This window comes from Sphingomonas hankookensis (assembly GCF_028551275.1).
GTDB classification, from domain to species: Bacteria; Pseudomonadota; Alphaproteobacteria; order Sphingomonadales; family Sphingomonadaceae; genus Sphingomonas; species Sphingomonas hankookensis_A.
The window spans coordinates 451,523-563,463 of the sequence record NZ_CP117025.1; the positions used below are offsets into that span (position 1 = coordinate 451,523).

The window sequence follows — 111,941 nt, forward strand, 5'->3', positions numbered from 1 at the left end:
GCCGAACAGGAAATACAGCGCCATCGCGACCAGCAGCACCGGCAGCAGCCCGGCAAGGAACTGCGGGTCGATCGCCTGCACCAGCGCCGCGCCGACCGCCGCGCCACCGAACGAGGCGAGCGCCAACCGCCACGAGCGGCGCAGGTCGATATGCCCCTTGCGCCAGAAGGCGAAGGTCGCGCCGGCGGTGCCGAACGCGCTTTGCAGCTTGTTGGTGCCGAGCGCCATGACCGGCGGCACGCCGGCGGCGAGCAGCGCGGGGATGGTGATGAGCCCGCCCCCGCCCGCCATCGCGTCGATGGTGCCGGCGCAGAAGGCGACCAGCATGAGCAGGGCGATGAGGTCGATGTCCATGGGGTGCGCGTAGCGGGGAAGGCGGCTGCGGGGAACCTCCCGGCTAGCCCTTATCCTTTCGTCACTCCCGCGAAGGCGGGAGTCCATAGACGCTGCCGCCGCGGCTCCATCGCCGACCTCGGCGTGTATGGATTCCCGCCTGCGCGGGAATGACGATGATGGGAAGGCCCGCCCGGTCGACAAGGCGACATACCCGGTCAGAGAATGGGATCAGTGGGGAGCTTCTGTTGCCCGGTGCTCCCCGTACCGCTGGAATCCGATTCTGTTGCCCGGTTCGGTCCAACCGCGCTATTTTGGAGTAACTTCAGGCCGTGAGGCCCTTAGTTACGCCGCAATCGCGAGTGCTTCGTTATCGTTGGCACTTGTGTGTATGGGCCGTTGCGGTGGTCCCATTCCGAACGAAAACAGCGCTTTTCAACACACGTCGATCCTGGTTCGGCCCCATCAGCTGAGCCGCTGGGTCGGCACGCTTCACGCGTGTCGACCATCCGGCGCAGGTGGTGGAGCCGCCGGGTACTGCCCCCGGGTCCGCTGCGTCTATTGCACGCCGCCATTTATCGTCATAGCCGGCTGGAAGCCGGCGAGAGGGGATATAGGCGCTTGTCCCGGCTTTGAAAAGAAGCGGACTTCCCTTGCGCGCGATGCGGTGGCATGGGCGACAGGATCATGCTGACCCAGCGTTCCCGCTATGCGCTGCGCGCGATGCTGTTCCTTGCCGAACAGCCGGCGGGCGAGGCCCCGATGCCGATGCACCGCATCGCCACCGCCGCGAACGTGCCGCGCAAGTTCCTCGAACTGATCCTCGCCGACCTGCGCGAGGCGGGGTTCCTGTCGTCGACGCGCGGCAAGGCGGGGGGCTATCACCTCGCGCGGCCAGCGCACCTGATTTCGCTGGGCGAGATCATCCGCGTGATCGAAGGGCCGCTGGCGCTGGTGCCCTGCGTCAGCCGCACCGCGTACCGCCCGTGCGGCGACTGCAAGGACGAGGCGAGCTGCGCCATCCGTCATGCGATGGCGCGGGTACGGGACGAGACGGCACGAATCCTCGACGGGACCAGCCTGGCGGCAGCGGCGGCGCAGGAGCTGGCGGCGGCATAAGCGTATCCCCGCGCAGGCGGGGATCCAGGGTTACAGGCGGCGAGCGTCGCTTTCTTGGCTCTGGACCCCCGCCTGCGCGGGGGTACGGCATCATTCCGACAGCGTCTTGCCCGCGCGCAATTCGTCGCGGATTTCGCGCAGCAGCGCGATTTCGGGCGGGTCGGCGGCGGGGGTGACGTCGCCGGTCTTCTGTTCCTGATGCACCGTCGCGATGGCACGGTTCACGAACTTGACCAGCAGGAACACGATGAAAGCGAGGATGACGAAATTGATCACCACGCTGACGAACTGGCCGTAGCCGAACAGCGGCACGCCAGCGGCCTTCAGCGCGCTATAGCTGTCCGGGCTACCCTTATAGGTCGCCGGGATCGGGCCGAGCTTGATGAAATAGCTCGAAAAATCGAACCCGCCGAAGATGTAGCCGATCACCGGCATGATGATGTCGTCGGTCAGCGATTTGGTGATCGTGCCGAACGCCGCGCCGATGATGACCCCGACCGCGAGGTCGAGCACGTTGCCGCGCGCGACGAACGTGCGAAATTCCTTGAGCATGGACCTGGCCCTCCCGTCTCTGCTTGAGGGTGGCATAGTGCTTCGATACCATGGTGCCAGGCAAGCACCGGACAGGATGATATACATGCGGCGGGCGATGGTGGTGATGATGGCGGTGCCGCTGGCGGCATGCGGCGTGAACAGCGTGCCGACCGCCGAGGAAGAGGTGAACGCCCGGTGGGGCGAGGTGCAGAACCAGTATCAGCGCCGTGCCGACCTGATCCCCAACCTCGTCGCGACGGTGAAGGGATTCGCCGGACAGGAGGAACGCGTGCTGACGCAGGTGACGCAAGCGCGCGCGAACGCGACGTCGATCAACGTCACCACCGACGACCTGTCCGACCCGGCGACGTTCCAGCGGTTCCAGGCGGCACAGAACCAGCTGACCCAGGCGCTGGGCCAGTTGCGCACGGTGGTCGAGGCGTATCCACAGCTGACCAGCAACCAGAATTTCCTGTCGCTGCAATCGCAGCTGGAGGGTACCGAGAACCGCATCGCGATCGCCCGGCGCGATTATAACGAGGCGGTGCAGGCATATAACACCCGCATCCGCACCTTCCCCGACGCGGTCGGCGCGCGCATCTTCTATGGCGCCAAGCCCAAGCAGAGCTTTCAGGCGCAGGCCGGGGCGGAGGTCGCGCCGCAGGTCAATTTCGGCAATTCGAACTGACGCGCGGCCCGATGCGGCGCCTGTTGATCTGCCTGTGGATAAGTTTGTGGACAGTCTGCGCACTGCCCGCCGCCGCGCAGACATTTCCGAAGTTCACCGGGCTGGTCGTCGACGATGCCAACGTCCTGCCGGCGGAAACTCGCGCCGACCTTACGCAGAAATTGCTGGTTTTACAGAAGGATACCAAGCGGCAGTTCGTCGTGGCGACGATCGGCGACACCCAAGGCTATCCGCTGGAGGAGTATGGCTATCGGCTGGGCCGAGCCTGGGGCGTGGGCCTCAAGGATGTGGATAACGGCGCGATCCTGTTCATTGCGCCGAACAATCCCGCGGGGCAACGCGGACCGCGGCTGGAGGTCGGTTATGGCCTCGAACCGATCCTGACCGACGCGATATCGAGTGCGATCATCCAGCAGCAGATGATGCCGAAGCTGAAGGACGGCGACGTGCCCGGCGCGATGACCGCCGGAGCGGATGCGGTGATCGCGCAATTGCGGCTGAGCCCCGAGGAAGCGCAGGCGCGGGTCGATGCCGCGGCGGCGGCGTTCGACCGGGGCCGGCGTCAGCAGCCACGATCGGGCGGGAGCGGCCTGCCGACCGGCGCGATCTTCTTCATCGCGATCGGGGTCATCATCTTCTGCATGCTGGTCTTTTCGGGACGGCGGCGGCTTTACCGGTGGCGGCGGCGGATCGTTCGGCGGCGGCGGCGCTTCCGGGAATTGGTGATGCACCTGAACGATACCGACCGGGCGCGCATCCGCGATGCGGTGGCGCAGGCCGAATCGGCGACCGAGGGCGAGATCGTCGTCGTGCTCGCCCGGCGGTCCGACGCCTATCATGATGTAGGGCTGCACATGGCGGTGCTGGCGATGCTGCTGGTGCTGGTCGGCACCGCATTGTGGCCGGGCTGGCTGCTCGCCTTTCATGCTTGGGTCGAGCCGTGGGGCGATGCCCCTACCCCGCTGTTCCTGCTGTCGACACTGGCGTGGGTGCAGGGCGCGGTGTTCCTGATCGTGCGCTATGGCTGTGCGTGGATGCCGCTCCGCATGGCGCTGACCCCGGCGGCGACCAAGGCGCGGCGGGTCCATGCGCGCGCGCTGCTGCTGTTCCGTGCCGCCGCCGAACGCCGCACGGTCGCGGCGACGGGCGTGCTGCTGTACCTGTCGCTCGACGAACATCGCGCCGAACTGATCGCCGAGGCCGCGATTCACGACCGGGTCGATCCGGCACTATGGGGCGATGCGCTGGCGGCGTTGCTGGTGGCGTTGAAGCAGGACCGGCCGGCCGACGGGATCGTCGCGGCGGTGGGCGCGATCGGCGCGGTGCTCGCCGAACATTTTCCGACAGGAGCCAGACCGATGAACGAACTTCCCGACCGGTTGATCGAACTATGATCGATGCCGATGCCCCCGAAGAGGTGATGTGGGCCGGGCGCTTCATCACCGCGAAGAAGCGTGGCCGCTGGGAATATGTCGGGCGCGCGAACGGGATCGGCGCGGCGGTGATCGTCGCGATCGATGACGGCCATGTGCTGCTGGTCGAGCAATATCGCGTGCCGCTGGGGCGCAACTGCATCGAACTGCCCGCCGGACTGGTCGGCGACGATGCGGCGGGCGAAGCGGCGGCGGTGGCGGCGACGCGCGAGCTGGAGGAGGAGACCGGCTATCGCGCAGGGTCGATGGTGCCGCTTGGCGAATATCATTCGTCGCCGGGGATGGTGTCGGAGAGTTTCACGCTGTTTCGCGCCGGTGATCTGGTGAAGGTCGGTGAGGGTGGCGGGGTGCCCGGCGAGGATATCGTCGTGCATCGGGTGCCGCTGGAGGGCGTGGCCGGGTTCGTGGCCGGGCAGCGGGCGGCGGGCAAGGCGGTCGATGTGAAGTTGTTGCTGTTGTTGGCGCCGGTTCTGTTGGGGTGAGTTTCAGGCGAAGGTTAGCCCGGGGTACTACCCGTCACTCCGGACTTGATCCGGGGCGACGCTTTTTGGACTGGCGATTGTAGAAGGAAGAAGCGGGACCCCGGGTCAAGCCCGGGGTGACGGGTGGGGTTGGGGTTGGAACCCACACGCCGTTTGCGCTGCCTCGATCCCGTCTCCGTCCCCTACGCCCTCCGTTTGCTTCGAGCGGAGGTTCGAGCCTGTCGAGAACCGTAGTCGAGAAGGGGTGCCCCGAGAAACGCGTTCTCGACGGACGCTTCTCGACAGGCTCGAAGCTGCTCGAACCGAACGGGGGGCGTGGGAACCGGCCGGTCAGCCCTTGTGGGTGCCGCTGGGACCCGCACTCGGCGTGGGCGTCGGCACCCGGCAGGGCACGATATTCTTCGGCTCCGGTCGCGGGCCTTCGGGGGTGAACATCGCGATATAGCCGCCGGCCGAGGGCATCTTCTGCAGCTCGACCATCCGGTAGCCGACCGCCTCGAACTCGCATTTCAGCAGCGCAGGCGGGGTGCCGTGATTCTGGGTGCGGCGGTCGGCGTCGACCACCACCACGCGCCCGCCGGGGCGCAGCGAGGGGCGCAGGTTCCACAGGAAGGCGTAGGGCTCGGCGATCTCGTGGTACATGTGGACCATCAGCACCCGGTCGAAGCTGTCGACCGGCAGCTTGGCATCGTCGGGTTCGCCCAGCCGGACGCTGACATTGTCGAGGCGTTCGCGCGCGACCCGGTGCGCCAGCGCGTCGCGGATCTGCGGGATGATGTCCTCGGCCAGCACGCGGCCGTCGTCGCCGACCCGCTGTGCCAGGCGGATGGTGTAATAGCCCTCGCCCGCGCCGATATCGGCGACGGTCATGCCTGGCGCGATGCCGGCCTTGTCCATCACCAGCTCGGCCTCGTTCAGCCGGTCGCGCGCTTCCTCGGTCGACCAGCGCGCCGACACGATCGTCGCCACGGGCCGGTCGGCCTTGGGAAAGTCCGGCTTGTCCTCCCGCTGCGCATTGGCGATCGGGTTCGGCTGCGTCGCGTCGCAGCCGGCCAGAATCAGCAGCGCGGGGAGGACGGCGCGGTGCATCTCAGTCGACATCCTCGACATCGACCTTCTCGCCCGTGACCCGTTGCGACAGCGCCGCCGCCATGAACGGGTCGAGCGCACCGTCCAGCACGTCGCCGGGCGCGGTCGAGACGACGCCGGTGCGCAGGTCCTTCACCATCTGATAGGGTTGCAGGACATAGGAGCGGATCTGGTGGCCCCAGCCGATATCGGTCTTGGTCGCGTTCTCGGCATTGGCCTCCGCCTCGCGGATCGCCAGCTCGCGCTCATACAGGCGGGCGCGCAGCTGGTTATAGGCCTCGGCCTTGTTCTTGTGCTGCGACCGCTGGTTCTGGCACTGCACCACGATGCCGGTCGGGATATGGGTGATGCGCACCGCCGAATCGGTGGTGTTGATGTGCTGCCCGCCGGCGCCCGACGCGCGATAGGTGTCGATGCGCAGGTCGCTTTCGTTATACTCGACCTCGATATTGTCGTCGATCACCGGATAGACCCAGACGGACGCGAACGAGGTGTGGCGCCGTGCCGCGCTGTCATAGGGGCTGATGCGGACGAGGCGGTGGACGCCGCCCTCGGTCTTGGCGAAACCGTACGCGTTCTCGCCCTTCAGCAGCAGCGTCGCCGACTTGATGCCCGCCTGTTCGCCCGAATGCTGGTCGACCAGCTCGACCTTCAGCCCGCGGCGTTCGGCCCAGCGGGTGTACATGCGTTGCAGCATGCCGGCCCAGTCCTGGCTCTCCGTCCCGCCGGCACCGGCGTTGATCTCGATATAGGTGTCGTTGGCATCGGCCTCGCCCGACAGCAGCGCCTGCACCTTGTCGTGATCGGCACGCTTCGCGAGTTCGGCGAGGTTGGCGACGCCTTCGTCGGCCATCTCGGCATCGCCCTCGGCCTCGGCCATCTCGATCAGTTCGACCGTGTCGGACAGCTCACGCTCGATGGTGCGGGTGGCGGTGATCGCCTCGTCCAGCCGGCGGCGTTCGCGCATCACTTCCTGCGCGGCCTTGGGATCGTTCCACAATGCCTGGTCCTCGACGCGCGCGTTCAGCTCGTCCAACCGGCGCAGCGCGCGGTCCCAATCGAGGAAGCGGCGCAGCAGCGCGAGGGCATCGTTGATCTTGTCTACATGGGCTTGCGCTTCGGCGCGCATGGGGGAAACTCCGGAAAAACGTCATCAGGGGGAATGCCGCCGATATAGGGCGCGCGCTAGTAGATTCCCCCTTCGCGTTGCAAGAAGTCGCTGTCGCGCGGTTGCGCCTGTCGTTGGACCGGCGCGGCGCGGGTCGGGTCGCGGGTGACGGGCGCGCGCGCCTCGCCCAGCCGGCCGGTGGCGCGGCGCGCCTCCGTCTCGGGCTTGAACGCTTCCCAGATGATGCCGGCCTTGGGGTCGGTCGTCGGCCAGCCGCCATAGACCGGACGGCCGCTGGCGCGGTCGATGCGGACCATGCGGATGCCGGCGGGCGCGCGGAACGGCAGCACCTCCATGTCCTTGTACGCCTTGACCGCGAAGCTCTTGTAGATCGGCGCGGCGATCGTGCCGCCCTGCGCATAGCCGCCCAGATTGCGCGGCGTGTCGAAGCCCAGATACAGGCCGGCGATCATCTGCGGCGTGCCGCCGACGAACCATACGTCGGTGGGACCGGTCGAGGTGCCGGTCTTGCCCATGATCGGGCGGCCGAGATCGCGCAGGGTGGTCGCCGTGCCGCGCTGGATCACCCCCTCCATGATGTGCACCATCTGGTAGGCGCTCATCGCGTCCATGATCTGGCGCGACTTGATCTGCGGACGCGGCATCGGCTTGCCGTCCCAGTCGGGCGCGTTGCAGCCGTCGCAGGCGCGCCAGTTTTCGGGCAGGATCACCTTGCCGCGCCGGTCCTGCACGAAATCGATCACGGTGGGTTTGAGCTCGCGGCCCTGATTGGCGAGGATCGAGTACGCATTGACCATGCGCATGACCGTCGTCTCGCCCGCGCCCAGCGCATAAGAGAGGTACGGCGGGAACTTGGTGTCGCTGACGCCGACGCGCTGGATCAGGTCGTTGACCTTGTCCATGCCGGTCTGTGCGGCGGCGCGCACCGTCATCAGGTTGCGCGACTGTTCGACGCCCCAGCGCATGGTGTGCGGCCCGGCGCCGCCGCCGCCGAAGTTGCGGAAGCATTTCTGGCCCAGCCGCCCGCCCTGGTTCACGCAGAACGGGCCGTCGACGATGATCGAGGCCGGGGTCATCCCCGCCTCCAGCGCGGCGGCATAGACGATCGGCTTGATGGTCGATCCGGGCTGGCGCATCGCCTGGGTCGCGCGGTTGAACGACTGGATGCGGCTGTCGAAGCCGCCCTGCATGGCGAGGATGCGGCCGGTGCGCGGGTCCTCGACCACCATGCCGCCCGACACGCGCGGGACCGAGCGCAACGACCACTGGCTGCCGGCAGGGGCCACTGCGAGGATGTCGCCGGGCAGGATCGCGGCGAAGGCGGTGCCGCCCTGCCCCCGGACCGGCATCACCGCATTGCCGCGCGGCAGGACGCCGGTGCGCCCGTCGGCGAAACCGATCCGCGCCTCGCCGCCATCCTTGGCGATGACGATGGCGGCCTGCCAGTCCTGATAATCGATGGCGATGTTGGTGTTAAGCAACGCCGACTGCCAATTGTCCTCGTCGACCTCCAGCCGCGGCTTGTTGAGCGGGCCGGACCAGCCACGCCCCGAATCGAAGCGGATCAGGCCTGAACGCAGCGCGTCCTGCGCATCCTGCTGAATCTTCGGGTCGAGCGAGGTGCGCACCCACAGCCCGCCGGCATAGACGCTGTGCGGACCGTCCTTCGCATTCTCGCCGAACCGGTCGAGCAGCTGGCGGCGCACTTCCTCGATGAAGTAGCCGCCGGCGGTTTCCTGTCGCGGGGTCTGGCGCGGGATGGTGCCGAGCGGTTGGGCGACCGCCGCCGCACGCTGGGCCGGCGTGATGAAGCCGTTGCGCTCCATTTCGCCCAGCACCCAGTTGCGCCGGGCGATCGCGCGATCATAGCCACGTTCGGGGGTGTAATTGGACGGCCCCTTGGGCAGGATCGCCAGATAGGCCATTTGCGGCAGCGTCAGCTCGCGCAGTTCCTTGCCGAAATAGGCGTGGCTCGCCGCCTCGACGCCGAACGCGTTCCGGCCGAGCGCGATCTGGTTGAGATAGAGTTCGAGGATCTGCTGCTTGGTCAGCGCGCTTTCGATGCGATAGGCGAGCAACGCCTCCTTCGCCTTGCGGACATAGCTGACCTCGTTGGTCAGCAGCAGGTTCTTCGCCACCTGTTGCGTGATGGTCGACGCGCCGATCGGGCGGCCGCTGCGCGTCAGGTTGGTGAAGACCGCCGCCGCGATGCCGGGATAATCGACGCCGTGATGTTCGAAGAAGGTGCGATCTTCCGCCGCCAGGAACGCGCGGACCAGCAGCGGGGGATATTCGGCATAGGACAGCTGCACGCGGCGTTCGCGGGCATAGCTGTGGATCGGATCGCCCTCGATCCCCCGGACATTGGTCGGCAGCGGCGGTTCATAGGCGCGCAGCGAATCGACCGAGGGCAGCGTGCGCCACAGCAACAGCCAGATCAGGAACACGCCGATCCCGGCCAGCAGGAACGCGAAGGCCGGCAGGCGGAACCACCACCGCCGCCGGATACGGGCGAAACGGGCGCGCCAGCCTGGGCGGGCGGCGTCGGGAGTGGCTTCGGTGTCGGATACGCTCATCGCCCGCGCGGTTTAGCAGGTTTGGGCGTGGGGGAAAGCGGGGCGTTTCTTGGGCCTCGCCCCGGATACGTCATCCCAGCGAAGGCTGGGATCTCCCGGTTGTAGCATGGGACAGGAGCCGATGGAGGCCCCAGCCTGCGCTGGGGCGACGTGTGTGGCGAGAAAGCTACCGCCCCGCCCCATCCGCCACCAGCGCGTCGGACAACAACGCCCGGATGGCACGCAGTTCGGTGATGCGCGCTGCGCGGCGTGGCGCCGGGGCGACCGGCAGCGGGGCCTTGGCCTCCTGCGCCAGCAATTGCTGCACGCCGCGCACGGTATAGCCCTGTTCGCCCAGCAGGCCGTGAATGCGACGCAGCAGCGCCACATCCTCCGGCCGGTAATGGCGGCGGTCGCCGGCGCGGGTCAGCGGCTTGATCTGCGGGAAGCGCCCTTCCCAATAGCGCAGCTTGTGCTGCGGCACCCCCAGTTCGCGCGCGACCTCACCGATCGTGCGATAGGCGCCGGCCGATTTGTCGACGGGGGGCGCCAATCGGGTCCGATCAGCCCGCCGCGACGATGCGGTCGCGCATCATCTGGCTGGCACGGAAGGTGAGCACCCGCCGCGGCGCGATCGGCACCTCGACCCCGGTCTTGGGATTGCGGCCGACGCGTTCGCCCTTGTCGCGCAGGACGAAGCTGCCGAAGCCCGAAATCTTGACGTTCTCGCCCTTGGCGAGCGCCTCGCACAGATGCCCCAGAATCTGTTCGACCACGCGCGCGGAATCGGCGCGCGACAGGCCGATTTCGCGGTGCATCTCTTCGGCAAGGTCCGCGCGGGTCAGCGTGCCATCGGTTGCCATCGGTTCTGTTCCCCTTCGAAATACGACGAACCGATAGCAGGCCGTATACGAAGATTCAAAAATACGAAAGGATTACCAACGCACTACGGCGGCGCCCCAAGTAAAGCCACCCCCCATCGCCTCCAGCACGACAATATCGCCGCGCTTGATCCGCCCGTCCTTGACCGCGACGTCGAGCGCCAGGGGAACCGAGGCTGCGGACGTGTTGGCGTGCCGGTCGACGGTGACGACCACCTTTTCAGGGGCGAGGCTCAGCTTGCGCGCGGTCGCATCGAGGATGCGGGCATTGGCCTGATGCGGCACGACCCAGTCGACATCGGCCGGGGTCAGCCCGGCGAGGTCGAGCGATTCGCCCATGACGGCGGCAAGGTTGACCACCGCATGGCGGAACACTTCCTTGCCCTTCATGCGCAGCTTGCCGACGGTGCCGGTGGTCGACGGGCCGCCATCGACGTAGAGCAGCTGGTTGTGGCGACCGTCGGCGTGGAGCCGGGTCGACAGGATGCCGCGTCCGTCCGAATCGTCCTGCGCCTCGAGCACGATCGCGCCCGCGCCGTCGCCGAACAGGACGCAGGTCGTGCGATCCTCCCAGTCGAGGATGCGGCTGAAGGTTTCGGCCCCGATCACCAGCGCGCGGCGATGGACGCCGGCCCGCAGCATCGAATCGGCGACCTGCACCGCGTAGAGGAACCCCGAACAGACCGCCGCGACGTCGAACGCGACGCAATCGTCGATGCCCAAAGCCGCCTGCACCTTGGTCGCGGTCGCCGGGAAGGTCTGGTCCGGGGTGGCGGTCGCCAGCACGATCAGGTCGATCTGTCCCGGTTCCAGCCCGGCGGCGGCGATCGCGGCGCGCGCGGCATCGGTCGCCAGCGACGAGGTCGTCTCATGCTCGGCGGCGATGTGGCGGAAACGGATGCCGGTGCGCTCGACGATCCATTCGTCGGAGGTATCGACCCGCTCGGCCAGGTCGGCGTTGGAGACGCGGTTGGCGGGGAGCGCCGATCCGGTGCCGGTGACGATCGCGCGAATCATGCTGCCTGTGCCTCGATACCGGCCAGATCGCTGGCGATGCTGCGGGTGAGGTCGTCGCGCACCATCTTGGCGGCGACCTGGATCGCGTTCGACACGCCGATCGCATTGGCGCTGCCATGGCTCTTCACCACCAGCCCGTTGAGGCCGAGGAAGACCGCGCCATTATGGTTGTTGGGGTCGAGATGGTGGCGCAGCAGCTCGGTCGCCGGCTTCGAGATCAGGAACCCGATCTTCGAGCGGACCGACGAACGGAACGCCCGCTTGAGCAGGTCGGCGACGAAGCGTGCCGTCCCCTCCGCCGTCTTCAGCGCGATATTGCCGGAAAAGCCGTCGCAGACGACGACATCGACCTGCCCGCGCGACAGGCGATCGCCCTCGATATAGCCGGTGAAGGTCATCGGCAGATGCGGCGAGGCGCGCAGCGTCGCCGCCGCTTCCCGCACGCTGTCGATGCCCTTCAGCTCCTCGGTGCCGATGTTCAGCAGCGCGACGCGGGGGGATTCGAGGTCCAATGCGGTGCGGGCATAGGCGGCGCCCATCACCGCGAACTGCACGAGGTTGCGCGCATCGCATTCGGCATTGGCGCCGAGGTCGAGCATGACGAGGTCGTTGTCGCCGAGGCTCGGCAGCAACGCCGCCAGCGCCGGCCGGTCGATGCCGGGCATGGTGCGCAGCGCGAGCTTCGCCATCGCCATCAGCGCGCCGGTATTGCCCGACGACACGGCGGCGGCGGCGCGCCCCTGCTTCACCAGGTTGATGGCGATGCCCATCGACGTGGTCTTCGCCCGGCGAATCGCCTGGCTGGGCTTGTCGGAAGAACCGACAACCTCAGGCGCGTGGACGATTTCCGACGCGGCACTGAGGTTGGGATGCGATTCGAGACCGGCGCGAATCGCCGCCTCGTCGCCGACCAGCAGGAAGCGCATCGATTCGTGGCGTCGCCGTGCATGGGCGACGCCCGCCAGCATGGTGGCAAGCCCTTCGTCACCGCCCATCGCGTCGATGGCGATCCAGGACCCGTCAGCCATGCGTGCCTTCCTGTCCGGTGGAGCGGATTACGCTTCGACCGAGACGACTTCGCGACCGTTATAATGGCCGCAAGCGGTGCACAGATTGTGCGGACGCTTCAGTTCGCCGCAGTTCGGGCATTCCTGGAACGACTCGATGCTCAGCGAGTCGTGGCTGCGACGCATACCGCGCTTCGAGGGCGTGGTCTTTCTCTTGGGAACTGCCATTTCGGCACCTTTATCACTTGGGTATCAGTTGGTTTCGCGATCAACTGACGACGCGGCCCAGGCAAGTGCCGGACCGCTTTTCCGCGACCGGCGACCCGCCGGACCGGCAGACAGGCTGGTCGCGAAGCGAACCGCGCCTATAGCGTTTTCGTGCGCGGTTGCAAGCATTGGGTTGGGTTTGGCGGCCTGCCACCGAACCGTATCCCCGCGCAGGCGGGGATCCAGAGCGCCGAACGCCGGCGTGGCGCTGCTTGTCCCTGGATCCCCGCCTGCGCGGGTATGCGATATCGCGCTTACCTGGCCAGCACCTTGTCCCCCACGAACGGGTTCGTCGCGCGTTCATTGCCGAAGGTGCTGCCCGGACCATGGCCCGGCACGAACGCGACGTCATCGCCCAGCGGCCACAGCTTGGCCACGACCGAGTCGATCAGCGCCTGATGGTCCGACAGCGGAAAGTCGGTGCGACCGATCGATCCCTGGAACAGCACGTCGCCGACCAGCGCGAATCGCGCTTCTTCGTGGAAGAAGATGACATGGCCGGGCGTATGGCCCGGTGTTTCGTACACCGCGAAGCTCGCCTCCCCCACAGTGACCGTGTCGCCTTCGACCAGCCAGCGGTCGGGTTCGAACGGGACGCCGCGCAGGCCCCAGCGCTTGCCGTCCTCGTCCAGCCGCGCGATCCAGAAGCGGTCCGCCTCGTGCGGGCCCTCGATCGGTACGCCCAGCTGTTCGGCCAGCGGCTTCGCCTCGCCGCAATGGTCGATATGGCCGTGGGTCAGGATGATCTTTTCGATAGTCACACCCTGCTGCTCGGCGGCGGCGAGCAGGCGCGGCAGGTCGCCGCCGGGATCGACGAACGCCCCGCGCATCGTCTTCGTACACCATATCAGCGTGCAATTCTGCTGGAGCGGGGTGACGGGCACGATCGCCGCGCGGATCGGGGATGGGGTCATGCCGCCGCCTTATCGTTTTCGGGCTGATCCGGCAAAGCCGGATCAGGCGGCACCGGCCCGCTCCCCCACCCGACCACCCAATCAGGATACGCTGTGGGTGGTCGGGTGGGGGAGCGGGCCGGTACCGCGTCCACGAAAGTGGAGCAGCTTTAATCCCGCGTACACAAAGCACCGTCACAATGCTTGCCCCGCGCGCGCGCAACCGGCAAGCGTGGGGGAATGTTCGACACCACCTGGCCTTTCGTGCTGTTCGACGATGCCCGGCCGGGCGGAACCGCACGGCTGTACCGTGCACCCGGCCGGATCATCCGCGCCGATCGGGTGGAGGAGGTCGCCGATGCGCTGGCGCAGGTGCAGGCGACGACGGCGGCGGGCGAGAGCGTCGCGGGCTATATGACCTACGAGGCCGGCGCCGCGCTGGTGCCGGGTGCGCCGGTGCGGGCCGGCGACGGCCCGCTGCTGTGGTTCGGCGTGTTCGACACGACGGAGACGATCGACGTCGCCACCGCCCTGCCCGATCCGGCCGGGGCGTGGATCGGATCGGTCGCGCCGGGCATCGCCGCCGATGCCTATGCCAGGCGCTGTGCCGACATTCTCGACCTGATCGCGGCGGGCGATATCTATCAGGCGAACCTGACCTTCGGGGCGCAGGTCCCGGTGGTCGGCGATCCGATGGCGCTCTATGCCGCGATTCGACCGCGCGCCGCCGCCGGGCATGGCGCGGTGGTATGGACCGGCAGCGACTGGCTGCTGTCCTTTTCGCCCGAGCTGTTCTTTTCGGTCGAACGGGGGCGGATCACCGCGCGGCCGATGAAGGGCACCGCGACGCGCGATCCCGATCCGGTGCGCGACCGCGCCGCGGCGCAGGCATTGGCAAGCGACCCCAAGCAGCGCGCCGAAAACCTGATGATCGTCGACCTGATGCGCAACGACCTGTCGCGTGTCGGCGTGGCCGGCAGCGTGCGCGTGCCCGAGCAGTTCGTCGTCGAAACCTATCCGAGCATCCACCAGCTGATCTCGTCGGTGACCGCCGATCTGGCGCCGGGTAGGCACGCGGTCGATGCGCTGGCGGCGTTGTTCCCGTGCGGATCGATCACCGGCGCGCCCAAGCGTCGCGCGATGCAGGCGATCGATGCGGTCGAACAGCGTGCACGCGGCATCTACACCGGGGCGATCGGCTGGATCGACGGCGATGGCGACGCATCGTTCAACGTCGCGATCCGCACGCTGCGCCTGCCCGCCGGCAGCGCGAACGCGACGCTGGGACTGGGATCGGGCGTCGTCGCCGATTCGGTCGCCGAGGCCGAATGGCATGAATGCCTCGCCAAGGCGCGCTTCCTCGACGTCACGCCGACGCCGATCGACCTGATCGAGACGATGGCGTTCGACCCGCATGGCGGCATGCCGCTGCTCGAGCGGCATCTGGCGCGGATGACCGAGAGCGCGCGGGCGCTGGGGTTCGCGTTCGATCGCCATGCGACGCGCAACGAATTGCAGGCGGCGACCTTCCGCTTGCGCGAAGCGTCGCGGGTGCGGCTGCTGCTGTCGCGCAGCGGGGCGATCGCGGTCGACGTGACGCCGTTGCCGCCCGCGCTGGCCGGGCCGGTCGATGTCGCGGTGGCACGCCTGCCGCTAGACCGCCGCGACCTGCGCCTCGCGCACAAGACCAGCGACCGCCGCTTCTGGCCCGCGCCGCCGCCCGGCTGTTTCGAGACGATCTTCGTCGGCGAGGATGGCGAGCTGACCGAGGGCAGCTTCACCTCGATCTTCGTCGGTGGTGGGGCACAGTTGCTGACCCCGCCGCTCGACCGGGGGCTGCTGCCCGGCGTGCTGCGCGCGGAGCTGATCGCACGGGGCGAGGCGGTCGAGATGCCGCTGACCCTCGCCGATCTTGCGCAAGGATTTTACATCGGCAACGCGGTTCGCGGATTGATTCGTGCGCGCTTGGTTGCAGATGCGAACATTGGGGCGTAAGGGCGCGTCCACCTGTTCCTTCTCAGCATCGGACGTCCCATGAAGCCCTCCGCCGCGCTCGACCGCATCAACCCGTCGCCGACCCTCGCCATCACGTCGAAGGTGCTCGAACTGAAGCGGCAGGGCGTCGACGTCATTGGCCTGGGCGCGGGCGAACCCGATTTCGACACGCCCGATTTCGTGAAGGACGCCGCGATCGAGGCGATCCGCGCCGGCAAGACCAAATATACCAATGTCGACGGCACCGTCGAGCTGAAGGACGCGATCATCGCGAAGTTCAAGCGCGACAACGGCCTGACCTATGCCGCGAACCAGATCAGCGTGAATGTCGGCGGCAAGCACACGCTGTTCAACGCGCTGGTCGCGACGGTCGATGCGGGGGACGAGGTGATCGTGCCCGCGCCCTATTGGGTCAGCTACCCCGACGTCGTGCAGTTCGCGGGCGGGACGCCGGTGTTCATCGCGGCCGGCGCCGACCAGAATTACAAGATCACCCCCGAACAGCTCGATGCCGCGATCACCGAGAAGACGAAGTGGGTCATCCTCAATTCGCCATCCAACCCGACCGGCGCGGGCTATACCCGCGACGAGCTGCGCGAACTGGGCAAGGTGCTGGAGCGGCATCCGCATGTGTGGATCTTCGCCGACGATATGTACGAGCATATCGTCTATCCCGGCTTCGAATTCGCGACGATCGCCGAGGTCAACCCGGCGCTGTACGACCGCACGCTGACGGTGAACGGCTGTTCGAAGGCCTATGCCATGACCGGCTGGCGCATCGGCTATGCTGCGGGCGCGGCATGGCTGATCAAGGCGATGGCCAAGCTGCAGTCGCAATCGACCAGCAATCCCTGTTCGATCGCGCAGGCCGCCGCCGTCGCCGCGCTGAATGGCGACCAGTCGTTCCTGGCCGAACGCAACGCCGCGTTCCAGCGGCGGCGCGACCTGGTCGTCGCCGAGCTGAATGCGATTCCCGGCATCACCTGCCCGACGCCCGAAGGCGCCTTCTATGTCTATCCCGACATCTCCGGGCTGATCGGCAAGACGACTCCGGCGGGCAAGCGGATCGACACCGACGAGGATTTCGTCGGCTATCTGCTGGAGGACGCCAGGGTCGCGGCGGTGCAGGGCGCGGCGTTCGGCCTGTCGCCCGCGATGCGGATCAGCTATGCCACGTCGGACGAACTGCTGGCCGAAGCGTGCGCCCGCATCCGGTCGGCGTGCGCCGCGCTCAAGTAATTACGCCGTAGAAACGGACTGTTAGGGCATCGTCCCTATCACCACGACAGTTGTGATAGGGACTGCATGCTGCTCGATATTTCCACCCTGTACATCATGGTCGCGCTGTGTTCGGTCGTGGCCGGGATCGTGCATCTGACGGCAGCGGCCGGCGGGCGGTTCGATTCTTGGGCCAAGTGGTGGGGTGTCGGGCATGTCCTGCTGGGGGCGAGCGCGGTCGCGCCGCTGCTGCGTCCGCTGCACCTTCCCGGATTGATCAATATCGGCAACGCGATCGCCGCGACCAGCTATGGCCTGATCTATATCGGCATGCGCCGCTTCGCCGACCCTTCCGAGCGTCTGTGGCCATGGATCGCGATCGCCAGCATCGTCGCCCTGCCGATGCTGCTATGGTCCGGTCCCGTCGATGCCGGATATCGCATCGCCTATCTGAATGTCGTCCGCTCGCTGTTCGACGTGGCGACGGTCGTCGTCGCCGTCCGCATCGCCCGGCAGGAGGCGTTGCGTACCGGATGGATCGTGGCGGTGATGTTCACGATGACGGTGCCGATGTTCCTCGGGCGGGCATGGTTCGCCGTTACCGGCCAGCTCGGCCCCGAACCCACCGGCATGCATGGCGGACCCGCGGCATGGCTGGCGGCCGGCGCGGTCGCGTTCATCATGTTCCGCGGCTTTTCGCTGATGACGATGGATGCGGAGCGGTGCGAACAGCGGCTGGCGACGCTGGCCGAGCGTGACGGGCTGACCGGTGCCGGCAACCGCACCGCGTTCGACCGGGCACGCATCGGCTGGCGCGGCGACGGTGCGGTGCTGATGCTCGACCTCAACCGGTTCAAGGCGCTGAACGACCGCCATGGCCATGCCACCGGCGACGCGGCGCTGCGCATCGCGACCCGGGCGGCGGTGGCGTCGATCGCGATGACCGGGCGCGTGTTCCGCTGGGGCGGCGACGAGTTCGTCTGCGTCCTGCCAGGCATCGACGCCGCCGATGCCGAAGCGATCGCCGCCGGAATCGTCGCCCGGTTCGACCAGGGCATGTCCGCGCTGCTCGGCCCCGGCCATGCCACCGGCGTCAGCATCGGATGGGCGGCGGGATCGTTCGAGACGCTCGACCACCTGATTACCCAGGCCGACCGCCTGATGTATGTCGACAAGCATCGCAGCCGTGCCCGCGCGTCGATTGCGCAACGCAGCGTTGCCGATCCCGCACCCTCGCCGCCCTTGATTTCGCAGTCGCAACATGGTTGAGGCTGTGCGCAACATGAACGGACGCGCCAGCGTCGGTTCAGCCCCGCAAACCTATATCTTGCATCGAACATTGGGCGGCACCGCTGAGGCGGCTCCGCCGGACGCCGCGAACCATACGGGGGAGCGGCCGGGCAAGAGGATGAGACAGATGACCGCCAAGCGCACCGGATTCCTTCGCCATTTCATCAGCGGCTTCGCGCTGGGTGCCGTCGCGCTGGTCGCGGTGCAGGTGGCCGATCGCAGCGACGCGAAGTCGGTCCGTGCCGCACCGGCGGTGGTCGAACGCATCGGTTGATCTGGCGGTGCGCGGTTGCGCACCCCATCTTGGTTCCCGGTCCGCCCGAGGAACCTTTGCCATGAAGTTTCTGCTGCCCGTCGCCATCGCCGCCATCGGCGTGGGCGCCCTGTCTATCCCGCCGGCGACTGCCGAACGCGCGGTTCCGATCCCCACCGTCGTCAGCGACGTGCCGCCGACCCCGGGCCTTGCCACCGCGGTACTCGCCGGCGGCTGCTTCTGGGGGATGGAGGCGGTGTTCGAACGGGTGAAGGGCGTCAAATCGGTCGTCAGCGGCTATGCCGGCGGCACGCGCCAGACCGCCACCTACGACCAGGTATCGACCGAGCGTACCGGCCATGCCGAGGCGATTCGCATCACCTACGACCCGCGCGTCGTCAGCTATGGCACGCTGCTGCGGCTCTATTTCTCGGTCGCGCACGATCCGACGCAGGTGAACGGGCAGTACCCCGATTCGGGGCCGAGCTATCGCTCCGCCATCTTCCCGCAAAACCCGTCGCAGGCGCTGACCGCGCGGCGCTACATCGCGCAGCTGACGCGGGCGAAGGCGTTTCCGAAGCCGATCGCGACGAAGGTCGAAACCGGCGCCTTCTATCCCGCCGAGGCCTATCATCAGGATTTCGCCCGGCGGAACCCGTCGCATCCGTACATCATGCGATGGGACCGGCCGAAGGTGGCCGCAGCGAAGGCGGCCTATCCGGGGCTGGTCGGGTAGAAGAATAGGGGTTCGCGCGGAGGCGCGGAGACGCGGAGGAGGTTGCGTTTGCTGCAACCCGATCGCGCAGCGATCTGTTTTCTGAATAGCTGCCACGGGGATGAAGGGTTCCGCTGACGCGGAACGGCAGGAAAGCCGCAACCTCCTCCGCGCCTCCGCGCCTCCGCGCGAACCACTTTTCTACAACAATCCCAACGCCATCAGCTCGCCGATCAGCCGCGGCGGCAGTTCGTCCGCGCCGCTGCCCTCCCCGCCCAGATCGGCGGGCGCGTCGGCCTCCTCGAGATAGCGCCAGCCCTGATGCGCGCGCTTCGGCCGGGCCTCCACCAGCACCAGCTTGGGTCCGAGATGGATCGCGACCCGCCCGCCCTCCGCCTCACCGAAGCCAAGGATCGGCGAGCGCGCGACGAGGCGGTGCTTCAGGATCCAGAACAGCGATCCGCCTTCGATCTCGGCGGCGCGTTTGGGCAGGTAGCGGGTGGTCAGGAACCCGCCCTCGGCATGGCGCGTCGCCAGCCGGTCGGCGAGTTGTTCGACCGATTCGATAGCGAAGGCGACTTTGGTCAGATGGAGCGGCACGCGCCCCAGATGGGAAGTGCCGGCGTCCGCCTCAACCAGTCAGTCCGCTGACGGTCGCAAGCCCCAGGAAAACCAGGAACCCCATCGAATCGGTGGTCATGGTGACGAAGATCGACGACGCGACCGCCGGGTCGGCGTTGAACCGGTCGAGCGTCAGCGGCACGAACACGCCCGCGAACCCGGCGATAACGACGTTCAGCAGCATCGCGCTGCCGATCACCGCCCCCAGCTGCGGATTGCCGAACCACAGGGTCACGCCGGTACCGATCAGCGCGGCGACGGTCGCACCGTTCATCAGCGCGATGATCATCTCGCGCCGGATCGCGCGCACCGTGTTCGACTGGGTCAGCTGGTTGGTGGCAAGCGCGCGGACGGTGACCGCCATGGTCTGCGTACCGGCATTCCCGCCGAGGCCGGCGACGATCGGCATCAGCGCGGCCAGCGTCACCATCTTATCGATCGTCGCGCCGAACGCGCCGATGATCGTCGCCGGCAACAGCGCGGTGATGAGGTTGGTGATGAGCCAGCGCACGCGCGCCTTGTACGAATCGCGGATCGGTTCGTTGATGTCGCCTTCGCCGGCCCCCGACAGCAGCAGCGCGTCCTCGCCCGCTTCGGCCTGGATGATGTGGACCACGTCGTCGACGGTGATCATCCCGACCAGCCGCCCGCCGCCATCGACCACGGCGGCGGAGATCAGCGCATATTTCTGAAAGCGCAGCGCGACCTCTTCCTGGTCCATGTCGACCGGGATCAGCGTCTGTTCGCGCGCCATGACGTCGCCGATCGCGACCGAGCGCGGGGTGCGGAGAATCCACGACAGCTGGCAGGTACCGACCGGCTTGTGCGCCGGATCGACCACGAAGATTTCCCAGAAATCGGTCGTCAGCACATCGTCGGCACGCAGATAGTCGAGCGCGTCGCCGACGGTCCAGTGTTCGGGCACCGCGACCAGCTCGCGCTGCATCAGGCGGCCGGCGGATTCCTCGGGGTAGGACAGCGCCTCCTCGATCGCGGCACGGTCGTCAGGGTCGAGCGCGCGCAGCACCGCGCGCTGTTCGGCATCGTCGAGGTCCTCGATGATCGCGACGGCGTCGTCGGTGTCGAGCTGGGCGGCGAGATCGGCGACCTGGGTCGCGGTCAGTGCCTCGATCACCGCGTCGCGGACCCAGTCGTTCATCTCCGCCAGCACATCGCCGTTCAGCCGTTCGGCGATGGCGGCGGCCAGCGCGGCGCGCTGTTCGCCGGGCACCAGTTCGAACAGGTCGGCGAGGTCGGCGGGGTGTAGCGGTTCGACCAGCTCGCGCGCGGCCTCGTCATCGCCGCGGTCGACCGCCTCGCACACGGCACGGACGAATTCGGGCTTCAGCCGGTCGTCCTCGTCCAGTTCGCTGGTCGTATCGGGAAGGTCGAGTTCGGTCATGGTCGCAACCCTCCTTCTGGCGCAGTCGGTTCCCGCTGTAGCCATGCTGCACCGCCGTGCCAACGCCTGTGCGGTTGTCCTTAGCCGTTCGAACCCCTAGCTAGACCCCGACTTTCAAGGAGCTTTCAATGGCCGATACCCCCAGCACGCTCGTGATGACGCTCGATACCGGCGAAGTCCGCATCAAGCTGCGCCCCGACCTCGCGCCCAACCATGTCGCGCAAATCGTCAAGCTGGCCGATTCGGGCTTTTATGACGGCGTGCCGTTCCACCGGGTGATCGACGGCTTCATGGCGCAGGGCGGCGACGGTGGTCGCGGTGACGGCACCGGCGGGTCGAAGGAACCGAACCTCAAGCAGGAATTCAACGCCGAACCGCATGTCCGCGGCGTATGTTCGATGGCGCGGACGATGGACCCGAACTCGGCCAACAGCCAGTTCTTCATCTGCCTCGACGATGCGACCTTCCTCGACCGCCAGTACACGGTGTGGGGCGTGGTCGAGAGCGGCATGGACGCCGTCGATGCGCTGCCCAAGGGCGAGCCGCCGCGCAACCCGGGCAAGATCGTGACCGCGCGCTCGGAAGCGTAGACGCCTTCCGCCGCCCCCCCCATCCGTCATCCCGGCGCAGGCCGGGATCCATGGATGGGGGGACGGTTGCGAACCATCGACAACATCCGACACAATGGATTCCGGCCTTCGCCGGAATGACGGGTGTTCCCCCCCCCTACTCCGCCGGCGCGTCCAGCGCCTTGACCAGCCAGTCGTGGAACAGCTTCACCGGCCGTTGCTGTAACATGCGCGGGCGGCACACGAACCAATGGCTGTAGGTCGAATCGACCGCCATATCGAACAGTGGCACCAGCCGGTCGTCGCGCGCGGTTTCGAAATGCGATTCCAGCATGAAGGCGACGCCCAGCCCCTGTGCGGCGGCCTCCAGCATCAACGTGCCCGAATCGAACCGGTCGATCGCCACCGGCTCCACGTCCGGCACGCCGGCCGCGTGCATCCAGTTGGCGAAGGTGTCGGGCATGTCGCGGTGGATCAGCGCGGTGTGCTGCGCCAGTTGTGACGGATCGGTGATCGGCGTGCGATCGATCAACGCCCGCCCGGCGATCGCGTAGATCCGGTTGCGGTCGAGTCGCCGCGCATAGAATGCCGGGTCGATCGCATGATCGAGCACGATCGCGACGTCGATCCCCTCGCCCAGCCGGCCAAGCCCGTGATGCGCGGTGTCGAAATCGAGATGCAGTTCGGGATGCTGGTCGTGCAGATCGCCCATGCGCGGCATCAGCCGCTGGATCGCGAACAGCGGCAGGACGCCCAGCCGCAGGCGCAGCACCTCCACCGCGCCCGACATCTGCTCCACCGCGTCCGACAGCGTGTCGAGCGCGCCCGAGAGCAGCGCCAGCAGCCGCTCGCCATCGTCGTTCAGCCGCAGCGCCTGGTGCCGGCGTTCGAACAGCGGCTTGCCGATGAAGCGTTCGAGCGCCTGCACCCGGCGGCTGAGCGCGGGCGAGGACAGCGCCAGTTCGTCGGCGGCAAGCTTGACCGAGCCGAGGCGCGCGACATGCACGAACGCTTCGATCGCGGTGAGAGGAGGAAGGCGACGCATCCGATACCCTGAAAATTGGTTGCGGTGCGGTACACGCTGCACCGCAAGCGTGTCACTTACAACGATACGGAGGGATGGTGTTGCATTTTATGCAATGCGAATTGATTTGTTCGCACTTGCACAAAAAGACGCCGCACCGCACATAGGGCGTGCCTTTCAGGCATCCTCTCCTAAAAACTTTCCGGCCGGTCGTTTCGATCGGCCTTTTTTTTCGCCTTGTTGCCGGCAACCCACCGCCCATATCCGCCGTTCCTTGTGCCTTCATGCAGGACGGAAAGTTGATGGCGGACAGCGAAACAGGCGGACGGCGGCTACAGGTGGCGAATGCCCGGCCCGAGGATAGCGGGCGCGGCATCGCCCATCTCCCCCGCTCGGTCATGGCGCTGCTCGGTGTCAACGAAGGCGACGTCGTCGAGATCGTCGGCAAAAAGACGACCCCCGCACGCGCCATCGCCCCCTATCCCGAGGACGAAGGCCTCGATATCGTCCGCATCGACGGGTTGCAGCGCGCCAATGCCGGCGTGGGCTCGGGCGATCAGGTCGAGGTGCGCAAGGCCGAGTCGCGCCCGGCCAGCCGGGTGGTCTTCGCGCCCGCCCAACAGAATCTGCGGCTGCAAGGGTCGGCCAACGCGCTCAAGCGCACCTTTTTCGGGCGGCCTTTGTGCCAAGGCGATATCGTCGCCACCACCGGCCACCAGCGGGTCGACAATCTGTCGCCCAATGTCCGCCGTTATGTGAATGCCCCAGCGTTTTCGCTGCAGGAAATCCGCTTGGCCGTCGTCTCGGCCACGCCCAAGGGCGTCGTCCATATCGACGAATCGACCGAGATCGAGCTGCGGTCGGAATATGAGGAACCGCGCGAGACGCGGCGTGCCGACGTCACCTATGACGATATCGGCGGCATGGGCCAGACGATCGACCAGCTGCGCGAGATGGTCGAACTCCCCTTGCGCTATCCCGAACTGTTCCAGCGCCTTGGCGTCGATCCGCCCAAGGGCGTGTTGCTGCACGGCCCGCCCGGCACCGGCAAGACCCGCCTCGCCCGCGCGGTCGCCAACGAATCGGACGCCGAATTCTTCCTGATCAACGGTCCCGAGATCATGGGATCGGCCTATGGCGAATCGGAAAAGCGGCTGCGCGAGGTGTTCGAGGAGGCGACCAAGGCATCGCCCTCGATCGTGTTCATCGACGAGATCGATTCGATCGCCCCCAAGCGCGGCCAGGTATCGGGCGAGGCCGAAAAGCGGCTGGTCGCCCAGCTGCTGACGCTGATGGACGGGCTCGAATCGCGCGCCAACATCGTCGTCATCGCTGCGACCAACCGGCCCGAAGCGATCGACGAGGCGCTGCGCCGTCCGGGCCGGTTCGACCGCGAGATCGTCGTCGGCGTTCCCGACGAGCGCGGACGGCGCGAGATCCTCGGCATCCATACCCGCGGCATGCCGCTCGACGACAATGTCGATCTGGGCGAGCTGTCACGCACCACCTACGGCTTTGTCGGCGCCGATCTGGCGGCGCTGACCCGCGAGGCGGCGATCGATTCGGTGCGGCGGATCATGCCGCGCATCGACCTGTCGGCCGGCACCATCCCGCAGGACGTGCTCGACAGCCTGTCGGTCACCCGTGACGATTTCGTCGAGGCGTTGAAGCGTGTGCAGCCCAGCGCCATGCGCGAGGTGATGGTGCAGGCGCCGACCGTCCGCTGGGACGATGTCGGCGGGCTGGACGATGCGCAGATGCGGCTGAAGGAAGGCGTCGAACTGCCGCTCAAATCGCCCGACTCGTTCCGCCGCCTCGGCATCCGCCCGGCCAAGGGGTTCCTGCTCTACGGCCCGCCGGGCACCGGCAAGACGCTGCTGGCGAAGGCGGTCGCACGCGAGGCGGAGGCGAACTTCATCGCCACCAAGTCGAGCGACCTGCTGTCCAAATGGTATGGCGAGAGCGAGCAGCAGATCGCCCGCCTGTTCGCCCGCGCGCGGCAGGTGGCCCCGACGGTCATCTTCATCGACGAACTCGATTCGCTGGTGCCCGCGCGCGGCGGTGGTCTCGGCGAGCCGCAGGTGACCGAACGGGTGGTGAACACGATCCTGGCGGAGATGGACGGACTGGAGGAGTTGCAATCGGTGGTGGTGATCGGCGCGACCAACCGGCCGAACATGGTCGATCCCGCGCTGTTGCGCCCCGGCCGGTTCGACGAGCTGATCTATGTCGGCGTGCCCGACCGGGCGGGACGCGCCCGTATCCTCGGCATCCAGACGCAGAAGATGCCGCTGGCGGCCGATGTCGACCTCGACGCCATCGCCGCGCGGACCGAACGCTTTACCGGTGCCGATCTGGAGGACGTGGTGCGACGCGCCGGCCTCGTCGCGCTGCGTGCCTCGCTCGACACGCGCGAAGTGACGATGGCGCATTTCGAGGCAGCGCTGGCGGACTCGCGCGCGTCGGTGACGGTGGCGATGGAGGAGGAATATCGCGCCATGTCCGCCCGGCTGAAACAGGATGCGGTGGCGATCCAGCCGATCGGCTTCATCGCGCCCGGCATGGTCGAGGGGCGCGGGCCCAAGGGATGAGGGAAAGCGGGGACCGGCACGACCGGTCCCTGTCGTCCTGCGTCGGACATTCGTCGCACGACGAAACCGATCCGCTTGCAAGTTCGTTGCGCTTTTGCGACGACGCCGTGACCATGGCCCTATGCGCCATCCGTTCGAGGATTTGCATGACGACGAGTTCAAACGCCGCGACCCGACGGAAGCCGCGCGGTGTCCCATCGCCAGCCGGCATCTTCCTGCGCGGATTTGTGAAGCATCCGGTGATGGTCGGGTCGGTCATCCCGTCGTCGAACAAGCTGATCCGCAAGATGCTGGCCCCGATCGACTGGGCCAGTGCCAAGGTCGTGGTGGAATATGGACCGGGCGTCGGCACCTTTTGCCGCCCGATCCTCGAACGGCTCGCCCCCGATGCACAGCTCATCGTGATCGATACCAACCCCGATTTTATCGATTATCTGAACGCGACGATCCTCGATTCGCGCTTTTCCGCCGTGCACGGCTCGGCGGCGGATGTGGAGCGGATCGTGGCGGAGCATGGCCATCCCCATGCCGATTACGTCCTGTCGGGCCTGCCCTTTTCCACGCTGCCGCCGGGTGTCGGCGACACGATCGCCGCGGCGACGCAGGCGGTATTGCGGCCGGGCGGCGCGTTCCTCGTCTATCAATTCAACCCGCGCGTGCGCGACTTTCTCGACCGGCAGTTCGCGCGCATCGATCACGACATGGAATGGTGGAACATGCCCCCCGCCCAATTGTGGTGGGCGTGGAAGGATTGATCGGGTAGCAGATCGGCTCCCCGCGCGTTGAGCGCAGGATGACCCCCGCCCCTGCGCCCGCCGCCTGGCTCAACGCCGTCGCGACGGCAACCCCCTCGCACGATATCCACGACGCCTTTATCGGCTGGGCGCGACGTCGCCTGCCCGATCGCGAGGCGAAACTGTTCGACCGCATGGTCGAGCGCGCCGGGATCGGCCATCGCTGGTCGGTGCTGCCGATCGGGGTCGATGGCGGGTCGCCGGTGGCGCCCGGCGGCTTCTATGCCGACGCCATGCCCGGCACCGCCGCGCGGATGACGATCTATGCCGATGCCGCGCCCACGCTGGCGATCGCCGCGATCGAGGGGCTGGGCGATCGCGTGGCACTGGACGGGATCACCCATCTGGTCGTGGCGAGCTGCACCGGCTTCGTCGCGCCCGGCATCGATCAGATCATCGCCGCGCGCATCGGCCTGTCGCCGCGGGTCGAACGGCTGCTGGTCGGGTTCATGGGCTGCTATGCCGCCGTCGCCGCGCTGCGCAGCGCCCGCCACATCGTCCGGTCGCAACCGGAAGCGCGCGTGCTGGTCGTCACGGTCGAATTGTCGACGCTGCACCTGCAACCGGCGACCACGCTGGAGCCGCTGCTGGCGATGCTGCAATTCGGCGACGGCGCCGCCGCCGCGCTGGTGACGGCGGACGAGGGCGGCTTTGCGATCGAGACCCCCTTTGCCGCGACCCTGCCCGATTCGGCGGCGCTGATCCGCTGGGACATCACCGATGCCGGCTTTGCGATGCATTTGTCAGGCGAGGTGCCGGGCCGGATCGCGCAGGCGCTGACCGACCCCGACTTCGCCGCCGCCGCAACCGGGGGCCGGGCGCTGTCGCAGGTCGATGGCTGGGCGGTCCATGCCGGCGGGCGGTCGATCCTCGACGCGGTGGAGCGCAGCCTATCGCTGTCTCCGCAAGCCCTGGCGGCGTCGCGTGGCGTTCTGGCTGCCCATGGCAATATGTCGTCGGCGACGTTGATGTTCGTGCTGGCGGCGATGCTGGACGGAACGCCGGTGGCGAACGGCATCGCGCTGGCCTTCGGTCCCGGCCTTGCCGCCGAAGGCTTCGGCTTTCGGAGCGCGGCATGAGCTTTCCGCGCGCGCACGCCGAAGAGGCGATGGACGATCCTGCCCTCAGCGCCGACTCCTATGCGGCGGTGCTGCGCGATCTGGCGCGGGTCAACACGGTCACCATGGCGGCGCGGCCGACGCTGGCGTTCCTCGACAGCGTCGTGCGGCCGGGCGAGCGGCTGAAGCTGCTCGATGTCGGTTATGGCGATGGCGACATGCTGCGTCGCATCGCCCGCTGGGCGGCGAAACGCGGCGTGGCGGCGGAACTGGTCGGTATCGACCTGAACCCCCGCAGCGAAGCGATCGCCCGTGCCGATACGCCCCCTGCCCTGCCGATCGCCTATCGCACCGGCGACTATGCCGATCTGGCGGGCGAAGGCTGGGACGTGATCGTGTCCAGCCTCGTCGCGCATCACATGACCCATGCGCAGCTGGTCGCGTTCCTGGCGTTCATGGAGGGCGAGGCGGCGCGCGGCTGGTTCGTCAACGACCTGCACCGCCATCGCTTCGCCCATCGCGGCTATCCAATGCTGGCGACGCTGATGCGTTGGCACCCGATCGTCCGCGCCGATGGCACGCTGTCGATCGCGCGATCCTATCGCCCCGCCGAATGGCTCCCGATCCTTGCCGAGGCAGGGGTCGAGGGTGCGGTGGTCCGGCGGCGCTTTCCGTTCCGGCTATGCGTCGAACGCCGGCGCTGATCGCCGGCGGCGGCCCGGCCGGGTCGATCGCCGCGCTGCTGCTCGCGAAGGGCGGTACGACGCCGCTGGTGCTGGAACGGTCGCGCGAGCCGCAGGATGCGCTGTGCGGCGGGTTCCTGTCGTGGCGGACGCTCGAATCGCTGGCGAGCGTCGGGATCGATCCGGCGATGCTGGGCGGGCATGCGGTGCGCCGCGTGGTGCTGTTCGCCGGTAGGGGCCGCGCCGAATCGCCCCTGCCCGCCCCCGCCATCGGCCTGTCGCGCCTGCGCCTCGACGCGCTGCTGCTGGCGGCGGCACGGGATGCCGGTGCGGGCGTCGAACGCGGCGTCACGATCCGCTCGGCCGAGGGCACGACACTGCATACCGGCGATGGCGCAGCGGTGACGGGCGAGACGCTGTTCCTCGCGACCGGCAAGCACGATCTGCGTGGGACGATGCGCGATGCGGTGGTCGGTGACGATCCGGTGATGGGGGTGCGGGTCCGGCTCGCGCAGCATCCGGCGCTGACCCGGCTGGTCGGCGACGCGATCGAGCTGCACGCCTTTGCCGGGGGCTATGCCGGGCTGGTGCTACAGGAGGATGGCAGCGCGAACCTGTGCATGGCGGTGCGCCGGTCGCGGCTGCGCGGCGCGGGCGACCTGCCCGGACTGTTGCGGGTTCTGGCGGACGAACTGCCGGCGCTGGGGAGCGACTCGCGCATCTGGGCGGCACGCCCGCGATCGATGCCATTGCCAACGTCCCTTACGGCTGGCGGGCACGCGGCACCATGCCCGGCGTCTATCGACTGGGTGACCAGGCCGGGGTAATCCCGTCGCTAGCCGGGGAAGGCATGGGCATCGCCATCGCCAGCGCCATTCGCGCTGCGGCGCATTGGCAGCGTTGCGGACCGGACGGCGCGCACGGGTTCCAGCATGCGCTGCGCCGACGGCTGCACCGACCGATCGCGCTTGCCCGATTGCTGCGGACGCTGGCCGAACAGCCACCCACTCATGCGTTGCTGCTCAACGGCGGGCGGATACCGGGGCTGGTCGGCGCGGCGGCGCGCTGGACCCGGATCGATTCCGTCAGCACCCGTTCAGCAAGTCGTCAGTAGCGCGCGCCATTCCCAATGCGCCTGAGCGCCCGGGGCTTGTGCCGCCGGGGGCGGGCGCGGTATCCGGCGCATCCAGATGGCACGTTCTCCCCAAAGCCCGCAGAAGCGGTCCGCCGCCCCGTCCCGCTGGTGGCGCATCCTGCGCTGGGTGCTGGGGATCGGCTTCGGCCTCGCCATCTTTGGGGCGATCGCGCTGGTCGTGGCGGTCTATAACGCCAAATCGAACCTGCCGAGCTTCAATCAGCTCAAATCCTCGCCCAACGGCCAGATGATCCGGGTGCGTGCGGCGGACGGGTCGATCCTGGTGTCTTTGGGGCCGAGCTATGGCGAGTGGATCCCCTACTCGCAGATTCCGGTACCGATGCGCGAGGCGATGGTGTCGGTCGAGGATCGCCGCTTCCGCTCGCACTGGGGCGTCGATCCGGTGGCGCTGGCGCGCATCACCAAGTTCGCGATCGAGAATCGCGGCACCGGCCGCCGGTTGCAGGGCGCGTCGACCATCACGCAACAGGTCGCGCGCACCATCTTCCTGTCGAACAGCTATACGGTCGGGCGCAAGTTCCGCGAGATCATCCTCGCGCTGGCGCTGGAGCGCAAGTTCACCAAGAACCAGATTCTCGAACTCTATCTGAACAAGGTCTATTTCGGCGGCGGGGCGTACGGGATCGACGCGGCATCGCGGCGCTTCTTCAACCACCCGGCCACCAACCTGTCGCTGTCGGAGGCGGCGGTGATCGCCGGATTGGTCAAGGCGCCGTCGCGCTATTCGCCGACCGCCGATGCCGAAGCCGCCGTCGGGCGCGCGGGCGTCGTGCTGAAGCTGATGCAGGAAACCGGCGCGATCACCGCCAGCGAGGCGATGGACGCCAATCCCGAGGCGATCAAGCTGGCGCCCGAGCCGCAGCAGAACAGCGTGCGCTATTTCACCGACTGGGCGCTGCCGCAGCTCGAAACGCTGATCGACGAGACCGAGGCGCCGCTCGACGTGTGGACCACGCTCGACCCGTCGATGCAGAAGAGCGCCGATACCGCGATCCGCGCCAATGCGCCCGCCGGGGTGCAGGGCGCGCTGGTCGCGCTCGATCGCGACGGCGCGGTCAGGGCGATGGTCGGCGGCAAGGATTACGTGTCCTCGATCTACAACCGCGCGACGCAGGCGACGCGCCAGCCGGGGTCGGCGTGGAAGCTGTTCGTCTATCTGGCCGCGCTGGAAGCCGGCATGAACCCCGACAGCCAGGTCAACGACGCGCCGATCACCATCGACGGCTGGACCCCACGCAACGCCTCGCGCCGGTTCAGCGGACAGGTGTCGCTGCGCACCGCCTTCGCCTATTCGCTCAACACCGTGTCGGCGCGGCTGGGGCAGGAGGTCGGCTTCGCGACCGTCGCCGACATGGCGCGCCGATTCGGCATCACCACGCCGATCAATACCCAGCCGGCGATGGTGCTGGGCACGTCGGACGTGCGGCTGATCGACCTGACCCGCGCCTATGCGTCGGTCGCGAGCGGGGGCACGGCGGTGGTGCCCTATGGCATCACCCGCGTCACCGCCAACGGGCAACTGATTTACCAACACCAGGTCGACAGCTCCCGCGTCCTCGTCGCCCCCTATGTCGCGCAGCAGATGACCGACCTGCTCCAGACCGCGGTCAACACCGGCACCGGCCGCGCGGCGCAGATCGGGCGCCCGGTGGCGGGCAAGACCGGCACGACCACGTCGTACAAGGACGGCTGGTTCATGGGATTCTCGTCGGGCATCACCACCGGCGTATGGATGGGTCGCGACGATGCGAAGGCGGTCGCCGGGCTGCAGGGCGGCACCGCCCCTGCCCGCGCCTTTGCCGCGTTCATGCGGCAGGCGGTGGCCAGCCGCCCGGTCGAGGAGTTCAATACCAAGGTGACGCTGCCCGAATGGCAGGAGGAGCCGGACGCCGAGAGCTATTATGGTGCGCCGGACGACCGGGTCTATGTCGATCCCGACGGCAATCCGGTCGAGCAGCCGGGCGCAACCCAGCCCGATCCGCCGGTCGAAGATGGCAACGCACCGTTGCCGCCGCAGCAGCGCGTACCCGACGAACAACTCGACCAGGAATGGATCGACCGGGCGCTGGGCAGGAACCCGCGCGGCGACCAGCCGCCACCGCCGCGCCGTCCGGCACCGGACCGTCGCCAGCCTCCGCCGGCCGACCGTTACCCGGACGAGGACGCCCGTCCGTACCAGTGAAGCCCCGCACCGTGCGTGCGCAGCCAGCGGCGGGCATCGTTCGGGTTACCCTCGAACAGCGCGTCGACCAGCGCGTGAAAATCGGGGCCGTGGTGCATGTGGACACGGTGGGCGACCTCATGCGCGACGGTAGCCCGACGGACGAAGCCGGGGGCGAGCAACAGCCGCCAGCTGTAGCGGATCGTGCCGTCGCCGCTGCAACTGCCCCAACGCGCCTTGGGATCGCCGATCGCGACTTTGGCGACGGTGACGCCGGCTTTTGCGGCGTAATGGGCGGTGTCTTCGGTGAGGAGGCGCAGCGCTTCGCGTTTCAGCCAGCGTTCGATGCGGGTCGGGAATTGGTCGGACGGGCCGCCGCAGGTGAGTTCCCCATCGGCTTCCGTATCCCCGCGCAGGCGGGGATCCAGGGCGTCGATCGCTGACGGTCGCACTGCTTGGCTCTGGACCCCCGCCTTCGCGGGGGTACGGTCGGCGGCGGGAGTAAGCGCAACCGTCCGCGACGCCCCTTCCCGCCACAACAGCCGCACCGCGCGATCCGCCACCGGCACCACCGCGCCATCGACGAACGGGCGCCCCTGCGGCAGTTTCGCGCGCTGCGCCGCGATCCAGTCGGCCTTCTCCCCCGCCCAGGCGACCGCCTTGGCCAGCGCCATCCGCTTCGGCACGGTCAGGCGCACCCGCCCGGTGGCCGGATCGACCGACAGCCGCGCGACCCGCGCGCGGGGGTGGCGGACGACCTCGACCCCGTCGATCACAGCGTCCGGTCGGTCAGGTGATGTTCGAGGTCGCCGACGTCATTCTCCGACACGGTCCAGCCGCGCGTCGACTGGCCGGCGGCATGGACGCTCTCCCGGTCCCCGCTGTTGAGATAATGCCAGTCGGGCAAGGGCTTCCCTTCATTGCGCAACCGATAGGCGCAGGTGGAGGGCAGCCATTCGATGTCGCCGACATTGCGGGCGTTCAGTCTCACGCATTCGGGAACATATGCATGGCGGTGGCGATAGTCGCTGCACTGGCCCATGCGGCGGTCGAGCAGCTTGCACGCGACGTTGGTCGCATGGATCTCGCCCGTATCCTCGTCCTCCAGCTTGTGTAGGCAGCATTTGCCGCAGCCGTCGCACAGCGCCTCCCACTGCGCCCGGTCGAGTGCCGCCAGCGGCAGGTCTTCCCAGAAGCGTCCGCTGCTCACCGGACCCATTTCTTCAGTTCGGCGGCGACCGCATCGCCGCCTTCGTCCTGCGGCAGCAGCGCGACCGGCTGGCCTTTGGGGTCCATCAGGATCGCGGTGCGGCTATGGTCCATCAGATATTCGGTGGCGCCGGGCGACTGCTGCTTGGCATAGGTCACGCCATAGGCGCGCGCGGCATCGGCGATCGCCTGCGCACTGCCGGTCAGCCCGACCATGCGCGGGTGGAAGGCGGAGACGAACTTGCCGACCACCGCAGGCCTGTCGCGTTCGGGATCGACCGTCACGAAGATCGGCACGACCTTCGCGCCCAATTCCGGCTCCTCGCTCTCGAACGCCTTCACGCCCGCCGCGATATTCTGCACATCGACCGGGCAGACATCGGGGCAATAGGTGTAACCGAAATACATGATCCGCCACTTGCCGGCGAAATCGGTATCGCGCACGACCTTGCCCGTGGAATCGGTCAGCACGAACGGCCCGCCGATCCGCGCGCCGGCCAGCGGCGGGGTGGCGGCCGGTTCGGGCGCGCCTCCACAGGCGGCAAGGGCCAGCGCGAGCGCCGGAATCACGGTACGCAGGATGCTGTTCATGGTGTTGCCAGCCATGATCTGATAGGCGACGGCTTGCAAGTCGCGTAACGTCCCAGTGGAGCCTGTTCCCATGTCCGCCATCCGCCTCGCCCTCGCCGCCGCGCTGATGCTGCCCGCCGCCGCGCACGCGCAGCAGATGTCGCCGGGCTATGTCTTCCTGAAGGCGATCCGCGACGAGGACGGGAACAAGGTGAACGACATTCTGGGGCAGCCCGGACAGACGATCATCAACACCAAGGACCGCACCACCGGCGAAGGCGCGCTGCACATCGTCGCGAAGAGCGGCAACCTGACCTATCTGCGCTTCCTGCTGGCGAAGGGCGCGAACCCGAACCTGCAGGACAATCGCGGCAACACGCCCGCGCTGCTGGCGGTGGAATCGGGGTCGGTCGAGGCGATCAACGCGCTGGCGGCGCGGAAGGCGAACCTGAATCTCGGCAACAGCAGCGGCGAAACCCCGCTGATCCGCGCGGTACAGCTGCGCAACCTCGACATGGTGCGCACGCTGATCGCCGCCGGTGCCAACCCCGACCAGGCCGACGTCATCGCCGGCATGTCGGCGCGCGACTATGCCAAGCGCGACACGCGGACCCCGGCGCTGCTGAAGGTGATCGAGGAAGCACCGGCAGCCAAGCCCAAGGCGGCGGTCGCCGGTCCTCGCATGTGAGTTCGCCGGCTCGTCGACAGAGTTATCCACAGGGTCGCGTCGCCCGACACCGCCGCTGAGGCCAAGTGGATCGACATTCACGCGCCTATCGTCACCCCGGACCTGTTCCGGGGTCCACCACGCCGCGAACGCTATGGATAGAGGCTCGATCCGCACCGCTTGGCCGCGCCGTGGACCCCGGAACAGGTCCGGGGTGACGAAAATAATGGCGGGCCGCTCTCGTCGTACCGCTGTCCGCGATCAGAACGGTACGTCGTCGTCCAGATCGTCGCCGAAGCCGCCGCCGCCGAAATTGCCGCCCTTGTTGCCGCCGGAATTGAACCCGCCGCCGCTGCCGCCGCCGCGCGATCCGCCGCCGCCATAGCCGCCGCCCGAACCGCCGCCGAAGTCATCGCCGCCACCGAAGTCGCCACCGCCGCGGTTGCCACCGCCGCCGCCCTGGCCGCCGCCGGGACCGTCGAGCATCGTCAGCACGCTGTTGAAGCCCTGCAGCACGATTTCGGTGCTGTACTTGTCCTGGCCGTTCTGGTCCTGCCACTTCCGCGTCTGGAGCTGGCCTTCGATATAGACCTTCGAGCCCTTGCGCAGGAAACGCTCGGCGACGTTGGCCAGCCCTTCGTTGAAGATCGCGACCGAATGCCATTCGGTCTTTTCCTTGCGCTCGCCCGAATTGCGGTCCTTCCACGATTCCGACGTCGCGATGCGCAGGTTCACGACCTTGCCGCCATTCTGGAACGACCGCGATTCCGGGTCGCGGCCCAGATTGCCCACGAGGATGACTTTATTGACGCTGCCGGCCATGGCGCAGTTCTCCGAGAAAAGTATAGCCCGGCTTCCTATGCCACCGGGCTGCGCGACGCCAGTACTTGCCGAAGCGGGGGGCACGGTTCATCGTACCGCGATGGGCGACGTCATCAACCTCAACCGGTTCCGTAAAGGCCGCGACAAGGTCGCCAGGGCGCAGGAGGCGGACGCCAACCGCCGCAAGTTCGGCCGGACCAAGGCGGAGAAGGCGGTCGAGGAAAGCGAGGAGGCGCGGCGGAAGGCATTGCTCGATGGGGCGAAGCTGGACGACTAGCGGCGGTCGGGCAACGCTCGTCATTCCCGCGAAGGCGGGAATCCCGTGCCGCTGACGGTCCTGATACCGGCGCTACCTGAGCGTGTATGGACTCCCGCCTTCGCGGGAGTGACGAAGCCCTACCCCAGCCCGAAGGCGACCGCCGTCCAATAGGTCGCACCCGCCGCGATATAGGCCAGCGCGAAGAGATAGCCGATCATCACCAAAGGCCATTTCCAGCCATTGGTCTCGCGCCGCGCGACCGCGATGGTCGACAGGCATTGCGGCGCGAACACGAACCACGCGAGGAAGGCGAGCGCGGTGGCGAGGCTCCAGCGCCCGGCCAGCCGCCCGCCCAGTTCCTGCGCGCCCTGTTCCTCGTCCGCCGCGTCGATCGCATAGACGGTCTGCAGCGCCGACACCGCGACTTCGCGCGCCGCCATCGCCGGGATCACCGCCAGCGACATTTCATGGTTGAAGCCGATCGGCCGCAGCACGACCTCCAGCCCCGATGCGATCCGCCCGGCGATCGAATATTCCGACTGCTTCACGCCCGCCGGCGCAACCGGATAGGATGTGAGCAGCCACAGCGCGACGGTCACCTGCAGGATGATCGTGCCCGCGCGGCGCAGGAAGACATAGGCGCGCTGCCACAGGCCGATGGCGATGTCGCGGATCGAAGGCAGCTGATAGCGCGGCATCTCCATCAGGAAGCCGCCGCCTACCCCCTTGGTCGCGGTCCGGCGCAGCACGAACGCGGCGATCACGGCGCCCAGGATGCCGGTCAGGTACAGCACCAGCAGCACCAACCCTTGCAGGCCCACCCCCGGCAGTACCTGCCGCGCCGGGATGAACGCGCCGATGATCACCGCATAGACCGGCAGGCGCGCCGAACAGGTCATCAGCGGCGCGATCAGGATCGTGGTCAGCCGCTCCTTCGGATCATCGATCGACCGCGTCGCCATGATGCCGGGAATGGCGCAGGCGAAGGACGACAGCAGCGGGATGAACGCGCGGCCGGACAGGCCGACCCCGCTCATCAACCGGTCCATCAGGAACGCGGCGCGCACCATATAGCCCGATGCTTCGAGCAGCAGGATGAACACGAACAGGATCAGGATCTGCGGCAGGAACACCACCACCGATCCGACACCGTTGATGATCCCTTCGACCAGCAGCGAACGCAGGAAATTGTCGGGCAGGTTGGCGACGGCGGTATCGGCCAGCCAGCCCTGCAACCCCTCGATCCAGCCGATCGGTGCTTCGGACCAGCTGAACACCGCCTGGAACATGACGAACAGGATGGCGAGCAGCAGGATCGGGCCGACCACCGGATGCAGCGCGACGCGGTCAATGCCCCGCGTGACGGCGCGCATCCGCGGCTGTTCGGCGGTCGCGGCGCGCGAGATGCGACGTGCCTCGCGCTGAAAATGGCGGATATCGGCATCGACCGACTCGACCGGCGCGGTGCGCGGTGCCGACGCGAGGATGCCGGCCAGCGCCGCACGCAGTTCGTCCAGCCCGCGCTTGCGCACCGCGACGGTCGCGACCACCGGCAGGCCGAGTTCGGCGGACAGCGCGGCGAGGTCGATCTTCAACCCGTCGCGCGTCGCCATGTCGATCATGTTGAGCGCCAGCACCATCGGCCGCCCCAGCGATTTCAGCTGGAGGACGAAGCGCAGATGATTGTCGAGATTGGTGGCGTCGGCGACGACGATCAGCGCGTCGGGCACCCGCTCGCCCGCCTGCCGCCCCAGCACCACGTCGCGGGTGACCGCTTCGTCGGGGCTGGAGGGATCGAGGCTGTAGGTGCCCGGAAGGTCGACCAGTTCGATCGGGCGTCCGTCGTCCAAGGCAAGGCGCCCCGAATGGCGCTCCACGGTGACGCCGGGATAATTGCCGACCTTCTGCCGCGCGCCGGTTAGCGCGTTGAACAGCGCCGTCTTGCCGGCATTGGGATTGCCGACCAGCGCGACCAGAGGTGCAGGGTTCACGTGAGAGGTGCCGTTCAGCCCGCCAGCGGTGCGACGCGGATCGCGCCAGCGACATGCGCGCGCAGCGCCACCGTCATCCGTCCGATCCGACAGGCCAGCGGCCCGCCCGCCAGCATCGCACGATGGAGCAGTTCGATATCGACCCCTTCGTCGAGGCCGAATTCGCGCAGGCGTCGCGCCTCCGCCGGCGACATGCCCTCCCAATCGACCGATGCGACCGTTGCCCCGCAGGTGCGGGGCAGCTGGGAAAGAGGCAGGTTGGGCGACAACATTGCGACTGATTAGCAATAAGCAGCCGCCAAGGGAAGCGGATTCTTCGCCCGTCGCGGCAGGCGTTTAGACCGCCGGGTAGCGCAGCCGCCCGATGAAGCGCGACAGACTCAACCGCCGTTCGGGATCGCGCGACGACAGGATGCGGCCCTTCATCTTCTCGAACCGCATGATCCCGTCGATCCGCCGCGCCAGGAACGCGCGGGTATCGGCATGGCCGCCGCTTTCGTCGTCGAGGAACACCGCGATCGTCGCGCCATAGACCGCGCCCAGCATCGCCCGCTTGGTATAATGGTTGTAATCGGTCGCCTTGTCGCCGGCCAAGCGCCACATCAGGTCGACCGTCCGCCAGCCGAGCTTCGTCGCGCGCGCGACATTTCGCGGCATGGCGAGGATCGCCAGCGCACGGCGCAGCGCTTCCCGCTCGCCCGCGACCGCCGCCAGCCGCGCCTCGACCAGCGCCGTGATCCTTTCGCGAATCTTCATCGCAGCCAGAGCGTCGGCGCTGACCGCTTCCATCATGCGGCGGTCGATCTCGCCGAACCAGGCATCGATCATCTCGACCGCGCTGCCGCCATAGGCCAGCCGGGCAACATCGGCATCGGCGCCGAAGGTCCGCGCCGCCGCCTCAACCGCCTTGTCGCTCCACCCGTCGAACGCGGCATTGGCCGCGACCAGCGGCGCGAGCGCGGCGCGCAGTTCGTCGAGCGTCAGGTCGGCAGGTGCCAGCGGTGCGATCGCGTCTTCGGTCATGGACCTTAGCTAGGACGCGCAGGGCGAAACGGCAACGGCGGAACCCGTGCGCATCCGACACGCTATGGCGACGTACATGCATCAGAAGGAACCGTCATGGCCGACACCCGCGAAGCGACGCTGTATCGCATGGTCCTGCCCGACCACATCTGCCCGTTCGGGGTAAAGGCCAAGCAGCTGCTGCAATCGGCCGGCTTCACCGTCGACGACCGCATCCTGCGCAGCCGCGAGGAAGTCGACGCGTTCAAGGCGAAGCACGGCGTCGACACCACCCCGCAAGTGTTCATCGATGGCCAGCGCATCGGCGGCAGCGACGATGTGGAACGCTATCTCGCCGACATGTGATCGACGCGCCACGGCGGCGCATTCCTTGCCCGGAGATGGGATTTTACCCCTGCCGCTTAGGCATTCGATCGGCCTATAGGCGGCATCCACGCCGTCTTCGGGAGTTTTCATGCCGTTCCGTTCGCTGGTCGCCCAGCCCGCCGACTCGCTGCTTCGCCTGATCGGGGCGTTCCGTGCCGACCCCCGAGCGCACAAGATCGACCTGGGCGTCGGCGTGTTCCGCGACGATCACGGCCATACCCCGGTGATGCAGGCGGTGAAGCAGGCCGAAATGCGCCTGATCGCGACGCAGGACAGCAAGGCCTATCTGGGGCCGGAGGGCGACAAGGGGTTCGTGGCGCTGCTCGAACCGCTGGTGTTCGGACGGGGTTTCCCGGCGGAGCGCCGCTGCGGATTGCAGACGCCGGGCGGCACCGGCGCGCTGCGGCTGGGCGCCGAGCTGCTGGCCAAGGCCGGGGTGCGCCGCATCCTGGTCGGCCAGCCGAGCTGGGCCAACCACGCTCCGGTCTTTGCCGCCGCCGGCATCGTCGTGGTGCCGCACGCGATGTTCGACATGGGCGCGCAACGTATCGACCTGCCCGCACTTCGCGCGGCAATCGGGCAGGCGGAGGCGGGCGACGCGATCCTGCTGCACGGTTGCTGCCACAATCCGACCGGGATCGATCCGACGGCGGAGGAATGGCGCGCGATCGCCGATGCGGTCGCGGACAGCCGGCTCGTGCCGTTCATCGACCTTGCCTATCAGGGGCTGGGCGACGGCATGGAGGCCGATGCCGCCGGCACGCGCATGGTGCTGGACGCGGTGCCGTTCGCGGTCGTCGCCTATTCGTGCGACAAGAATTTCGGGCTGTACCGCGAACGCACCGGCGCGCTGTGGGCGACCACGCCCGAGCCGCAAGCGCGCGACATCGTGCTGTCGAACCTGCTGGCGCTGGCCCGCGCCAACTGGTCGATGCCGCCCGACCATGGTGCGGCAGCGGTGCGGATCGTATTGGAAAATGAGCAGCTCGCCGCCGACTGGCGCGGCGAACTGGATGCGCTGCGTACCCGGTTGCAGGGGCTGCGCGGCGAGCTGGCGGCGCTGGGACAGGTGGGGTCGGTCGATCTCGCCCCACTGGCGCAGGGCAAGGGCATGTTCGCGACGCTGCCGCTGACCCCGGCGCAGATCGAATGGCTGCGCGCGACCCACGGCATCTACATGGCGGGATCGGGCCGGATCAACATCGCCGGCTTTGCCCCCGGCGACATCGCCCGATTCGGCGAGGCGTTGGTCGACCTGGGTCGTGCCGGAATCGCCTGAGCTATCTGTCGGCTGAGCGGCGTGCGCTGACGATCACCAGCGCCGCCGCCACCAGCACTGCGCCGACCGCATCCATCGGCCCCAGCCGCTCGCCATAGGCCAGCCAGCCGATCGTCGCGCCGACCACCGGCTGCACCAGCAGGGCGAGGCCGACGACCAGCGGGCTGAGATGGCCCAGCGCGTAGATCATCAGCCCCTGCCCTGCGATCTGGCTGATCAGCGCCAGCGCGATCAGCGGGGTCCAGTGCTGCGGCATGATCGGCTCGCCCAGCGCCAGTGCGAACGCCAGCAACGGCAGCACGCTGGCGACACTCGACAGCGCCAGCGCGGGCAGCGGCGCCATCGTCCGCCGCACGCCGCGCATCACGATGAAATAGACCGCGTAAAGCACCCCGGCGAGCAGGCAGAACAGATCGCCGGCCAGATGGCGCGACGACAATTCCGCCGACCGGCCCAGCAGCAACAGGCCCCCGACCGCCGCCAGCAGCAGCGCCAGCCCCTGCGCCCGGGTCGGCCAGCGCCGCATCGCGATGAAGCCGTAGATCGGAAAGATCAGTACCGCGCAATTCCCGAACAGCGTGGCATTGGCCATGGTCGTGCGGCGAATGCCGATATGCCACGACCCCAGATCGATCGCGAAGGCCACCCCGCCGATCAGCAACGGCACCAGCAGCGCGCGCGTCGGCAGCAATGCCCGGCGGTCGCTCCATCCCGCCATCGCCAGCAGCACCGGCAATGCCAGCGCGATCCGCCAGAACGCCGCCGCCACTGGTCCGGTATCGGCCATGCGTACGAACCAAGGGCCGAATGCGAGGGCGATGTTCGCGCAGACCACGGCAACAATCGCGCCGCTCGGCGTTCTTGGGGGCGACATAGCATTTGTTTCAGGCGGGGCCGGCTGCATGCCGCCCCCTACCGCCCTATCTGTGCGACGTCGCCTGCCTTTGTGCAGCTTTCGGGAGTTTTCGTTTATGCCCAGTCTCTTCGATCCTATCGCGTTGGGCGATATCCAGGCGCCGAACCGGGTGCTGATGGCGCCGCTGACCCGGGGCCGCGGCACGCGTGAGCATGTGCCGACCGCGATCATGGCCGACTATTATGCCCAGCGCGCGTCCGCCGGCCTGCTGATTTCCGAAGGCACCGGGATCAGTCGCGAAGGGCTGGGCTGGCCGTTCGCGCCGGGGCTGTGGACCGACGAACAGGTCGAGGCGTGGAAGCCGATCACCGACGCCGTCCATGCCGCCGGCGGCCGCATCGTGACCCAGTTGTGGCACATGGGCCGGGTGGTCCATCCCGATTTCCTGGACGGTGCCGCACCCCTGTCCTCCTCGGCGACCACGGCGCCGGGCAAGGCGCATACCTATGACGGCAAGAAACCCTATGAACAGGCGCGCTCTGCAACGCTGGACGATATCGCGCGCGTGCTCGACGATTATTCGCGTGCGGCGCGCAATGCCAAGGCGGCGGGGTTCGACGGCGTCCAGCTGCACGCCGCCAATGGCTATCTGATCGACCAGTTCCTGCGCGACGGGGCCAACCATCGCGACGACGCCTATGGCGGCAGCCCGGAAAATCGCATCCGCCTGCTCGGCGAAGTCGTCGACCGGCTGATCGCCGAGGTCGGCGCCGGCCGGACCGCGGTCCGCTTCTCGCCCAATGGCGACACGCAGGGTGTGGTTGACAGCGATCCGGTGTCGGTGTTCGTGCCTGCCGCAAAGCTGCTGTCGGACAAGGGTATCGCCTTCCTCGAACTGCGCGAACCTGGCCCCGACGGCACCTTCGGCAGCGCGACCCAGCCGCGCGTCTCGCCCGAAATCCGCAAGGTCTTTGCCGGCCCGCTGGTGCTGAACCAGGATTATGATGGCGCGCGGGCGCAGGCCGAACTCGATAGCGGGATCGCCGATGCCATCGCCTTTGGCCGTCCGTTCCTCGCCAATCCCGACCTGCCGGCCCGGTTGGAGCGCGACGCGCCGCTCAACAAGGACGACATGGCGACGTGGTATTCGCACGGGCCGGAAGGCTATATCGACTATCCGACGCTGGAGCGCGAACCGGCCTGACGCCGCCGCCGCGCTGTCCGGCGTCCGGCAGCGCGGCGTAGCTCCGTAGCATCGCTGGTGCGGATCGTCTGGAGGGTCGAGCGGATCGACCGTCCCGGTGGCCCCCGCCATCACCAACGAAAAAGGGCGACCGTTGCCGGCCGCCCTTTTTCGTTCGGTTCGGATCGCGCGCCGATCAGGCGGCGGTCTTTTCCTTGTTATAGATCGCCGCAGCATCCCGCAGGATTTCGATGATCCGCTCCAGCGCCTTCGGCTCGTCGACCTGCTCCATCGCCGCCAGTTCGCGCGCCAGACGGCTAGCCGCGGCTTCGAAGATCTGGCGTTCGGAATAGCTCTGCTCGGGCTGGTCGTCGGCACGGAACAGGTCGCGGACCACTTCGGCAATCGACACCAGGTCGCCCGAATTGATCTTCGCTTCATATTCCTGCGCGCGACGCGACCACATGGTCCGCTTGACCTTGGGCTTTCCCTTCAGCGTTTCCATCGCTTCGCGCATCGTCTTGTCCGACGACAGCTTGCGCATGCCGACGCTTTCCGCCTTGTTGGTCGGAACGCGCAGCGTCATGCGTTCCTTTTCGAAGCGGAGCACATAGAGTTCGAGTTGCATGCCAGCGATTTCGCTACGCTGGAGTTCGATCACACGGCCGACGCCGTGCTTGGGGTACACGACATAATCGCCGACATCGAAGGACAATGCCTTGGCAGCCATTGGTAACCTTTCCGTGGTCGTCGTCCCGAAAGCATCGCTTACTGCCAACGCTGGATCGGGCGGCGGCAGGTCGGGCGACACGGGACGTTGCTAAAGGTGGTCTCCGGGCGGGGCATGAAACTGCCGCCGTCACGTGTGATTATAGCAACGTTGCAACAAAATTACCAGCGCAAAGCCGAAGGGCCGGAACCGCTGCTGCGGCCCGGCCTCGGTTTCACGTGGAACATGGTGGCTGGCGTCAGTCGCCCGCGCCAGGCTCGGCCGAGAAATGCTCGATCTTGTTCTCGACGCCCTTCCACTGATCGGCATCGGGCGGGGTCTGGTTGGCGTTGCGGGTCACGTTGGGCCACTGCGCCGAATAGGTGTTGTTCAGCTCCAGCCACTGCTCCAGCCCGCTTTCGGTATCGGGCAGGATCGCTTCGGCGGGGCATTCCGGCTCGCACACACCGCAATCGATGCATTCGCTCGGGTTGATGACGAGCATATTCTCGCCTTCATAGAAGCAATCGACCGGACACACCTCGACGCAGTCCATATATTTGCAGCGGATGCAGGCGTCGGTGACGACGTAGGTCATGGGTCCGTCCAAACTCCGAGAAATCGTATCGCGACCGCGTTATGCCGGGTCGTCGCCCCCGTCAACGGGGCCGGACCCTGTCGGTTCCAGCAGGGTGTAGAGCGTACGCGCTTCGGCGGGCGGCCCGCGTCGGATCGGCAACGCCTCGACCCGCAGGATATACACGCGGGCATCTTGTGGAAAGGCGATGACCATCCCGACGCGTACCGGACAATGCGCGCGCTCGATCCTACGGCCATCGAGGCGCAGCGTACCGCGTTCGGCGATCGCCTGCGCCGCGCTGCGCGTCTTGGCGAATCGGGCATACCACAGGAACATGTCGAGCCGCATGTGCGGCACCGGTTCCGGCGCGCGTGCCGCCATCAGCGGTCGAACCCCAGTTCAGCGAGCGCGGCAAAGGCATTGCCCGGTCGCGCGACCGGACGCGGGGTCGGCGTCGGTGCCCGGCGGCGCGCGGGTGCCCAGCGCCATTGGGGCACATCGCCCGCTGGCGCGCTCGGCCGGAAGCCCAGCTTCGCCATCAGCCGTACGATCGTTTCCGGCTTCAGCCCCATCGATACCGCCAGCGCCGGATCGGGGGCGAACGGCGCATGCCCCTTGCGCGCGTCATGTGCCGCCTGGGCCAGCCGTTCGATCAGGTCGACGCGTACCGCCTGCGGACCGAAGCGACGGAAGCCCCACGCCCCCTGCCCGACCGGCAGCACCGTCGCCCCGGTCGGCGCCAGCGGCTCGACCGGATGCCCGTCACGTGCCGCCAGCAGCGCAGCGCGCCACCGGGCCGCCGCCGGTTTGAAAAGGCGCGCATCGAACAGGTCGAGCGCGCCGATCAACACCCCTGCCTTGCGCAGCCGCCGCCGGTCGTCGCCGTCGAGCGGCGCCAGCATCACATCGAACCCGTCGCGCGGGGCAATGCCGCCGACCTCGGTCAGCGCCGCCGCGACCGCGCGCAGCGATCCGCTGGCCGCCGGATCACGCGCAAGGGCTGCCAGCGCGCCGAGCGTCGGTGCCCGGCGCGCGACATCGCTTTGCACCCAGGCTGCCAACCGGTCGCGCACCTGCCCCTGCGCCGTGCGGTCGAGCACGTAGAGGCTACGGTCCAGCGTCACCACCGGCCGGTCGAGCGTCGTGCCGCCGGTCAAGGTCGCGACGGTCAGCCCGTTCCACGTCAGTTCGGGCACCGCCCCCGGTTCGGCTGAGAGCGACAATTCGGCGTCCGTCGCCGCGACCAGTTCGGCGCCGCGCTTGCGCAGTTCGCCGGCCAGCCCCTTTTCAGCGGCGGCGATCAACAGCCTCTTGTCGGCGACGCGCGTGTCGGACGATACTTCGAACCGGAAGCCGGTCAGCCGGCCCAGCGCATGGCCATCGACGCTGACCGATCCGTCCGCCGCGACATCGACCGGCAGGTCGGCGGCACCGGCACCGATCCGCCGCAACAACACCGTCGTCCGCTGATCGACGAAACGCTGCCGCAACCGGTCATGGAGCGCGTCGGACAGCTTCTCCTCGACGCCGCGCGTCCGCGCCGCCCAATGTTCGGGGTCGAGCAGCCAGTCGGCGCGGTGGGCAATATAGGCCCAGCTGCGTGCCGCCGCGATTCGCCCGGCGATCGTCTCAACATCGCCGTTCATCTGGTCGAGCCGCTGCAGTTCGTCCGCGAACCATTGGTGCGGGATATGCCCCGCCCCTTCGCTCAGATGACCGAAGATTCGCCCGACGAAACGACTATGCGGGTCGGGGCCGAGCTTGCGGAAATCGGGCAGGCCGCACGCGGACCAGAGCCGCCGGACCATCGCCGGGGATCGCGTGCGGGCGCGGACCCAATCCTCCTCGGCCAGCCGTTTCAGCACGATCAGGTCGATCGCTTCCGGCGCGGCGGTCAGCACCGGATGGTTCGGTCGCGCTTCGAGGCTGTCGATCAGCGCGTCGATGCTGGAGAAGTCCGGCTCGCCGCTGCGCCAGTAGAGCCGTTCCAGCGGCGGCACATGATGCCCCTCGATCGCCAGCACTTCCTCCGGCGTAAAGGCGTTCGGCCCTTCCTCGACCAGCGCGCCGAAGGTGCCGTCGCGGTGGTGCCGCCCGGCGCGCCCGGCGATCTGCGCCATCTCGGCGATGGTCAGCCGCCGTTGCCGCCGCCCGTCGAACTTGCGCAGGCTGGCGAAGGCGACATGCGCGACGTCGAGGTTCAGCCCCATCCCGATCGCGTCGGTCGCGACCAGATAATCGACCTCACCCGACTGGAACATCGCGACCTGTGCATTGCGGGTGCGTGGGGACAGCGCACCCATCACCACCGCCGCACCGCCGCGCATCCGGCGGATCGCCTCCGCCACGGCATAAACCTCTTCGGACGAGAAGGCGACGATCGCCGACCGGCGCGGCAGGCGCGACAGCTTGCGCGCGCCGGCATAGCTGAGCGTCGAGAAGCGCGGACGCGAGATGATCTCGGCATCCTTCACCAGCGCGCGGACCATCGGTTTCAGCGAATCGGATCCGAGGATCATCGTCTCCTCCCGCCCCCGTGCGCGCAGCAGCCGATCGGTAAAGACATGGCCGCGTTCCGGATCGGCGCCCAGCTGCGCCTCGTCCAGCGCGACGAACGCCGTCTCCCGCTCCAGCGGCATCGATTCGGCGGTACACAGGAACCAGCGCGCCTTGGGCGGGACGATGCGCTCCTCTCCGGTCACCAGTGCGACATTCTCCACGCCTTTCATCGCGACGACGCGGTCGTAATTCTCGCGCGCCAGCAACCGAAGCGGGAAACCGATCATTCCCGAGGCATGACCGCACATCCGCTCGATCGCGAGATAGGTCTTGCCGGTATTGGTCGGCCCCAGCACTGCCGTGACCGGGCTACGCGCGAACTGGCTCATCTCGCACAACATCGGGGGTCGCAGGCGCCGGTGCAACGGGTTTCGCGGGTTCCCGCAAAGCTTTCGTCCGGTCGCAGCATGGCCACGCTCCGTCGCAGCCGAATCTGAGGCCGCCGTGGTTCATTTGACTTTAAAGTTTTGGCTTCACAGGGGAAGCAGACCGGGCCGGGTCGGGCGGCCGTCTCTGGGGGCTGGGTGTGTTCCTGCGCACCGATCATGGACTGGAACTGGCGGGCGGCACCAGCGCATTGCGCTTCGGGCGTGCCCCGGTCCTGTCCGCACCAGCCCGCACCGCCGAATGGCGCGGCCGTATCGAATCGTTTGGCTGGACCCCGGATTTGGGCGCCGCAATCGGATCGCGCGACTGGTGGCGGGGCCTGGCGACCTGCACCGCATTATGCGCCGCCGTCTGGGCATTGGCACCGTCCTGGAACCGGCCGATCCTCAGCACCGTTCCCGCGCCGCTCGACGGCAGCGCGCTGGACGAGGCGCGCAGCCTGTCTTTCGGTGCAAGCGCGCTGGGCGGCACCAGCGGCATGCGGCTCGCCGCCACGTCGCGCGTCGTGCCGCTCGCCAACACCCCTGAACGGCCGATCGTCGAGGCGACCGCAACGCTGGGTGGCGGCATCGCCAGCGCGCTCGAACGTACCGGAGTCGGTGCCAACGAAGCGCGCGAGGCGGCGGCGCTCGTCGCAGGCCGGGTCGATCCGGCCGAACTGACACCCGGCACCCGGCTCGACATTACGCTCGGCCGGCGTGACAGCCCGTCCCAGCCGCGACCGCTCGAACATCTCGCTTTCCGCGCCAGGTTCGACCTCGCGCTCGAAATCGTCCGCGAAGGCGGTACGCTACGGCTCGATGCCCGACCGATCGCGATCGACCATACGCCGCTGCGCATCCGCGGCCGGGTCGGCGCCAGCCTGTACCGCGCCGCCCGCGCCGCCGGGGCCCCGGCCAAGGCGGTCGAATCCTATATCCGCACCGTCTCCGGACTCGTGCCGATGGGGCAGGTCGGACAGGATGATTCGTTCGACCTGATCGTCGAACAGGCCCGCGCCGCCACCGGCGAAGTCCAGCTGGGCCAACTGCTCTATGCCGGTCTTTCAGGACGCCGCGACGTGCGCCTGGTCCGCTGGCAGGATGGCAGCCGTACCGAATGGCTCGATCCCAAGGGCGTGGGCGAGCGCAAGGGTACGATGATGTGGCCGGTCGCCGCGCGCATCTCGTCCAATTTCGGCTGGCGTGTGCATCCGGTGCTGGGCTTCCGTCGCCTGCACAAGGGCATGGACTTCGCCGCCGCCTATGGCAGCCCGATCCGGGCGACCACCGACGGACGGGTGGCCAGCGCCGGCTGGCATGGCGGCTATGGCAATTTTGTGAAACTCGACCATGGCGGCGGTCTCGCCACCGGCTATGGCCATATGAGCCGGATCGTGGTGCGCGCGGGCAGCCGCGTGTCGCAGGGGCAGGTGATCGGCTATGTCGGGTCGACCGGTCTGTCGACCGGCCCGCACCTGCATTACGAGCTTTGGAAGAACGGCGTGCCGGTCAATCCACGGTCGGTGGCGTTCGCCACCGTGCAGCAGCTGCAGGGCGACGAACTGGTCCGCTTCCGCCGGCATGTCGCCGGACTGATGGGCGTCGCGGCGCGCTGACCCGCCTGCTTTGAACGGACTTCGGTCCGGCAACGGCGGAAATCGCTTGGTTGTATCCCGGTACCGGGATGGCGGATTACCGACCCTGGGTTCGCCAGCGGCGGATGGTACGGTCGACCAATGCGTCCTCGCCCCCTTCCTGCTGCCACATCTCGATAAAGGACGGCGACGCGGACGCGGGGCACAGCGCCGGTTCGAGCAGGTCGAACGACAGCCGGATCGGCGTCGTGACTCCTTCGCCGACGATGATGCACTCACGATTGCGCAGCGCCGGAATCGCGTCGAGCAAGCCGCGCGCATCTTCGGGCATCGCAGCACGGACGAATGCCTGATCGCGTTCATTATTGAGCCGCATGGTCAGGATCGTGCCGCATTGCGACAGCACGCCCTCGGCCAGATCGGACGGACGCTGGGTGATGAGGCCCAGCGACACGCCATATTTGCGGCCTTCCTTGGCGATCCGGCTGAGGATACCCGCCGCCGACGATCCCGATCCGGCCCGCTCGTTGGGGACGTAGCGATGCGCCTCCTCGCACACCAGCAGCACCGGCTTGCTCGTCTCACCCCGCGACCAGATCGCGAAATCGAACACCAGCCGCGACAGGACGGCGACGACGACCGAGGTGATTTCGGACGGCACCGCCGATACGTCGACGATCGAGATCGGCTTGCCCTGCGCAGGCAATCGGAACACGCGCTTCAGGAACGCCGCCATCGTGTCCGCGACCAGCATGCCGGAAAACATGAAGGCATAGCGCGGGTCGGAGCGAATTTCCTCCAGCCGCGCCTTCAACCGCAGATAGGGTGCGTTGTCGCTCCCCCGGTCCATCCGCGTCATTTCCGCCTGCAGGATCGCGGTCAGGTCGGACAACAGATAGGGAATCGGGGCATCGACGGTCAGGCGCGGAATATCCTGTGCCGCGCGGCTCTTGGCCTTCGCCGCAAGGATGCAGCGTGCGAGAATATCGGCTTCGATCTGCCGCGCGGATCCTTCCGACGTCAGCAGGATATCGCAATGTTCGTGAAAATTGAGCAGCCAATAGGGCAGCTGCAAATTGGATACGTCGAGCAATTCACCCTTGTCGGCGAATGCCTTCCCATATTCGCCATGCGGGTCGATCACGACGATATGACCGTGCGGGCTGTAATCGCAGATCCGGTGCAGGATCAGCGCAGCGGTGGTCGACTTGCCCGTGCCGGTCGACCCGACAAGCGCGAAATGCTTGCCGAGCAGTGGGTCGACATACAGCGCCGCCGGCAGGTCGCGCGTCATGTGCACCGTGCCGACGGTGATATGGGGGCGATCCTGCGTCGCATAGATTTGCCGCAGCACGTCGCGCGGGACCGGATAGACCGGCGATCCGGGCAGCGGATAGCGCGTCACGCCGCGGCGAAAACCGCGCATCCCCTGCCCGGGTGCGGGCTCATAGCCCTCCCCCATTAGGTCGACATCGGCGATCAGGTTCGATCCGTCATCCGCCAGCCGGGTCGAGCGGATGCCGGCCACTACCCAGATCTTGCCGATCTGCAATTTGACCAGCGACCCGACCTGTCCGGCCGGTTCGACGTCCGGTCCCTGCTGCGCCGCGAAGGCGGACAGGGCGTGCATGTCCAGCAGCAGCCGGCTCGACGCGCCCGATATGTCGAGCAGTACCCCGATGGTCGGCGCACGTTCGTCGGTTCCGGTGCTGGCAGCGCCGGACAGCGGCGGGCGAATCGGCATGTTCATGTCCATAACCTGCTCGCCTACCTGTAAATTTTGCGTATCAGATGCGCTCGCCGCTTAACCTTTGGCAAACCATGTCCAATTGTCCGAGCGTCGAATAGCCGATCGCGATCGATCCGCCCTTGTCGCCATGGCTGATCTGGACCTTCAGCCCGAGAACGTCGCCCAGCTGCCGTTCGAGTGCGCGCAGATCGGCGTCGCTCGCGCCGTCCTGGCTGGCACCTGCCGCCGGATCGCGTGGGGTGCGGGTCCGCTTGGCCTCGGGCTCGCGCGCCTGCCGCGCCATCCGCTCGACATCGCGTACCGACAGCCCCTTCGCGACCACCTTCTCGGCGATCGTCTCGGCACCGGGGACGTGTATCAGCGCGCGGGCGTGACCCATGCTCAGCCGCTGGTCGCCGACCATGTCCTGGATCGGCTTGGGCAATTCGAGCAGCCGCAGCAAATTGGTGACATGGCTGCGCGACTTGGCGACCAGATTGGCGAGCGCCTCCTGGGTATGACCGAACTCGTCGATCAGCCGGCGATAGCCTTCGGCCTCCTCGATCGCGGTCAGGTCGCGTCGCTGGATATTTTCGACCAGCGCGATTTCCATCGTCTCGGCATCGGTGAAGTCGCGGACGACCACCGGTACCTCGTGCAGCCGCGCCCGCTGTGCCGCCCGCCAGCGCCGTTCGCCGGCGACGATTTGATATCCCTTGCCATGCGGCCGCACGACGATCGGCTGGATCACCCCGCGCGCCGAGATCGATTCCGCCAGCTCGTCCAGCGCCGATTCGTCGAAGAATCGCCGCGGCTGGCCCGGCAGCGGCGACAGCGCGGTTACCGGCAGTTGTCGCACGCCGCTGGGCGGGGTCGATCCGCGCGCGGTCGAAACCTCGCCTTCGGGGTCGCCCAGCAATGAACTCAGCCCCCGACCGAGGCCCCCCATGCGCGGACGGCGCGGTGTCGCCTGCTCGCTCATGCCGCCTCCGCCAGGCTCGGTAGCCGTGCGATCACTTCACGGGCAAGCGCGATATAGGCTTCCGACCCTGCACAGCGATAATCGTAGATCAGCGCCGGCACGCCATGACTGGGCGCCTCGGACAGGCGGACATTGCGCGGAATCACCGTATCGAACACTACTTTCCCCAACACCGCGCGCACATCGTCCGACACCTGGTCGGTCAGCCGGTTGCGCCGGTCGTACATCGTCAACACCACGCCCAGGATCGACAGCCCCGGATTGAACCGCCCGCGAATCCGCTCGACGGTGCTCAGCAGCTGGCTCAGGCCCTCCAGCGCGAAGAACTCGCACTGGAGCGGCACCAACAGCGCATGGCTCGCTACCATCGCGTTAATGGTCAGCAGCCCGAGCGATGGCGGGCAGTCGATCAGGATCACGTCCCATCGCCCCCCGCTCGCCTCGACGACCCGGTCGAGCCGATGGGTGCGCGCCTCGAACTCGATCAGCTCGATCTCCGCCCCCGACAAGTCGACCGTCGCCGGCACGATCGACAGGCGCGGCACCTTGGTTTCGACCGCCGCTTCGTTCAGCATCAGGTCGCCGACCAGCAGGTCGTAGGTCGAATATTCGCGATCGTTGCGACCGATGCCGAGTCCGGTCGACGCATTACCCTGCGGATCGAGGTCGAGGATCAGCACGTTCAACCCGGTGGCGGCCAGCGCCGTACCGACGTTGATCGCCGTGGTGGTCTTGCCGACGCCCCCCTTCTGGTTCGCGATGGCAATGCAAATCATGCTTGGCGCACTCCCCTGGCGACCACGATCGACGATGTCGGATCGGTAATGCTATGTTCCACGTGAAACATTCCGCGCCAGTCGGCCTTCGCTTCGGCCAGCTCCTCGGTGGTGGAACGTCCCTTCGGCAACACCCATATCGTATCGGCGTCGCTATGCCGATGGCCGATCGCAAATAACGCGGCCAGTCGCGCGACCGCACGCGCGGTGATGATCGCCGCCGGGCAGTCGGCGGGCAACTTCTCGATCTTGGCCTGATGGACGACGACATTGGTCAGTCCCAGATCGGCCGCCATAACGCGCAGCAACGTGGCGCGTCGCGCGCGCGGTTCGACCAGCACGACAGGGCGATCGGTCAGGATGGCGGCGACGATCCCGGGAAAGCCTGCGCCCGATCCGATATCGATCCAGGCGCCTTCGTTCGCTGCGTCGGCCAGCGGCACCAGCTGAGCCGAGTCCAACAGATGCCGTTCCCAGATATGGTCGATCGTCGACGCCGCGATCAGATTTTGATGGGCGGTTTCCGCAACGATCCGATCCGCGAATCTTGCCAGCAACGCCGTACGTTCGACCCCGAAGCGGGTTTCGAGCCAGTCGCGCGCGTCCTGCTCGGTCATGCCGCCAGCTTCCCGCCACGATAATGCAGTAGGATCGCCACCAGCGCCGCCGGCGTCACCCCCTGTATGCGACCGGCAGCCGCGAGCGTTTCCGGCGCAGCCGAGGTCAATCGCTCCACCATCTCGTTCGACAGCCCCGGGACCGCGCCATAGGCGAAGTCGGCGGGTAGCACGACATGATCCACGCGCGCCGCGGCCAGCTCGGCCGCCTGCCGCTCGAGATAGGGAGCGTAGCGCGCATCCTCGATCAGTTCGCCCAGCACCTCGTCCTGCACATCAATGCCCAGATGTTGCGGCGTCACGCCGGGCACCAGCAACCATTCGCCGCCGCTGCGGGTATCGGTCCCGGTAACCGGCGCCCCTTTCGCCGCCAGCATATTGGCGCCGTGGCGCGTCGACAGCGCAGCCGCCAGGCTGGCGCGTCGCTCTTCGCGCTCCGTGTTGAACACGATCCGCTCGGCCGACAACAGGCCGGCCTGCGCACCGATCGCCCCCAACCGCGTCGCGGCATTGTCCGACCGCAACCGCAGGCGATATTCGGCGCGCGCCGTCATCATCCGGTAAGGCTCGGACACGCCCTGCAGCACAAGGTCATCGATCATCACCCCGATATAGCTCGACTCGCGCGGCAGGATCAGCGGGTCGAGACCCAGTGCCTCACCCGCCGCGTTGGCACCGGCGACCAGCCCCTGCCCGCCTGCTTCCTCATAGCCGGTCGTGCCGTTGATCTGCCCGGCGAAATACAGCCCGCCGAGCGCCCGCAGCGCCAGCGTCGCCGACAATGCGCGGGGATCGATATAGTCATACTCGACGGCATAGCCCGGCGTGACGATCTCGACCCGCTCGAGCCCCGCCACGCTGCGCAGCATCGCCAGCTGCACATCGGTCGGCAGCGAGGTCGACACACCGTTGGGATAGACCAGATGGGTGTCGAGCCCTTCGGGTTCGAGGAAAATCTGGTGCCCGTCGCGGTCGCCGAAGCGATGCACCTTGTCCTCGATCGACGGACAATAGCGCGGCCCCCGCCCCTCGATCGATCCGCTGAACAGCGGCGACCGGTCGAGCCCGGCTCGGATAATGTCGTGCGTCTCGGCCGTCGTCCGTGCGATCGCGCAGGCGAGCTGCGGTAACCGTTGCGCAGGATCGGACAGCGGCGACATGGTCCACACATCCGCGTCCGAAGGCTGTTCGGGTAGCGCCGCCCAGTCGATCGTCCGCCCATCGAGCCGGGGCGGCGTGCCGGTCTTCAACCGCGCGATCGGCAGCGACAGCTCGCGCAGCTGCTGACCCAATCGGGTTGCCGCTCGCTCCCCGACCCGTCCGCCGACCGACCGCTCCTCGCCCCGGAACATCGTCCCGCCGAGGAAGGTGCCGGTGGCCAGTACCACGGTCCGCGCAGCGATCCGGCTGCCATCAGCCAGCTCGACTCCCGTTACCCGACCGCCGCTGCTCTTCAGCGCAACGGTATCGCCGCCAAGCACCGTCAGCTTCGGATGCGCCAGCAGCGACCTAACCGCCGCAGCATACCGCACGCGGTCGGCCTGCACCCGCGGCCCCTGCACCGCCGAGCCCTTCGACCGGTTGAGCATCCGGTGATGGATCGCCGCCGCATCCGCCGCGCGGCCCATGAGCCCATCGAGCGCATCGATCTCGCGAACGATATGGCCCTTGCCCAGCCCGCCGATCGCCGGATTGCACGACATCGCACCGATCTTGCCGGGATCGAAATCGATCAACAGCGTCGTCGCACCCCGTCGCGCCGCGGCTGCGGCGGCTTCGGTGCCGGCATGGCCGCCGCCGACGATTACTACATCATAGGTCATGCTGTTCTAGGTTCCACGTGGAACATTATTTGCCGATACAGAAGCGACCGAACAGATCGTCGAGAACCGCCTCGGTCGCGCGCATCCCGGTCAATGCCGCGAATGCCTGTACAGCATAGCGCAATTCCTCCGCCAACAACAGCGGGTCGTCCTGCATTGCAGCACGTTGGAGCGCAGCTTGTGCGACACCCGCATGATGCGCCTGCCGCCGGTTCAACGCCAGCTCGTCCACCTTCGGCAGCAGCGAGGCGGCTTCGCGACCAAGGGCGCCCCAGACCGTATCGATCCCGGCTCCGGTCGCCGCCGATACCGCAATGCGACCGTCCGCCCCCAGCGGATCGCGGACGTCCGATCGCGGGTAGAGCGAGATCACCCGCGCTGCGGCCGGCGGCGCGTCGTCCCCCAGCCACAGCACGATATCCGCCGCCGCGATCGACCCGGTCGCACGGTCGATGCCGATCCGCTCGATCGGATCGTCGCTGTCGTTACGCAGCCCGGCGGTATCGAGGAACAGCCACGCCATCCCCTCGCGCGTTACCGGAATTTCGATGACATCACGCGTCGTGCCCGCCACCGGCGACACGATCGCCGCCTCGCGCCCGACCAGTGCGTTGAGCAGGGTCGACTTGCCAGCGTTGGGCGGCCCCGCCAGCACCACGCGGATGCCATCGCGGAGCCGTTCGACCGGGGGCGCCGCCAGCGCCACCCCGATCGTGTCGGCCAAGACGCCTGCCCGCCCACGCAGATCGGCCAGCACCTCGTCCGCTGCATCGACATCGTCTTCGTCGGCGTGATCGAGCACCGCCTCGACCACCGCCGACAATTGGGTCGCCGTCGCGGTCCAGTCCGCCACCGCCCGCCGCAGCCGGCCGTCGCTGTTCGCCAGCGCCATCTGCCGCTGCGCCTCGGTTTCGGCCGACAACAGGTCGCCCAGCCCCTCCGCCTCGGTCAGGTCGATCCGGCCATGCGCCAGCGCCCGCCGCGTGAACTCACCCGGCTCGGCAGCGCGCAGTCCCGGCATCGCCGCCAGCGCCCGCTCGACGCTCGCCACCACCGCGCGACCGCCATGCAGGTGCAGTTCGACCAGATCCTCACCCGTGGCGGTCGCCGGCCCCGGAAACACCAGCACCAGTGCCCGGTCGAGCAACAGCTTATCCACAGGGTCGCGCAATGCCCTGACCGCCGCCCGACGCAGCGGCGGCAAGCGGCCTGCCAGCAGCGTCGCCGCATCCAGCGCCCCGCCCCCCGAAATCCGCAGCACGGCGATGGCGGCGGGCGGACGCCCGCTCGACACCGCGAAGATGGTGTCAGCCGCCACGACCCGCCGTCTCGAACATTTTGCGCCAGAAGGTCATGCCCGCCTCGCCCATCGGTGCCCAGCTCTTCATCATCTGGTCGAGCAGTTCGGGGCTGGCCCCCTTCTCCATCGTTTCGGTCAGCATCGCGACATAGCGTTCATGGACCGGCGTGAAGTCGGGCAGGCCCATCGCGCGACGCGCTTCCTCCGGCGTGCAATCGACTTCGACGTTGATCTTCATGGGCGGTTCCCCGGTTGGTTTGGGGCACGATAGGGGGAAAAGCTGTGGATGGCGATAAGGGTTGGGGACGCCCCCGCCGTACCACGTCACCCCAGCGAAGGCTGGGGTCTCTGTCCACAGGCGTGCCCCACCGTGCATACGACAACGCCCGCCTTTCCCTGTGGAAAAGACGGGCGGTTCGTTGTTGCCGGACGCGGGCGAAGCCCGCGTCGTCGGTCGGGGCGTTGCCCCGCCGGCCGGATCGTCGCGTCTCCTGCGACAGCATGTCGCCGGGCGCGCTCGATTACTGATTCATGCTGTCGAAGAAGTCTTCGTTGGTCTTCGAATTCTTCATCTTGTCGAGCAGGAACTCCATCGCATCGACGGTGCCCATCTGCATCAGGATGCGGCGCAGGACCCACATCTTGCTGAGCTTGGTCTTGTCGACCAGCAGTTCTTCCTTGCGCGTACCCGACTTGCCCACATCCAGCGCCGGGAAGATGCGCTTGTCGGCCACCTTGCGGTCGAGGACGATTTCCGAGTTGCCGGTGCCCTTGAACTCTTCGAAGATGACTTCGTCCATGCGGCTGCCGGTATCGATCAGCGCGGTGGCGATGATCGACAGCGAACCACCCTCTTCGATATTACGCGCCGCACCGAAGAAGCGCTTCGGCCGCTGGAGTGCGTTCGCGTCGACACCGCCGGTCAGCACCTTGCCCGACGACGGCACGACCGTGTTGTAGGCGCGACCCAGACGGGTGATCGAATCGAGCAGGATCACCACGTCCTTCTTGTGCTCGACCAGCCGCTTGGCCTTCTCGATCACCATTTCGGCGACCTGGACGTGACGCTGCGCCGGCTCGTCGAAGGTCGAGGAAATCACCTCGCCCTTCACGCTGCGCTGCATGTCGGTCACTTCTTCCGGACGTTCGTCGATCAGCAGGACGATCAGGAACACTTCGGGGTGATTGTCGGTGATCGCCTTCGCCATGTTCTGCAGCATGACGGTCTTGCCGACGCGCGGCGGCGCCACGATCAGCGTGCGCTGGCCCTTGCCCTGCGGGGACACGATGTCGATCACCCGCGCCGACTTGTCCTTGATCGTCGGATCGAGCTGGTCGAGCGTCAGCTTCTGTTCGGGGTACAGCGGCGTCAGGTTATCGAAATTGACCCGGTGACGCACCGCGTCGGGATCGTCGAAATTGACCGATACGAGCTTGCTGAGCGCGAAATAGCGCTCGCCGTCCTTGGGCGCGCGAACCTCGCCCTCGACCGTGTCGCCGGTGCGCAGGCCATGCTTGCGGACCTGGTTCGGCGAGACATAGATATCGTCCGGCCCGGCGAGGTAATTCGCCTCCGGGCTGCGCAGGAAGCCGAAGCCGTCCTGCAGCACTTCGATCGTGCCGACGCCCATGATCTGCTCGCCATTCTCGGCACGCGCCTTGAGAATCGCGAACATGAGGTCCTGCTTGCGCATCGTCGATGCGCCTTCGACGCCCAGTTCCTCGGCCATCGAGACCAGTTCGGCGGGCGCGTGTTTCTTTAAGTCTTTGAGATGCATCGGGGGGTGGTCCAGATCAGCGATGGTGAGGCAAGGTCGGCAAACGGGGCGGACGCAAGCGGCTGGGACGGGCGCACCGAGGACCGGGCGCCACTGTCGCTCGACCTAGGTGGCGGTCGCAGTCAAGTCAAGCAGGTGCGGTGGTTCAGCGCGCCGGTTCGACCTTCGTCACGCCCGGATCGAGCTGCGCGAACAGCGTCGTCTTCGCCAGTATCTGCCGGGCACAGGGCAAGGCCGCCGCGTCGAGTGCCGCCTTTGCTCCAGGCGCACGCCGGATCCGCTGCACCGACGCCACGATGTCGGTCGCAGGCGCAGCACCTTCAACCCGGCCGATGAAATAGACCATCCCGGCAGTCAGCATCGCCCGCTGGCTCGACGGCTCGGTTTCGAACGATTGCGAAATGCTGGCGATGCAGCGCAGATCGTTCTCGACCGCGGGCGTCGCCGCCTGCGCCGCGACCAACAGCCATGCCAGCATCACTTCTGGTTCCGCTTTTGAAGATGTTCTCCCCACTTCGCGAGCGACCCGCTAATCTCACGCAGCTTGGCTACGCAGCGCGGTCTGGCCGCCTGTATCTTCGTGTTTCCTTCAGCGTCGTCGATCAATCGAACAAGATGGGCTGGATAGTCGAACCCGGGTGCAGCATGGTCGATACGACCCATAAAGTACATAAATCCGCCTTGCAGGCCGCTTTGCTCCTGCGGAGGCGCCTTGTTCGCGGTTGCCGCGATAATAGCGAGGCAGGTCAGATCATCCTCGACCCCCGCCGGCAGCGGCGCTGATACCGCCTGAATCAACGCCAACGCTATCCACATCGCCCATCCCCCTTCAGAACGGTTTGACCACCGCCAGCACGACCGCCGCGATCGCCGCCAGCGCGGGCAGTTCGTTCGCCAGCCGCAATTGTTTCGGCGTCAGCGTCGGCCGCCCCGCCGCCAGCTTCCTCGCATAGCCGACCGCCCAGCCATGATAGCCGCTCAGCAGCACGACGACGAGCAGTTTGGCGTGCAGCCACCCCAGCCCGGCGCCGCCGTCGAACAACCCGACATTGGCCGCAAGCAACAGCCCCAGCACCCACACGACGACCATCGCCGGCGTCAGGATCATCCGCTTGAGCAACGCCTCGCGCCGGATCCAGCGCGGCGGCTCTGCCGGGTCGGACAGCCCCTCCTGATGATGGACCAGATAGCGGGGCAGCATGAACAGCCCGGCCATCCAGAAGATGACGAACACGATATGTGCCGCCTTCATCCACAGATAGGCGCCGCCCAGAAACCCGCTCATGCCCCGCGCACCCGGGCCAACAGCGCCTCGACATGCGCGATCGGCGTATGTTGGCCGATCCCATGGCCGAGGTTGAAGACATGGGGGCGTTCCGGAAAGGCGTCCAGCACGCGCATGATGGCACCGTCGAGCGCCTCTCCGCCAGCCAGCAGCGCCAGTGGATCGAGATTGCCCTGCACCGGCATTCCCGGCGGCAGGACGGCATCGGCCCACACCGGGTCGACCGTCTCGTCCAGCCCGATCGCATCGATACCGGTCTCGCGGGCATAGCGGGGCAGCTTGCCGCCCGCGCCCTTGGGGAAACCGATCACCGGCACACCGGGCCGGCGCTGATGCAGCGCATCGACGATCCGAGCGGTAAACCCGATCACCCAGTCGTCGAACTGCGCCGGGCTGAGGCTGCCGGCCCAGCTGTCGAACAACTGGACCGCTTCGACCCCCGCATCGATCTGCCCCACCAGATAATCGATGGTCAGGTCCGCAATCGCCTCCAGCAGACCGGCAAAGGTCGCCGGATCGCGATAGGCAAGGCTCCGGCTCGCTTCATGGTCCTTCGACCCCTGCCCCGCCACCATATAGGTCGCGACGGTCCAGGGTGATCCGGCGAACCCCAGCATCGTCACATCGGCCGGCAGACGGGCCACGGTACGCCGGACCGTCTCGTACACCGGATCGAGCCGGTGGAAGGGATAACCGCCCTGTGACAGGCCGGGAATGCCCGCCAGCAGCCCGTCGAGCAGCGGCGGGTTCAGCCGCGGCCCTTCGCCGGGGCCGAAGGTCAGGTGCTGCCCCATCGCCCACGGGATCATCAGGATGTCGGAGAACAGGATCGCGCCATCGAACGCGAACCGCCGGATCGGCTGCAGCGTAACCTCCGATGCCGCCTCCGGATCGGTCGCCAGCGCGAGAAAGCCGCCCTTCTCCGCCCGGAGCGCACGATACTCCGGAAGATAGCGTCCGGCCTGTCGCATGAGCCAGATCGGCGGGACGGCAAGCTTCTCGCCGGCAAGCACGCGGAGAAGCGGTTTCGTGGGGACAGGACCGGTCAGCGTCGTCGCTCTCTCTACTATAAAGTAGAATCTAAATGGGTGGTTGGAAGCAGTTGGGGCGTGGATAGCGGGGCTTATGGTGGATTACCCGAAATGCCAACAGATTGACCCTATGGGAGTCGCTCGAATCCGTCGATTCCAATGAAGCCATCCACACTATCCACAGGCTGTTGGCTGAATCGCTCCCTGTGTCGGGATTGTGGATAATCTGGGCATGAAACAGGGCTTTCCCACAGCTTGGCGGACCGGCCGAGTTGCGCTAGCCCCTGCCCCCGACTTATCCACAGCCTTGTGCAGAAAGGCGCCGATGCGACTGCACCTCCACCTCCTGTCCGACTCCACCGGCGAAACGCTGGAGAATATCGCCAAGGCGGCGCTGGCGCAGTTCGACGATGTCGACACGATGCGCCATTTCTGGCCGATGGTCCGTTCGGAAACCCATCTCGAACGCATCCTCGCCGAAATCACCGTCAATCCCGGGCTGGTGCTCTATACGCTGGTCAACCCGGCGATCCGGCGGATGCTGGAGGCGCGCTGCGCCGCACTCGGCCTGCCGATCGTCGCGCCGATGGATGCGGTCAGCAACGCGCTGTCCAGCCTGCTGGGACAGGAGGCCAAGGCGCGGCCGGGCCGTCAGCACAGCCTCGACGCCGCCTATTTCGCCCGGGTCGATGCGATCCAGTGGACCATCGCCCATGACGACGGCATCGCGTCGGAGGACTGGGAAGAGGCCGATATCGTGCTGGCCGGCGTGTCGCGTTCGTCGAAGACGCCGACGTCGATCTATCTCGCCAATCGCGGGTTCAAGACCGCGAACATTCCGATCGTGGTCGAAAGCCCGCCGCCGCCGATCCTGTTCACGCTTAAAAAGCCGCTGGTCGTCGGGCTGACCACCAGCGCCGACCGGTTGATCGCGATCCGGCGCAACCGGCTGTTGTCGCTCAACCAGATGCCCGACACCGATTATGTCGAACAGGATGCCGTGATACGCGAACTGTCCTATGCCCGGCGGATGTTCGCCGACAATGGCTGGCCGGTGATCGACGTTACCCGCCGCTCGATCGAGGAAACGGCGGCGGCGATCATCACCCTGTGCAACGACCGCAAGCTGGAGGCCCGCGCATGAGCTTCATCCTCGCCTCGATGAGCGCCACCCGCCGTGCGATGCTCGACGCGGCCGGCATTCCCCATGACGCGATGGCCAGCGGGCTGGACGAGGAAGCGGCCAAGGCGGCATTGGCGGCCGAGAACCTCAAACCCCGCGACCTCGCCGATGCGCTGGCGGAGATGAAGGCGATGCGCGCCGCCACCCGCGTCGGCGGGGCGATGGTGCTGGGTGGCGATTCGGTCGTCGCGCTGGCCGATGGCACCGTGCTCGACAAGCCGGTCGACCGCGCCGATGCCACCGCGCATCTCCGCGCCCTGTCCGGCGGACGCCACGACCTGTTCAGCGCGGCGGTCTTCGTCGAAGGGGGCCGCCCGGTGTGGCGGCATATCGGCCATGCGAAGCTGACTGTCCGGCCCTTGTCCGATGCCTTCATCGACTCCTATCTCGATGCCGAATGGCCCGCGATCGCCGGCTGTGTCGGCTGTTTTCGGATCGAGGGGCCGGGTGTGCAGCTGTTCGACCGGATCGATGGCGACCATTGGACGATCCTCGGCATGCCCTTGCTCGAAATCGCGCGCTATCTGCGCCAACGGGGAAAATTGCCCGCATGAAACCCTATGCGGAGGTGATCGGCGACCCGATCGCCCACTCCAAATCGCCGCTGATCCACGGCTTCTGGCTCGACCAGTTGGGACTCGATGCCGAGTATCGAAGGTTCCACGTGAAACCTGACGATCTCCGAGCCTATTTCGAGAGCCGCCGTACCGACCCGCACTGGCGCGGGTGCAACGTCACCGTGCCGCACAAGCTGGCCGCGCTCGACCATGTCGCCGATCCCGGCGACGTGCGCGGTTCGATCGGCGCGATCAATACCGTGTTCCGTGGCGAAGGTGGTGACTGGATCGGCACCAATACCGATTCGGCGGGGTTCCACGCCCCGATCGCCGGTCTCGACCTGACGAAACAGCCGGTCGCGGTGATCGGTGCGGGCGGCGCGGCGCGCGCGATCCTGTTCGCCTTGTCGCGGCTGGGTGTCGGACGCGTGACCTTGCTGAACCGCAATCCGCTGAAGGCAGCGGCGTTGCTGTCGACCTTCGGCCTGAAGGGCGACGCCTTGCCGCTCACCGCTCCCCTGCCTGCGGCGAAGCTGCTGGTGAATGCCAGCACGCTCGGCATGACCGGTCAGCCCCCGCTGGAAATCGACCTGGCACCGCTGCCCGAAGATGCGGTGGTATATGACGCGGTCTACGCCCCGATCGAGACACCGCTGCTGGCACAGGCCCATGCGCGCGGGCTCGATACCGTCGACGGCCTCGAAATGCTGGTCGGGCAGGCGGCACTGGCGTTCGAACTGTTCTTCGGAGTCGCCCCGCCGCGCGACCGCGACGACGCCTTGCGGGAACGGTTGCTGGCGTGAGCGATCCGCGATCGAACCGTACCCTCGCGCAGGCGGGGGTCCAGAGTACCACGCGCAACCGCCGCGTTGCTTGGCCCTGGATCCCCGCCTGCGCGGGGATACGCGAGTGAGACGCCCATGACCCACATCCTCGGCCTCACCGGATCGATCGGCATGGGCAAGTCGACCGTCGCGCAGATGTTCCGCGACTTGGGCGTGCCGGTGTTCGATGCCGACGCCACCGTCCATGCGCTGCAAGGCCCGGACGGCGCGCTGCTGCCCGCGATCGAAGCCGCCTTCCCCGGCACCACCGGCCCGACCGGCATCGACCGCCCGACCTTACGCGAACGGATTTTCGCCGATCCGGACGCACGCCGACGCCTCGAAGCGATCGTCCATCCGGCCGTCGCAGCCGAGCGGCAACGCTTCCTCGACGCCCATCGCGAAGCCCCGCTGGTCGTGCTCGACGTCCCCCTCCTTTTCGAAACCGGCGGCGACTCGCGCTGCGATTCCGTAGCGGTCGTCTCGGCCGCACCCGAGGTTCAGCGCGCCCGCGTCCTCGCCCGCCCCGGCATGACCGAGTCGGCGTTCGCAGCGATCCTCGCCACCCAGATGCCCGACGCCGAAAAGCGCGCTCGTGCCCAACATCTTATCTACACCGATACGACACTCGCCGCGAAACGGGCGCAGGTCGCCGCGCTGGTCGCTTGCATGGGGCTCCGCGAAGGCGGATAAGGTGGGAATGCGTGAAATCGTGTTCGATACCGAAACCACCGGCTTCAAATTTTCGGAAGGCGACCGACTGGTCGAAATCGGGTGTGTCGAACTGGTCAACCGGGTCGAAACCGGCGCCACCTTTCACGCCTATTTCAATCCCGGCCGATCGATGCCGAAAGAGGCGGAGGCGGTCCACGGCCTGTCCGATGCGTTCCTTGCCGACAAGCCGGCGTTCCACACCGCGATCGACGACCTGCTCGCCTTTATCGGCGACAGCCCGCTGGTCGCGCACAATGCCAATTTCGACTTCGGCTTCCTGAACGGCGAACTGGGCGCATGCGGGCGCGATGCGATCTGCCTGAGCCGCATGGTCGACACCCTCGCCATCGCGCGCAGCCGCCATCCCGGCGCCAAGCATACGCTCGACGCGCTGTGCGTCCGCTTCGGCATCGACCGCAGTCGCCGCGTGCTGCACGGCGCGCTGCTCGACGCGCAGCTGCTGGCGCAGGTCTATGTCGAGCTGATGGGCGGTCGCCAGATCGGCTTCGGCCTCGACGCCACGCCGACCCTCGTCGCGGAAGTGGTGGAGACCGTTGCCCCCTCGCGCGTCCGCCCGCCGCGCCAGTTTTCGGCCAGCGCGGCCGAACTCGCCGTCCACGCCGCGTTCGTCGGCACATTGAAGGACCCGTTATGGGGCCAGTCGCCGACCTGAGGCGTTGACACCACCCGCTTTGAGCGGCTCACAGGATTTCACAACGACGGAGGATTACATGGACATCCGGGTTTCGGGGCACCAGGTCGACACCGGGGACGCGCTGAAGGAGATGGTCCAGGAGCGACTCCAGGGCATCGCCGACAAATATTTCCAGCGCGCGATTTCGGCGACCGCGACGTTCAGCAAGGGTCCGCACGACAATGGCTTCGTGTGCGACATCGTCTGCCACGTCACCCAGGGCCTCGTCCTCAAGGGGCATAATAGCGGACAGGAGGCGCAGGGCGCGTTCGTCGGTGCCGCCGACAAGATCGAAAAGCAGCTGCGTCGCTACACCCGCCGCCTGAAGGACCGCAACGCCGCGCAGGTCGTGGCGATGAACGAGGCCGGCGGGTACGACAATGGCTTCGACAATGCCGGCTACACCGTGTTCGGTGGTAGCGAGCAGGAAGAGGAAGAGGTCGCCGACGCGCCCCTCATCATCGCCGAGACCCGGGTCGATGTGCCCGACGCCAGCGTGTCCGACGCGGTGATGATGCTCGACCTGCGCAACACCAACGCGCTGCTGTTCAAGAACAGCGGCACCGGATCGTTCAACATGGTCTATCGCCGCCATGACGGCACGATCGGCTGGGTCGAACCCAATCGCGCGGCCTGACTTGTACGATTTCCATGATCTCGTGACATCTGAAACGGTGCTGGCGGACGTGTCCGCCGGCACCCGCAAGGCATTGTTCGCGCATATCGCCTCCGTCGCGCAGGACGCGGCGGGGGTCGATCCGAAACTGGTCGCCGACCGCATGGCCGACCGTGAGAAGCTGGGCACCACCGCGTTCGGCGGCGGCATCGCCATTCCCCATGCCCGGATCGACTGTCCCGACAGCGTCTTCGGCATCTTCGTGCGGCTGGATCGCCCGATCGATTTCGCCGCGGTCGACGAATTGCCGGTCGACCTGATCTTCGCGCTGTTCTCGCCGCTGGATGCGGGCAGCGACCATCTGAAGGCTTTGGCACGGGTGTCGCGCGCGCTGCGCGACGCGGCGTTCCGGGCCAAGCTGCGCGGGGCCGGGTCGGCCGACGCGCTCTATGCGCTGCTATCGGGTGTCGAGGCGCGTGACGCAGCCTGATGTGCCCGCCGGGGAAGCGGCGCATTTCCGGGCATTGGAGGCGCTCTATGCTGCGGCGCCGATCAACCGGCTGTTCGATTCCCGGCTGGAGATCGTCTCCGCCGGGGTGGCGCGCATCCATTTCAGCATCGACGAACGCCATTTCCATGCCGCCGGCGCGGCGCATGGCACGACCTATTTCAAGATGCTCGACGACGCCGCCTTCTACGCCGCCAACAGCCTCGTGACCGATCGCTTCCTGCTGACCACCGCCTTCAACCTGCTGCTCCAGCGGCCGCTCGGCCCTGGCCAGGTCATCGCCGAAGGGCGCTGGGTATCCGGCAAGCGTCGCGTGTTCATCGCCGATGCGCATCTGATCGATGCCGATGGCGAGGAAGCGGCACGCGGCACCGGAACCTTCATGAAAAGCCGGATTCCGCTCGCCACCCTGCCCGGCTACGCCCAGCCATGAGCGACTGGCCGACGGCGCTGCGCGTCAACGCCTTCGCGCGCGCCGTCGAGGCAGCCGGCGGGACCGCCATGGTGCTGGCGCGGGGGGACCGCGAATCGGGCGTCGTGCTGCTGCTGGCGATGGATCGCGACGGCACCGCTCGCCTGTTCGAGCGCGAACGCGATCTCGACGGTCGTGCCCGGATCGTGCAGCGCAAACCCGATCTTGTGGGTGAAGCCGCGCTGACCGACTATTGGCAGGGTCGCCGCCGCAACGATCCCGATTTGTGGGTGATCGAGGCGATCGTCGCACGCCCCGAACCGCTCGCCGCTGAAACCCTGTGGGCCGATTGACGGCGCGACTCGTGCACCCCTAAGCGCTGTGCATCGGAGACAAAGCGCTGGGCCGACCGGGTTGGGTCGGTGGCGTAGTCGGGGGCAAACGCCAAAGTTGCATGTGGCCATAGGTTCCACGTGGAACGTGTGTTGGCGCAGGTCGACCGCAAGCTAGTGACGACGGATGAAGCTGCGCTTCCCGATGGTGGTGCTTGCCGCCATGACCCTGTTCGCCGGACTGCCCGCTGCCGTATCGGCAGAGGAAGCCTCGCCCGGTTCCGTCACTAACCTGTCCGTCCCGGCAAAGGTTCCCGTCCGCTTCGCCCCTGCCCAGGAAATCGTACAGGACATTGCGGCCAAGCCCGAGCCGGCCGACGATGCGGTCGACCCGACCGATGCCGACTATGCCACGCTGGCCGCCGCCGTCGCCGCACAGCCCGCCACGATCGACGACGAAGAACTCAACTGCGTCGCGATCGGCGTCTATTATGAATCGAAGGGCGAACCGTTGACCGGCCAGCTCGCCGTCGCCGACGTCATCCTCAACCGCACCAAATCGGGCCGCTTCCCCGCCTCGGCCTGCGGCGTGCTGACCCAGCGCAGCCAGTTCTCGTTCGTGAAGGGCGGTCGCCTGCCCGATGTCGACACCAGCCGCCCGGCGTGGAAGACCGCGGTCGCCATCGCCCGCATCGCCCGCAACGACCTGTGGAAAAGTCCGGCAGAAGGCGCGCTGTTCTTCCACGCACGCCGCGTCAGCCCGAACTGGGGCAAGACCCGCGTCGCCTCGCTCGGCAACCATATCTTCTACCGCTGAGCCGACCACTCTTTCCTTGTTCGCATAATGTTCCTATACTCCACCGATGGCCAGTATCGCCCTCGGTGCCCGACCCCTCGCCCCTGATACCCATCCGCTGATCGCGGCGGAGGTCGCGCGCGGTGTCACGCGCATGTTGCTGGCGCATGATCTGACCGCGATGGCGGAGGTTCCGCTCGACGGCGGGCGGCGTGCCGACCTGATGGCGCTCGATGCGCGCGGGCAGATCGTCATCGTCGAGATCAAGGTATCGCGCGCCGACCTGCTCGGCGACGGCAAGTGGACTGATTATCTTAGGTCTTGCGACCGCTATTTCTGGGCGGTGCCGGCCGGGTTCGACGTGACGCCGCTATCGGGCGAGGCGTTCCTGCCCGAACGTACCGGAATCATCGTCGCCGACCGCTATGAAGCGACGATCCTGCGCGAGGCGTCGACCACCCCCCTGCCCGCCCATGTCCGCAAGCGCTGCACCCTCGCCTTCGCCCGCCGCGCCGCCCGCCGCCTGATCGGCGCGGTCGACCCCGAAGCGATCCAGGGCTTTTAGCATGTTCCTCTCCCATCGGGAGAGGGAGGGAGGCGCGCAGCGCCGCAAGGGTGAGGGCGACCCGGGGGAGACGAAGCGCCGTCCGGCGTGACAAACTGCGCGCGAGTGTGAACTTAGTGAACTTTGGAACGCGTCAGGACAATATATCCACGGATTGCAACGACTTAGCGACTTCGATCAAAACCGCCGCCACAGCGCCCCGGCGGCCCAGCCGAACCCGACCGACAACAACACCGCCGCCAATCCGTACCACAACGACGCCTCGTTCGCGGCGATCGCCACGAAGCGTTCGAACCCCGACTTGCGAATCTCGATATCGCGCACCGCCGCCGCCAGCACGCGCCCGTCGCGGATCAGGAAGGTTTCGGCGGTGAACTTGCCCACCGGCACCCGTGCGGGAATGGTAATCGACGCGCGGTACAGCACGTCGTCGGTGATCTCGACCGCGTTCGGCGTCTCGCGGTACAGCCCGGCGCGTTCGCGCAACGCCACGAACCCCCTGGCGAACCGCGCCTGATCATCGGCCGACGTGCCGGCGGCAGGCGACAATTGCAGGCTGTCCAACCCCAGCTCATAGATCGCGCGCGTCCGCTCATCGACCATCTGCTCGATCGGTCGGGCCGAAGCGATGGCGTAGAAGGACGGGGCCGAGCGATAGCGCATCCGGTCGGCATTGACCCAGATGCCCGCCACCTTCTCCTTTTCGCGCACCACGATCGACTCGGGCGGCCCCTTCACCACCACGACGATGTCCGCCGGCCGGTCGCCCTGCGGCACCCGCCCGCCGGGATACAGGATCGCCCCGAACAGCAGCAGTTCGGCCCCGGTGAACGAATAGGCGATCTGCACGTCGCGGGTCGACACATCGGGCACCAGCACCGGGGCCGCCGCGCCCATCGCCAGCGGTGCCAGCAGCGCAAGGGTCAGCGCGCGCCTCATGCCGGCTGCACCGTATAGATATCGTCGGGCCGCCACCCCAGCCCCAGCGCCATGCGGAACGCCACCGCCAGCACGATGATCGCCAGCGCGAGGCGGAGATATTCGGGCTTCGCCTTCTGCGCGAACCGCGCGCCGATCTGCGCGCCGGTCACCGATCCGACCAGCAGCAGCACCGCCAGCACGATATCGACCGCCTTGGTCGTCAGCGCATGGACCATCGTCGATGCGGCGGTGACGAACAGGATCTGGAACAGCGACGTGCCGACCACCACCCGCGTCCCCATGCCCAGCAGGTACAGCATCGCCGGCACCAGGATGAACCCGCCGCCGACCCCCAGCAGCACGGTCAGCATGCCCGTGGCGAACCCCAGCAGCAGCGGCGCGAGCGGCGAGATGTACAGCCCCGAGGCATAGAATCGCCAGCGCAAGGGGAGAGCCGCGACCAGCGGATGGTGCCGCCGCCGCGCCGCCCGCGGCGGGATCGCCCCGCGCAGCACGCGCACCGCGCCGATCGCTTCCTTCAGCATCAGACCGCCGATCGACCCCAGCATTACCACGTACAGGATCGCGATGACGGTATCGATCTGCCCGCTGGCTTGTAGCAGGCGGAACACGCCCGCGCCTGCCACCGACCCCAGCACGCCGCCCGCGACCAGCACCCAACCCATGCGGAAATCGACCCCGCCGCGCCGCAGATGCGCGAACACGCCCGACACGCTGGCCCCTGTCACCTGGCTGGCGGCGGACGCGGCGGCGACGGTCGGCGGGATGCCGTAGAAGATCAGCAGCGGCGTGGTCAGGAACCCGCCGCCGACCCCGAACATGCCCGACAGAAACCCGACCCCGCCGCCCAGCAGCACGATGACCAGCGCATTGACCGACAGGTTGGCGATGGGGAGGTACAGATCCATGGGCCTCCCGGTTACCGCGTTCGGAAGCGCCGTGCCACCCGGCGCGTCAAAAGTCGCTGCCGATCGTCAGCGCCGGCCCCGACCCCGGCGCCGCGTTACCCCCTACCCGCTGCCGCCAGGCGAGCGACACGCGTACCGCGCCCCGCCCGACCGGCAGCGACGCGACGGCGGACGGTCCGATATCGACCCGCGCCCCCTCCCGCTGCGCCCCGCCCCAGCTGCCGATCCCCAGCCGTAGCGCGCTGCGCCCGATCCTCGCCACCGGATGCAGCACCCGCGCCGCGCCATCGGCATAAGGTTCGATGCCGTCGCGCGCGACCGCGCCCGCCTGCCCATAGGCTTCCAGCGCCAGGTCGCCCGGCAACGCCCGGTCGATCCCGGCGATCACCCCCATGCCGGTCCCGCTGCGCCCGCTGTCGAGCGCCACGCGCCGTTCGACCACCAAGGCGACCGGCACCGGCAGCGGCCGCCATTCGATGCCCAGCGCCGCTTCGCGTCCCAGACCCGCCAGCGGGGTCGCCACCCGCGCCGCGACCGCCGCCTGCCCGTCCGGCGTCACCGGCAGGCGCAGCCGCATCCCGGCCTGCCCGCCGCCCAGCTGCACCGGACCGCCGCTTGCCGCGCCCGGCCGGGCAAGCGCCCACAGGCTGACCGTCATCGGTGGTCCGCCGGTAGGGGGCACCGGCGGCGACAGGATCGGCGCGGCACCACGATCGACCGGCTCGGCCGAGGCGAACCCGACCAGCGCCAGAAGCGCCAGCCGTACCCGGTCCGGTACAGCAGCCGGCGCATTTGCCGTGCCAGCCATGGTCGGCACCGATCGCGTGCCGACTGCGACCCTGGCCGGCATCGCAATCCTCTGTTGGCGCATCTGTTGTGCGACGTGACGACCCGGCGGAGCGGCAGCGATCGGGGAGACAAGCCCCGCTCCCTGCCCGCCCGGCAGCACGATCCGTACCCATCGGTCCGGCGGCAACCCTTCGGGCCACAGCAGCGCCACCCGCATCCCGACCCAGCCGACCGTGACCAGCGCCAGGAACCGCAGCGGCCGCCCGCGTGCCCGGCTCATCGATCCGGCAACCCGGCGATGTCGGGGAAATGATGCGCGGTCTTGTCCCAGCGCAGCGGCCGTCCGCGCAGCGTCGCGGCGTAGCGCACCACCGCCCGCCGCGCCGCGAGCAACGCGACCAGATTGCCGACCAGCATGCGCGGGATCGACCGCCATGCCTCGCCCCGACCATAGGCGCGGCGCACCAGGGCCCAGCGCATCGCCGTCCGCCACACCAGCAGGCACAGGTTGATCGCCAGCACCAGTTGCAGCGCCGGATCGACCACCGGTGCCACGCTGCCGCGCACGGCGTGCAGCATGCCGCTCGCCCCCCAGGCGACCAGCGCGCAATAGGCCACCGCCAGCACAGGGATAGCCAGGATCGCCCGCCGGTCGCGCATCCGCATCCAATGGTCGTGCAGTCCCCCGCCCGCCTGCCACCCGATCCGGTCCCATCCGGCAAGGGCAATGCCGGTCATCCACCGCGCCTTCTGCCGGACGGCGGCGTCGAGCCGCGCGGGGAAATAGGCGCGCACCGCTACCGGCGGCCCGCCCGCATCTTCCAGCACCCGCACGAACATCCCGCGCCCGCCCAGTGCCCGGACGGTCAGCCCCAGTTCGTAATCCTCGGTCAGGCTGGTATCGTCGAACGGCAATCCGCCGCGCCGCTCGGCGATGCGCGCGAGCATGTCGGCCGAAATCGCGCAGCCGACCCCGGCCAGCGGCAGCTCCGCCCCCAATGCGCCCCGCACCGGCAGCTGCCGGCCATGCGCCTCGGCAAACTCGTCGATATAATGGCCCGATACCCAGCGTGATTCGCGATCGGCCAGCGGCAGGACCGGGACCTGCACCGTATCGGCCCTGCGCAACAGGTGATCGTACACCCGCAGCTCGCCGGGATGGACCACATCCTCGGCATCGTGCAGCACCATCGCGGTAAACGGCCGCCCCTCCGCCGCGCCGTCGGCCATGACGGCGCGCCACAAGGCGTTCAGGCAATCGGCCTTGGTCGTCGGGCCGGGATGCGGGGTCAGCGTCAGCCGTACCCGGTCGTCCTCGGTCGCGACCGCGACGATCGCGGCAATGGTCGCCCGGTCGTTGGGATAGGCCCCGACATAGAGCCGCCAGTCGGGATGATCGAACCGCGCCAGCGTCGCACGCAGCATCGCGCCGATCACCGCCGCTTCGTCCCATGCCGGCACCAGCACCGCGATCCGCCCGCTACATCCCGCCACCGGGAAATCGGCCAGGGTAGCCTCGGGCGTGCGCCGCCACCATCGGCGCAGCGCGCGGACCAGGAACGCGCCATCGACCGCCAGATCGTCCAGCCCGCCGATCAGGAACCCGACACCGGCAAACAACATGGTTTCGCGCGCAATCGCGTCGATCCACGCGATGACCGCGTCCATCCCCGTTCCCCCGGAACCTGCCCCGGAACTTATCGTATAACGATGCGGTGCGGCGGAACAAGCAATTCGCCGCCACCCGCCGCACGTTCATCCTTAATATTTATCGATGACGATTGAACCGGCGGGGACTCGGGACGTTGGCGCAAACGGTCCTAAATCCCCCTTCGGGACTGGTGCCCCGCGCACCGGCCGCGCCGAGCGTATCGACGGCGCGGCCGAACCGGGCCTTACCAATAGAAGTTGCGGATCACGTCGACCACGCGTCCGCGCCGGTAATCGACCAGCACGACGTCGTTATAGTGCCGCACCCAGCGCTGGGCCCCCCGCGCGGGCGGCAGGCGATAGCGGCCCGGATCGGCGATCCAGTAACGCTGCGCATAATAGGGGCGACCGATCGCCAGCCCGGGGCGGAAGCTCTGATAGCGGAACGGCGCATTCCAGTTGCCGCGCGCATAGAGGTTGCGATGCCCCTGACGATAGGCGCGCCAGTCGTTCCGGCCCCATGCCCGTTCGCGCAGGTTCTGCCGATATTCCCACCGCGCCCGGTTCAGTTCGCGGCGTTCCTCGCGAATGTCGCGCGGGCTGCCATAGCGCAGCGCCTGGCGATATTCGCGCCGTTCCTCGCGAATATCCTGCCGGTCGCGGCGCAGTTCGTGGCGCGATTGCGCCATGGCGGGCGTGGCGACGGCGGGGAGGGCGACGGTGGCGGCCAGTGCCGCCAGGATGATCTTTCGCATCGGGATTGCTCCTTTCCTCGTGATGAGGATGCAATGCCCGAGTCCCGCTGAACGCTCCGCGAATGCGATCGTCAGGGTTTTGAAAGGCTTGGCGGACGAGCTTCCGGAAGAAAGCCGTCACCCCGGACCTGATCCGGGGTCCCGCTTCTTCCTTCCGCCGCCTGCTACGTTTGGCCGACGGCCGCCGAAACCGCGCCGCAATCCTTACTGGTTCGGCCCCGGCCCGCCGGTCCCCGGCGCGCCGACCGTGCCGATATTGCCGAACAGGTCGCGGAAGAAGTTCGATTCGCGGCCCAGCGTCGGGGTCTTCTTGTCCCACGGGCTGATGCCGACGACCTGGTCGACGCCGGTGCGGTCGATCTTGGTGACGTTGCCCGCCTGGTCGAACGTGATCTTCAGCGTCGTCTGGTCGACGGCGCGCGGGCGGTTGAACGCCAGGTTGCGGCTGTCGCGCGACAGATAGAACCATTCGCGGTCGGAAAACTGGCCGACGAAGGTCGGGGTGCCCAGCGTCTGCAACACCGACTGGCGGGTATCGACGCCCGGCTGCACCGCGTTCACCAGATCGGGGTCGATGACATATCCCTGATGGCTGCGCAGCTTCGTGCAGCCTCCCAGGCCCGCCGCGGCACAGGCGATCATCAGCGCCACGGCGCCACGGGTGGGGAAGCGAACCATAAAATCTCCGTCCAGCGAACGCGCGACCGGGCCCCTCGCGATTGCATCGCGCGGCCATGCGTTCAATATGACGGACCCGCGCCATCCACAAGTGCGCCCTTCATCTGCCCGGAGAGTCATGCCGCTATCCCGCCTGTTCCGTCGCGAACCGCCGCCGCGCATTGCCGCCACGCTGTATAACGCGGTCGTGGCACGCGGGCGGCAGCCGCACTGGTATCTGGCCGGCGCGGTGCCCGACACGCTCGACGGCCGGTTCGACATGATCGCCGCCGTGCTGGCGATGGTGATGCTGCGGCTGGAGCGCGAAGGGGCAGGGGCCGTGCCCGCCGCCAGCCTCGCCGAATGTTTCGTCGACGATATGGACGGACAGCTGCGCCAGATCGGGTTCGGCGACATGGTCGTCGGCAAGCATATCGGGCGGATGATGGCGGCGCTGGGCGGGCGGCTGGGCGCCTATCGCGACGGGCTGGCCGACGGCACGTTCGAAGCGGCGCTGGTGCGCAACCTGTATCGCGGCGACGCACCCGCCCCCGACGCCCTCACCCATGTCGCGACCGAATTGCGCGCCTTCCGCGCCGCGCTGGACGGCGTGGCCATCGACGACCTTCTTGCCGGAACCCTGCCATGACTCCCGAATTCCACCGTCCCGTCCGCATCGACCAGATCGGGGAGGGGGAGATGCGCCAACATATTTCCGCCGACACCGACGAACGCCGACGGCTGATGGGCCGCTTCAACCTGCTCGAGCTCGATTCGCTGGAGGCCGACTACAGCCTGCGCCGCGATGCCGCCGGCATCGTCGCGACCGGGCGACTGACGGCACAGGTCGCGCAACCCTGCGTCGCCAGCGGCGAACCGGTGCCCGAATCGGTCGACGAAGCCTTCACCCTGCGCTTCCTGCCCGAAGGCAGCGTGGAGGGCAGCGATGTCGAGCTGGACGACGATGCGATGGATACGATGTTCTACACCGGCGCATCGATCGACCTCGGCGAAGCGGCAGCGGAAACGCTGGCGTTGGCCCTCGACCCCTATCCCCGCAGCCCCCATGCCGAAGAAGCCTTGCGCGCCGCCGGCGTGCTGAAGGAGGAAGAGGCGGGACCGATGTCCGCGCTGGGCGGCCTCAAGGACCTGCTCAAGAAATAGGTTCACGCGAAGGCGCGGAGAGGAAGAGAGCAAGCTGCGAAGCAGCCCTTACTCTTCGCCATCACCGGGCGCGACGTCTCCCGAACGCGCGCCGCTCGCCAAGTATACAACCCCCCCGCGTCTCCGCGCCTCCGCGCGAACCCCTAAATGCCTTCCTTCGCGCCCTTCGCGCCTTCGCGTGAACCAAAAATCCCCCGCGCCAGTAGCGATGCGATGACATCCGCCACGTCCTCGGGCGACCGATCCTCGTCCCACACGCCGTAGCGCAGGCCCAGAAACACGTTCATCCCCATGATCGCCCAGGCATGCACCTCGGCCTGCGCATCCTCCGGCCCGGTGCGAATCCGCGCCGCGATCCGTTCTGCCGTGGTCGAATAATGCCGGCGAAAGCTCGCCGGATCGACGAACTCCGCCTCGTCGATGATCCGGTAGATTTCCTTGTGCGTCCGCACGAAGCGGATGAATTCCAGCAACCCCGCGCGCTCCGCCGCGATGCGCCCGTCCGCCCCGCGAATCGCCGGGGCGACATGATCGCGCACCTGCGCCGACATGTCGGCGACCAGCGCGCGGAACACCGCGTCCTTCGAATCGAAATAGGTGTAGAAACTGCCCAGCGCCACGCCAGCGCGGCGGGTGATCCCGCTGATCGATCCTTCGTGAAACCCCTTTTCCCCGAACTCGGCGGCGGCGGCGTCGAGGATGGCGCGCTGCGTCCGGCGACCGCGTTCGGTGCGCGGCATCTTGTCCACCGGCACGTTCCCGTCCGGCCCGGCAGCGTCGGTCGCCATGTTTTTCTCCTCTCCCCACGGGCATAAGTTGAAACCCGGTTCAGCTTTCAGTATAGCGAAGCGCAACGGCGTACAACCCGGCCAACGGGTGGCGTTCATGTCAGGGAGAGGTCGATGCGTCGCACATTCGGAATCCGCGCCAGTCTGTTGATGGGAGCGGCGCTCGCCGCATCGCCCGCGCTTGCGCAAACCACCGAAACCCCGCCCGCAGCCCCCGCCGACTCGGCCTCGGTGGTCGAGGATCAGGGCGACGGCGACATCGTCGTCACCGCGCGGCGGCGCGCCGAAAGCGTCATCGACGTGCCGATCGCCATGTCGGTCGTGACCGGCGACCAGCTGGAGCGCACCGGCGCGGTCGATATCACCGCCTTGCAGGACAAGACGCCCAACCTGACGCTGCAGATCGCGCGCGGCTCCAACTCGACGCTGATCGCCTTCAGCCGCGGCGTCGGGCAGCAGGATCCGCTGTGGGGCTTCGAACCCGGCGTCGGCCTGTATCTCGACGATGTCTATGTCGCCCGGCCGCAGGGCGCGGTGCTCGACATTTTCGACGTGGAACGGGTCGAGGTGCTGCGCGGGCCGCAGGGCACGCTCTATGGCCGCAACACCATCGGTGGCGCGATCAAGTACGTCACCAAGCGGCTGGGCAACGACTATGCCGCCACCGCCCGCGCCTCCTACGGCTCGTACAACCAGTTCGACCTGGTCGGGCAGGTGACGGTGCCGATCGGCGATACCTTCGCGATCGGCGGCGCGATCGCCCGCTACAAGCGCGACGGCTATGGCACCAACCTGACCACCGGCGCCGACCAATATGACAAGGACGTGCTCGCCGCGCGTGTCTCGGCGGAATGGACGCCGACCGATGCGATCTTCGTGCGGGTGGCGGGCGACCGCACGCTCGACCGGTCGAACCCGCGCCACGGCACCCGCCTCGTCGGCAACGGCAACGACCCGCGCTACGCCCCGACCGGCAATGTCTATGACACCCGCGCCGGCATCGGCGACCGCAACCGGGTGGTGGCGCAAGGGCTGTCGCTGACCGGCGAGTTCAGCTTAAGCGACCTGCTGACCTTCAAATCGATCAGCGCCTATCGCGAAGGCGCCACCAACACCGTCATCGATTTCGACAACACCGCGCTGCCCACGCTCGACGTGCCGGCGGAATATGACGACAACCAGTTCACGCAGGAACTGCAACTGCTGTTGCAGGGCGACCGGGTGCAGGGCGTCGTCGGTCTCTATTACCTCAACGCCACCGCATCGGGCGCGTTCGACACGGTGGTCGGCGGCCTCAACCTCACCACGCTGACCTCGGGCGAGGTCAAGACCAAAAGCTATGCCGCGTTCGGCGACATCAGCTTCGACGTGACCGACCGGCTGAAGATTTCGGGCGGCCTGCGCTATACGAAGGACGACAAGACCGGCACGGTGTTCCGCCGCAACTATGCCGGCATCCGCAGCCCCCGCTTCGGCAATGCGAACGCGGTGCCCGGCCTGATCCGCACCGATTACACCAACGACCGCAGCTTCGACCAGTTCACCCCGCGCGTCTCGATCAGCTATGAGCCGCGCCGCGACCTGAACCTGTACGCGTCGTGGGGCAGGGGGTTCAAATCGGGCGGGTTCGACATGCGCGGCGACGCGGTGTTCACCCCGACGACCGTCAATGGCTACGACCCCGAAAAGATCACCAGCTACGAAGTCGGCATGAAGGGCGCGTTCCTCGACCGCACCCTGTTCCTCAACATGGCCGGCTATTATTCGCGCTACACCGACCAGCAGGTCACGATCCAGGTGCCCAACATCGCCGGCGGCATCGCCAGCTTCGTCGATAACGCCGGCAAGGCCGACATTTACGGGCTGGAGATCGAGGGGCGGATGGTGCCGTCGCGCAATTTCTCGGCACAGGTGTCGTTCGGCTACACCAATGCCGATTACAAGGAATTCCTGACCTTCATCGGCGGCGGCACCACCCCGGTCGATGTATCGAACCAGCGCGTGTTCCAGAATACGCCCGAATTCACCGCCGCCGCATCCTTCACCGCCTCGACCGACTTTGCCGGCGGATCGCTGTCGGTGACGCCCGAAGTCACGTTGCGCAGCGACTATGCGCTGTTCGAGATCCCGACGCCCGCACTCGACCAGGACGGCTATGCGCTGGTCAACGCCGCCGCCAACTGGATTTCGGGCGACGGCCGCTACCGGCTCGGCATGGCGCTGCGCAACCTGACCGACCAGCGCTACCGGGTGGGCGGCTACAACTTCCCCGGTGCGGTTTTCGGCAATTCGATCATCGGCTATTACGGCCCGCCCCGCACCGCGACCGCAACGTTCGAAGTGAAGTTCTAACCAAGGCTCCTCCCCACATCGTGGGGAGGGGGACCAGCCGCAGGCTGGTGGAGGGGCAGGGCCGCGATCGCTGACGTAGCGTGTGGGGCAATGCCCCTCCACCATGCTACGCATGGTCCCCCTCCCCGCGGAGCGGGGAGGATTTAGAGGGACGACATGAAAAACCCCCGCATCACCCTCGCCATGTTGCTGCTGGTCTACAGCTTCAACTTCCTCGACCGGCAGATCCTCTCGATCCTGGCGCAGCCGGTGCAGCGCGACCTCGGCCTCGACGACGGGCAGATGGGGATGCTGGGCGGCCTCGCCTTCGCCGCGCTCTATTCGACGCTGGCGATCCCGCTCGCGCTGATCGCCGACCGCACCAGCCGCACCTGGGTCATCACCATCAGCCTCGCGGTGTGGAGCGGCTTCACCGCGCTATGCGGCGCGGCGCAGAATTTCACGCAGATGTTCCTGTTCCGCCTGGGCGTCGGCGTGGGGGAGGCGGGCGGCGTCGCCCCGTCCTATGCACTGATCGCCGACACCTTCCCGCCCGAACGCCGCGCCCGTGCACTCGCCATCTACTCGCTCGGTATCCCGCTCGGCGCAGCGGGCGGTGTGCTGCTCGGCGGCTATATTGCGCAGGCGGTCGAATGGCGCACCGCCTTCTACACGGTCGGCATCGCCGGCCTCGTCATCGCGCCCTTCTTCCGCTGGATCGTGCAGGACCCGCCCCGCGTCGCCGCCAGCGCCGACCGCATCCCCGTCGGCCGCGTCTTCGGCATCCTCGCGGCCAAACCCGGCTTCTGGCTGCTGGCGTTCGGCGCAGCGGCGGGATCGACCTGCGGCTATGGCGTCGGCTTCTGGCTGCCCAGCCTGATGATGCGCAGCTTCGGCCTCGACCTCGTCCAGTCGGCCCAGTTCATCGGCGCGCTGCTGCTGAGCGGCGGGGTGGCGGGCATCCTGCTCGGCGGGGCGCTCGGCGACCGGCTGGGCGCGCGGAACCGGCGCTGGTACGCGCTGCTGCCGGCGCTGTGCTACATACTGGGCACGCCGTTCTTCATCGCCGGGGTATTGTCGAGCAGCTGGATCGCTGCCTTCGCGCTGTTCGTGATCCCGCAGGCGCTGGTCTATGTCTGGCTCGGCCCGGTCCTGACCGCCGTCCAGCATCTGGTGCCCGCCCACATGCGTGCCACCGCTTCGGCCTGTTTCCTGCTCATCAACAACCTGATCGGGTTGGGCTTGGGCAGCTGGTTCGTCGGCCAATTGTCGAAGGCGCTGACCCCGACCTATGGCAACGAATCGCTCCGCTACGCCATCGCGGCGGCGCTGTGCCTGTATCTGGTCGCCGGCGCGCTGATGGCACTCGCCAGCCGCCGGCTGGGGCGCGATTGGGTGGCGTAGCAGCACCGACGCCCCCACCCGTATCCCCGCGAAGGCGGGGATCCAGACTATGCCATTACGGGAAAACCCAATTTGGAGAACGTATCCCCGCGAAGGCGGGGATCCAGAGCCAGGCAATGCAACGTCACGTTCGAAACCCTGGACCCCCGCCTGCGCGGGGGTACGGGATCAAGCGAACTACCGCTCCCGCGTCGCCGCGAACGCCACCTTCGAATAGCGGTCGGCAATATACCCGACCTCCCACGCGCTTTTCGCCAGGAACACCGGATTCCCGTCCCGATCCTTCGCCATCGCCGAGCGATGCAGATCGGTGAACGCCTTCAAATCCGCAGGATCGGCCGCCGACACCCAGCGTGCGGTTTCGAACGGCGCCATTTCCAGCCCCGCCGCGACTTTATATTCGACCTCCAGCCGGCTGAGCAGCACTTCCAGCTGCAACTGTCCGACCACCCCGATCACCCAGTTCGACCCGATATCGGGATAGAAGACCTGCGTGACGCCTTCCTCGGCCATGTCGTCCAGCGCCTTGCGCAACTGCTTGGTCTTGGTCGGGTCCTTCAGCACCACGCGCCGCAGGATTTCCGGCGCGAAGTTCGGCAGCCCGGTAAAGCGCACATCGGCCCGCTCCGACAGCGTATCGCCGACCCGGAGCGTCCCATGGTTCGGAATACCGATGATATCGCCCGGATAGGCCTCATCCGCCAGCTCGCGTTCGCGCGCGAAGAACAGGATGGGGGAGTGGATCGCGATCGGCTTGCCATGGCCGGTCGGGGTCAGTTTCATGCCGCGCTTGAACGTTCCCGAACACAGCCGCATGAACGCGATGCGGTCGCGGTGGTTCGGGTCCATGTTCGCCTGCACCTTGAACACGAAGCCGGTCACGCGGTCGTCGGTCGGATCGACCGGGGCGGGTTCGGCGGGCTGCGGGCGGGGCGGGGGGCGTGGCGCGCGATCGCGTCGATCAGCGAATCGACCCCGAATTCCTTCAGCGCCGACCCGAAATAGACCGGGGTCAGGTCGCCCGCGCGATACGCCGCACCGTCGAACGCGGCATAGCCCCCGGTGGCAAGCTCCGCCTCCTCGCGCAGCCGCTCGGCGCCTTCGGCCGACAGCACCTCGTCGATGCGCGCATCGTCCAGCCCGGTGAACTGCTCGACCTTGCCCTGAAAATCCTTGGTCCCGGCCTCGGGCTGCAACAGCCGGTTGTCGACCAGGTCGTAAATCCCCTCGAACTGCCCGCCCATGCCCGCCGGCCATGTCATCGGGCAGACGTCGAGCGCCAGCATGTCGGCGACTTCGTCCAGCAGCGCGAACGGGTCGCGACCCTCGCGATCGACCTTGTTGACGAAGGTGATGATCGGCACGCTGCGCAACCGGCACACTTCGAACAGCTTGCGCGTCTGCGGCTCGATCCCCTTGGCCGCGTCGATCACCATCACCGCCGAATCGACCGCGGTCAGCGTGCGATAGGTGTCCTCGGAAAAATCCTCGTGGCCCGGCGTGTCGAGCAGGTTGAAGGTCAACCCGTTCCGCTCGAACGTCATCACCGACGAGGTGACCGAAATTCCGCGCTGCTGCTCGATCTTCATCCAGTCCGACCGCGCGCGCCGCGCGGCGCCACGTGCCTTGACCTCGCCCGCCAGATGGATCGCACCGCCGAACAGCAGCAGCTTTTCGGTCAGCGTGGTCTTGCCGGCGTCGGGGTGGGAGATGATCGCAAAGGTGCGGCGATCGGAAATATGGTCCATCGCCGGCCTTTAGGGCCGGGCGGGGAGGGCGGCAAGATTCGGGTGCGTACGGCGGGGGAAGAAGAAGGTGGGTTCACGCGGAGGCGCGGAGGCGCGGAGAGAAGAAGGATTGCGCGCAGAGGCGCAGAGGACGCAGAGGAGTTGCGTGGGCGGCGAGGCTCCGCCGCGCCAGCGGCTCTTTCGCTCGTTGCCGCGAATGCAGCGGTCTCCCGAACGCACCCGCTCGCAGCGAACGCACCCCCTCAGCGTCCTCTGCGCCTCCGCGCGCAATCAACCTTACTCCTCCGCGTCTCCGCGCCTTCGCGTGAAAATCAACCTTCCAACGTCACCGACATAGCCGCCCGATGCGACTGCCCCGGCGCGACGCGGCGAATCCCCGGCTTGTCGAAGATGTCACCGGCAAATCCTTCCGGATCGGCAATCCCGTCCCACGGCTCGATACAAACGAAGCTCGCACCCGGCTTCGTCCAGATCCCCAGCTTCGGCATCCCCGGAAAATCGACCCGCAACTGCGGCCCGTCCGGCGCCCCGTACCGCACCCAACTACTTGCAACCGGGTCATAAACCAGCGCATCGTCCGCAAACAGATCGTCGGTCAGCGTCAGCACCCGATCGACCGCCGGATCGGGCCGACGCTCCGGCGCGATCGTGCCGTTGGCCGCAATCGCGGCGACCGTGCCAACTTCCGCGTCCGAAAACACCATCCGGTGCGCCGCCCGATCGCGTCCATAGGGCAGCGGCCACGCAAAGGCCGGATGAAACCCGATGCTCGCCGGCAGGTCGCGGTCGCCGGTATTGGTCACCGTCACCTCGCTATGGAGGGTTGCCCCCTCCAGCCGATGTTCCACGTGGAGCATGAACGCGAACGGATAGAGCTTCCGCGTCTCCGCATCGTCGACCAGCTCGAACCGCACGAAAGTATCGGAATGCGCAACCTTCGCGAACATCCGCCGCCGCGCAAAGCCGTGCTTGGCGAGGTGGTAGACCGCGCCACCCACATGATAGCGATCGTCCTGCACCGCGCCGATGATCGGGAACAGGATCGGCGCATGGCCGGTCCAGAACGCCGGATCGGCATTCGTCATCAGCTCGCGACCCTGCGCGTCCCGGATCGACTGCAATTCCGCGCCCAATGCCTCGACCGCGACCGTCAGCGTGCCGTTGCCCAGCGTCACCGTCATGCGCGCAAACTCCCGCCGATCTTCTTCGCCGCCGCCACGATCTTGTCCGAAATCGCCTTCAGTTCGACATCGGTGAAGCTCTTGGCGCCCGGCTGCAACGTGACCTCAATGGCGAGGCTCTTGTGGCCCGGCTCGACGCCCTGTCCGGCAAAGACGTCGAACAGCCGCGCATCGACGATCGCCGCCTTGTCCGCGCCGCGCACCGCGCGCACCAGCTGGTCGCCGGTCACGTCCTCGGCGACCAGGAATGCGAAATCGCGCGTCACCGCCTGCAACGCCGGCGGCGCATAGGCCGCGCGCATGAAGCCGCTGCCCCGCTTGGCCGGCAGCGCGTCGAGATAGATCTCCGCCGCCACCACGCCGCTGCCCAGGTCGAATGCCTTGGCGGTGGTCGGGTGCAGCACGCCGAAGCTCGCCAGCACCGTCTTCGGCCCCAGCCTGAGCGTCGCCGACTGGCCCGGATGGAACACGTCGCCGGCACCGTCCATCACCTGAAGATTGCCGACCGGCGCGCCCGCCGCCTCCAGCAGCGCCAGCACCTCCGCCTTGGCATCGAACGCGTCGAAGCCCTGCGCCTTGCCGGTCCGCCAGTTGCGCACCGCGCGCTCGCCCGACAGCACGATGCCCAATGTCGCGCGCTCACCCTCGGCCAGATAGCGCCGGCCGATCTCGAACAGCCGCACGCTCGACTGGCCCCGCTTCGCATTGCGCGCAGCCGCACTCAGCAGACCGGGCAGCAGCGACGGGCGCATCACGCGCATGTCGCTGGCGATCGGGTTCACCACCTCCCACGCGCCGCCGCCGAACGGGGCGGCTTCGTCGTCGGCGATGAAGCTCCACGTGATCGCTTCGGCCAGACCGCGCGCCGCCGCCGCGCGGCGCATCCGCCGCTCCAGCTTCTGTTCGGGCGTCGCCGTCGGCGTCGCCACTCCGGCAGGACGGTCGAGCGGGGTGGACGGCACCTTGTCCAGCCCCTCGATGCGGATCACTTCCTCGACCAGATCGGCCACGCCCTCGACATCGCGCCGCCACGACGGGACCGTCACCTGCCAGCCATCGCCAACCACGAAGCCCAGCCGTTCGAGAATGTCGCGCTGCCGGTCCTCGGCCACGTCCAGCCCGCCCAGCGTCGCGACGCGGCCAGGCTGATGCGTGATGACCCGCGGCTCGGTCGGCGGGCTGCCGGCCGTGGTCACGCGGCTCGCGGTCCCGCCGCACAGCCGCAGGACATAATCGGTCGCAATGGCCAGGCCCTGATCCAGAAACGCCGGATCGACCCCACGTTCGAACCGGGTGCGCGCATCGCTGGTCAGCGCCAGCTTCTGCCCCGTCCGCGCGATCGCCTCGGGCGTGAAATAGGCGCATTCGATCAGCACGTCGGTCGTCGTCTCCGACACGCCCGAATGCTCGCCGCCCATGATCCCGCCAATGTCGTGCACCGCCGCGTCGTCGGCGATCACCGTCTCGCCGCCGTCCAGCGTATAGGACTTGCCGTTCAGCGCGACGACGCTTTCGCTCGGGCGAGCCTGCCGCGCGACCAGCCCACCGTCGAGCTTCGCCATGTCATAGACGTGCAGCGGCCGCCCCAGATCGAACATCACGTAATTGGTGATGTCGACCAGTGTCGAAATCGGCTTCTGCCCGATCGCGTTCAGCCGCCGGCGCATCCACTCCGGCGACTCGCCATTGGTCAGCCCGCGCACCGCCTGCGCATAGAAGGCCGGGCAGCCCGCCGCGTCCTCGACCCGCACGTCGGGGCCATCGCCTTCGCCCGCGACCACCGGCACCGCCAGCGGTTTCAGCGTCCCATAACCCGCCGCCGCCAGGTCGCGCGCAATCCCGCGCACGCCCATACAGTCCTGCCGGTTCGGCGTGACGCTGATGTCGATCACCGGATCGTCCAGCCCGGCGTAGGCGGGGAAGGGGGTGCCGGCCGGTGCATCGGCGGGCAGTTCGATGATCCCGTCATGATCCTCGCCCAGCTCCAGTTCGCGGGTCGAACACATCATGCCGTTGGATTCGACGCCGCGGATCGCCGCGACCTTCAGCACCATGCCATTGGCCGGCACCGTCGCGCCGGGCATCCCGAACACGCCGACCAGCCCCGCACGGGCATTGGGCGCGCCGCACACCACCTGCAACGGGCCGTCGCCGGCGTCGACCGACAGTACCTGCAGCTTGTCCGCCTGCGGATGCGGTTCGGCGGTCAGCACGCGGGCGACGCGGAACGCGGCCAGCTTCTCGCCCGGATTCTCGACGCCCTCGACCTCCAGCCCGATCGCGTTCAGCGCGCCCAGGATCGTGTCGAGCGACGCATCGGTGTCGAGATGCTCGTGCAGCCAGCTCAGGGTGAACTTCATGCGCCTACTCCCCCCGACAGCGTGGGAACGTCCAGCGCCGCAAAGCCATAATGTTTCAACCAGCGCAGATCGCCGTCGAAGAACGGGCGCAGATCGTCCATGCCGTATTTCAGCATCGCCAGCCGGTCGACGCCGGTGCCGAACGCAAATCCCTGCCACTCATCGGGGTCGAGCCCGCACGCGGCGATGACCTTGGGATGGACCATGCCGCTGCCCAGCACCTCCATCCAGCCGCCATTGCCCTTGGTCGGATCACCGCCGACGACGCGCCGACCCTTTTCCAGCGTATAGCCGATATCGACCTCTGCCGACGGTTCGGTGAACGGAAAATAGCTCGGGCGCAGCCGCAGCACGATATCGTCGCGCTCGAAATAGGCCTTCAGGAACGTCTCCAGCGTCCATTTGAGATGCCCCATATGGATGCCGCGATCGATGACCAAGCCCTCGATCTGGTGGAACATTGGCGTGTGGGTCGCGTCGCTGTCGCTGCGATAGACCCGGCCCGGTGCGATGATGCGGATCGGAGGTTGCTGGGTCATCATCGTGCGGATCTGGACCGGCGATGTATGGGTCCGGAGCACGAACCGTTCCACGGTTCGGTCCTGCTCCGGACCGGCCGGCGGTGCATCTGCACCGTCCGACGGCGACGGGCTTTGCCCGGCGCGGGCCGATGGGATCGCGCCGGTGGCGGAGCCACCGTCGTCGGACGGTGCAGATGCACCGCCGGCCGCGCTTTCGCTGGTCTCGCCCTGCGGGCTTCGGCGCTGCGCGTAGAACGTATCGTGCATCGCGCGCGCCGGGTGTGTCTCCGGAATATTGAGCGCGGTGAAGTTATGCCAGTCGTCCTCGATCTCCGGCCCCGTCGCGACGGCAAAGCCCAGATCGGCGAAGATCTCCGCCAGTTCGTCCATCACTTGGGCAACCGGATGCACCCCACCCGGCGCGATCCGGTCGACCGGCAGCGTCAGGTCGACCCGCTCGCTCGCCAGCTTGGCCGCCAGCGCCTTTGCTTCGAGGTCCGCCTTGCGCGCACCGATCGCCCCGGTCACCGCCTCGCGCAGCGCGTGGATGCCGGGCGCGACCGTCTGGCGTTCTTCGGGCGACAGGCCGCCCAGCGTCTTGAGCAGGCCGGTGATCGCCCCCTGCTTGCCCAGTGCATGAACACGCACCGCCTCCAGCGCGTCGACGCCGGCAGAGGCATCGATGGCGGCGAGCAGGTCGGCACGCAATTGGTCGAGATCGGGGGTCACGGTCGCTCCGGTGGTCGGGATAGGCGACCGGCTTTATTGCGGAACGGGAAAGAAGCCTAGCCCCGAGGACAGGTCGGACCAGTGGGGGTTGTCCCGCTCGACCAGATTCTGCTTCCAGTCGCGGTTCCACTTCTTGATCCGCTTCTCACGCTGGATCGCGGCGTCCATGGTCTCATGCCGTTCGAACCAGACGAGGCGGTGGCAGTCATGGTCGGCGGTGAAGCCGGGGAAGCTGCCGCTGCGATGCTGGTGCAGGCGCTGGATCAGGTTGCTGGTGACGCCGGTGTAGATGGTGCCGTTGCGACGGCTGGCGACGATGTACACGCAAGGTTCGAAGATGCGCATTCGCCCGCCCCTATTCGTCGTTCCCGCGCAGGCGGGAACCCATACACGCTGACGATGCTAATAGAGCCGAGACGCCAGCGTCTATGGATTCCCGCCTGCGCGGGAATGACGAAGCCCCAAAAGAAAAACGCCGGCAGGTCACCCCACCGGCGTCTTTCATCCCGCAAACAGGAACCGTGCGCTTACGCGGCGGCCTGTTCCGGCAGGGCGGCCTTCGCCTGCGCGACGATCGCCTTGAAGGCGGCCTCTTCGTGCATCGCGATATCGGCCAGGACCTTCCGGTCGAGTTCGATGCCGGCCAGCTTGCAGCCGTGCATGAACTGCGAATAGGTGATGCCCTCCGCGCGGACACCGGCGTTGATGCGCTGGATCCACAGACCACGGAAGGTCCGCTTCTTCACCTTGCGGTCGCGATAAGCGTACTGACCGGCCTTTTCGACGGCCTGGCGAGCGATGCGGATCGTGTTCTTGCGACGGCCATAATAGCCCTTCGCCTGATCCAAAATGCGCTTGTGCTTCGCCTTGGTGGTCGTGCCGCGCTTGATACGTGCCATGCTTCAGTACTCCTTAACGAAGGCCGTAAGGCGCCCACGCCTTGATGCGAGCCACATCGGCGTCGGCCAGGACCGAGGTCCCGCGGTTCTGACGGATATACTTCGCATTGTGCGAGATCAGGCGGTGACGCTTGCCGGCGACGCCGTGCTTCACCTTGCCGGTGGCGGTGAACTTGAAGCGCTTCTTCACGCCGCTCTTGGTCTTGAGCTTGGGCATTTTGGTCTCCTCAAAAATCACGACGTGCGGATTGCCGCGGCAGCCCCAGATGGCCGGGCGAATCCCTAAAAGGTCGTGGAAAGAGCGCGCCCCTAACCCGCCTGTCACCAAAACGCAACCGCCGGAACTCGTTTCGCCCCCGAACGCTGTTGCCGCGATGGCCGAGCTTTCCCCGACTGAAGGCGCTCCCGACGCCCCCCGCCGCCGCGACTGGCGGCGGATCGCGATTCGGACGCTGATCGGCATCGTCGCGGCGATTGTCCTGGCCTGGCTGATCCTGTTCGTCACCAAGGGCCGGTTCCTGAAGGGCACGTTCGAACGAATCGCCTCGTCGCAGAGCGGCCGCACGGTGCGCGTCGCGGGCGACTTCCAGTTCTACTTCAACCCCATCGACCTCAAATTCCTCGCCGAGGGACTGTCGGTATCGAACCCCGCCTGGGCCGGGGGCGGCAATCTGTTCGAGGCGAAGAAGCTCGACAGCTCGACCGCCACGCTGACCTTCCTGTTCGGACGCCGCCGCGTCAACTGGCTCGAACTCGACGGCGCGCGGGCCGACCTGCACTGGGACGCGGCACGCAAGCGTAACACCTGGACGTTCGGCGATCCGAACAAGCCCGGCAAGAAGCTCGACCTGCCGGTCGTGCGCAGCGGGATCTTCCGCGATACGCAGATTCGTTACCGCGACCCGCAATTTCTGCTCGACGGGACGTTCGACCTCGACACGACGATCAGCGAAGGCACCCAGTTCGCCAGCGCGATCCGGGCGACCGGGCGCGGCACGGTGCGCGGCCGTCCGTTCCGCCTGACCGGGCAACTCCAATCGCCCAATGCGACGATCCGCGGGGGGCAGAATCAGCTGACCGCCCGGATCGAGGTCGCCCGTTCGGTCGCGATCGTCGCCGGCACGCTGCCCGGCCCGACCCAGCTCGACGGATCGAACCTCGCCGTCCGCCTGCGGGGGGCAAATTTGGCCGACGTCTTCGCGGTGCTCGGCATCGTCACCCCCGACACCCGCACCTATCGCCTGACCGGACGCATGACCAAGGACGGGCCGGACTGGAAATTCACCCGGTTGAAGGGCGTGTTCGGCGACAGCGACCTCGCCGGCAGCCTGACCGTTACCCAGCGCGAACCGCGCCTGCTGCTCACCGCCGACCTGACCTCGCGCAGGCTGGATATCGTCGATATGTCGGCATTCGTCGGCTACGACCTTGAGCGTATCGAAGCGCAGGGCGCCGCCGGTGCGATCGTCCGCGAAGGCGGCGCCCCCCGCCTGCTCCCCGATGCCCGGCTGAACGTCGAGGCGCTCAGGAATTTCGATGCAAAGGTCCGCTACAAGGTCGGCAATGTCCGCGCGCGCAGCCTGCCGGTGTCGAATGTCGACCTGACCCTCGACCTGAACGACCGGCTGCTCAAACTCTCGCCGCTGACCTTCGCCATGGCGCGCGGCAATGTCGCGTCGGACATCGTGATCGACGCCCGCCGCCGTCCGGCGGTCACCGATTACGACATCCGCCTGTCGCCGACGCCGATGGGACGGCTGCTCGCCGGCTGGGGCGTCGAAGAAGCCGGCACCACCGGCACGGTCAAGGCGCGCGTCCAGCTGACCGGCACCGGCGACACCGTCCACGACTCGCTTGCCGCCTCCAACGGCCGCATCGCGATCATCCTGCCCGCCGGCAGCTTCTGGACCCGCAATGTCCAGCTGTCCGAACTCGACCTCGGCACCTTCGCGCAGAAGATGTTCGAGGGGAAATTGAAGGAACCGGTGCGGATCAACTGCGGCCTGATCGGCTTCACCGTGCGACAGGGGGTGGCGGCGGCAGACCCGATCCTGATCGATACGCAGAAGAATGTGATGCTCGGGCGTGGCGGCTTCAGCTTCCGCAACGAATCGATCGATCTTGCGGTACGGGCCGATTCGAAGAAATTCTCGCTCTTTGCCGGCCAGTCGCCGGTCGGCATCGGCGGCTATTTCGCGGCACCGCGCTATTCGGTCCTCAGCCCCGAACTGCTGGGCCGCGCCGGCGCCGGACTCGGCCTTGCCACCGTGGTCACCCCGCTCGCCGGTGTGCTGGCCTTTGTCGATCCGGGCGATGCGAAGGGGGCGGCGTGCGGCCCGGTCCTCGCCGGTGCCACCGCCCGGGCGCAGCGCACGACCAAGGGCGAGGCGCGGGACGATGTCGGTCGCGGGACGACGGCCAAGGCGGAAGACGGCCGCTCGAACAAGGGCGAGCGCAAGGAGCAGCGGAAGAAGTTTCTCGGGATTTTTTGAATCACGCGGAGGCGCGGAGAGGTCGCGCCTGTGGCGACCGATTGCGTGCGGGAGACCATCGTCTCCGCTGCAACGATGACTGAACGCCGCTGTCGCGGCAGACTTCCCCGCGAGCGCAACTCCTCCGCGTCTCTGCGCGAAATCTACCTTAAGAACCCTCTTCGCGCCTTCGCGTGAAAATCAGAGAATCCCCGGAAACGCCCCGCCATCGATCAACAGGCTCTGCCCGGTGATGAATCCGGCCTTGTCCGAACACAGGAACGCACAGGCCGCGCCGAACTCGGCGGGATCGCCGATCCGCTTCGCCGGGATCGACTCCGCCCGCTTCGCCTTTTCCTCGGCCGGGGTCGTGCCGTTCTTCTTCGCCGCCGCCTCGGTCATCGACGCGATGCGCGCGGTGTCGAACGATCCGGGCAGCAGCCCGTTGATCGTGACGTTCGACCCCGCCACCTGCCGCGCAATCCCCGCGACGAAGCCCGTCAGCCCGGCACGCGCCCCGCTCGACAGGTCGAGTCCCGGCAGCGGCATCTTGACCGATCCGGAGGTGATGTTGACCACCCGCCCGAACCCGCGCTCGACCATCCCCGGCAATACCGCCTGAATCAACAGGGCAGGGGTGACGAAATTCGCTTCGATCCCGGCGCGGATGCCGTCGGCTTCCAGCTCGGTATAGGGTTTGAGCGGCGGCCCGCCATTGTTGTTGACGAGGATGTCGGGGTCCGGACAGGCAGCGAGCAACGCCGCGCGGCCCTCCTCGGTCGACAGGTCGCCGACGACCTCGATTACCGTCACCCCGGTCTCCGCCCGGATCGCCGCCGCCGTCTCGGTCAGCTTCGCCGTATCGCGCCCGTTGACGACGACATCGACCCCGGCCCGCGCCAGTTCCAGCGCGCACGCCCGGCCGAGGCCGGCGCTCGACGCGCACACGATCGCCTTGCGGCCGGCAATTCCTAGATCCATCGTGTCCGTCCCTATTTCTTGAGCCGCCATCCGGTGCGGAAGATCATGGTGATGACGGTCACGCAGATCAGCAGGAAGCCCAGGGTCGCCCCCAGGCTGGCCGCCACCGAAACATCGCCCGTCCCGAAGAATGTCCAGCGGAACCCGCTGATCAGATAGACGATCGGGTTGAACAGGCTGATCGTACGCCACACGCCCGGCAGCATGTCGATCGAATAGAATGCCCCGCCCAGGAACGTCAGCGGCGTCACCACCAGCAACGGGATGACCTGCAACTGTTCGAACCCCTTGGCCCACAGTCCGAGGATGAAGCCGAACAGGCAGAAGGTGATCGCCACCAGCAGCAGATAGCATAGCGCCCAGAACGGATGCGCGACGCTGACGTCGACGAACAGATGCGCGGTTGCAAAGATCACCAGCGCGACGATCGTCGACTTGGTCGCCGCCGCGCCGACATAGCCGACCAGCGTCTCCAGCGTGGAGATGGGCGCCGACAGCAATTCATAGATGGTGCCCGACCATTTCGGCATGAAGATGCCGAAACTGGCATTGAAGATGCTCTCGGTCAGCATCGTCAGCATCATCAGCCCCGGCACGATGAACGCGCCATAGGGGACGCCCGACACCTCGTTCATCCGGCTGCCGATCGCGGTGCCGAACACCACGAAATAGAGCGAGGTGGTGATGACCGGCGTCATCAGCGAGGTCCAGATCGTCCGCCCGAACCGCGCCAGTTCAAAGCGATAGATCGCCAGCACGCCATGCCAGTTGAACGTCATGCCCGGCCCTCCTGTTCATGGACCAGCCCGACGAAGATATCCTCGAGGCTCGATTGCTTGGTCGCGATGTCCTTCCACGCGATGCCGGCCTCGTCGGCGGCACGCAGCAGCGCGCGCACGCCATTATCCTCGGCATTGGCATCGAAGGCGAAGGTCAGCGCATGGCCTTCGTCGGTCAGCTCCAGCGGCCAGTGCGACAGCGCCGCCGGCACCGCCGGCAGCGGATCGGACAGCGTCAGCGTCAGCGTCTTCTTGCCCAGCTTGCGCATCAGCGCCTGCTTCTCGTCGACCAGGATCAGCTTGCCCTTGGCGATCACCCCCACCCGGTCGGCCATTTCCTCGGCCTCCTCGATATAATGGGTGGTCAGGATGATGGTGACGCCGCGCTCGCGAAGGTCGTGGACCAGCCGCCACATGTCGCGGCGCAGTTCGACATCGACCCCGGCGGTCGGTTCGTCGAGGAACAGGATGTCGGGTTCGTGGCTCAGCGCCTTGGCGATCATTACCCGTCGTTTCATGCCGCCCGACAGCTCGGTCATCTTCGCATCGCGCTTGTCCCACAGGGTCAGGTCACGCAGCAGCTTCTCGATGAACGCCGGGTCGCCATGCCGCCCGAACAGTCGCCTGGAAAAGGTGACCGTCGCCATCACGCTTTCGAACGCATCGGTCAGCAATTCCTGCGGCACCAGCCCGATCCGGGTCCGCGTCTCGCGATAGTCGCTGACCGTGTCGAACCCGGCGGCGGTGATCGTCCCCGCGCTCGCCGTCACGATGCCGCAGATGATGCTGATCAGCGTCGTCTTGCCCGCGCCGTTCGGCCCCAGCAGCGCGAAAATCTCGCCCTTCGCAATGTCGAGGTCGGTCGGCTGGAGCGCGACGGTGCCCGACTTGTACGTCTTGGCGACGCCCCGGATCGAAAGAATGGTTTCCATGGCAACGGCTTGTTCCACGCTTCGATGACCGGGGGAAGTCGCCTCAGGTCGCCGGTGTCGATTTCGCCTTGCGGGCATCGGCCACCGCGGTCTGCAGCGCGGGCAGCGTCTGCGCACCGCTCAGCACCTGGTCGCCGACCACCCAGGACGGGGTGCCGGTAAAGCCCAGCGTGCCTGCCGTCTTCAGGTTGCGCTCGATCTCGCCCACGACCTGCGGCGACTGGATCGCGGTGCGGGCGGCGGCAATGTCGAGGCCCGCGGTTGCAGCGGCCTGCTGGATCGACGCCTCGTCCACCCGGCCGCTGGCATAGAGGGCGTCGTGGAACGGCTTGAACTTGTTCTGGAGCGCGGCGGCGAGCGCCCACTCTGCGGCGCTGCGGCTGTCGGGTGACAGAATCGGCAGCTCGCGATAAACGATGCGGACGTTCGGATCGCCCGCGATCAGGCCGGTGATCGCCGGCAGGCTGGCGCGACAGAAGCCGCAGGCATAGTCGAGATAGGCGACCACGCTGACATCGCCGTTCGGATTGCCGGCGATCGCGCCGGGGAAGGGCTCGACGATAGCGTCGCGATTGGCCGCCACCGCCTTGCCCGATTCCTTCGCCTGCAACCGCCGCATGGCTTCGGGCAGGATTTCGGGATTGGCGAGGATATAGTCGCGCACCACCGTCTCGGTCGCGGCACGATCGCCGGAATACTTGCCTGCTACGATCGCTCCGCCCGCGCCCGCCAATGCCGCCGCCGCCAGCATCAACGCATTTCCGATTCTACCCATCATCCTCCCCGGCGGCGCCGCTGGCGCTGTTCTTCCTCGAACGCCGTCTGCGACGTCATTTGAATATCCTGCGCCCGAATCCAGTCCCGCGACCCTTGTGGCAGCAACCCCATCGCCCGCCGCGCGCTGGCCAGCGCCATGCGCGAATCGCCTGCCAGCGACGCATATTCCGCCATCGCCAGCGCGACCCGCGCCGGATCGCCGCGCCGTTCGTACAGGATACTCAGCTGATACCACGCGAACGGGTTCTGGTTGTCGCGCGCGATCGCCTGTTTCAGCACCCGTTCCGCCTCGTCCAGCAGCGCAGGGTCCTCGGCGGCGATCAGCGCGTGGCCGAAGGTCGCGGCGATCAGCGGCGACGACCGCGTCCGCTCGGTCGCCTCGCGCAGCGGCGCCAGCGCGTCCTTCGGCTTGCCCGATTCGAGCAGGATCTGCCCCTCGAGTTCGAGGAAATAGGGATCGTCGGGCGCGGCCTTCACCAGCGCCAGCGTCTCCGCTGCCGCCTGCTCGGGGTAGCCCGACTTGTGATAGGCATAGGCGCGCGCATAATGGGCGTACACGCTCTGGTCGCTGGCCGGATAGCGGCGCAGCGTGTCCTTCGGATCGCTGACATAGCCGCGCAATTTGGCCTGCACCCGCTTGAACCGTGTCTCCAGCGCCTGATCGGTCGGCGCCTTGAACGACGGCGACGCCTGCACGTCCTGCGTCAGGTTGGCGATGCGTTCGCCGGTCAGCGGGTGGGTGCGCTGATAGCCATTGTCCTGCGGGATCGCGAGGCGATATTCCATGTTCTGGAGCTTCTTGAAGAAGTCCAGCATCCCCTGACCCGAGATATTGGCCCCCCGCAGGAACCGGGCACCGGCGGCATCGGCCGAGCTTTCCTGCGTGCGACTGAACGCCAGATAGCTGCCCATCGCGGCCTGTTGTCCGGCGGCGAGGATGCCCGCCCCGGCTTCGCCCGCGCCCGCCGCCATCGCGGCCACGCCCAGCAACAGGCTGAGCACGGTGATGCCGGTCGCCGGGGCCATGCCGCGCCCGGCCAGGGGCACGTGCCCGCCGACGATATGGCCGATCTCGTGCGCGACGACGCCTTGCACCTCGTTCGCATCGTCCGCCGCGTCGATCAGCCCGCTATGGATATAGACCGTCTGTCCGCCCGCGACGAAAGCGTTGATCGACTTGTCCTGTAGCAACACGACGTTGAAGTTGCGCGGGTCGAGGCCCGCGGCGACCGCGATCGGGCGCGACATGTCGTTCAGCAGCGCTTCCGTCTCGGCATCGCGCAGCATCGACTGGGCGGCGGCGGGCTGCGTCAGCAGGAGGATGGCGGCGACAATGCCGCCGAGCGCGCGCTTCATGATGGTCCTTATCGGCGATGCGGCGGACATGGGTCAACGCCGCGATGCCGCCGGCCGGCTGAACCCCGGGTTAAGCCGAACCGTGGAACGCGGTGCTCGCGGAGAACAGCTTGATCCCCGTCGGCGGCTGCGACAGGTCGCCCTGGCGGGCACGGACCGCGAAATCGACCAGTTCGCCGACCGAGTGATAGGCACAGGGCTTCGACACGACGCCCAGGGTCCCGTCGATTCCGTCATCCAGCATTGCCGGATTTGCCGTGAGAAAGATGACGGTCGTCCCATAGGTCTGGCCGAGCATCCGCCCGATCAGCGGGCCCGTGGGACCGTCACGCAGATTGCAGTCGACCAGCGCGACGTCCGGGCGGATCGATGCCAGTTCCATCGCCCGCGACATGTCGGCGGCGATGCCGACCGGACGATAGCCATGCTCCTCCAGCGAGGCCTCCAGATCGATCGCGACCAGCATTTCGTCTTCGACGATCAGAACCGTGGGGGTTTGCATGGGAATTCCGGACATAATCTAGAGCAAGGCAACGCGGAATCGTCCGGTCGGTTCCGCGGCGCGGCGCAAACCGACCGCAATAATGTTGCGCCGATGATGCTTGTGCCGTCCGGTCGACATCGCTAATGGCCGCGACGGGCCACGCTGTCCCAACGCAGCGCGTGCTCTCTGTGAGGAGAGACTGACATGACTGATCTTCCGCCTAAGCCGGCCACGACTCCCGCTCGCCCGTATTTTTCGTCCGGGCCCTGCGCCAAGCCGCCGGGCTGGTCCGCCGACCGCCTCAACCCCGTCAGCCTCGGCCGGTCGCACCGTTCGAAGATCGGCAAGCAGCGTCTGCAATATTGCATCGACCTGATGCGCGAATTGCTGAAGCTCCCCGATACGCACCGCATCGGCATCGTCCCCGGTTCCGACACCGGCGCGTTCGAAATGGCGATGTGGACGATGCTGGGCGCCCGCCCCGTCACTGCGCTGGCATGGGAGAGCTTCGGCGAAGGCTGGGTGACCGATGCGGTCAAGCAGCTCAAGATCGATCCGACCGTCGTGCGAGCCGATTACGGCCAGCTGCCCGACCTGACTGCGATCGACTGGACCCACGACGTGCTGTTCACCTGGAACGGTACCACCTCTGGCGTCCGCGTTCCCAGTGCCGATTTCATCCCCGCCGACCGCGAGGGCCTGTCGTTCGCCGACGCGACCTCGGGCGTGTTCGCCTATGACATCGACTGGGCCAAGATCGACGTCGCCACCTTCAGCTGGCAGAAGGTGCTAGGCGGGGAGGGCGCGCATGGCGTGCTGATCCTCGGCCCGCGCGCGGTCGAACGCCTCGAAAGTTACACCCCCGCATGGCCGCTGCCCAAGGTCTTCCGCCTGGTGTCGAAGGGCAAGCTGACCGAGGGCATCTTCAAGGGCGAGACGATCAACACCCCGTCGATGCTGGCGGTCGAGGATGCGATCTTCAGCCTCGAATGGGGCAAGTCGCTGGGCGAGAACGGCCTGATCGCGCGCAGCGACGCCAATGCCGCCGCACTCGACAAGATCGTGGCGGAACGCGACTGGCTCGGCCATCTCGCCGCCGATCCGGCGACCCGGTCGAAGACCAGCGTCTGCCTGACGGTCGAGGGCGCCGACGAGGCGCTCATCAAGAAGATGGCGTCGCTGTTGGAGGCCGAAGGGGCTGCCTATGACGTCGCCGGCTATCGCGACGCTCCGGCGGGCCTGCGCATCTGGTGCGGTGCGACGGTCGATACCGCGGATATCGAGGCGCTCGGGCCATGGCTCGACTGGGCCTACGCGACGGCGAAGGCGGCATAAAGCCCTCCCCCCTTCAGGGGAAAGGGTTGGGAGAGGGGCAGTCGCGCCACCTTTCCGCCCGCTCCCCGACTTCCCCTCTCCCGGCCCTCTCCCCTGAAGGGGAGAGGGAGAAGGAACGAAACATGCCTAAAGTTCTCATTTCCGACAAAATGGACCCCAAAGCCGCCCAGATCTTCCGCGAACGCGGGGTCGAGGTGGATGAGATCACCGGCAAGACGCCCGAAGAGCTGATGGCGATCATCGGCGACTATGACGGCCTCGCCATCCGCTCGTCGACCAAGGTGACCAAGGCGATCCTCGACGCCGCGAAGAACCTCAAGGTCGTCGGCCGCGCCGGCATCGGTGTCGATAACGTCGACATTCCCGCCGCCTCGGCCGCCGGCGTCGTCGTGATGAACACGCCGTTCGGCAATTCGATCACCACCGCCGAGCACGCCATCGCGCTGATGTTCGCGCTCGCCCGCCAGCTTCCCGAGGCCGATGCCTCGACCCAGGCGGGCAAGTGGGAAAAGAACCGCTTCATGGGCGTCGAGCTGACCGCCAAGACGCTGGGCCTGATCGGCGCGGGCAATATCGGCTCGATCGTCGCCGACCGCGCGCAGGGCCTGAAGATGAAGGTCATCGCCTTCGATCCGTTCCTGTCGCCCGAACGCGCGATCGAGATCGGCGTCGAGAAGGTCGAGCTGGACCAGCTGCTGGCCCGCGCCGACTTCATCACGCTGCACACCCCCCTGACCGACCAGACCCGCAACATCCTGTCGGCGGAAAATCTGGCAAAGACCAAGAAGGGCGTGCGGATCATCAACTGCGCGCGCGGCGGGCTGATCGACGAGGCGGCATTGAAGGCGGCGCTCGACAGCGGCCATGTCGCGGGTGCCGCGCTCGACGTGTTCGTGCAGGAACCGGCCAAGGAATCGCCGCTGTTCGGTACGCCGAACTTCATCTCGACCCCGCATCTGGGCGCGTCGACCAGCGAGGCGCAGGTCAATGTCGCGATCCAGGTCGCCGAGCAGATGGCCGATTTCCTCGTATCGGGCGGCGTCACCAACGCGCTCAACATGCCGTCGCTGTCGGCCGAAGAGGCACCGCGCCTCAAGCCATACATGGCGTTGGCCGAAAAGCTCGGGAGCCTGGTCGGGCAGCTGACCACCGGCGCGATCGCCCGCGTGTCGGTGCACAGCGAAGGCGCCGCGGCCGAGCTGAACCAGAAGCCGATCGTCGGCGCGGTGCTGGCCGGGTTCCTGCGCGTCCAGTCGGACACGGTGAACATGGTCAACGCGCCGTTCCTGACGAAGGAGCGCGGCATCGAGGTGCGCGAGGTCCGCAACGACCGCGAGGGCGATTACCAAACGCTGATCCGCGTCAGCCTCAAGACCGAAGCCGGCGAGCGGTCGGTCGCGGGCACGCTGTTCGGCAACGCCCAGCCGCGTCTGGTCGAACTGTTCGGCATTAAGGTAGAGGCCGATCTGGCCGGGCACATGCTGTACGTCGTCAACGAGGACGCGCCGGGCTTCATCGGCCGCATCGGCACCACACTGGGCGAAGCGGGTGTGAATATCGGCACCTTCCACCTCGGTCGTCGCGATGCCGGTGGCGAAGCGGTGGTGCTGCTGTCGGTCGACGAAGCGGTGACGCCGGAGCTAGTGGCCAAGGTTCGCGCGCTTCCGGGCGTCAAGACGGTCATGCCGCTCAAGTTCTGATCGGCCTGTAAGGGTAGGCAGCGGGCTGTCGGAGCGATCCGGCAGCCCGTTTGCGTTTGCGCTACCCTTCTTCGTCACCCCGGACTTGATCCGGGGTCCCGCTTCTTCTTCTGCGACCGGAAAAAAGCGGGACCCCGGGTCAAGCCGAGGGTGGCGTATGGGGTAAGGCAATGCGTCCATGCTTTCCCGCTCGCCTCGCACCCGCTAGGGGAAACCCCATGAACGACACCGGCCTCCTGCCCGAAGGGTTTCACGACCGCCTGCCCCCCGCCGCCGACGGCCTGCGCCGGTTCGAAGGGGCGGTGCTGGGCGTCGCGCATGGCTATGGCTATGAACAGGTCGACCCGCCGCTCGCCGAGTTCGAGGCGGGGCTGGCCAACCGGTTGAAGGGCACGGCGGCGACCGACGCGGTGCGCTTCGTCGATCCGGTCAGCCAACGGACGCTGGCGATCCGCCCCGATATCACCGCGCAGGTCGCGCGGATCGCGGCAACCCGCATGGGGCACCATCCACGTCCCGTCCGGCTGTCCTATGCCGGCCCGGTGCTGAAGCTGCGCGCGGGCGAACTCGCCCCGCGCCGCGCGCTGCGCCAGATCGGCGCCGAACTGATCGGTCTCGACAGCGTGGCGGCGGCGATCGAGGTCGTGACCGTCGCGGTCGAATCGCTGCGCGCGGCGGGCGTCACCGGCATCTCGATCGACTTTACCCTGCCCGATCTGGTCGCGACGCTGGCGGGCGATCCGCCGGGGCCGCAGCATGACGCGCTGATTGCCGCGCTGGATGCGAAGGATGCCGGGCGGGTCGCGGCGATCGATCCGGCCTATCTGCCGCTGGTGGAGGCGGCGGGTCCGTTCGCTGCCGCCGTGGCCCGGCTGCGCGCGACCGATGCCGCCGGGCGGCTGGCGTCGCGGCTGGATGCGATCGAGGCGGTGGTGGCGACCCTGCCGGCGGATGTCGGCGTGACGCTCGACCCGACCGAACGCCATGGCTTCGAATATCAAAGCTGGCTCGGCTTCTCGCTGTTCGCGCGCGGCGTGCTGGGCGAGGTCGGGCGGGGCGGCAGCTATGCGGTGTGCCATGCCGATGGGCGTGAGGAAGCGGCGGTCGGCTTCTCGCTCTACGCCGATGCGCTGCTCGATGCCGGGCTGGGTGCCAAGGATCGCCAGCGGCTGTTCCTGCCGCTCGGCACCGCCCCGGCTATCGCGACGCGGTTGCGCGGCGAAGGCTGGGTGACGGTCGCGGCACTGGCCGAAGGCGATACGCCTCAGGCGCAGCTGTGCACCCATGTCTGGGATGGCGAAACCGCCCAGGCGGTCGCCTGAATGCGACAGGGGCGACCGATCGGCCGCCCTTGGATCACTTATTCGGCGGCCTTGGGCTTGCGGCCGCGACGCGGCGCGGCGTCACCCGTGGCTTCGCCATCCTCGCTGGCGGTGCGTGCCTTGCGGCCGAGGCCAATGCGCTTCGCCATGTCGCGACGGCTCTGCGAATAGGTTTCGGCGACCATCGGATAGTCGGGGCGCAGGCCGTACCGCTCGCGATAGGTTTCCGGGGTCAGGCCATGGCCCGCCAGGTGACGGCGCAGCGTCTTGTACGGCTTGCCGTCGATCATCGAGATGATGTGATCCTTCGATGCCAGCGACTTGCGCACCGACACCGCCGGAACATGCTCCTGCTGCGGCGCCGATTCTTCCGGCTCCGACGTGCCCGATGCCAGCCCCAGGACGGTCGCGTGCATCGTCTGCAGGAATGCCGGAACATCCTCTGCCGCGACGCGGTTGTTACCATTGTTCAACCAGGCGATGGTAAGTTCGGTGGCCAGTTCGATCGCGTTGAGTTCGGAACTATCGTCGGTCATGGATATCTCCTCAATGCGGGCGAAATGCTACGGGCCCGGCGGCAGGTCAATGGCTGTGACCCGGATAATCTTATTTTCAACTGAATTATTCGGTCGAAACGCCGATTTCAGCGGATGGCATACGAATTGTTTACCCTCCATCGACCTGAATCGACAATGTGCGCGTTGAGTGAGATGTCTCTCGACCGCAATAGGGTACGATGGCGGCCTTGCGAATATTCTTGGCGCAGCGACCTTGCCCGCAACGGCGCGGTCCACCTTGGACAAAAGATGTGAACATGACAGCCGGCACCATCGATCCATCGTCACCGATTTGGCATGATATTGCCGACACGATGCCGATACTGGCATGGGTGGCGGACGATGACGGCCGGTTGCTATGGGGCAATCGCTGCTGGCAGGCCGATTTTCACGATACGACCGGCCGGACTCTTTGGGACTGTTGTCACGACGGGCCAGGGCGCGATGCAGTACGGCGAACGTGGCGGGATGGCGTGGCCGCCGGCACGTCCTTTGCCCTGTCGCTGCCGCTGGCTGCCGATCATATCGACGTGCCGGTCGGATTTTGCGTGCGCCCGGAAGGTGCCGGCCGCTGGATCGGTATCGCATCGGGTGAGGAATCGCGGCGTCAGGCGGAATCGGCGCGGGCGGCAACGCGGGCCGAACTCGATACGCTGACCAACGCCATGCCGCAGATGGTGTGGGCGACCCGGCCAGATGGCCATCACGACTATTACAATGCGCAATGGTATCGCTTCACCGGCATGCCGGAGGGTTCGACCGATGGCGAGGGGTGGAACGGCATGTTCCACCCGGAGGACCAGGATCGCGCCTGGGCGCGGTGGCGGCACAGCCTGACCACCGGCGAGGATTACGAGATCGAATATCGCCTGCGCCACCGCAGCGGAGCCTATCGATGGGTGCTGGGACGGGCGCAGCCGGTGCGCGATGCCGACGGCATGATCGTACGCTGGATCGGCACCTGCACCGATATTGATTCCGCCAAGCGTGCCGCCGAACAGAACGATATCCTGAGCCGTGAACTCAGCCACCGGATCAAGAACATCTTCGCGATCATCAGCGGGTTGGTGCGGATGTCGGCGCGGCGTATGCCGGCGGTGCGGGAATTTGCCGACGACCTTGCCCGCCGGATCGCGGCGCTGGGCGCGGCACACGACCTCGCCCGCCCGCACAGCGACATATCGCGCCCGCTGATCGGCGAGGCGACGCTCCATCACGTCCTGCGCGAGTTGCTGACGCCCTATGCGCCCGACCAGTGGCGGATCGCGGGGGACGACGTGCCGATCGACGATCGCGGCGCCACGCCGATCGCGCTGATCTTTCACGAACTGGCGACCAACGCCGCCAAATATGGCGGACTGTCGGTGCCAGAAGGGCGCGTGACGGTTCACACCCGGCTGGACGGCGACACGCTGCGCATCGACTGGTGCGAAACGGACGGTCCGGCGATCGCCGGCGAGCCGGAGGCGACCGGGTTCGGCACGCGGCTGGCAGCGCTCAGCATCGAACAGCAGCTCGCCGGCAGGATCGCCCGCGACTGGCGGCCGGAAGGGCTGGCGGTACGCATCGAGCTCAGCCCGTCGGCGCTGGTACGCGAGCGCCCCGTTCCGGTCGACGCCTGAACGCAAAGGGGCGGCACCCTTTCGGATGCCGCCCCCTCCTGTGGCCCGTTCGGCGATCAGTTGCCGAAGGTGCGCTGCCACCAGCCGCGACGCGGCGATGCCGAAGCGTCAGCGGCAGGCTCCTCGGCCTGGACCTCTTCGACAGGCGCTGCCGGCGCTTCCACGACGGGCGCGGCTTCCTCGGCCGGCGCTTCTGCCGGAGCGGCCGCCTTGCGACGCGGCGCACGGCGCTTCTTGGGCGCGGCTTCCGCTTCCGCTTCCGGTTCTGCCGGGGCGGGGGCAGGGGCCTCGACCTCGGCGTCCACGTCCGCCTTGCGCTTGCGGGTCCGCTTCGGCTTGGGCGCGTCGGCGACCGGCTCGGCATCGACCTTCGGCGTTTCGACCGGTTCGGGGGTGACGATCGGCGCGGCATCCCCCGCCTCGACGACCTCCGGCTCGGCCGGCGCCGCCTCGGTCACGTCGCCGACCTTCGCGCGGGCGCTCGGGCGGCGGCGGGTACGCTTGGGCGCAGGGGCAGGGGCCGCCTCGACGACCTCCGGTTCGGCGACCGGCTCGGGCGCGGCTTCGGCGACGTCCTCGCTCGCATCGTCCTCGATCGGCAGGTCGGCAACGGCGCCGGCACCATCGGCCGCGTCGAACGCACCCTCGCCGCGGCGACCGCCCCGACGGCCGCGCCGGCGACGCTTGCGCCGGGTGCCTTCATCGGCCTGTTCGGCTTCGGGAGCGGTGTCGGTCGATGCCTCGACCTCGTCGTCGCCAGCTTCATCCGCGGCATCGTCCGCGTCTTCGGCCGTGTCGGCGTCGTCGCCGGCTTCGCCTTCCTCCCGATTGCGACCGCGACGACCGCGCCGGCGGCGACGGCGCTTGCCGCGTCCTTCACCTTCGTCGTCGCCGCGCGGGGTACGGGCGACTTCCTCGACGGCGTCCTCCTCGACCTCGTCGTCGATCTCGTCCTCGATGTCCTCATAGGCATCGTCCTCGTCGTCGATGACGACCAGCGGCTCGACCTTCGGCGGATGCGCGGGCGGCGGGCCGGAGGCTTCGACCGCCATGCGTGCGCCCTCGATCTCGGCATCGGGCACGATCTCGACGGTCACGCCATAGCGGTCCTCGACCTCGGCGATGTCGGCGCGCTTCTTGTTCAGGACATAGAAGGCCGCTTCCTGGCTGGCGCGCAGCACGATCAGCGAGCCGCGACCACGCGCCGCTTCGTCCTCGATCAGACGCAGCGCCGACAGGCCCGCCGACGATGCGGTGCGGACCAGCCCGGTGCCCTCGCAATGCGGGCACTGGCGGGTCGATGCCTCAAGCACGCCGGTGCGCAGCCGCTGCCGGCTCATTTCCATCAGGCCGAAGGCGGAGATGCGGCCGACCTGGATGCGTGCGCGATCGTTCTTCAGCGCCTCCTTCATCGCCTTCTCGACCTTACGGACGTTCGATCCGTGGTCCATGTCGATGAAGTCGATCACGACGAGACCGGCCATGTCGCGCAGGCGCAGCTGGCGGGCGATTTCCTGCGCCGCTTCGAGGTTCGTCGCGGTCGCGGTCTGTTCGATATTATGTTCGCGGGTCGACCTCCCTGAGTTGATGTCGATCGACACCAAAGCCTCGGTCGGGTTGATGACCAGATAGCCGCCCGACTTCAGCTGCACGACCGGATTGTACATCGCGGCCAGCTGATCCTCGACATGCGCACGCTGGAACAGCGGCACGGCATCGGCATATTGCTTCACCCGGCGGGCATGCGCCGGCATCAGCAACCGCATATAGTCCTTGGCGTGGCGGAAGCCGTCCTCGCCCTCGACGATCACCTCGTCGATATCCTTGTTGTAGATATCGCGGATCGCCCTCTTGATCAGGTCGCTGTCGCCATAGACGAGCGCGGGCGCCGACGAGGTCAGCGTCTGTTCGCGAATCCCGTCCCACAGGCGGGCGAGGTAATCGAAGTCGCGCTTGATCTCCTGACGCGAGCGCTGGAGCCCGGCGGTGCGGACGATGCAGCCCATTGACGCCGGCAGCGTCAGTTCGGCCATGATCGACTTCAACCGCTTGCGGTCGGCGGCCGAGCTGATCTTGCGCGAAATGCCGCCGCCATGCGCGGTGTTGGGCATCAGCACGCAATAGCGGCCGGCAAGCGACAGATAGGTCGTCAGCGCCGCACCCTTGTTGCCGCGCTCTTCCTTGACGACCTGCACCAGCAGCACCTGCCGCCGGCGAATGACGTCCTGGATCTTGTAGCGGCGACGCAGGTTCAGCCGGCGCTGGCGCAGCGCTTCCACGGCGGCATCGTCGCCGCCATTCTTGCGCTTGCGCGGGGCCGGAGCCTCGCCATCCTCTTCGTCGTGATGCTCGTCGTCTTCCTCGTCGCGCTCGACGACTTCGACGCCGCCTTCGGCATCCTCGTCGTGATCGTCGTAATCGAGGTCGTCGTCATGGTCGCCCGCGCGCAGCGCCGCTTCCTCGGCGGCATGCGCGGCTTCCTCGGCCAGCAGCGCGTCGCGATCTTCCTTAGGAATCTGGTAATAGTCGGGGTGGATTTCGCTGAAAGCGAGGAAGCCGTGGCGGTTGCCGCCATAATCTACGAACGCCGCCTGCAACGACGGTTCGACCCGCGTCACCTTGGCCAGATAGATATTGCCCTTGAGCTGCTTGCGCTCGGCCGATTCGAAATCGAATTCCTCGATCCGGTTACCCTTGACGACGGCGACCCGGGTTTCCTCCCGGTGGCGAGCGTCGATCAACATCCGCGTGGTCATGATAATGTCTCCGGGCGCGCGGGACGGCTCGGCCAGTCGGCGCGCCTAAACGCGCGGCGGGGGCCATGCCCGGTGCCTGCGCGCGATTGCTGGGATATGCGTCTGCTGGCATGGGCAGCCCGGAACGCTCCGGGCGGACAATTGTCGCCCCGACGCCGGCCGCGACAGCGGCACAGGCGGTACGGGACGGAACTTGCCACATGCGAACATCAACCTGGTTAGACCCCCTGAAGCGGGTACGCTTTGGGGGTGTCGCGTCGGTTTCCCCGAACCAAGTCCGGGACCGACGTAATTGCGGGCGTAGCACCCGGTGTCGCCGACAGCAACAGTATCGGCGCGTTCGTTACGCTAACGAAGCAAATCCGAATAAATGGTTAAAGCGCGATTCATCGTGCTGGTTCACCGTGGGTTGAGCGGCGGGGCGTAGGAGAATGCTTCGGAATTAGTCGGAAGCGGACCCCCGTTCATGGATTTGCGCTGGACCGGAAATGCGATTGGGCGGCATAGCGCGCCGATGGGCGCATGGCTGGCCTTTCTGTCGATCTGGTTCGGCGTCCCCGTCGCCGCACAGACGGTCGATACCGTCGATGTCGCCGACGACCGCATCACCATCCGCCTCGATGCCGCCGCTACCGCCGCGTCCAGCTTCGTGCTCGCCGGGCCCGACCGCCTCGTCGTCGACCTAGACGGCGTGCGTCCGGGCGGGCGCAGCGAATCGGGCGGCGGCGTGCGGGCGGTGCGTCAGGGAACGCGCGAGGGCGGCAGCCGGATCGTGTTCGATCTCGACCGGCCGCTGATCGTCACCGCCGGGCGCTTTTCGGATGACGGGCGGCGGCTCACCCTGACGCTCAGCAACGCCGCGCCCCAGCGCTATGCCCGCGCGACCACCGCCGGGCGGATGCGGTTCCAGCCGCAGATCGCGATGGCGACCGTGGTGCCTGCATCGTCCTCAGCGGCGATGATCGTCGACCGGCGCCAGCGCGCGACTGCGTCGGTCCCGATCCCCGCCCGTCGTCGCGGCCATCGCCTGCCCCGCATCGAAGGGGATGTCGACCGGCCGCTGGTGGTGATCGATGCCGGCCATGGCGGGCATGATCCGGGTGCCATCTCACCCCATGGCGGGATGCAGGAAAAGGACCTGACGCTGAAGACCGCGCGCGCCGTGCGCGACGTGCTGCTGGCGAGCGGGCGGGTACGCGTGGCGCTGACCCGCGACCGCGACGAATTCCTCGTGCTGCAGGAACGCTATGCGATCGCGCGGCGGCTGGGGGCCAGCCTGTTCATCTCGATCCACTGCGACAGCGCCGATAACCCGCAGGCGACCGGCGCCAGCATCTATACCCTGTCCGAAGTCGCCTCCGACCGCGAGGCCGCGCGCCTCGCCGCGCGTGAGAACAAGGCCGACATCCTCGCCGGCGTAGATCTCGGCCGCCAGAGCGCCGATATCTCGTCGATCCTGATCGACCTGACCCAGCGCGAGACGATGAACGCCTCGGCTGGCTTCGCCCGGCTGCTGGGCCGCGAAGCGACCGGCGTCATACCGCTCAAGCCCAATTATCACCGCATGGCGTCGCTGATGGTGCTCAAAGCGCCCGACCTGCCCTCGATCCTGTTCGAAACCGGCTATCTGTCGAACGAAGCGGACGCCCAGCGGCTCGATTCGGTCGAGGGTCGCCGCGCGATCGCCAAAAGCGTGGAACGCGCGGTCGAGGTCTATTTCGCGCGGCGGCTGGCGGCGCGCTGAGGATCAGATCGCGGTCAGCGGTCCGCTGGCGACGACCGGGCCTGTCGGTGTCGCCTGCGGCGATCCGCCCGGAGGCTCGATCGAGATGGCAAGCACTAATCCTGCCTGCAACGCCTCCCGCTCAGTCGCTGTCAATGCAAGACGAGTCGTTCCCGTGTCCGACAACAGCCCGAGCGAACGGGGCACGCCATCGCGAATGACCCAGAGCTGCGCGGCCTTGCCTGCGGGTGCGATACCGGTCGCAACCACCCGGATCTGCCCCGCTCCACGATCGACGATCGCGCTGATCGGCGTTCCTGCACCATCCGACGATTGCAGTGCGGCAAGCAACGTCACCGCCGGCGATCGGTCGACCGGCGGCAATACGGTTGGGGTCGGGCGCAGGATCATCAACAAGGCGGCTGCGGCGACAGCGGTGAGCGCGGCCGGAACGACCAGTCGCAGGCGGTTGCGCGGTTTCGGTAATGACGGTGCGCCGATGTTGTCGATCAGTCCCTGCGGCGCGGGAACCGGCCGAACCTCGGCGAGCATCGTAGCGAAATGCGCGCGCCACCATTCGACCTCGCGCGCAAAGTCCGGATCGGACAGCGTCCGGCGCAGAGCCTGTGCGCGTTCCTCTCCATCGAGCAGCCCTAATGCCAGTTCGCCGGCAAGCGCTTGATCCTCAGGCGTCACGGACGCATCCCCGCAAATTGAGCAGGCCACGACGTGCCCAGCTGCGTACCGTCGGTTCGGGTACGCCCTTGTCCTCGGCCAGCTGGGCGTAGGTCAATCCGCCGAAAAATGCGGTACGAAGGGTATCGCGCTGCCGAGGCTCTAGCGCATCGAGGCAATCGTACAGACGCTGCGCTTCCTCCGTGCGCTCGAGGACGGCGAGCTGGTCGGGCGTGTCGTCGGCAATCTGGTCTGCATCTTCGATCGGCCGCATCCGCCGCTTGCCATGCCCGCGCACCCAGTCGATCGACCGGTTGCGGGCGATCGTTCCCAACCACGACATCGGATGCGCCGCGGTCGGCACGAAGGTGCCCGCCCGGTTCCAGATCAGCTGGAAAACCTCGTGCAGGACGTCTTCGGCCGCACTGCGTTCCTGGCAGATTCGTAAGCAGATGCCGAACAGCGACGATGCGGTGAGTTCGTACAGCTGCCCCAAAGCTGCACGGTCCGCCGTACCGACGCGGTGCAGCAATTCGCAAATCGCGACGCGCGCTTGATACGGGTCGGCCGGACGATCCTTCACGTCCAAGGGCGTAGCGCGGTGACCGGTGCCACGCAACGAACGTGAACCGTACCGATCGCTTTCATCGCCTAATCGTGATTCGGCCCCAGCGACGGATCGAGATCGCGCGGGCGCACGAAGCTCGTCAGGTGCCCGCACCCGTCGCATGCTCCGGCCCAGTCGCCGTCCAGCTCGAGCACCGCGACGCTGGCGGTCGGGAATTTCTCTTCCACCGCCCCGCGCAACGGATTGCTATCCGCCGACAGCAGCAGGACGAGGTCTTCCAGCCCCGGATTATGCCCGACCAGCAGCGCGCGCTCCGCATCGGCGGGCAACGCGCGGATGACGTCGAGCATCGTGCCGGCCGAGGCGAGGTAGAGCGTGCGATCGTGGCGGGCCTCAGGCATCGCGCCAAACCCACGCCGGAAATGGTCGAGCGTCTCGACCACCCGCTTCGCCGAACTGGCAACCACCGTGTCGAAGGTCAGCCCGGCCTGTCGCGCATGGGCACCCATCGCGGTCGCGGCGCGTGCACCCTTGGCATTGAGGGGCCGTTCGTAATCGCTGAGCGCCGGATCGTCCCAGCCCGACTTGGCATGGCGCAGCAGCGTCAGCGTCTTCATAGCGGCGGCTCCATCGGCAGGGCCTGCGCCCCATGCCCGACTTCGGCTCCCAAGGAAAGAGCGCGCGCGACCGCCTCGTCCAGCGTGCAGCGGATGACCGGTGTTCCTTTGGGAAACGCGCCGAGCAACCGCGATGGCATGGCGGCCGACAGCAGCACGAACAGCCCGCGATCGTCGGCGCGGCGGATCAGCCGCCCGAACGCCTGGGCGAGGCGCGCGCGGACCATCCGGTCGTCATAGGCGCTGCCGCCCCCCGCCAGCCGGCGCGCGGCGTGGAGCACGCCGGGCTTCACCCATGGCACCCCCTCCATCACCACCATCCTCAGCGAATGGCCGGGCACATCGACCCCGTCGCGCAGCGCATCGGTGCCGATCAGCGAGGCGCGCGGATCGTCGCGAAAGATATCGACCAGCGTGCCGGTATCGATCGGATCGACATGCTGGGCATAGAGCGGCAGCCCGTCACGCGCCAACCGGTCGGCAATCCGCGCATGCACGCCGCGCAGCCGTCGGATCGCGGTGAACAGTCCCAGCGTGCCGCCGCCGGCCGCAACGATCAGTCGGCCATAGGCATTGGCGAGCGCGGGCAGGTCGCCGCGCTTCACATCGGTGACGATCAGCACCTCGGCCTGTCGCGCGTAGGCGAACGGGCTGACCGCCTCGAAATGGCTCGGCTGGCGCAGCAGGTGCGGCGCGCCGACGCGCGCATCTGCCACGTCCCAGTCGCCGCCGGCGCGTAAGGTAGCGGAGGTAACCAGCACGCCATGCGCGGGCTTCAGCACTTTTTCGGCGAAGGGGCGGCTGGGGTCGAGCCAATGGCGATGCAGGCCCATGTCATATTCGCGGCCCTCGACCCGGTCGACCGTCATCCAGTCGACGAAATCGGGATCGACCGGCCCGCCGATCCGCGCGAGCAGCCGACCCCATGCGGCGACCGTCTCCGCCCGCCAGCCAAGCGAAGCGATCGCCCCCTCGATCCGCGCCCGCGCCGGCCCGTCCATCCAGTCCGGCCCTTCGGTCAGCACCGCCTCCAGCCGCTTGCCGAGCGCTATGAGGGGCCGCAGCAGCGCGTCCAGCGCCTGCGCGGCCGGGCCGGCGGCATCGACCAGCTCGGGCGGCGGTTCGCTGAGTTCGGTCTCCAGCCCATAGCCCGCCTCGCCATCCTTCGCGCGGGCGAAGACCGCACCGCGGACGCAGGCGAGCAGTTCCTCGACCGGCCCGAACGGATTGCCTTCCTGAATCCGCGACAGCCACCCCTCGGCCGGCAGCAGTCGCGCGGCATCGACCGCCGCCACAACCGCCTCGCCGCCCGCTGCGTCATAGCTCGCGACATCGGACAGCCGCGCCGCCAGTCCCCGCCGCCGCCCGCGCCCGCCGCCTTCCGGCCCCAGCACCCAGCGGCGGATCTCGATCGCCTCCATGCCCGTCAGCGCGGCGGAGAACATCGCGTCGGCCGCCTCGAACAGGTGATGGCCCTCGTCGAAGACATAGCGTGTCGGCCGCGTGCCGGTTTCGCGTCCCCGCGCGGCGTTGACCATCACCAGCGCATGGTTGGCGATGACGATATCCGCCTGCGCCGATGCCCGCGCCGCGCGTTCGATGAAGCATTTGCGGTAATGCGGGCAGCCGGCATAGATGCACTCGCCCCGCCGGTCGGTCAGCGCGGTCGACCCGTTGCGCCGGAACAGCGTCGGCAGCCAGCCGGGCAGGTCGCCGCCGACCATGTCGCCATCGGCGCTGTATGCCGCCCAGCGCGCGACCAGTTGCGCCAGCACCGCCGCCCGCCCCTGAAACCCGCCCTGCAGCGCGTCCTCGAGGTTCAGCAGGCACAGATAATTCTCGCGCCCCTTGCGCGTCACCACCTTCGCGCGGCGCACGGCGGGATCGGGAAAGACACGGGTGCTTTCCTGCGCCAGCTGGCGTTGCAACGCCTTGGTAAAGGTCGATACCCACACCGCGCCATCGGCGGTCTCGGACCAGAGCGACGCGGGGGCGAGATAGCCCAAGGTCTTGCCGATGCCGGTCCCGGCCTCCGCCAGCACCAGATTGGGCGTGTCGCGCGCCACGCGCGGGGCAAAGGCAACGGCGGCGGCAGCGGCAAAGGCGCGCTGTCCCGGCCGTGCCTCCGCCGCACTCCCGGTCAGGCTCGCCAGCCGCTCGGCAACCGCATCGGGTGCCAGCGTCACCGTGCGCGGATGGGCACGCGGCGGCGCCTCCTCCCATTCAGGCAATTTGCTGAACAGCCAGCGTTCGGCGGTATCCGGCTTGGGCAGCACCTGCCCCAGCGCCGGTGCCCAGGGCCAGCGCAGCCGGAACAGCGACCGCGCGGCGGTCCACGCGCCTTCCTGTTCGGCCCAGGGCGCAGACGCGGTCGCGATCAGCGCCGCCGCCGCCCGCCGCAACAGGTCGGCGATGCCCGCTTCGTCCGCCGGCAGCGGCAGGTCGAGCGCCTGCGCGATCCCCTTGGGCGTCGGCACCGCGAAGCGCGCGGGATGGACGAAGGCAAACAGCTCCAATAGGTCGAGCCCGGACAGCTCGGCATAGCCCAGCCGTTGCCCGATCAGCGGCGCGTTGAGCACGATCGTCGGCGTATCCGCGACCAGCGCGATCGCCTCCCCCCGGCTGACCTCGCGCGTGCCGTCGCGGGTCGCGATCCAGACGCCCGAATGGCTGGCGTGCAGGGCGGGATAGGGGAGCATGGAACCGCCTTACCGATCTACGCGCCAGAACGGAAGCGGAACGCGCCAAATCCTCCCCGGCACGGGGAGGGGGACCAGCGAAGCAGGTGGAGGGGTCGGTCCACATACGGAAGGGTAACGTTGCGCCGCCCGCCCCCTCCACCATCCTTCGGATGGTCCCCCTCCCCATGAATGGGGAGGAGCTTAGTCGCCGATCTTCTCCCGCTGCCGCTCCGCCCAGTCGCGACCCTCGTCACCGCCCCACAACAGCCAAGCAATATACCCTGCCGACGGATCGTTGTCGTCGCCCCAGCTATGCGCCTTCGTATCCTTGTCGACCTTGTGCCGCGCGAAATAGCTGTGCATCGATTTGACGTCGGCGTCCGACATCGGCCCGCCATCGGCGATCTGCTTCGCCCGCTTTACGCCGACCTCGGTCCCGCCGCGATCGAACTTGTCGCGCAGCTTCAGGCCCTTTTCGGCGTTCGCCGCCATCTTCTTCGTCGGTTTGTGCTCGTCGGCCATCGGCTATCCTCTCTGGACGGCTCAATCGTTTCAGCCGCTTGCCCGTTCCCTTACCACAGCACGCCCTTTTCGGGTTTCAGCGGTTCGGGCGCCGAATCGCCGATCGCCTGCAACAGGTCGATCTCGATCGTCCGGCACATCGCGGTCAGCGGCAGGTCGTGCACCGTATTGGCGAACGGATCGGCCAGATCCTCGCCGATCTGCAACACCGCCAGGAACATCAGCCCGGCAAGACCCGAGCCGAGCGGCGTCGCAATGCCCAGCGTCTCGACCAGCCCGATCGGCAGGACGATGCAGAACAGCCGCGTGAACAGCGACGGCAGGAAGCGATATTGCACCGGCAGCGGCGTGTTCTTGATCCGCTCCATCCCGCCCTGCGCATTGGCGATATCGATCAGCACGCTTTCGAGGCTGGTCTGCTGGATGCTGTCGATCCAGCCGCGCCGCTGCGCCTCGCCGATGCGGGCGCCGGTGCCGTCGAGCAGCCCGTTGGCGACATTGGTCCGGCCGAGCGGCTCACCCGCCTCTTCGCGCGACAGGAAGCGGTGGACGTCGTCCTTCGAATCCAGCCGCCGCAACTGGCAGCGCAGCGCATTCACATAGGCGATATGGCGCAGCGCGATCGACCGTTTCAGGTCGCGCTTCGGCCCTTCATCCTCCGGACCGATGAAGGCGATCGCGCCACGCGCCAGGTTGCGCGATGCGTTGATCATCAGCCCCCAGAGCGAGCGCCCTTCCCACCAGCGCGCATAGGCCGAATTGACCCGAAAGCCGAGGAACAGCGCCAGGGCCGAACCGAAGATGGTCAACGGCAACGACGGCGCTTTGAACGGCAGCACGAAATAGACGACGGTGACGATCACGTCCCAGATGAACAGGGCGAGCGCCGGCTTCCAGACTTCGGCGACGATGCGGGACAGGCGGGGGGCGTCGGATACGATCATCGTCGGACGCTACGCCCGACACGGGCCAAGGTTGCGTCGCAACAGGTGGAAATTATTCCACTTACCGCGTATCTGGACCGGATGATCGACGCAGAACTTCGCAACGCAGCAATGGTTTCAAAGGCTTGGCCCTATGAAGAGGCGCGCAAGCTGTTGAAGCGCTATCCGGACGGAAAGCCGGGCGGTGCGCCGATCCTGTTCGAAACCGGCTATGGCCCGTCGGGCCTGCCGCATATCGGCACGTTCAACGAAGTGCTGCGCACGACGATGGTCCGCCGCGCGTTCGAGGAACTGTCGGACCAGCCGACCCGGCTGATCGCGTTCTCGGACGACATGGACGGCCTGCGCAAGGTGCCGGACAATGTGCCGAACGGCGACATGCTGCGCGGCCATCTCGGCAAGCCGTTGAGCGAGATTCCCGATCCGTTCGGGACGCATTCGAGTTTCGCCGCGCACAACAACGCCCGGCTGCGCGCATTCCTCGACCAGTACGGCTTCGAGTACGAGTTCGCGTCGTCGACCGATTATTATCGCGGCGGGAAGTTCGACGAGGCGCTGAAGGACGTGCTGCGCAACATGCAGGCGATCCTTGACATCATGCTGCCGACGCTGGGCGCCGAACGCCGTGCGACCTATTCGCCGGTGCTGCCGATCTCGCCGACCAGCGGCATCGTGCTGCAGGTGCCGGTCGAGGTGCTGGACGCCGATACCGGCATGGTCGCGTTCATGGACGGCGACACCCGCGTCGAACAATCGATCCTGTCGGGCGGCGCGAAGCTGCAATGGAAGGTCGACTGGGCGATGCGCTGGGTCGCCTTGGGCGTCGATTACGAGATGGCCGGCAAGGACCTGATCGATTCGGTCACCCAGTCGTCGAAGATCGCCCGCGTGCTGGGCGCCCGCCCGCCCGAGGGCTTCAACTACGAAATGTTCCTCGACGAACATGGGCAGAAGATTTCGAAGTCGAAGGGCAACGGCCTCAGCCTCGAACAATGGCTGACCTATGGCCCGCCGGAAAGCGTCGCCTTCTACGCCTATCGCGAACCGAAAAAGGCCAAGCAGCTCCATCTGGGCGTGATCCCGCGCGCGATCGACGAATATTGGCAGTTCCGCGCCAATTACGATGCGCAGCCGATCGAACAGAAGCTGGGCAACCCGGTCCATCACATCCATGGCGGCCCGCCGCCGGCGGAGACGTTGCCGGTCACCTTCGGCCTGCTGCTCAACCTCGTCGGCGTGATGGGGGAGGCGACCAAGCCGCAGGTGTGGGGCTATCTCGCCAACTATGTCAAAGATGCCAGCGCCGAGCGCTATCCGGCGCTCGACGCGCTGATCGACCATGCGCTGGCCTATGTCCGCGACGTGGCCGACAAGCCCGAACGCCGCGCCCCGACCGAGGTCGAACGCGCCGCGCTCGAACGACTCGACGCCGATCTGGCGGCGATGCCCGCCGATGCGAGTGCGGAGGATATCCAAAACGCGGTGTACGAGATCGGCAAGACCGCCGGGTTCGAGTCGCTCAGGGACTGGTTCAAGGCCTGCTACGAAACGCTGCTCGGCACGGCCCAGGGCCCGCGCATGGGCAGCTTCATCGCGCTCTACGGCATCGACAACACCCGCAAGCTGATCGCCGAGGCGCTGGCGCGCTGACCGCTGCAATTGACGTCACCCTCAAACCGTACCCCCGCGCAGGCGGGGGTCTAGGGTCAAGCAAAACAACGGGTTGCGTGTGCCGCCCTGGACCCCCGCCTGCGCGGGGGTACGCTATCGAGCGAGAGGATGCGCCCTACTTCCGATCCTCGTAGAACTTCTTGACGACGTTCCAGCCTTCCTCCGCCGTCTCGACGAAGGTGATCAGGTCGAGATCGCGTTCCGAAATTACGCCTTCCTCGACCAGCGCGTCCCAGTTGACGACCCGGTCCCAGAATTCGCGGCCATAGAACAGCACCGGGATCGGCTCGATCTTGCCGGTCTGGATGAGGGTCAGCAGCTCGAAACTCTCGTCGAACGTGCCGAATCCGCCCGGGAACACCGCCACCGCGCGGGCGCGCAGCAGGAAGTGCATCTTGCGCAGCGCGAAATAATGGAACTGCATCGACAGCGCCGGGGTGACGTACGGGTTCGGCGCCTGCTCATGCGGCAGGACGATGTTCAACCCGATCGATTCGGCCCCGGCCTCGTTCGCGCCGCGATTGGCCGCTTCCATGATCGACGGGCCGCCGCCCGAACACACGACGAAGTGGCGCTTGCCGTTCAGATCGTCGGGAAACTGGCTGGCGTGGAAGGCAAGCTCGCGCGCCACGTCGTAATAATGCGACTTGGCGACGATCCGCTCGGCGATGGCGCGCGCTTTGTCGTCCTGCGCCAGGTCGAGCAGCACTTCGGCCTTTTCCGGCTCAGGAATGCGCGCCGAACCGTAGATGACGAAGGTCGAGGCGATGTTCGCCTCGTCGAGCAGCAGCGAGGGCTTGAGCAGCTCGAGCTGGAACCGCACCGGCCGCAAATCCTCGCGCAACAGGAACTCCATGTCCTGGAACGCCAGTCGATAGGCGGGATGTTCGGTCTGGGGGGTCGACAGCTGCGCGCGGGCCGCTTCGGCTTCCTGCTTGGCCCCGCGGAACACGCGGGACGGTACTTTTGTATCGGTCATAGGTGGCGAAGTTGTAAGCACGCCTGCGAACAGCGGCAAGCGCCTTGCATCATCGGCACAGCGGCCGCCCGCCCATGTCGAGATGGAAGTGGTTGCGGTGCGCGGCGTTATAGTCGGGGCCGAGCGTGGTGACGAACCGTTTGCAGGC

Annotated in this window: 112 protein-coding genes, 1 other RNA gene and 2 pseudogenes (2 of these 115 running past the window's edge); 46 read left to right on the top strand and 69 right to left on the bottom strand. The window is 67.5% G+C overall.

Annotated elements, in window-relative coordinates; all coding sequences use genetic code 11:
• Together PPZ50_RS02235 and ssrA are read right to left on the bottom strand one after the other, a co-directional pair.
• Positions 1-354, bottom strand: the beginning of a protein-coding gene (locus tag PPZ50_RS02235) for a TSUP family transporter (protein WP_066692445.1). 420 nt of this gene lie to the left of the window's left edge; only the first 354 of its 774 coding nucleotides appear in the window; its start codon is at positions 352-354; the stop codon falls past the left edge of the window.
• A gap of 251 nt (positions 355-605) precedes the next feature.
• Positions 606-976: a transfer-messenger RNA gene (gene ssrA / locus PPZ50_RS02240) on the bottom strand.
• A gap of 44 nt (positions 977-1,020) precedes the next feature.
• Here ssrA and PPZ50_RS02245 point away from each other — a divergent pair.
• Positions 1,021-1,452 (top strand): RrF2 family transcriptional regulator, encoded by a 432-nt coding sequence (locus PPZ50_RS02245; protein ID WP_055759141.1) that lies wholly within the window; start codon positions 1,021-1,023, stop codon positions 1,450-1,452.
• A gap of 90 nt (positions 1,453-1,542) precedes the next feature.
• On the opposite strand, the gene mscL is transcribed toward PPZ50_RS02245, so the two are convergent.
• Entirely contained in the window at positions 1,543-2,004 is a 462-nt protein-coding gene (gene mscL, locus PPZ50_RS02250; protein WP_066692448.1) for a large conductance mechanosensitive channel protein MscL, read from the bottom strand.
• A gap of 85 nt (positions 2,005-2,089) precedes the next feature.
• Here mscL and PPZ50_RS02255 point away from each other — a divergent pair, with 85 nt between their 5' ends.
• The 4 genes and pseudogenes from PPZ50_RS02255 (at position 2,090) to PPZ50_RS02270 (ending at position 4,589) form a co-directional block, all read left to right on the top strand.
• On the top strand, positions 2,090-2,674 hold the full coding sequence (locus tag PPZ50_RS02255; protein WP_420038510.1) for a LemA family protein: 585 nt from the start codon (positions 2,090-2,092) through the stop codon (positions 2,672-2,674).
• Between the two features lie 11 nt (positions 2,675-2,685).
• A pseudogene (locus PPZ50_RS18875) lies at positions 2,686-3,102 on the top strand (TPM domain-containing protein); the annotation flags it as partial.
• 297 nt (positions 3,103-3,399) lie between these two features.
• Positions 3,400-4,068, top strand: a complete 669-nt coding sequence (locus tag PPZ50_RS02265; protein ID WP_084401704.1) for a TPM domain-containing protein — start codon at positions 3,400-3,402, stop codon at positions 4,066-4,068.
• The gene (locus tag PPZ50_RS02270; RefSeq protein WP_066692456.1) at positions 4,065-4,589 is read left to right on the top strand and encodes an NUDIX hydrolase; all 525 of its coding nucleotides are present in this window, start codon (positions 4,065-4,067) and stop codon (positions 4,587-4,589) included. Before PPZ50_RS02265 ends, PPZ50_RS02270 begins: the two co-directional genes overlap by 4 nt.
• Before the next feature lie 330 nt (positions 4,590-4,919).
• Here PPZ50_RS02270 and PPZ50_RS02275 read toward each other — a convergent pair whose 3' ends face one another.
• From PPZ50_RS02275 to PPZ50_RS02315, 9 genes are all read right to left on the bottom strand, one after another.
• A complete protein-coding gene (locus PPZ50_RS02275; RefSeq protein WP_272815698.1) occupies positions 4,920-5,690 on the bottom strand; it encodes a class I SAM-dependent methyltransferase in 771 nt (256 codons plus the stop codon).
• On the bottom strand, positions 5,680-6,807 hold the full coding sequence (gene prfB, locus PPZ50_RS02280) for a peptide chain release factor 2 (protein WP_066692462.1): 1,128 nt from the start codon (positions 6,805-6,807) through the stop codon (positions 5,680-5,682). The genes PPZ50_RS02275 and prfB overlap by 11 nt, the downstream gene beginning before the upstream one ends.
• 56 nt (positions 6,808-6,863) lie before the next feature.
• Complete coding sequence (locus tag PPZ50_RS02285) at positions 6,864-9,383, bottom strand: penicillin-binding protein 1A (RefSeq protein ID WP_066692465.1); 2,520 nt, start codon at positions 9,381-9,383, stop codon at positions 6,864-6,866.
• Positions 9,384-9,549: 166 nt separating this feature from the next.
• Entirely contained in the window at positions 9,550-9,915 is a 366-nt protein-coding gene (locus PPZ50_RS02290; protein ID WP_066692467.1) for a MerR family transcriptional regulator, read from the bottom strand.
• 10 nt (positions 9,916-9,925) lie between these two features.
• On the bottom strand, positions 9,926-10,225 hold the full coding sequence (locus PPZ50_RS02295; protein ID WP_066692468.1) for an integration host factor subunit alpha: 300 nt from the start codon (positions 10,223-10,225) through the stop codon (positions 9,926-9,928).
• Between the two features lie 72 nt (positions 10,226-10,297).
• A complete protein-coding gene (locus PPZ50_RS02300) occupies positions 10,298-11,260 on the bottom strand; it encodes a beta-ketoacyl-ACP synthase III (protein ID WP_066692470.1) in 963 nt (320 codons plus the stop codon).
• A complete protein-coding gene (gene plsX, locus PPZ50_RS02305; protein ID WP_066692471.1) occupies positions 11,257-12,288 on the bottom strand; it encodes a phosphate acyltransferase PlsX in 1,032 nt (343 codons plus the stop codon). The genes PPZ50_RS02300 and plsX overlap by 4 nt, the downstream gene beginning before the upstream one ends.
• A gap of 27 nt (positions 12,289-12,315) precedes the next feature.
• Positions 12,316-12,495: a 50S ribosomal protein L32 gene (gene rpmF / locus PPZ50_RS02310; RefSeq protein ID WP_066692472.1), complete on the bottom strand. Its 180-nt coding sequence runs from the start codon at positions 12,493-12,495 to the stop codon at positions 12,316-12,318.
• A gap of 293 nt (positions 12,496-12,788) precedes the next feature.
• Positions 12,789-13,448: an MBL fold metallo-hydrolase gene (locus PPZ50_RS02315; protein WP_066692474.1), complete on the bottom strand. Its 660-nt coding sequence runs from the start codon at positions 13,446-13,448 to the stop codon at positions 12,789-12,791.
• A gap of 219 nt (positions 13,449-13,667) precedes the next feature.
• On the opposite strand from PPZ50_RS02315, the gene pabB reads away from it, so the two are divergent.
• The 5 genes from pabB to msrA all read left to right on the top strand — a co-directional run bounded on the left by pabB (position 13,668) and on the right by msrA (position 18,919).
• Positions 13,668-15,422 carry an aminodeoxychorismate synthase component I gene (gene pabB, locus PPZ50_RS02320; RefSeq protein ID WP_198158591.1) on the top strand — a complete coding sequence of 585 codons (1,755 nt, stop codon included), beginning with the start codon at positions 13,668-13,670 and terminating at the stop codon, positions 15,420-15,422.
• A gap of 39 nt (positions 15,423-15,461) precedes the next feature.
• Complete coding sequence (locus tag PPZ50_RS02325; RefSeq protein ID WP_066692477.1) at positions 15,462-16,661, top strand: pyridoxal phosphate-dependent aminotransferase; 1,200 nt, start codon at positions 15,462-15,464, stop codon at positions 16,659-16,661.
• A gap of 66 nt (positions 16,662-16,727) precedes the next feature.
• On the top strand, positions 16,728-17,909 hold the full coding sequence (locus tag PPZ50_RS02330; RefSeq protein ID WP_066692479.1) for a GGDEF domain-containing protein: 1,182 nt from the start codon (positions 16,728-16,730) through the stop codon (positions 17,907-17,909).
• 148 nt (positions 17,910-18,057) lie between these two features.
• Positions 18,058-18,204, top strand: a complete 147-nt coding sequence (locus PPZ50_RS02335; protein ID WP_157092776.1) for a hypothetical protein — start codon at positions 18,058-18,060, stop codon at positions 18,202-18,204.
• Between the two features lie 61 nt (positions 18,205-18,265).
• Complete coding sequence (gene msrA, locus PPZ50_RS02340) at positions 18,266-18,919, top strand: peptide-methionine (S)-S-oxide reductase MsrA (protein ID WP_066692489.1); 654 nt, start codon at positions 18,266-18,268, stop codon at positions 18,917-18,919.
• A gap of 180 nt (positions 18,920-19,099) precedes the next feature.
• On the opposite strand, the gene PPZ50_RS02345 is transcribed toward msrA, so the two are convergent.
• Positions 19,100-19,498 (bottom strand): DUF1489 family protein, encoded by a 399-nt coding sequence (locus tag PPZ50_RS02345; RefSeq protein ID WP_066692492.1) that lies wholly within the window; start codon positions 19,496-19,498, stop codon positions 19,100-19,102.
• Between the two features lie 31 nt (positions 19,499-19,529).
• On the bottom strand, positions 19,530-20,921 hold the full coding sequence (mgtE, locus tag PPZ50_RS02350; protein WP_066692495.1) for a magnesium transporter: 1,392 nt from the start codon (positions 20,919-20,921) through the stop codon (positions 19,530-19,532).
• A 128-nt stretch (positions 20,922-21,049) separates the two neighbouring features.
• Between mgtE and PPZ50_RS02355 the strand changes: the two genes are divergently transcribed.
• Positions 21,050-21,511, top strand: coding sequence for a peptidylprolyl isomerase (locus PPZ50_RS02355; RefSeq protein ID WP_066692505.1), 462 nt, complete (start codon positions 21,050-21,052; stop codon positions 21,509-21,511).
• Positions 21,512-21,647: 136 nt separating this feature from the next.
• Here PPZ50_RS02355 and PPZ50_RS02360 read toward each other — a convergent pair whose 3' ends face one another.
• Positions 21,648-22,535 carry a LysR substrate-binding domain-containing protein gene (locus tag PPZ50_RS02360; RefSeq protein WP_066692508.1) on the bottom strand — a complete coding sequence of 296 codons (888 nt, stop codon included), beginning with the start codon at positions 22,533-22,535 and terminating at the stop codon, positions 21,648-21,650.
• A 281-nt stretch (positions 22,536-22,816) separates the two neighbouring features.
• Here PPZ50_RS02360 and PPZ50_RS02365 point away from each other — a divergent pair, with 281 nt between their 5' ends.
• The 7 genes from PPZ50_RS02365 to PPZ50_RS02395 all read left to right on the top strand — a co-directional run bounded on the left by PPZ50_RS02365 (position 22,817) and on the right by PPZ50_RS02395 (position 30,978).
• A complete protein-coding gene (locus PPZ50_RS02365; protein WP_066692820.1) occupies positions 22,817-25,105 on the top strand; it encodes a CDC48 family AAA ATPase in 2,289 nt (762 codons plus the stop codon).
• Positions 25,106-25,251: 146 nt separating this feature from the next.
• On the top strand, positions 25,252-25,860 hold the full coding sequence (locus tag PPZ50_RS02370) for a class I SAM-dependent methyltransferase (protein ID WP_066692512.1): 609 nt from the start codon (positions 25,252-25,254) through the stop codon (positions 25,858-25,860).
• Positions 25,861-25,898: 38 nt separating this feature from the next.
• Positions 25,899-26,978 carry a type III polyketide synthase gene (locus PPZ50_RS02375; RefSeq protein WP_066692516.1) on the top strand — a complete coding sequence of 360 codons (1,080 nt, stop codon included), beginning with the start codon at positions 25,899-25,901 and terminating at the stop codon, positions 26,976-26,978.
• Positions 26,975-27,661 carry a methyltransferase domain-containing protein gene (locus PPZ50_RS02380; RefSeq protein WP_066692518.1) on the top strand — a complete coding sequence of 229 codons (687 nt, stop codon included), beginning with the start codon at positions 26,975-26,977 and terminating at the stop codon, positions 27,659-27,661. Before PPZ50_RS02375 ends, PPZ50_RS02380 begins: the two co-directional genes overlap by 4 nt.
• Positions 27,640-28,467, top strand: coding sequence for an NAD(P)/FAD-dependent oxidoreductase (locus PPZ50_RS02385; protein ID WP_272815699.1), 828 nt, complete (start codon positions 27,640-27,642; stop codon positions 28,465-28,467). The genes PPZ50_RS02380 and PPZ50_RS02385 overlap by 22 nt, the downstream gene beginning before the upstream one ends.
• 23 nt (positions 28,468-28,490) lie before the next feature.
• Positions 28,491-28,754 carry a hypothetical protein gene (locus PPZ50_RS02390; RefSeq protein ID WP_272815700.1) on the top strand — a complete coding sequence of 88 codons (264 nt, stop codon included), beginning with the start codon at positions 28,491-28,493 and terminating at the stop codon, positions 28,752-28,754.
• 76 nt (positions 28,755-28,830) lie between these two features.
• Positions 28,831-30,978 carry a transglycosylase domain-containing protein gene (locus PPZ50_RS02395; protein ID WP_066692520.1) on the top strand — a complete coding sequence of 716 codons (2,148 nt, stop codon included), beginning with the start codon at positions 28,831-28,833 and terminating at the stop codon, positions 30,976-30,978.
• Here PPZ50_RS02395 and PPZ50_RS02400 read toward each other — a convergent pair.
• Genes PPZ50_RS02400 through PPZ50_RS02410 form a run of 3 tightly spaced genes read right to left on the bottom strand, consistent with a single transcriptional unit; the run spans position 30,945 to position 32,772 of the window.
• Positions 30,945-31,733 carry a M48 family metallopeptidase gene (locus PPZ50_RS02400; protein ID WP_126012511.1) on the bottom strand — a complete coding sequence of 263 codons (789 nt, stop codon included), beginning with the start codon at positions 31,731-31,733 and terminating at the stop codon, positions 30,945-30,947. The genes PPZ50_RS02395 and PPZ50_RS02400 overlap by 34 nt on opposite strands.
• Positions 31,730-32,176, bottom strand: coding sequence for a YcgN family cysteine cluster protein (locus PPZ50_RS02405; RefSeq protein ID WP_066692527.1), 447 nt, complete (start codon positions 32,174-32,176; stop codon positions 31,730-31,732). Before PPZ50_RS02405 ends, PPZ50_RS02400 begins: the two co-directional genes overlap by 4 nt.
• On the bottom strand, positions 32,164-32,772 hold the full coding sequence (locus PPZ50_RS02410; protein WP_066692822.1) for an SCO family protein: 609 nt from the start codon (positions 32,770-32,772) through the stop codon (positions 32,164-32,166). Before PPZ50_RS02410 ends, PPZ50_RS02405 begins: the two co-directional genes overlap by 13 nt.
• Before the next feature lie 55 nt (positions 32,773-32,827).
• On the opposite strand from PPZ50_RS02410, the gene PPZ50_RS02415 reads away from it, so the two are divergent.
• The gene (locus PPZ50_RS02415; RefSeq protein WP_066692530.1) at positions 32,828-33,424 is read left to right on the top strand and encodes an ankyrin repeat domain-containing protein; all 597 of its coding nucleotides are present in this window, start codon (positions 32,828-32,830) and stop codon (positions 33,422-33,424) included.
• Positions 33,425-33,664: 240 nt separating this feature from the next.
• On the opposite strand, the gene ssb is transcribed toward PPZ50_RS02415, so the two are convergent.
• Positions 33,665-34,225, bottom strand: a complete 561-nt coding sequence (gene ssb, locus PPZ50_RS02420) for a single-stranded DNA-binding protein (protein ID WP_066692532.1) — start codon at positions 34,223-34,225, stop codon at positions 33,665-33,667.
• A 100-nt stretch (positions 34,226-34,325) separates the two neighbouring features.
• Here ssb and PPZ50_RS02425 point away from each other — a divergent pair, with 100 nt between their 5' ends.
• Positions 34,326-34,502: a DUF4169 family protein gene (locus PPZ50_RS02425; RefSeq protein ID WP_084401707.1), complete on the top strand. Its 177-nt coding sequence runs from the start codon at positions 34,326-34,328 to the stop codon at positions 34,500-34,502.
• Between the two features lie 119 nt (positions 34,503-34,621).
• Here the strand turns inward: PPZ50_RS02425 and feoB are convergent, their stop codons facing one another.
• The 3 genes from feoB to PPZ50_RS02440 form a co-directional block, all read right to left on the bottom strand.
• Positions 34,622-36,475, bottom strand: coding sequence for a ferrous iron transporter B (gene feoB, locus PPZ50_RS02430; protein ID WP_066692537.1), 1,854 nt, complete (start codon positions 36,473-36,475; stop codon positions 34,622-34,624).
• 14 nt (positions 36,476-36,489) lie between these two features.
• Positions 36,490-36,747: a FeoA family protein gene (locus tag PPZ50_RS02435; RefSeq protein ID WP_066692545.1), complete on the bottom strand. Its 258-nt coding sequence runs from the start codon at positions 36,745-36,747 to the stop codon at positions 36,490-36,492.
• 64 nt (positions 36,748-36,811) lie between these two features.
• The gene (locus PPZ50_RS02440; RefSeq protein WP_066692549.1) at positions 36,812-37,498 is read right to left on the bottom strand and encodes a COQ9 family protein; all 687 of its coding nucleotides are present in this window, start codon (positions 37,496-37,498) and stop codon (positions 36,812-36,814) included.
• Between the two features lie 96 nt (positions 37,499-37,594).
• On the opposite strand from PPZ50_RS02440, the gene PPZ50_RS02445 reads away from it, so the two are divergent.
• The gene (locus PPZ50_RS02445; RefSeq protein ID WP_066692551.1) at positions 37,595-37,843 is read left to right on the top strand and encodes a glutaredoxin domain-containing protein; all 249 of its coding nucleotides are present in this window, start codon (positions 37,595-37,597) and stop codon (positions 37,841-37,843) included.
• Between the two features lie 109 nt (positions 37,844-37,952).
• Positions 37,953-39,143: an amino acid aminotransferase gene (locus PPZ50_RS02450; protein WP_066692553.1), complete on the top strand. Its 1,191-nt coding sequence runs from the start codon at positions 37,953-37,955 to the stop codon at positions 39,141-39,143.
• A gap of 1 nt (position 39,144) precedes the next feature.
• Here the strand turns inward: PPZ50_RS02450 and PPZ50_RS02455 are convergent, their stop codons facing one another.
• On the bottom strand, positions 39,145-39,930 hold the full coding sequence (locus PPZ50_RS02455) for a DMT family transporter (protein WP_232308025.1): 786 nt from the start codon (positions 39,928-39,930) through the stop codon (positions 39,145-39,147).
• A gap of 184 nt (positions 39,931-40,114) precedes the next feature.
• On the opposite strand from PPZ50_RS02455, the gene PPZ50_RS02460 reads away from it, so the two are divergent.
• The gene (locus tag PPZ50_RS02460) at positions 40,115-41,203 is read left to right on the top strand and encodes an alkene reductase (RefSeq protein ID WP_066692556.1); all 1,089 of its coding nucleotides are present in this window, start codon (positions 40,115-40,117) and stop codon (positions 41,201-41,203) included.
• Positions 41,204-41,378: 175 nt separating this feature from the next.
• Here the strand turns inward: PPZ50_RS02460 and PPZ50_RS02465 are convergent, their stop codons facing one another.
• The 4 genes from PPZ50_RS02465 to PPZ50_RS02480 all read right to left on the bottom strand — a co-directional run bounded on the left by PPZ50_RS02465 (position 41,379) and on the right by PPZ50_RS02480 (position 45,359).
• Positions 41,379-41,912 (bottom strand): CarD family transcriptional regulator, encoded by a 534-nt coding sequence (locus tag PPZ50_RS02465; protein WP_055757298.1) that lies wholly within the window; start codon positions 41,910-41,912, stop codon positions 41,379-41,381.
• Positions 41,913-42,150: 238 nt separating this feature from the next.
• A complete protein-coding gene (gene fdxA / locus PPZ50_RS02470) occupies positions 42,151-42,489 on the bottom strand; it encodes a ferredoxin FdxA (RefSeq protein ID WP_066692559.1) in 339 nt (112 codons plus the stop codon).
• A 39-nt stretch (positions 42,490-42,528) separates the two neighbouring features.
• The gene (locus tag PPZ50_RS02475) at positions 42,529-42,852 is read right to left on the bottom strand and encodes an RNA-binding S4 domain-containing protein (RefSeq protein WP_232308026.1); all 324 of its coding nucleotides are present in this window, start codon (positions 42,850-42,852) and stop codon (positions 42,529-42,531) included.
• A complete protein-coding gene (locus PPZ50_RS02480) occupies positions 42,852-45,359 on the bottom strand; it encodes a helicase-related protein (RefSeq protein ID WP_066692563.1) in 2,508 nt (835 codons plus the stop codon). Before PPZ50_RS02480 ends, PPZ50_RS02475 begins: the two co-directional genes overlap by 1 nt.
• A 197-nt stretch (positions 45,360-45,556) precedes the next feature.
• Between PPZ50_RS02480 and PPZ50_RS02485 the strand changes: the two genes are divergently transcribed.
• The gene (locus tag PPZ50_RS02485) at positions 45,557-47,014 is read left to right on the top strand and encodes a M23 family metallopeptidase (RefSeq protein ID WP_066692567.1); all 1,458 of its coding nucleotides are present in this window, start codon (positions 45,557-45,559) and stop codon (positions 47,012-47,014) included.
• A 76-nt stretch (positions 47,015-47,090) separates the two neighbouring features.
• On the opposite strand, the gene PPZ50_RS02490 is transcribed toward PPZ50_RS02485, so the two are convergent.
• The 12 genes from PPZ50_RS02490 to hemE form a co-directional block, all read right to left on the bottom strand.
• Positions 47,091-48,737, bottom strand: a complete 1,647-nt coding sequence (locus PPZ50_RS02490) for an ATP-binding protein (RefSeq protein WP_066692835.1) — start codon at positions 48,735-48,737, stop codon at positions 47,091-47,093.
• 43 nt (positions 48,738-48,780) lie between these two features.
• Positions 48,781-49,704: a ParB/RepB/Spo0J family partition protein gene (locus PPZ50_RS02495; RefSeq protein WP_066692570.1), complete on the bottom strand. Its 924-nt coding sequence runs from the start codon at positions 49,702-49,704 to the stop codon at positions 48,781-48,783.
• The gene (locus PPZ50_RS02500; RefSeq protein WP_066692572.1) at positions 49,701-50,480 is read right to left on the bottom strand and encodes a ParA family protein; all 780 of its coding nucleotides are present in this window, start codon (positions 50,478-50,480) and stop codon (positions 49,701-49,703) included. Before PPZ50_RS02500 ends, PPZ50_RS02495 begins: the two co-directional genes overlap by 4 nt.
• Positions 50,477-51,097 carry a 16S rRNA (guanine(527)-N(7))-methyltransferase RsmG gene (rsmG, locus tag PPZ50_RS02505; protein ID WP_066692579.1) on the bottom strand — a complete coding sequence of 207 codons (621 nt, stop codon included), beginning with the start codon at positions 51,095-51,097 and terminating at the stop codon, positions 50,477-50,479. The genes PPZ50_RS02500 and rsmG overlap by 4 nt, the downstream gene beginning before the upstream one ends.
• On the bottom strand, positions 51,094-52,920 hold the full coding sequence (gene mnmG, locus PPZ50_RS02510) for a tRNA uridine-5-carboxymethylaminomethyl(34) synthesis enzyme MnmG (protein WP_066692585.1): 1,827 nt from the start codon (positions 52,918-52,920) through the stop codon (positions 51,094-51,096). Before mnmG ends, rsmG begins: the two co-directional genes overlap by 4 nt.
• 25 nt (positions 52,921-52,945) lie before the next feature.
• Positions 52,946-54,238: a tRNA uridine-5-carboxymethylaminomethyl(34) synthesis GTPase MnmE gene (gene mnmE / locus PPZ50_RS02515; RefSeq protein ID WP_066692589.1), complete on the bottom strand. Its 1,293-nt coding sequence runs from the start codon at positions 54,236-54,238 to the stop codon at positions 52,946-52,948.
• Entirely contained in the window at positions 54,228-54,458 is a 231-nt protein-coding gene (locus tag PPZ50_RS02520; RefSeq protein WP_066692592.1) for a DUF6489 family protein, read from the bottom strand. Before PPZ50_RS02520 ends, mnmE begins: the two co-directional genes overlap by 11 nt.
• Before the next feature lie 283 nt (positions 54,459-54,741).
• A complete protein-coding gene (gene rho, locus PPZ50_RS02525; protein WP_066692595.1) occupies positions 54,742-55,998 on the bottom strand; it encodes a transcription termination factor Rho in 1,257 nt (418 codons plus the stop codon).
• 145 nt (positions 55,999-56,143) lie between these two features.
• Positions 56,144-56,476, bottom strand: coding sequence for a hypothetical protein (locus tag PPZ50_RS02530; protein ID WP_066692597.1), 333 nt, complete (start codon positions 56,474-56,476; stop codon positions 56,144-56,146).
• A complete protein-coding gene (locus PPZ50_RS02535) occupies positions 56,476-56,814 on the bottom strand; it encodes a hypothetical protein (RefSeq protein ID WP_066692598.1) in 339 nt (112 codons plus the stop codon). The genes PPZ50_RS02530 and PPZ50_RS02535 overlap by 1 nt, the downstream gene beginning before the upstream one ends.
• A 13-nt stretch (positions 56,815-56,827) precedes the next feature.
• On the bottom strand, positions 56,828-57,283 hold the full coding sequence (locus PPZ50_RS02540) for a CopD family protein (protein ID WP_066692600.1): 456 nt from the start codon (positions 57,281-57,283) through the stop codon (positions 56,828-56,830).
• Positions 57,280-58,254 (bottom strand): uroporphyrinogen decarboxylase, encoded by a 975-nt coding sequence (gene hemE / locus PPZ50_RS02545; protein ID WP_232308030.1) that lies wholly within the window; start codon positions 58,252-58,254, stop codon positions 57,280-57,282. The genes PPZ50_RS02540 and hemE overlap by 4 nt, the downstream gene beginning before the upstream one ends.
• 385 nt (positions 58,255-58,639) lie before the next feature.
• Between hemE and PPZ50_RS02550 the strand changes: the two genes are divergently transcribed.
• The 11 genes from PPZ50_RS02550 (at position 58,640) to PPZ50_RS02600 (ending at position 65,515) form a co-directional block, all read left to right on the top strand.
• Entirely contained in the window at positions 58,640-59,458 is an 819-nt protein-coding gene (locus PPZ50_RS02550) for a pyruvate, water dikinase regulatory protein (RefSeq protein ID WP_066692608.1), read from the top strand.
• Positions 59,455-60,051: a Maf family protein gene (locus PPZ50_RS02555; RefSeq protein ID WP_084401709.1), complete on the top strand. Its 597-nt coding sequence runs from the start codon at positions 59,455-59,457 to the stop codon at positions 60,049-60,051. Before PPZ50_RS02550 ends, PPZ50_RS02555 begins: the two co-directional genes overlap by 4 nt.
• Positions 60,048-60,857 carry a shikimate dehydrogenase family protein gene (locus PPZ50_RS02560; RefSeq protein ID WP_066692610.1) on the top strand — a complete coding sequence of 270 codons (810 nt, stop codon included), beginning with the start codon at positions 60,048-60,050 and terminating at the stop codon, positions 60,855-60,857. The genes PPZ50_RS02555 and PPZ50_RS02560 overlap by 4 nt, the downstream gene beginning before the upstream one ends.
• A gap of 117 nt (positions 60,858-60,974) precedes the next feature.
• On the top strand, positions 60,975-61,571 hold the full coding sequence (gene coaE / locus PPZ50_RS02565) for a dephospho-CoA kinase (protein ID WP_066692616.1): 597 nt from the start codon (positions 60,975-60,977) through the stop codon (positions 61,569-61,571).
• A 7-nt stretch (positions 61,572-61,578) separates the two neighbouring features.
• On the top strand, positions 61,579-62,265 hold the full coding sequence (gene dnaQ, locus PPZ50_RS02570) for a DNA polymerase III subunit epsilon (RefSeq protein ID WP_066692621.1): 687 nt from the start codon (positions 61,579-61,581) through the stop codon (positions 62,263-62,265).
• A 58-nt stretch (positions 62,266-62,323) separates the two neighbouring features.
• Positions 62,324-62,923 (top strand): ribosome hibernation-promoting factor, HPF/YfiA family, encoded by a 600-nt coding sequence (gene hpf, locus PPZ50_RS02575; protein WP_066692624.1) that lies wholly within the window; start codon positions 62,324-62,326, stop codon positions 62,921-62,923.
• A gap of 1 nt (position 62,924) precedes the next feature.
• On the top strand, positions 62,925-63,392 hold the full coding sequence (locus PPZ50_RS02580; RefSeq protein WP_066692627.1) for a PTS sugar transporter subunit IIA: 468 nt from the start codon (positions 62,925-62,927) through the stop codon (positions 63,390-63,392).
• Positions 63,352-63,843: a PaaI family thioesterase gene (locus tag PPZ50_RS02585; RefSeq protein WP_066692629.1), complete on the top strand. Its 492-nt coding sequence runs from the start codon at positions 63,352-63,354 to the stop codon at positions 63,841-63,843. Before PPZ50_RS02580 ends, PPZ50_RS02585 begins: the two co-directional genes overlap by 41 nt.
• Positions 63,840-64,175 (top strand): DUF1491 family protein, encoded by a 336-nt coding sequence (locus PPZ50_RS02590; protein WP_066692630.1) that lies wholly within the window; start codon positions 63,840-63,842, stop codon positions 64,173-64,175. The genes PPZ50_RS02585 and PPZ50_RS02590 overlap by 4 nt, the downstream gene beginning before the upstream one ends.
• A 166-nt stretch (positions 64,176-64,341) precedes the next feature.
• Positions 64,342-64,971 (top strand): cell wall hydrolase, encoded by a 630-nt coding sequence (locus tag PPZ50_RS02595; RefSeq protein ID WP_084401711.1) that lies wholly within the window; start codon positions 64,342-64,344, stop codon positions 64,969-64,971.
• Positions 64,972-65,017: 46 nt separating this feature from the next.
• Positions 65,018-65,515 carry an MmcB family DNA repair protein gene (locus PPZ50_RS02600; RefSeq protein WP_066692631.1) on the top strand — a complete coding sequence of 166 codons (498 nt, stop codon included), beginning with the start codon at positions 65,018-65,020 and terminating at the stop codon, positions 65,513-65,515.
• Positions 65,516-65,692: 177 nt separating this feature from the next.
• Here the strand turns inward: PPZ50_RS02600 and PPZ50_RS02605 are convergent, their stop codons facing one another.
• From PPZ50_RS02605 to PPZ50_RS02630, 6 genes are all read right to left on the bottom strand, one after another.
• On the bottom strand, positions 65,693-66,454 hold the full coding sequence (locus tag PPZ50_RS02605) for a TIGR02186 family protein (protein WP_066692633.1): 762 nt from the start codon (positions 66,452-66,454) through the stop codon (positions 65,693-65,695).
• Complete coding sequence (locus PPZ50_RS02610) at positions 66,451-67,365, bottom strand: sulfite exporter TauE/SafE family protein (RefSeq protein WP_066692636.1); 915 nt, start codon at positions 67,363-67,365, stop codon at positions 66,451-66,453. The genes PPZ50_RS02605 and PPZ50_RS02610 overlap by 4 nt, the downstream gene beginning before the upstream one ends.
• Before the next feature lie 46 nt (positions 67,366-67,411).
• Entirely contained in the window at positions 67,412-68,434 is a 1,023-nt protein-coding gene (locus PPZ50_RS02615; protein ID WP_272815701.1) for a hypothetical protein, read from the bottom strand.
• Complete coding sequence (locus PPZ50_RS02620; RefSeq protein ID WP_066692640.1) at positions 68,431-69,822, bottom strand: glycosyl transferase family protein; 1,392 nt, start codon at positions 69,820-69,822, stop codon at positions 68,431-68,433. Before PPZ50_RS02620 ends, PPZ50_RS02615 begins: the two co-directional genes overlap by 4 nt.
• A 227-nt stretch (positions 69,823-70,049) precedes the next feature.
• Complete coding sequence (locus tag PPZ50_RS02625) at positions 70,050-70,559, bottom strand: RcnB family protein (RefSeq protein ID WP_066692644.1); 510 nt, start codon at positions 70,557-70,559, stop codon at positions 70,050-70,052.
• 204 nt (positions 70,560-70,763) lie between these two features.
• Positions 70,764-71,237 carry an outer membrane protein assembly factor BamE gene (locus PPZ50_RS02630; protein WP_066692842.1) on the bottom strand — a complete coding sequence of 158 codons (474 nt, stop codon included), beginning with the start codon at positions 71,235-71,237 and terminating at the stop codon, positions 70,764-70,766.
• 118 nt (positions 71,238-71,355) lie between these two features.
• On the opposite strand from PPZ50_RS02630, the gene PPZ50_RS02635 reads away from it, so the two are divergent.
• A complete protein-coding gene (locus PPZ50_RS02635; protein WP_066692646.1) occupies positions 71,356-71,865 on the top strand; it encodes a ubiquinol-cytochrome C chaperone family protein in 510 nt (169 codons plus the stop codon).
• Positions 71,862-72,380, top strand: coding sequence for a YceD family protein (locus tag PPZ50_RS02640; protein WP_066692648.1), 519 nt, complete (start codon positions 71,862-71,864; stop codon positions 72,378-72,380). Before PPZ50_RS02635 ends, PPZ50_RS02640 begins: the two co-directional genes overlap by 4 nt.
• 143 nt (positions 72,381-72,523) lie before the next feature.
• Here PPZ50_RS02640 and PPZ50_RS02645 read toward each other — a convergent pair whose 3' ends face one another.
• Entirely contained in the window at positions 72,524-73,168 is a 645-nt protein-coding gene (locus PPZ50_RS02645) for a TetR/AcrR family transcriptional regulator (RefSeq protein WP_066692656.1), read from the bottom strand.
• A gap of 114 nt (positions 73,169-73,282) precedes the next feature.
• Between PPZ50_RS02645 and PPZ50_RS02650 the strand changes: the two genes are divergently transcribed.
• Entirely contained in the window at positions 73,283-75,520 is a 2,238-nt protein-coding gene (locus PPZ50_RS02650; protein ID WP_066692659.1) for a TonB-dependent receptor, read from the top strand.
• 156 nt (positions 75,521-75,676) lie between these two features.
• Positions 75,677-76,903, top strand: a complete 1,227-nt coding sequence (locus PPZ50_RS02655; RefSeq protein WP_066692661.1) for a spinster family MFS transporter — start codon at positions 75,677-75,679, stop codon at positions 76,901-76,903.
• A gap of 177 nt (positions 76,904-77,080) precedes the next feature.
• Here PPZ50_RS02655 and PPZ50_RS02660 read toward each other — a convergent pair.
• The 7 genes and pseudogenes from PPZ50_RS02660 to rpmI form a co-directional block, all read right to left on the bottom strand.
• Positions 77,081-78,651 (bottom strand): annotated as a pseudogene (locus PPZ50_RS02660) (peptide chain release factor 3).
• Between the two features lie 311 nt (positions 78,652-78,962).
• Positions 78,963-79,832: an aldose 1-epimerase family protein gene (locus tag PPZ50_RS02665; protein WP_066692666.1), complete on the bottom strand. Its 870-nt coding sequence runs from the start codon at positions 79,830-79,832 to the stop codon at positions 78,963-78,965.
• Positions 79,829-82,192 carry a phenylalanine--tRNA ligase subunit beta gene (gene pheT, locus PPZ50_RS02670; RefSeq protein WP_066692669.1) on the bottom strand — a complete coding sequence of 788 codons (2,364 nt, stop codon included), beginning with the start codon at positions 82,190-82,192 and terminating at the stop codon, positions 79,829-79,831. Before pheT ends, PPZ50_RS02665 begins: the two co-directional genes overlap by 4 nt.
• Positions 82,189-83,442: a phenylalanine--tRNA ligase subunit alpha gene (gene pheS / locus PPZ50_RS02675; RefSeq protein ID WP_066692670.1), complete on the bottom strand. Its 1,254-nt coding sequence runs from the start codon at positions 83,440-83,442 to the stop codon at positions 82,189-82,191. The genes pheT and pheS overlap by 4 nt, the downstream gene beginning before the upstream one ends.
• Positions 83,443-83,475: 33 nt before the next feature.
• Positions 83,476-83,787 (bottom strand): GIY-YIG nuclease family protein, encoded by a 312-nt coding sequence (locus tag PPZ50_RS02680; protein WP_066692673.1) that lies wholly within the window; start codon positions 83,785-83,787, stop codon positions 83,476-83,478.
• A 182-nt stretch (positions 83,788-83,969) separates the two neighbouring features.
• Complete coding sequence (rplT, locus tag PPZ50_RS02685; RefSeq protein WP_055757215.1) at positions 83,970-84,341, bottom strand: 50S ribosomal protein L20; 372 nt, start codon at positions 84,339-84,341, stop codon at positions 83,970-83,972.
• 13 nt (positions 84,342-84,354) lie between these two features.
• Positions 84,355-84,558, bottom strand: a complete 204-nt coding sequence (gene rpmI / locus PPZ50_RS02690; RefSeq protein WP_066692676.1) for a 50S ribosomal protein L35 — start codon at positions 84,556-84,558, stop codon at positions 84,355-84,357.
• 157 nt (positions 84,559-84,715) lie between these two features.
• On the opposite strand from rpmI, the gene PPZ50_RS02695 reads away from it, so the two are divergent.
• Positions 84,716-86,833 carry an AsmA family protein gene (locus PPZ50_RS02695; protein ID WP_126014471.1) on the top strand — a complete coding sequence of 706 codons (2,118 nt, stop codon included), beginning with the start codon at positions 84,716-84,718 and terminating at the stop codon, positions 86,831-86,833.
• A gap of 180 nt (positions 86,834-87,013) precedes the next feature.
• Here PPZ50_RS02695 and PPZ50_RS02700 read toward each other — a convergent pair whose 3' ends face one another.
• The 6 genes from PPZ50_RS02700 to PPZ50_RS02725 form a co-directional block, all read right to left on the bottom strand.
• On the bottom strand, positions 87,014-87,793 hold the full coding sequence (locus PPZ50_RS02700; RefSeq protein ID WP_066692681.1) for an SDR family oxidoreductase: 780 nt from the start codon (positions 87,791-87,793) through the stop codon (positions 87,014-87,016).
• 11 nt (positions 87,794-87,804) lie between these two features.
• Positions 87,805-88,572: an ABC transporter permease gene (locus PPZ50_RS02705; RefSeq protein ID WP_066692683.1), complete on the bottom strand. Its 768-nt coding sequence runs from the start codon at positions 88,570-88,572 to the stop codon at positions 87,805-87,807.
• A complete protein-coding gene (locus tag PPZ50_RS02710; RefSeq protein ID WP_066692685.1) occupies positions 88,569-89,504 on the bottom strand; it encodes an ABC transporter ATP-binding protein in 936 nt (311 codons plus the stop codon). Before PPZ50_RS02710 ends, PPZ50_RS02705 begins: the two co-directional genes overlap by 4 nt.
• A 43-nt stretch (positions 89,505-89,547) precedes the next feature.
• Positions 89,548-90,279, bottom strand: a complete 732-nt coding sequence (locus tag PPZ50_RS02715; protein WP_084401739.1) for a DsbA family protein — start codon at positions 90,277-90,279, stop codon at positions 89,548-89,550.
• Positions 90,279-91,637, bottom strand: a complete 1,359-nt coding sequence (locus PPZ50_RS02720) for a M48 family metalloprotease (RefSeq protein WP_066692689.1) — start codon at positions 91,635-91,637, stop codon at positions 90,279-90,281. The genes PPZ50_RS02715 and PPZ50_RS02720 overlap by 1 nt, the downstream gene beginning before the upstream one ends.
• Positions 91,638-91,707: 70 nt before the next feature.
• The gene (locus PPZ50_RS02725) at positions 91,708-92,139 is read right to left on the bottom strand and encodes a response regulator (protein ID WP_066692694.1); all 432 of its coding nucleotides are present in this window, start codon (positions 92,137-92,139) and stop codon (positions 91,708-91,710) included.
• A 186-nt stretch (positions 92,140-92,325) separates the two neighbouring features.
• Between PPZ50_RS02725 and PPZ50_RS02730 the strand changes: the two genes are divergently transcribed.
• The 3 genes from PPZ50_RS02730 (at position 92,326) to PPZ50_RS02740 (ending at position 96,478) form a co-directional block, all read left to right on the top strand.
• The gene (locus tag PPZ50_RS02730) at positions 92,326-93,456 is read left to right on the top strand and encodes a phosphoserine transaminase (protein ID WP_066692697.1); all 1,131 of its coding nucleotides are present in this window, start codon (positions 92,326-92,328) and stop codon (positions 93,454-93,456) included.
• A 122-nt stretch (positions 93,457-93,578) separates the two neighbouring features.
• Positions 93,579-95,156: a phosphoglycerate dehydrogenase gene (gene serA / locus PPZ50_RS02735; protein WP_272815702.1), complete on the top strand. Its 1,578-nt coding sequence runs from the start codon at positions 93,579-93,581 to the stop codon at positions 95,154-95,156.
• A 218-nt stretch (positions 95,157-95,374) separates the two neighbouring features.
• On the top strand, positions 95,375-96,478 hold the full coding sequence (locus PPZ50_RS02740; protein ID WP_066692703.1) for an ATP phosphoribosyltransferase regulatory subunit: 1,104 nt from the start codon (positions 95,375-95,377) through the stop codon (positions 96,476-96,478).
• Positions 96,479-96,516: 38 nt separating this feature from the next.
• On the opposite strand, the gene PPZ50_RS02745 is transcribed toward PPZ50_RS02740, so the two are convergent.
• Entirely contained in the window at positions 96,517-97,014 is a 498-nt protein-coding gene (locus PPZ50_RS02745) for a MucR family transcriptional regulator (protein WP_066692705.1), read from the bottom strand.
• A gap of 278 nt (positions 97,015-97,292) precedes the next feature.
• On the opposite strand from PPZ50_RS02745, the gene PPZ50_RS02750 reads away from it, so the two are divergent.
• Entirely contained in the window at positions 97,293-98,657 is a 1,365-nt protein-coding gene (locus PPZ50_RS02750; protein ID WP_232308027.1) for a PAS domain-containing protein, read from the top strand.
• A gap of 56 nt (positions 98,658-98,713) precedes the next feature.
• On the opposite strand, the gene PPZ50_RS02755 is transcribed toward PPZ50_RS02750, so the two are convergent.
• Positions 98,714-101,401 (bottom strand): Rne/Rng family ribonuclease, encoded by a 2,688-nt coding sequence (locus PPZ50_RS02755; protein WP_066692844.1) that lies wholly within the window; start codon positions 101,399-101,401, stop codon positions 98,714-98,716.
• A gap of 478 nt (positions 101,402-101,879) precedes the next feature.
• On the opposite strand from PPZ50_RS02755, the gene PPZ50_RS02760 reads away from it, so the two are divergent.
• On the top strand, positions 101,880-103,157 hold the full coding sequence (locus tag PPZ50_RS02760; protein ID WP_232308028.1) for an N-acetylmuramoyl-L-alanine amidase: 1,278 nt from the start codon (positions 101,880-101,882) through the stop codon (positions 103,155-103,157).
• A gap of 3 nt (positions 103,158-103,160) precedes the next feature.
• Here the strand turns inward: PPZ50_RS02760 and PPZ50_RS02765 are convergent, their stop codons facing one another.
• From PPZ50_RS02765 to PPZ50_RS02790, 6 genes are all read right to left on the bottom strand, one after another.
• Positions 103,161-103,832: an anti-sigma factor gene (locus tag PPZ50_RS02765; RefSeq protein ID WP_066692714.1), complete on the bottom strand. Its 672-nt coding sequence runs from the start codon at positions 103,830-103,832 to the stop codon at positions 103,161-103,163.
• On the bottom strand, positions 103,822-104,394 hold the full coding sequence (locus tag PPZ50_RS02770; RefSeq protein WP_232308029.1) for a sigma-70 family RNA polymerase sigma factor: 573 nt from the start codon (positions 104,392-104,394) through the stop codon (positions 103,822-103,824). The genes PPZ50_RS02765 and PPZ50_RS02770 overlap by 11 nt, the downstream gene beginning before the upstream one ends.
• Before the next feature lie 68 nt (positions 104,395-104,462).
• A complete protein-coding gene (locus tag PPZ50_RS02775; RefSeq protein WP_066692716.1) occupies positions 104,463-104,996 on the bottom strand; it encodes a SixA phosphatase family protein in 534 nt (177 codons plus the stop codon).
• Entirely contained in the window at positions 104,993-107,695 is a 2,703-nt protein-coding gene (locus PPZ50_RS02780; RefSeq protein ID WP_066692717.1) for an ATP-dependent DNA helicase, read from the bottom strand. Before PPZ50_RS02780 ends, PPZ50_RS02775 begins: the two co-directional genes overlap by 4 nt.
• A gap of 183 nt (positions 107,696-107,878) precedes the next feature.
• The gene (locus PPZ50_RS02785; RefSeq protein ID WP_066692724.1) at positions 107,879-108,199 is read right to left on the bottom strand and encodes a hypothetical protein; all 321 of its coding nucleotides are present in this window, start codon (positions 108,197-108,199) and stop codon (positions 107,879-107,881) included.
• A 50-nt stretch (positions 108,200-108,249) separates the two neighbouring features.
• Complete coding sequence (locus PPZ50_RS02790) at positions 108,250-109,143, bottom strand: bestrophin family protein (protein WP_066692725.1); 894 nt, start codon at positions 109,141-109,143, stop codon at positions 108,250-108,252.
• 81 nt (positions 109,144-109,224) lie between these two features.
• Here PPZ50_RS02790 and PPZ50_RS02795 point away from each other — a divergent pair, with 81 nt between their 5' ends.
• On the top strand, positions 109,225-110,793 hold the full coding sequence (locus PPZ50_RS02795) for a lysine--tRNA ligase (protein WP_066692726.1): 1,569 nt from the start codon (positions 109,225-109,227) through the stop codon (positions 110,791-110,793).
• A 136-nt stretch (positions 110,794-110,929) separates the two neighbouring features.
• Here PPZ50_RS02795 and PPZ50_RS02800 read toward each other — a convergent pair whose 3' ends face one another.
• Both PPZ50_RS02800 and PPZ50_RS02805 read right to left on the bottom strand, forming a co-directional pair.
• Positions 110,930-111,793 (bottom strand): TIGR00730 family Rossman fold protein, encoded by an 864-nt coding sequence (locus PPZ50_RS02800; protein WP_066692729.1) that lies wholly within the window; start codon positions 111,791-111,793, stop codon positions 110,930-110,932.
• A gap of 49 nt (positions 111,794-111,842) precedes the next feature.
• Positions 111,843-111,941: the 3' portion of an extensin family protein gene (locus PPZ50_RS02805; RefSeq protein ID WP_066692846.1), read on the bottom strand. 588 nt of this gene lie beyond the right edge of the window; the window shows 99 of its 687 coding nt (coding positions 589-687); its start codon lies off the right edge, out of view; the stop codon is at positions 111,843-111,845.

Coding starts and splice junctions, on each gene's coding strand:
- PPZ50_RS02245 (WP_055759141.1), top strand. CDS start 1,021: ATGCTGACCCAGCGTTCCCGCTATGCGCTGCGCGCGATGCTGTTCCTT.
- mscL (WP_066692448.1), bottom strand. CDS start 2,004: ATGCTCAAGGAATTTCGCACGTTCGTCGCGCGCGGCAACGTGCTCGAC.
- PPZ50_RS02255 (WP_420038510.1), top strand. CDS start 2,090: ATGCGGCGGGCGATGGTGGTGATGATGGCGGTGCCGCTGGCGGCATGC.
- PPZ50_RS02265 (WP_084401704.1), top strand. CDS start 3,400: ATGCACCTGAACGATACCGACCGGGCGCGCATCCGCGATGCGGTGGCG.
- PPZ50_RS02270 (WP_066692456.1), top strand. CDS start 4,065: ATGATCGATGCCGATGCCCCCGAAGAGGTGATGTGGGCCGGGCGCTTC.
- PPZ50_RS02275 (WP_272815698.1), bottom strand. CDS start 5,690: ATGTCGACTGAGATGCACCGCGCCGTCCTCCCCGCGCTGCTGATTCTG.
- prfB (WP_066692462.1), bottom strand. CDS start 6,807: ATGCGCGCCGAAGCGCAAGCCCATGTAGACAAGATCAACGATGCCCTC.
- PPZ50_RS02285 (WP_066692465.1), bottom strand. CDS start 9,383: ATGAGCGTATCCGACACCGAAGCCACTCCCGACGCCGCCCGCCCAGGC.
- PPZ50_RS02295 (WP_066692468.1), bottom strand. CDS start 10,225: ATGGCAACCGATGGCACGCTGACCCGCGCGGACCTTGCCGAAGAGATG.
- PPZ50_RS02300 (WP_066692470.1), bottom strand. CDS start 11,260: ATGATTCGCGCGATCGTCACCGGCACCGGATCGGCGCTCCCCGCCAAC.
- plsX (WP_066692471.1), bottom strand. CDS start 12,288: ATGGCTGACGGGTCCTGGATCGCCATCGACGCGATGGGCGGTGACGAA.
- rpmF (WP_066692472.1), bottom strand. CDS start 12,495: ATGGCAGTTCCCAAGAGAAAGACCACGCCCTCGAAGCGCGGTATGCGT.
- PPZ50_RS02315 (WP_066692474.1), bottom strand. CDS start 13,448: ATGACCCCATCCCCGATCCGCGCGGCGATCGTGCCCGTCACCCCGCTC.
- pabB (WP_198158591.1), top strand. CDS start 13,668: ATGTTCGACACCACCTGGCCTTTCGTGCTGTTCGACGATGCCCGGCCG.
- PPZ50_RS02325 (WP_066692477.1), top strand. CDS start 15,462: ATGAAGCCCTCCGCCGCGCTCGACCGCATCAACCCGTCGCCGACCCTC.
- PPZ50_RS02330 (WP_066692479.1), top strand. CDS start 16,728: ATGCTGCTCGATATTTCCACCCTGTACATCATGGTCGCGCTGTGTTCG.
- PPZ50_RS02335 (WP_157092776.1), top strand. CDS start 18,058: ATGACCGCCAAGCGCACCGGATTCCTTCGCCATTTCATCAGCGGCTTC.
- msrA (WP_066692489.1), top strand. CDS start 18,266: ATGAAGTTTCTGCTGCCCGTCGCCATCGCCGCCATCGGCGTGGGCGCC.
- mgtE (WP_066692495.1), bottom strand. CDS start 20,921: ATGACCGAACTCGACCTTCCCGATACGACCAGCGAACTGGACGAGGAC.
- PPZ50_RS02355 (WP_066692505.1), top strand. CDS start 21,050: ATGGCCGATACCCCCAGCACGCTCGTGATGACGCTCGATACCGGCGAA.
- PPZ50_RS02360 (WP_066692508.1), bottom strand. CDS start 22,535: ATGCGTCGCCTTCCTCCTCTCACCGCGATCGAAGCGTTCGTGCATGTC.
- PPZ50_RS02365 (WP_066692820.1), top strand. CDS start 22,817: ATGGCGGACAGCGAAACAGGCGGACGGCGGCTACAGGTGGCGAATGCC.
- PPZ50_RS02370 (WP_066692512.1), top strand. CDS start 25,252: ATGACGACGAGTTCAAACGCCGCGACCCGACGGAAGCCGCGCGGTGTC.
- PPZ50_RS02375 (WP_066692516.1), top strand. CDS start 25,899: ATGACCCCCGCCCCTGCGCCCGCCGCCTGGCTCAACGCCGTCGCGACG.
- PPZ50_RS02380 (WP_066692518.1), top strand. CDS start 26,975: ATGAGCTTTCCGCGCGCGCACGCCGAAGAGGCGATGGACGATCCTGCC.
- PPZ50_RS02385 (WP_272815699.1), top strand. CDS start 27,640: ATGCGTCGAACGCCGGCGCTGATCGCCGGCGGCGGCCCGGCCGGGTCG.
- PPZ50_RS02390 (WP_272815700.1), top strand. CDS start 28,491: ATGGGCATCGCCATCGCCAGCGCCATTCGCGCTGCGGCGCATTGGCAG.
- PPZ50_RS02395 (WP_066692520.1), top strand. CDS start 28,831: ATGGCACGTTCTCCCCAAAGCCCGCAGAAGCGGTCCGCCGCCCCGTCC.
- PPZ50_RS02405 (WP_066692527.1), bottom strand. CDS start 32,176: ATGGGTCCGGTGAGCAGCGGACGCTTCTGGGAAGACCTGCCGCTGGCG.
- PPZ50_RS02410 (WP_066692822.1), bottom strand. CDS start 32,772: ATGGCTGGCAACACCATGAACAGCATCCTGCGTACCGTGATTCCGGCG.
- PPZ50_RS02415 (WP_066692530.1), top strand. CDS start 32,828: ATGTCCGCCATCCGCCTCGCCCTCGCCGCCGCGCTGATGCTGCCCGCC.
- ssb (WP_066692532.1), bottom strand. CDS start 34,225: ATGGCCGGCAGCGTCAATAAAGTCATCCTCGTGGGCAATCTGGGCCGC.
- PPZ50_RS02425 (WP_084401707.1), top strand. CDS start 34,326: ATGGGCGACGTCATCAACCTCAACCGGTTCCGTAAAGGCCGCGACAAG.
- PPZ50_RS02435 (WP_066692545.1), bottom strand. CDS start 36,747: ATGTTGTCGCCCAACCTGCCTCTTTCCCAGCTGCCCCGCACCTGCGGG.
- PPZ50_RS02440 (WP_066692549.1), bottom strand. CDS start 37,498: ATGACCGAAGACGCGATCGCACCGCTGGCACCTGCCGACCTGACGCTC.
- PPZ50_RS02445 (WP_066692551.1), top strand. CDS start 37,595: ATGGCCGACACCCGCGAAGCGACGCTGTATCGCATGGTCCTGCCCGAC.
- PPZ50_RS02450 (WP_066692553.1), top strand. CDS start 37,953: ATGCCGTTCCGTTCGCTGGTCGCCCAGCCCGCCGACTCGCTGCTTCGC.
- PPZ50_RS02455 (WP_232308025.1), bottom strand. CDS start 39,930: ATGGCCGATACCGGACCAGTGGCGGCGGCGTTCTGGCGGATCGCGCTG.
- PPZ50_RS02460 (WP_066692556.1), top strand. CDS start 40,115: ATGCCCAGTCTCTTCGATCCTATCGCGTTGGGCGATATCCAGGCGCCG.
- PPZ50_RS02465 (WP_055757298.1), bottom strand. CDS start 41,912: ATGGCTGCCAAGGCATTGTCCTTCGATGTCGGCGATTATGTCGTGTAC.
- fdxA (WP_066692559.1), bottom strand. CDS start 42,489: ATGACCTACGTCGTCACCGACGCCTGCATCCGCTGCAAATATATGGAC.
- PPZ50_RS02475 (WP_232308026.1), bottom strand. CDS start 42,852: ATGGCGGCACGCGCGCCGGAACCGGTGCCGCACATGCGGCTCGACATG.
- PPZ50_RS02480 (WP_066692563.1), bottom strand. CDS start 45,359: ATGAGCCAGTTCGCGCGTAGCCCGGTCACGGCAGTGCTGGGGCCGACC.
- PPZ50_RS02490 (WP_066692835.1), bottom strand. CDS start 48,737: ATGCCGATTCGCCCGCCGCTGTCCGGCGCTGCCAGCACCGGAACCGAC.
- PPZ50_RS02495 (WP_066692570.1), bottom strand. CDS start 49,704: ATGAGCGAGCAGGCGACACCGCGCCGTCCGCGCATGGGGGGCCTCGGT.
- PPZ50_RS02500 (WP_066692572.1), bottom strand. CDS start 50,480: ATGATTTGCATTGCCATCGCGAACCAGAAGGGGGGCGTCGGCAAGACC.
- rsmG (WP_066692579.1), bottom strand. CDS start 51,097: ATGACCGAGCAGGACGCGCGCGACTGGCTCGAAACCCGCTTCGGGGTC.
- mnmG (WP_066692585.1), bottom strand. CDS start 52,920: ATGACCTATGATGTAGTAATCGTCGGCGGCGGCCATGCCGGCACCGAA.
- PPZ50_RS02520 (WP_066692592.1), bottom strand. CDS start 54,458: ATGAAGATCAACGTCGAAGTCGATTGCACGCCGGAGGAAGCGCGTCGC.
- rho (WP_066692595.1), bottom strand. CDS start 55,998: ATGCATCTCAAAGACTTAAAGAAACACGCGCCCGCCGAACTGGTCTCG.
- PPZ50_RS02530 (WP_066692597.1), bottom strand. CDS start 56,476: ATGCTGGCATGGCTGTTGGTCGCGGCGCAGGCGGCGACGCCCGCGGTC.
- PPZ50_RS02535 (WP_066692598.1), bottom strand. CDS start 56,814: ATGTGGATAGCGTTGGCGTTGATTCAGGCGGTATCAGCGCCGCTGCCG.
- PPZ50_RS02540 (WP_066692600.1), bottom strand. CDS start 57,283: ATGAGCGGGTTTCTGGGCGGCGCCTATCTGTGGATGAAGGCGGCACAT.
- hemE (WP_232308030.1), bottom strand. CDS start 58,254: ATGCGACAGGCCGGACGCTATCTTCCGGAGTATCGTGCGCTCCGGGCG.
- PPZ50_RS02550 (WP_066692608.1), top strand. CDS start 58,640: ATGCGACTGCACCTCCACCTCCTGTCCGACTCCACCGGCGAAACGCTG.
- PPZ50_RS02555 (WP_084401709.1), top strand. CDS start 59,455: ATGAGCTTCATCCTCGCCTCGATGAGCGCCACCCGCCGTGCGATGCTC.
- PPZ50_RS02560 (WP_066692610.1), top strand. CDS start 60,048: ATGAAACCCTATGCGGAGGTGATCGGCGACCCGATCGCCCACTCCAAA.
- coaE (WP_066692616.1), top strand. CDS start 60,975: ATGACCCACATCCTCGGCCTCACCGGATCGATCGGCATGGGCAAGTCG.
- dnaQ (WP_066692621.1), top strand. CDS start 61,579: ATGCGTGAAATCGTGTTCGATACCGAAACCACCGGCTTCAAATTTTCG.
- hpf (WP_066692624.1), top strand. CDS start 62,324: ATGGACATCCGGGTTTCGGGGCACCAGGTCGACACCGGGGACGCGCTG.
- PPZ50_RS02585 (WP_066692629.1), top strand. CDS start 63,352: ATGCGCTGCTATCGGGTGTCGAGGCGCGTGACGCAGCCTGATGTGCCC.
- PPZ50_RS02590 (WP_066692630.1), top strand. CDS start 63,840: ATGAGCGACTGGCCGACGGCGCTGCGCGTCAACGCCTTCGCGCGCGCC.
- PPZ50_RS02595 (WP_084401711.1), top strand. CDS start 64,342: ATGAAGCTGCGCTTCCCGATGGTGGTGCTTGCCGCCATGACCCTGTTC.
- PPZ50_RS02600 (WP_066692631.1), top strand. CDS start 65,018: ATGGCCAGTATCGCCCTCGGTGCCCGACCCCTCGCCCCTGATACCCAT.
- PPZ50_RS02605 (WP_066692633.1), bottom strand. CDS start 66,454: ATGAGGCGCGCGCTGACCCTTGCGCTGCTGGCACCGCTGGCGATGGGC.
- PPZ50_RS02610 (WP_066692636.1), bottom strand. CDS start 67,365: ATGGATCTGTACCTCCCCATCGCCAACCTGTCGGTCAATGCGCTGGTC.
- PPZ50_RS02615 (WP_272815701.1), bottom strand. CDS start 68,434: ATGAGCCGGGCACGCGGGCGGCCGCTGCGGTTCCTGGCGCTGGTCACG.
- PPZ50_RS02620 (WP_066692640.1), bottom strand. CDS start 69,822: ATGGACGCGGTCATCGCGTGGATCGACGCGATTGCGCGCGAAACCATG.
- PPZ50_RS02625 (WP_066692644.1), bottom strand. CDS start 70,559: ATGCGAAAGATCATCCTGGCGGCACTGGCCGCCACCGTCGCCCTCCCC.
- PPZ50_RS02630 (WP_066692842.1), bottom strand. CDS start 71,237: ATGGTTCGCTTCCCCACCCGTGGCGCCGTGGCGCTGATGATCGCCTGT.
- PPZ50_RS02635 (WP_066692646.1), top strand. CDS start 71,356: ATGCCGCTATCCCGCCTGTTCCGTCGCGAACCGCCGCCGCGCATTGCC.
- PPZ50_RS02640 (WP_066692648.1), top strand. CDS start 71,862: ATGACTCCCGAATTCCACCGTCCCGTCCGCATCGACCAGATCGGGGAG.
- PPZ50_RS02645 (WP_066692656.1), bottom strand. CDS start 73,168: ATGGCGACCGACGCTGCCGGGCCGGACGGGAACGTGCCGGTGGACAAG.
- PPZ50_RS02650 (WP_066692659.1), top strand. CDS start 73,283: ATGCGTCGCACATTCGGAATCCGCGCCAGTCTGTTGATGGGAGCGGCG.
- PPZ50_RS02655 (WP_066692661.1), top strand. CDS start 75,677: ATGAAAAACCCCCGCATCACCCTCGCCATGTTGCTGCTGGTCTACAGC.
- PPZ50_RS02665 (WP_066692666.1), bottom strand. CDS start 79,832: ATGACGGTGACGCTGGGCAACGGCACGCTGACGGTCGCGGTCGAGGCA.
- pheT (WP_066692669.1), bottom strand. CDS start 82,192: ATGAAGTTCACCCTGAGCTGGCTGCACGAGCATCTCGACACCGATGCG.
- PPZ50_RS02680 (WP_066692673.1), bottom strand. CDS start 83,787: ATGCGCATCTTCGAACCTTGCGTGTACATCGTCGCCAGCCGTCGCAAC.
- rplT (WP_055757215.1), bottom strand. CDS start 84,341: ATGGCACGTATCAAGCGCGGCACGACCACCAAGGCGAAGCACAAGCGC.
- rpmI (WP_066692676.1), bottom strand. CDS start 84,558: ATGCCCAAGCTCAAGACCAAGAGCGGCGTGAAGAAGCGCTTCAAGTTC.
- PPZ50_RS02695 (WP_126014471.1), top strand. CDS start 84,716: ATGGCCGAGCTTTCCCCGACTGAAGGCGCTCCCGACGCCCCCCGCCGC.
- PPZ50_RS02700 (WP_066692681.1), bottom strand. CDS start 87,793: ATGGATCTAGGAATTGCCGGCCGCAAGGCGATCGTGTGCGCGTCGAGC.
- PPZ50_RS02705 (WP_066692683.1), bottom strand. CDS start 88,572: ATGACGTTCAACTGGCATGGCGTGCTGGCGATCTATCGCTTTGAACTG.
- PPZ50_RS02710 (WP_066692685.1), bottom strand. CDS start 89,504: ATGGAAACCATTCTTTCGATCCGGGGCGTCGCCAAGACGTACAAGTCG.
- PPZ50_RS02715 (WP_084401739.1), bottom strand. CDS start 90,279: ATGGGTAGAATCGGAAATGCGTTGATGCTGGCGGCGGCGGCATTGGCG.
- PPZ50_RS02720 (WP_066692689.1), bottom strand. CDS start 91,637: ATGAAGCGCGCGCTCGGCGGCATTGTCGCCGCCATCCTCCTGCTGACG.
- PPZ50_RS02725 (WP_066692694.1), bottom strand. CDS start 92,139: ATGCAAACCCCCACGGTTCTGATCGTCGAAGACGAAATGCTGGTCGCG.
- PPZ50_RS02730 (WP_066692697.1), top strand. CDS start 92,326: ATGACTGATCTTCCGCCTAAGCCGGCCACGACTCCCGCTCGCCCGTAT.
- serA (WP_272815702.1), top strand. CDS start 93,579: ATGCCTAAAGTTCTCATTTCCGACAAAATGGACCCCAAAGCCGCCCAG.
- PPZ50_RS02740 (WP_066692703.1), top strand. CDS start 95,375: ATGAACGACACCGGCCTCCTGCCCGAAGGGTTTCACGACCGCCTGCCC.
- PPZ50_RS02745 (WP_066692705.1), bottom strand. CDS start 97,014: ATGACCGACGATAGTTCCGAACTCAACGCGATCGAACTGGCCACCGAA.
- PPZ50_RS02750 (WP_232308027.1), top strand. CDS start 97,293: ATGACAGCCGGCACCATCGATCCATCGTCACCGATTTGGCATGATATT.
- PPZ50_RS02755 (WP_066692844.1), bottom strand. CDS start 101,401: ATGTTGATCGACGCTCGCCACCGGGAGGAAACCCGGGTCGCCGTCGTC.
- PPZ50_RS02760 (WP_232308028.1), top strand. CDS start 101,880: ATGGATTTGCGCTGGACCGGAAATGCGATTGGGCGGCATAGCGCGCCG.
- PPZ50_RS02775 (WP_066692716.1), bottom strand. CDS start 104,996: ATGAAGACGCTGACGCTGCTGCGCCATGCCAAGTCGGGCTGGGACGAT.
- PPZ50_RS02780 (WP_066692717.1), bottom strand. CDS start 107,695: ATGCTCCCCTATCCCGCCCTGCACGCCAGCCATTCGGGCGTCTGGATC.
- PPZ50_RS02785 (WP_066692724.1), bottom strand. CDS start 108,199: ATGGCCGACGAGCACAAACCGACGAAGAAGATGGCGGCGAACGCCGAA.
- PPZ50_RS02790 (WP_066692725.1), bottom strand. CDS start 109,143: ATGATCGTATCCGACGCCCCCCGCCTGTCCCGCATCGTCGCCGAAGTC.
- PPZ50_RS02795 (WP_066692726.1), top strand. CDS start 109,225: ATGATCGACGCAGAACTTCGCAACGCAGCAATGGTTTCAAAGGCTTGG.
- PPZ50_RS02800 (WP_066692729.1), bottom strand. CDS start 111,793: ATGACCGATACAAAAGTACCGTCCCGCGTGTTCCGCGGGGCCAAGCAG.